This window comes from Gluconobacter sp. Dm-44 (assembly GCF_018256175.1).
Lineage (GTDB): Bacteria > Pseudomonadota > Alphaproteobacteria > Acetobacterales > Acetobacteraceae > Gluconobacter > Gluconobacter cadivus.
This window is the reverse complement of the sequence record NZ_JAERLZ010000001.1, coordinates 461,374-574,603: the sequence shown is the minus strand read 5'-3', so window position 1 is coordinate 574,603 and position 113,230 is coordinate 461,374. Positions and strand designations below refer to the sequence as shown.

At 61.0% G+C, this 113,230-nt stretch carries 105 protein-coding genes, 1 tRNA gene, 1 pseudogene and 1 riboswitch (2 of these 108 running past the window's edge); of the genes and pseudogenes, 54 read left to right on the top strand and 53 right to left on the bottom strand.

Features of this window, described 5'->3' with window-relative positions:
* From JK213_RS02630 to JK213_RS02615, 4 genes are all read right to left on the bottom strand, one after another.
* A protein-coding gene (locus tag JK213_RS02630; RefSeq protein ID WP_194261838.1) for a nucleoside hydrolase crosses the window boundary here: on the bottom strand, positions 1-1,070 show its 5' portion. Its footprint begins 19 nt before the window's first position; 1,070 of the gene's 1,089 nt are visible here — the first part of the coding sequence; its start codon is at positions 1,068-1,070; its stop codon lies off the left edge, out of view.
* A 36-nt stretch (positions 1,071-1,106) separates the two neighbouring features.
* Positions 1,107-2,270 carry a radical SAM family heme chaperone HemW gene (gene hemW, locus JK213_RS02625; protein WP_194261952.1) on the bottom strand — a complete coding sequence of 388 codons (1,164 nt, stop codon included), beginning with the start codon at positions 2,268-2,270 and terminating at the stop codon, positions 1,107-1,109.
* An 11-nt stretch (positions 2,271-2,281) separates the two neighbouring features.
* Positions 2,282-4,309, bottom strand: coding sequence for a potassium transporter Kup (locus tag JK213_RS02620; RefSeq protein ID WP_194261839.1), 2,028 nt, complete (start codon positions 4,307-4,309; stop codon positions 2,282-2,284).
* A gap of 114 nt (positions 4,310-4,423) precedes the next feature.
* The gene (locus tag JK213_RS02615) at positions 4,424-5,122 is read right to left on the bottom strand and encodes a YggS family pyridoxal phosphate-dependent enzyme (protein WP_228125401.1); all 699 of its coding nucleotides are present in this window, start codon (positions 5,120-5,122) and stop codon (positions 4,424-4,426) included.
* Positions 5,123-5,179: 57 nt separating this feature from the next.
* On the opposite strand from JK213_RS02615, the gene JK213_RS02610 reads away from it, so the two are divergent.
* A complete protein-coding gene (locus tag JK213_RS02610) occupies positions 5,180-6,538 on the top strand; it encodes an RsmB/NOP family class I SAM-dependent RNA methyltransferase (protein WP_194261840.1) in 1,359 nt (452 codons plus the stop codon).
* A gap of 46 nt (positions 6,539-6,584) precedes the next feature.
* On the opposite strand, the gene JK213_RS02605 is transcribed toward JK213_RS02610, so the two are convergent.
* The 4 genes from JK213_RS02605 to JK213_RS02590 form a co-directional block, all read right to left on the bottom strand.
* On the bottom strand, positions 6,585-7,631 hold the full coding sequence (locus JK213_RS02605; RefSeq protein ID WP_194261841.1) for an aldo/keto reductase: 1,047 nt from the start codon (positions 7,629-7,631) through the stop codon (positions 6,585-6,587).
* 88 nt (positions 7,632-7,719) lie between these two features.
* Entirely contained in the window at positions 7,720-9,333 is a 1,614-nt protein-coding gene (locus JK213_RS02600; RefSeq protein WP_194261842.1) for an ATP-binding protein, read from the bottom strand.
* Between the two features lie 5 nt (positions 9,334-9,338).
* Complete coding sequence (locus JK213_RS02595) at positions 9,339-10,064, bottom strand: response regulator (RefSeq protein ID WP_194254179.1); 726 nt, start codon at positions 10,062-10,064, stop codon at positions 9,339-9,341.
* Between the two features lie 81 nt (positions 10,065-10,145).
* Entirely contained in the window at positions 10,146-11,189 is a 1,044-nt protein-coding gene (locus JK213_RS02590) for a cysteine synthase A (RefSeq protein ID WP_194261843.1), read from the bottom strand.
* 68 nt (positions 11,190-11,257) lie between these two features.
* Here JK213_RS02590 and JK213_RS02585 point away from each other — a divergent pair, with 68 nt between their 5' ends.
* Positions 11,258-11,674 (top strand): rhodanese-like domain-containing protein, encoded by a 417-nt coding sequence (locus JK213_RS02585; protein WP_194261844.1) that lies wholly within the window; start codon positions 11,258-11,260, stop codon positions 11,672-11,674.
* Here JK213_RS02585 and JK213_RS02580 read toward each other — a convergent pair.
* From JK213_RS02580 to JK213_RS02560, 5 genes are all read right to left on the bottom strand, one after another.
* The gene (locus JK213_RS02580; protein ID WP_228125402.1) at positions 11,650-12,576 is read right to left on the bottom strand and encodes a DUF2272 domain-containing protein; all 927 of its coding nucleotides are present in this window, start codon (positions 12,574-12,576) and stop codon (positions 11,650-11,652) included. The two genes, JK213_RS02585 and JK213_RS02580, sit on opposite strands and share 25 nt — an antisense overlap.
* Positions 12,577-12,620: 44 nt before the next feature.
* Complete coding sequence (locus JK213_RS02575) at positions 12,621-13,025, bottom strand: hypothetical protein (protein ID WP_194261845.1); 405 nt, start codon at positions 13,023-13,025, stop codon at positions 12,621-12,623.
* On the bottom strand, positions 13,022-14,119 hold the full coding sequence (gene mtnA / locus JK213_RS02570; protein WP_194261846.1) for an S-methyl-5-thioribose-1-phosphate isomerase: 1,098 nt from the start codon (positions 14,117-14,119) through the stop codon (positions 13,022-13,024). Before mtnA ends, JK213_RS02575 begins: the two co-directional genes overlap by 4 nt.
* A 170-nt stretch (positions 14,120-14,289) precedes the next feature.
* The gene (locus JK213_RS02565; protein ID WP_194261847.1) at positions 14,290-15,669 is read right to left on the bottom strand and encodes a glycosyltransferase family 1 protein; all 1,380 of its coding nucleotides are present in this window, start codon (positions 15,667-15,669) and stop codon (positions 14,290-14,292) included.
* Positions 15,666-17,117 (bottom strand): glycosyltransferase family 1 protein, encoded by a 1,452-nt coding sequence (locus tag JK213_RS02560; protein ID WP_194261848.1) that lies wholly within the window; start codon positions 17,115-17,117, stop codon positions 15,666-15,668. The genes JK213_RS02565 and JK213_RS02560 overlap by 4 nt, the downstream gene beginning before the upstream one ends.
* Before the next feature lie 831 nt (positions 17,118-17,948).
* Here JK213_RS02560 and JK213_RS02555 point away from each other — a divergent pair.
* Complete coding sequence (locus JK213_RS02555) at positions 17,949-18,509, top strand: HAD-IIIA family hydrolase (protein WP_228125403.1); 561 nt, start codon at positions 17,949-17,951, stop codon at positions 18,507-18,509.
* A 224-nt stretch (positions 18,510-18,733) separates the two neighbouring features.
* Here the strand turns inward: JK213_RS02555 and JK213_RS02550 are convergent, their stop codons facing one another.
* Entirely contained in the window at positions 18,734-20,476 is a 1,743-nt protein-coding gene (locus JK213_RS02550; RefSeq protein WP_211571267.1) for a bifunctional diguanylate cyclase/phosphodiesterase, read from the bottom strand.
* Between the two features lie 54 nt (positions 20,477-20,530).
* Here JK213_RS02550 and JK213_RS02545 point away from each other — a divergent pair, with 54 nt between their 5' ends.
* Positions 20,531-21,676 carry a glycosyltransferase family 4 protein gene (locus JK213_RS02545; protein ID WP_194261851.1) on the top strand — a complete coding sequence of 382 codons (1,146 nt, stop codon included), beginning with the start codon at positions 20,531-20,533 and terminating at the stop codon, positions 21,674-21,676.
* A 5-nt stretch (positions 21,677-21,681) separates the two neighbouring features.
* Here the strand turns inward: JK213_RS02545 and JK213_RS02540 are convergent, their stop codons facing one another.
* On the bottom strand, positions 21,682-22,680 hold the full coding sequence (locus tag JK213_RS02540) for an aldo/keto reductase (RefSeq protein ID WP_194261852.1): 999 nt from the start codon (positions 22,678-22,680) through the stop codon (positions 21,682-21,684).
* Between the two features lie 90 nt (positions 22,681-22,770).
* Between JK213_RS02540 and JK213_RS02535 the strand changes: the two genes are divergently transcribed.
* The 5 genes from JK213_RS02535 (at position 22,771) to JK213_RS02515 (ending at position 28,669) form a co-directional block, all read left to right on the top strand.
* Complete coding sequence (locus JK213_RS02535) at positions 22,771-24,063, top strand: O-antigen ligase (protein ID WP_211571266.1); 1,293 nt, start codon at positions 22,771-22,773, stop codon at positions 24,061-24,063.
* Between the two features lie 19 nt (positions 24,064-24,082).
* Positions 24,083-25,090: a GTP-binding protein gene (locus JK213_RS02530; protein ID WP_206032982.1), complete on the top strand. Its 1,008-nt coding sequence runs from the start codon at positions 24,083-24,085 to the stop codon at positions 25,088-25,090.
* Positions 25,087-26,127 carry a WD40 repeat domain-containing protein gene (locus tag JK213_RS02525; protein WP_211571265.1) on the top strand — a complete coding sequence of 347 codons (1,041 nt, stop codon included), beginning with the start codon at positions 25,087-25,089 and terminating at the stop codon, positions 26,125-26,127. The genes JK213_RS02530 and JK213_RS02525 overlap by 4 nt, the downstream gene beginning before the upstream one ends.
* A gap of 75 nt (positions 26,128-26,202) precedes the next feature.
* Complete coding sequence (locus JK213_RS02520) at positions 26,203-28,272, top strand: HWE histidine kinase domain-containing protein (RefSeq protein ID WP_194261855.1); 2,070 nt, start codon at positions 26,203-26,205, stop codon at positions 28,270-28,272.
* Between the two features lie 25 nt (positions 28,273-28,297).
* Positions 28,298-28,669: a response regulator gene (locus JK213_RS02515; RefSeq protein ID WP_194261856.1), complete on the top strand. Its 372-nt coding sequence runs from the start codon at positions 28,298-28,300 to the stop codon at positions 28,667-28,669.
* Here the strand turns inward: JK213_RS02515 and JK213_RS02510 are convergent, their stop codons facing one another.
* Positions 28,670-28,969, bottom strand: coding sequence for a SelT/SelW/SelH family protein (locus JK213_RS02510; RefSeq protein ID WP_194261857.1), 300 nt, complete (start codon positions 28,967-28,969; stop codon positions 28,670-28,672).
* 127 nt (positions 28,970-29,096) lie between these two features.
* On the opposite strand from JK213_RS02510, the gene JK213_RS02505 reads away from it, so the two are divergent.
* On the top strand, positions 29,097-29,891 hold the full coding sequence (locus JK213_RS02505) for a phosphatase PAP2 family protein (RefSeq protein ID WP_194261858.1): 795 nt from the start codon (positions 29,097-29,099) through the stop codon (positions 29,889-29,891).
* 28 nt (positions 29,892-29,919) lie between these two features.
* Here JK213_RS02505 and JK213_RS02500 read toward each other — a convergent pair whose 3' ends face one another.
* The 3 genes from JK213_RS02500 to JK213_RS02490 form a co-directional block, all read right to left on the bottom strand.
* Positions 29,920-31,362, bottom strand: a complete 1,443-nt coding sequence (locus JK213_RS02500) for a chloride channel protein (protein ID WP_407925759.1) — start codon at positions 31,360-31,362, stop codon at positions 29,920-29,922.
* Between the two features lie 188 nt (positions 31,363-31,550).
* Positions 31,551-32,444: a cation diffusion facilitator family transporter gene (locus tag JK213_RS02495; protein ID WP_194261859.1), complete on the bottom strand. Its 894-nt coding sequence runs from the start codon at positions 32,442-32,444 to the stop codon at positions 31,551-31,553.
* A 9-nt stretch (positions 32,445-32,453) separates the two neighbouring features.
* On the bottom strand, positions 32,454-33,497 hold the full coding sequence (locus tag JK213_RS02490) for a cation diffusion facilitator family transporter (RefSeq protein WP_194261860.1): 1,044 nt from the start codon (positions 33,495-33,497) through the stop codon (positions 32,454-32,456).
* 174 nt (positions 33,498-33,671) lie between these two features.
* On the opposite strand from JK213_RS02490, the gene JK213_RS02485 reads away from it, so the two are divergent.
* From JK213_RS02485 to JK213_RS02475, 3 genes are all read left to right on the top strand, one after another.
* Positions 33,672-34,253: a DJ-1/PfpI family protein gene (locus JK213_RS02485; RefSeq protein ID WP_194261861.1), complete on the top strand. Its 582-nt coding sequence runs from the start codon at positions 33,672-33,674 to the stop codon at positions 34,251-34,253.
* Positions 34,254-34,317: 64 nt separating this feature from the next.
* On the top strand, positions 34,318-34,947 hold the full coding sequence (locus JK213_RS02480; protein ID WP_099285501.1) for a TIGR00645 family protein: 630 nt from the start codon (positions 34,318-34,320) through the stop codon (positions 34,945-34,947).
* Positions 34,947-36,554, top strand: coding sequence for an NAD(P)/FAD-dependent oxidoreductase (locus JK213_RS02475; RefSeq protein ID WP_194261862.1), 1,608 nt, complete (start codon positions 34,947-34,949; stop codon positions 36,552-36,554). Before JK213_RS02480 ends, JK213_RS02475 begins: the two co-directional genes overlap by 1 nt.
* A gap of 18 nt (positions 36,555-36,572) precedes the next feature.
* On the opposite strand, the gene JK213_RS02470 is transcribed toward JK213_RS02475, so the two are convergent.
* Positions 36,573-37,832, bottom strand: a complete 1,260-nt coding sequence (locus JK213_RS02470; protein ID WP_194261863.1) for an MFS transporter — start codon at positions 37,830-37,832, stop codon at positions 36,573-36,575.
* 289 nt (positions 37,833-38,121) lie between these two features.
* Here JK213_RS02470 and JK213_RS02465 point away from each other — a divergent pair, with 289 nt between their 5' ends.
* Positions 38,122-39,093 carry an EAL domain-containing protein gene (locus JK213_RS02465; protein ID WP_322783032.1) on the top strand — a complete coding sequence of 324 codons (972 nt, stop codon included), beginning with the start codon at positions 38,122-38,124 and terminating at the stop codon, positions 39,091-39,093.
* 36 nt (positions 39,094-39,129) lie between these two features.
* Here JK213_RS02465 and JK213_RS02460 read toward each other — a convergent pair whose 3' ends face one another.
* Complete coding sequence (locus JK213_RS02460) at positions 39,130-39,519, bottom strand: YidB family protein (protein WP_194261865.1); 390 nt, start codon at positions 39,517-39,519, stop codon at positions 39,130-39,132.
* A 164-nt stretch (positions 39,520-39,683) separates the two neighbouring features.
* The gene (locus JK213_RS02455; protein ID WP_194261866.1) at positions 39,684-40,388 is read right to left on the bottom strand and encodes a pirin family protein; all 705 of its coding nucleotides are present in this window, start codon (positions 40,386-40,388) and stop codon (positions 39,684-39,686) included.
* A gap of 236 nt (positions 40,389-40,624) precedes the next feature.
* On the opposite strand from JK213_RS02455, the gene hemA reads away from it, so the two are divergent.
* Positions 40,625-41,842 carry a 5-aminolevulinate synthase gene (gene hemA / locus JK213_RS02450; protein WP_194261957.1) on the top strand — a complete coding sequence of 406 codons (1,218 nt, stop codon included), beginning with the start codon at positions 40,625-40,627 and terminating at the stop codon, positions 41,840-41,842.
* 103 nt (positions 41,843-41,945) lie between these two features.
* Here the strand turns inward: hemA and JK213_RS02445 are convergent, their stop codons facing one another.
* Positions 41,946-43,808 (bottom strand): Hint domain-containing protein, encoded by a 1,863-nt coding sequence (locus tag JK213_RS02445; protein ID WP_194261867.1) that lies wholly within the window; start codon positions 43,806-43,808, stop codon positions 41,946-41,948.
* Between the two features lie 280 nt (positions 43,809-44,088).
* On the opposite strand from JK213_RS02445, the gene JK213_RS02440 reads away from it, so the two are divergent.
* The 3 genes from JK213_RS02440 to purF are packed head-to-tail and all read left to right on the top strand — an operon-like array spanning position 44,089 to position 46,421.
* On the top strand, positions 44,089-44,391 hold the full coding sequence (locus JK213_RS02440; protein ID WP_194261868.1) for a hypothetical protein: 303 nt from the start codon (positions 44,089-44,091) through the stop codon (positions 44,389-44,391).
* 1 nt (position 44,392) lies between these two features.
* The gene (locus tag JK213_RS02435; RefSeq protein ID WP_194261869.1) at positions 44,393-44,956 is read left to right on the top strand and encodes a CvpA family protein; all 564 of its coding nucleotides are present in this window, start codon (positions 44,393-44,395) and stop codon (positions 44,954-44,956) included.
* A gap of 25 nt (positions 44,957-44,981) precedes the next feature.
* Positions 44,982-46,421 (top strand): amidophosphoribosyltransferase, encoded by a 1,440-nt coding sequence (gene purF, locus JK213_RS02430; RefSeq protein WP_077802325.1) that lies wholly within the window; start codon positions 44,982-44,984, stop codon positions 46,419-46,421.
* A gap of 70 nt (positions 46,422-46,491) precedes the next feature.
* Here purF and JK213_RS02425 read toward each other — a convergent pair whose 3' ends face one another.
* The 12 genes from JK213_RS02425 to JK213_RS02370 form a co-directional block, all read right to left on the bottom strand.
* Positions 46,492-48,711, bottom strand: a complete 2,220-nt coding sequence (locus JK213_RS02425; protein WP_228125404.1) for a histidine kinase dimerization/phosphoacceptor domain -containing protein — start codon at positions 48,709-48,711, stop codon at positions 46,492-46,494.
* Positions 48,712-48,894: 183 nt separating this feature from the next.
* Entirely contained in the window at positions 48,895-50,391 is a 1,497-nt protein-coding gene (locus JK213_RS02420) for a S10 family peptidase (RefSeq protein WP_194261871.1), read from the bottom strand.
* Positions 50,392-50,510: 119 nt separating this feature from the next.
* Complete coding sequence (locus tag JK213_RS02415) at positions 50,511-51,914, bottom strand: lyase family protein (RefSeq protein ID WP_194261872.1); 1,404 nt, start codon at positions 51,912-51,914, stop codon at positions 50,511-50,513.
* Between the two features lie 127 nt (positions 51,915-52,041).
* Complete coding sequence (locus tag JK213_RS02410; RefSeq protein WP_194261873.1) at positions 52,042-52,938, bottom strand: DMT family transporter; 897 nt, start codon at positions 52,936-52,938, stop codon at positions 52,042-52,044.
* A gap of 78 nt (positions 52,939-53,016) precedes the next feature.
* Positions 53,017-53,298 (bottom strand): hypothetical protein, encoded by a 282-nt coding sequence (locus tag JK213_RS02405; protein ID WP_062108981.1) that lies wholly within the window; start codon positions 53,296-53,298, stop codon positions 53,017-53,019.
* Positions 53,295-54,035 (bottom strand): c-type cytochrome biogenesis protein CcmI, encoded by a 741-nt coding sequence (gene ccmI, locus JK213_RS02400; RefSeq protein ID WP_194261874.1) that lies wholly within the window; start codon positions 54,033-54,035, stop codon positions 53,295-53,297. Before ccmI ends, JK213_RS02405 begins: the two co-directional genes overlap by 4 nt.
* 5 nt (positions 54,036-54,040) lie before the next feature.
* On the bottom strand, positions 54,041-54,511 hold the full coding sequence (locus JK213_RS02395) for a cytochrome c-type biogenesis protein (protein ID WP_194261875.1): 471 nt from the start codon (positions 54,509-54,511) through the stop codon (positions 54,041-54,043).
* Positions 54,508-55,062: a DsbE family thiol:disulfide interchange protein gene (locus JK213_RS02390; protein ID WP_194261876.1), complete on the bottom strand. Its 555-nt coding sequence runs from the start codon at positions 55,060-55,062 to the stop codon at positions 54,508-54,510. The genes JK213_RS02395 and JK213_RS02390 overlap by 4 nt, the downstream gene beginning before the upstream one ends.
* Positions 55,063-55,074: 12 nt before the next feature.
* Entirely contained in the window at positions 55,075-57,054 is a 1,980-nt protein-coding gene (locus JK213_RS02385; protein WP_194261877.1) for a heme lyase CcmF/NrfE family subunit, read from the bottom strand.
* Between the two features lie 7 nt (positions 57,055-57,061).
* Complete coding sequence (gene ccmE / locus JK213_RS02380; RefSeq protein WP_172492861.1) at positions 57,062-57,565, bottom strand: cytochrome c maturation protein CcmE; 504 nt, start codon at positions 57,563-57,565, stop codon at positions 57,062-57,064.
* Entirely contained in the window at positions 57,562-57,729 is a 168-nt protein-coding gene (locus JK213_RS02375; RefSeq protein WP_167315815.1) for a hypothetical protein, read from the bottom strand. The genes ccmE and JK213_RS02375 overlap by 4 nt, the downstream gene beginning before the upstream one ends.
* Positions 57,726-58,487 (bottom strand): heme ABC transporter permease, encoded by a 762-nt coding sequence (locus tag JK213_RS02370; protein WP_099285589.1) that lies wholly within the window; start codon positions 58,485-58,487, stop codon positions 57,726-57,728. The genes JK213_RS02375 and JK213_RS02370 overlap by 4 nt, the downstream gene beginning before the upstream one ends.
* Before the next feature lie 200 nt (positions 58,488-58,687).
* On the opposite strand from JK213_RS02370, the gene JK213_RS02365 reads away from it, so the two are divergent.
* Complete coding sequence (locus tag JK213_RS02365) at positions 58,688-59,104, top strand: EVE domain-containing protein (RefSeq protein WP_194261878.1); 417 nt, start codon at positions 58,688-58,690, stop codon at positions 59,102-59,104.
* A 12-nt stretch (positions 59,105-59,116) separates the two neighbouring features.
* On the opposite strand, the gene JK213_RS02360 is transcribed toward JK213_RS02365, so the two are convergent.
* On the bottom strand, positions 59,117-59,635 hold the full coding sequence (locus JK213_RS02360; RefSeq protein WP_194261879.1) for a hypothetical protein: 519 nt from the start codon (positions 59,633-59,635) through the stop codon (positions 59,117-59,119).
* A gap of 154 nt (positions 59,636-59,789) precedes the next feature.
* On the opposite strand from JK213_RS02360, the gene JK213_RS02355 reads away from it, so the two are divergent.
* On the top strand, positions 59,790-60,629 hold the full coding sequence (locus JK213_RS02355; protein ID WP_194261880.1) for an EcsC family protein: 840 nt from the start codon (positions 59,790-59,792) through the stop codon (positions 60,627-60,629).
* Between the two features lie 11 nt (positions 60,630-60,640).
* Here JK213_RS02355 and JK213_RS02350 read toward each other — a convergent pair whose 3' ends face one another.
* Positions 60,641-60,925 (bottom strand): hypothetical protein, encoded by a 285-nt coding sequence (locus JK213_RS02350; protein ID WP_211571276.1) that lies wholly within the window; start codon positions 60,923-60,925, stop codon positions 60,641-60,643.
* A 64-nt stretch (positions 60,926-60,989) separates the two neighbouring features.
* On the opposite strand from JK213_RS02350, the gene aat reads away from it, so the two are divergent.
* From aat to JK213_RS16040, 11 genes are all read left to right on the top strand, one after another.
* Positions 60,990-61,667, top strand: a complete 678-nt coding sequence (aat, locus tag JK213_RS02345; RefSeq protein WP_194261881.1) for a leucyl/phenylalanyl-tRNA--protein transferase — start codon at positions 60,990-60,992, stop codon at positions 61,665-61,667.
* On the top strand, positions 61,664-62,584 hold the full coding sequence (locus JK213_RS02340; protein WP_194261882.1) for a hypothetical protein: 921 nt from the start codon (positions 61,664-61,666) through the stop codon (positions 62,582-62,584). The genes aat and JK213_RS02340 overlap by 4 nt, the downstream gene beginning before the upstream one ends.
* Positions 62,581-63,189 (top strand): hypothetical protein, encoded by a 609-nt coding sequence (locus JK213_RS02335; RefSeq protein WP_194261883.1) that lies wholly within the window; start codon positions 62,581-62,583, stop codon positions 63,187-63,189. Before JK213_RS02340 ends, JK213_RS02335 begins: the two co-directional genes overlap by 4 nt.
* A gap of 164 nt (positions 63,190-63,353) precedes the next feature.
* Positions 63,354-63,743 carry a hypothetical protein gene (locus tag JK213_RS02330; protein WP_099285587.1) on the top strand — a complete coding sequence of 130 codons (390 nt, stop codon included), beginning with the start codon at positions 63,354-63,356 and terminating at the stop codon, positions 63,741-63,743.
* Between the two features lie 63 nt (positions 63,744-63,806).
* A complete protein-coding gene (bcp, locus tag JK213_RS02325) occupies positions 63,807-64,310 on the top strand; it encodes a thioredoxin-dependent thiol peroxidase (protein WP_194261884.1) in 504 nt (167 codons plus the stop codon).
* Between the two features lie 125 nt (positions 64,311-64,435).
* Positions 64,436-67,633 (top strand): DUF3971 domain-containing protein, encoded by a 3,198-nt coding sequence (locus JK213_RS02320; protein ID WP_228125405.1) that lies wholly within the window; start codon positions 64,436-64,438, stop codon positions 67,631-67,633.
* A 96-nt stretch (positions 67,634-67,729) separates the two neighbouring features.
* Positions 67,730-69,115, top strand: coding sequence for a replication-associated recombination protein A (locus JK213_RS02315; protein ID WP_194261886.1), 1,386 nt, complete (start codon positions 67,730-67,732; stop codon positions 69,113-69,115).
* Positions 69,112-70,116 (top strand): RluA family pseudouridine synthase, encoded by a 1,005-nt coding sequence (locus tag JK213_RS02310; RefSeq protein ID WP_194261887.1) that lies wholly within the window; start codon positions 69,112-69,114, stop codon positions 70,114-70,116. Before JK213_RS02315 ends, JK213_RS02310 begins: the two co-directional genes overlap by 4 nt.
* The gene (locus JK213_RS02305) at positions 70,113-72,608 is read left to right on the top strand and encodes an AsmA family protein (RefSeq protein WP_211571264.1); all 2,496 of its coding nucleotides are present in this window, start codon (positions 70,113-70,115) and stop codon (positions 72,606-72,608) included. Before JK213_RS02310 ends, JK213_RS02305 begins: the two co-directional genes overlap by 4 nt.
* Entirely contained in the window at positions 72,605-73,300 is a 696-nt protein-coding gene (locus JK213_RS02300) for an ATP12 family chaperone protein (protein ID WP_194261889.1), read from the top strand. Before JK213_RS02305 ends, JK213_RS02300 begins: the two co-directional genes overlap by 4 nt.
* Positions 73,301-73,454: 154 nt before the next feature.
* A complete protein-coding gene (locus JK213_RS16040) occupies positions 73,455-73,586 on the top strand; it encodes a hypothetical protein (protein WP_264815912.1) in 132 nt (43 codons plus the stop codon).
* A gap of 76 nt (positions 73,587-73,662) precedes the next feature.
* Here the strand turns inward: JK213_RS16040 and JK213_RS02295 are convergent, their stop codons facing one another.
* From JK213_RS02295 to metZ, 3 genes are all read right to left on the bottom strand, one after another.
* The gene (locus JK213_RS02295) at positions 73,663-74,829 is read right to left on the bottom strand and encodes a bifunctional 2-C-methyl-D-erythritol 4-phosphate cytidylyltransferase/2-C-methyl-D-erythritol 2,4-cyclodiphosphate synthase (protein ID WP_194261890.1); all 1,167 of its coding nucleotides are present in this window, start codon (positions 74,827-74,829) and stop codon (positions 73,663-73,665) included.
* 84 nt (positions 74,830-74,913) lie between these two features.
* Positions 74,914-75,387 (bottom strand): Co2+/Mg2+ efflux protein ApaG, encoded by a 474-nt coding sequence (gene apaG / locus JK213_RS02290; protein ID WP_062030082.1) that lies wholly within the window; start codon positions 75,385-75,387, stop codon positions 74,914-74,916.
* Between the two features lie 41 nt (positions 75,388-75,428).
* Positions 75,429-76,622, bottom strand: a complete 1,194-nt coding sequence (metZ, locus tag JK213_RS02285) for an O-succinylhomoserine sulfhydrylase (RefSeq protein WP_194261891.1) — start codon at positions 76,620-76,622, stop codon at positions 75,429-75,431.
* Positions 76,623-76,696: 74 nt separating this feature from the next.
* Positions 76,697-76,776: riboswitch (SAM riboswitch) on the bottom strand.
* A gap of 118 nt (positions 76,777-76,894) precedes the next feature.
* Here metZ and JK213_RS02280 point away from each other — a divergent pair.
* Positions 76,895-76,968: transfer RNA gene (locus tag JK213_RS02280), tRNA-Gly, on the top strand.
* Between the two features lie 22 nt (positions 76,969-76,990).
* On the opposite strand, the gene JK213_RS02275 is transcribed toward JK213_RS02280, so the two are convergent.
* The 5 genes from JK213_RS02275 to JK213_RS02255 form a co-directional block, all read right to left on the bottom strand.
* Positions 76,991-77,530: a hypothetical protein gene (locus JK213_RS02275; RefSeq protein ID WP_194261892.1), complete on the bottom strand. Its 540-nt coding sequence runs from the start codon at positions 77,528-77,530 to the stop codon at positions 76,991-76,993.
* A 52-nt stretch (positions 77,531-77,582) separates the two neighbouring features.
* Positions 77,583-78,332 carry a 2OG-Fe dioxygenase family protein gene (locus JK213_RS02270; protein ID WP_194261893.1) on the bottom strand — a complete coding sequence of 250 codons (750 nt, stop codon included), beginning with the start codon at positions 78,330-78,332 and terminating at the stop codon, positions 77,583-77,585.
* Between the two features lie 80 nt (positions 78,333-78,412).
* Positions 78,413-79,642, bottom strand: a complete 1,230-nt coding sequence (locus JK213_RS02265; RefSeq protein WP_211571263.1) for an NAD(P)/FAD-dependent oxidoreductase — start codon at positions 79,640-79,642, stop codon at positions 78,413-78,415.
* Positions 79,643-79,774: 132 nt separating this feature from the next.
* Positions 79,775-81,010, bottom strand: a complete 1,236-nt coding sequence (gene argJ / locus JK213_RS02260) for a bifunctional glutamate N-acetyltransferase/amino-acid acetyltransferase ArgJ (RefSeq protein ID WP_194261895.1) — start codon at positions 81,008-81,010, stop codon at positions 79,775-79,777.
* 7 nt (positions 81,011-81,017) lie between these two features.
* Positions 81,018-81,950, bottom strand: a complete 933-nt coding sequence (locus tag JK213_RS02255; protein ID WP_194261896.1) for a peptidylprolyl isomerase — start codon at positions 81,948-81,950, stop codon at positions 81,018-81,020.
* Positions 81,951-82,262: 312 nt separating this feature from the next.
* Here JK213_RS02255 and secA point away from each other — a divergent pair, with 312 nt between their 5' ends.
* The 17 genes and pseudogenes from secA to glmM all read left to right on the top strand — a co-directional run bounded on the left by secA (position 82,263) and on the right by glmM (position 100,273).
* A complete protein-coding gene (gene secA / locus JK213_RS02250; protein ID WP_194261897.1) occupies positions 82,263-85,028 on the top strand; it encodes a preprotein translocase subunit SecA in 2,766 nt (921 codons plus the stop codon).
* A 34-nt stretch (positions 85,029-85,062) separates the two neighbouring features.
* Positions 85,063-85,812 carry a YebC/PmpR family DNA-binding transcriptional regulator gene (locus JK213_RS02245; protein WP_194261898.1) on the top strand — a complete coding sequence of 250 codons (750 nt, stop codon included), beginning with the start codon at positions 85,063-85,065 and terminating at the stop codon, positions 85,810-85,812.
* Positions 85,809-86,315, top strand: coding sequence for a crossover junction endodeoxyribonuclease RuvC (ruvC, locus tag JK213_RS02240; protein WP_041111979.1), 507 nt, complete (start codon positions 85,809-85,811; stop codon positions 86,313-86,315). The genes JK213_RS02245 and ruvC overlap by 4 nt, the downstream gene beginning before the upstream one ends.
* The gene (gene ruvA / locus JK213_RS02235; protein ID WP_077802342.1) at positions 86,312-86,914 is read left to right on the top strand and encodes a Holliday junction branch migration protein RuvA; all 603 of its coding nucleotides are present in this window, start codon (positions 86,312-86,314) and stop codon (positions 86,912-86,914) included. The genes ruvC and ruvA overlap by 4 nt, the downstream gene beginning before the upstream one ends.
* Positions 86,911-87,960: a Holliday junction branch migration DNA helicase RuvB gene (gene ruvB, locus JK213_RS02230; protein ID WP_194261899.1), complete on the top strand. Its 1,050-nt coding sequence runs from the start codon at positions 86,911-86,913 to the stop codon at positions 87,958-87,960. Before ruvA ends, ruvB begins: the two co-directional genes overlap by 4 nt.
* A 52-nt stretch (positions 87,961-88,012) precedes the next feature.
* Positions 88,013-88,438, top strand: a complete 426-nt coding sequence (gene ybgC / locus JK213_RS02225; RefSeq protein ID WP_194261900.1) for a tol-pal system-associated acyl-CoA thioesterase — start codon at positions 88,013-88,015, stop codon at positions 88,436-88,438.
* Between the two features lie 29 nt (positions 88,439-88,467).
* Complete coding sequence (gene tolQ / locus JK213_RS02220; RefSeq protein ID WP_194261901.1) at positions 88,468-89,259, top strand: protein TolQ; 792 nt, start codon at positions 88,468-88,470, stop codon at positions 89,257-89,259.
* Positions 89,260-89,262: 3 nt separating this feature from the next.
* Positions 89,263-89,703, top strand: a complete 441-nt coding sequence (gene tolR, locus JK213_RS02215; RefSeq protein WP_194261902.1) for a protein TolR — start codon at positions 89,263-89,265, stop codon at positions 89,701-89,703.
* Between the two features lie 12 nt (positions 89,704-89,715).
* Positions 89,716-90,711: an energy transducer TonB gene (locus JK213_RS02210; RefSeq protein ID WP_099285462.1), complete on the top strand. Its 996-nt coding sequence runs from the start codon at positions 89,716-89,718 to the stop codon at positions 90,709-90,711.
* Positions 90,712-90,727: 16 nt separating this feature from the next.
* The gene (gene tolB, locus JK213_RS02205) at positions 90,728-92,089 is read left to right on the top strand and encodes a Tol-Pal system beta propeller repeat protein TolB (RefSeq protein ID WP_194261903.1); all 1,362 of its coding nucleotides are present in this window, start codon (positions 90,728-90,730) and stop codon (positions 92,087-92,089) included.
* 105 nt (positions 92,090-92,194) lie between these two features.
* Positions 92,195-93,184, top strand: a pseudogene (locus tag JK213_RS02200) (glycoside hydrolase family 32 protein); the annotation flags it as partial.
* Between the two features lie 87 nt (positions 93,185-93,271).
* Positions 93,272-93,706, top strand: coding sequence for a GH32 C-terminal domain-containing protein (locus tag JK213_RS02195; protein ID WP_322783036.1), 435 nt, complete (start codon positions 93,272-93,274; stop codon positions 93,704-93,706).
* A gap of 286 nt (positions 93,707-93,992) precedes the next feature.
* Positions 93,993-94,472, top strand: coding sequence for a peptidoglycan-associated lipoprotein Pal (gene pal / locus JK213_RS02190; protein WP_062029150.1), 480 nt, complete (start codon positions 93,993-93,995; stop codon positions 94,470-94,472).
* A gap of 147 nt (positions 94,473-94,619) precedes the next feature.
* The gene (locus JK213_RS02185) at positions 94,620-95,495 is read left to right on the top strand and encodes a tetratricopeptide repeat protein (protein WP_211571262.1); all 876 of its coding nucleotides are present in this window, start codon (positions 94,620-94,622) and stop codon (positions 95,493-95,495) included.
* 11 nt (positions 95,496-95,506) lie between these two features.
* Positions 95,507-96,742: a tRNA lysidine(34) synthetase TilS gene (gene tilS, locus JK213_RS02180; RefSeq protein ID WP_249200371.1), complete on the top strand. Its 1,236-nt coding sequence runs from the start codon at positions 95,507-95,509 to the stop codon at positions 96,740-96,742.
* Positions 96,743-96,913: 171 nt separating this feature from the next.
* A complete protein-coding gene (gene ftsH, locus JK213_RS02175; protein ID WP_099285457.1) occupies positions 96,914-98,818 on the top strand; it encodes an ATP-dependent zinc metalloprotease FtsH in 1,905 nt (634 codons plus the stop codon).
* A 96-nt stretch (positions 98,819-98,914) separates the two neighbouring features.
* Positions 98,915-100,273 (top strand): phosphoglucosamine mutase, encoded by a 1,359-nt coding sequence (gene glmM / locus JK213_RS02170; protein ID WP_194261908.1) that lies wholly within the window; start codon positions 98,915-98,917, stop codon positions 100,271-100,273.
* 55 nt (positions 100,274-100,328) lie between these two features.
* Here the strand turns inward: glmM and JK213_RS02165 are convergent, their stop codons facing one another.
* Positions 100,329-101,072 carry a response regulator transcription factor gene (locus JK213_RS02165; RefSeq protein ID WP_211571261.1) on the bottom strand — a complete coding sequence of 248 codons (744 nt, stop codon included), beginning with the start codon at positions 101,070-101,072 and terminating at the stop codon, positions 100,329-100,331.
* A gap of 189 nt (positions 101,073-101,261) precedes the next feature.
* On the opposite strand from JK213_RS02165, the gene fliI reads away from it, so the two are divergent.
* Both fliI and fliJ read left to right on the top strand, forming a co-directional pair.
* On the top strand, positions 101,262-102,620 hold the full coding sequence (gene fliI, locus JK213_RS02160; protein ID WP_194261909.1) for a flagellar protein export ATPase FliI: 1,359 nt from the start codon (positions 101,262-101,264) through the stop codon (positions 102,618-102,620).
* Positions 102,621-102,633: 13 nt separating this feature from the next.
* Positions 102,634-103,059, top strand: coding sequence for a flagellar export protein FliJ (gene fliJ / locus JK213_RS02155; protein WP_194261910.1), 426 nt, complete (start codon positions 102,634-102,636; stop codon positions 103,057-103,059).
* Here the strand turns inward: fliJ and JK213_RS02150 are convergent.
* The 3 genes from JK213_RS02150 to JK213_RS02140 all read right to left on the bottom strand — a co-directional run bounded on the left by JK213_RS02150 (position 103,050) and on the right by JK213_RS02140 (position 105,379).
* The gene (locus tag JK213_RS02150; protein ID WP_194261911.1) at positions 103,050-103,472 is read right to left on the bottom strand and encodes a hypothetical protein; all 423 of its coding nucleotides are present in this window, start codon (positions 103,470-103,472) and stop codon (positions 103,050-103,052) included. The two genes, fliJ and JK213_RS02150, sit on opposite strands and share 10 nt — an antisense overlap.
* Before the next feature lie 66 nt (positions 103,473-103,538).
* On the bottom strand, positions 103,539-104,084 hold the full coding sequence (locus tag JK213_RS02145; protein WP_228125406.1) for a hypothetical protein: 546 nt from the start codon (positions 104,082-104,084) through the stop codon (positions 103,539-103,541).
* An 11-nt stretch (positions 104,085-104,095) separates the two neighbouring features.
* Positions 104,096-105,379 (bottom strand): aminopeptidase, encoded by a 1,284-nt coding sequence (locus JK213_RS02140; RefSeq protein ID WP_194261913.1) that lies wholly within the window; start codon positions 105,377-105,379, stop codon positions 104,096-104,098.
* Between the two features lie 79 nt (positions 105,380-105,458).
* Between JK213_RS02140 and JK213_RS02135 the strand changes: the two genes are divergently transcribed.
* Positions 105,459-106,277: a glycosyltransferase family A protein gene (locus JK213_RS02135; protein ID WP_194261958.1), complete on the top strand. Its 819-nt coding sequence runs from the start codon at positions 105,459-105,461 to the stop codon at positions 106,275-106,277.
* A gap of 54 nt (positions 106,278-106,331) precedes the next feature.
* Here the strand turns inward: JK213_RS02135 and JK213_RS02130 are convergent, their stop codons facing one another.
* The 4 genes from JK213_RS02130 to JK213_RS02115 form a co-directional block, all read right to left on the bottom strand.
* On the bottom strand, positions 106,332-106,607 hold the full coding sequence (locus JK213_RS02130) for a hypothetical protein (RefSeq protein WP_062029124.1): 276 nt from the start codon (positions 106,605-106,607) through the stop codon (positions 106,332-106,334).
* A 139-nt stretch (positions 106,608-106,746) separates the two neighbouring features.
* Positions 106,747-107,814, bottom strand: coding sequence for a histidinol-phosphate transaminase (gene hisC, locus JK213_RS02125; protein WP_194261914.1), 1,068 nt, complete (start codon positions 107,812-107,814; stop codon positions 106,747-106,749).
* Positions 107,811-108,311: an ankyrin repeat domain-containing protein gene (locus tag JK213_RS02120; protein WP_194261915.1), complete on the bottom strand. Its 501-nt coding sequence runs from the start codon at positions 108,309-108,311 to the stop codon at positions 107,811-107,813. Before JK213_RS02120 ends, hisC begins: the two co-directional genes overlap by 4 nt.
* Positions 108,312-108,376: 65 nt before the next feature.
* On the bottom strand, positions 108,377-109,381 hold the full coding sequence (locus JK213_RS02115) for an MBL fold metallo-hydrolase (protein ID WP_194261959.1): 1,005 nt from the start codon (positions 109,379-109,381) through the stop codon (positions 108,377-108,379).
* A gap of 137 nt (positions 109,382-109,518) precedes the next feature.
* Between JK213_RS02115 and tkt the strand changes: the two genes are divergently transcribed.
* Together tkt and JK213_RS02105 are read left to right on the top strand one after the other, a co-directional pair.
* Positions 109,519-111,576: a transketolase gene (tkt, locus tag JK213_RS02110; protein ID WP_194261916.1), complete on the top strand. Its 2,058-nt coding sequence runs from the start codon at positions 109,519-109,521 to the stop codon at positions 111,574-111,576.
* A 12-nt stretch (positions 111,577-111,588) separates the two neighbouring features.
* Positions 111,589-113,230: the 5' portion of a bifunctional transaldolase/phosoglucose isomerase gene (locus JK213_RS02105; RefSeq protein ID WP_194261917.1), read on the top strand. 1,232 nt of this gene lie beyond the right edge of the window; only the first 1,642 of its 2,874 coding nucleotides appear in the window; it begins with the start codon at positions 111,589-111,591; its stop codon lies off the right edge, out of view.

Below are 113,230 nucleotides of genomic sequence, written 5' to 3'. Positions count from 1 at the left end.
TTCTGGGACTGCGAGACGAACTCGTTGATGAAGCGCGTCTTGTCGATGGACTGCACGATCTTCACCTTCCGCAGACCCATGCCCTTCGGAGCGGTTGAATCCGGCCAGATATGGGCGTGACCGTAATCCATCCCGTGGTCGATATTGACGTTCATGATGGCCGTGACGGATTTTGTGATCAGTGATGGATCAACGGCGATGGCGGAAGTCAGTTCATCCCACAACGGTAGGGGCGCCTGATACTTTTGCAGATAATCCGTGACGGCGTTGTGCTTCGTATCGATGCGGTTCGCCAGTTCAGGCGTCATCATGATGTCGTTCGAGACGTTGCCGACGCAGGTGATGGCGGGCCATGGGGCCGTCAGAGCGATCTGGGCGGCTTCGGGGTCCATGATCAGGTTGAAGTCGGACGCAAAATCGGCATTGCCGGTGACGGACATCATGCTGGCATCGAGCAGGCCGCCCATGAAGACGAGTTGTTTGGCGGTTTCGGCGAAAGTCGGGTCGATCCGGATGGCGAGGGCGAGGTTCGTCAGCGGACCTGCGGCGATGATCGTGACCTGATGCGGATGGGCGTGGACCTCACGGATCAGGAACATGGCGGCCGGAAGCGCGTCGGCGGTGGTATGGGGGGCGCCTTCGGGCAGTTTGCCAACGGGCGGCTGTGTGGCCGGGACGTGTTCGATGGAGCCGAGGCCACCCCATGCGCCCTTCCACGGAATGATGCCGAACTGCTGTTCGCGCAGTTTCGTCTCCGCGACGGTGTTGACCAGCGGCGTGGTCGCGCCATCGGCGACAGGGATCTGGGTCTGGCGGGCGATTTCCAGAAAGCGCAGGGCATGCGCCGTGCCTGCATTCTCCCAGTCATCGCCGACGACGGAGGTCAGGCCGAGCAGTTTCACGCCGGGGCGGTTGAGCAGGGGAATGATGGACTGGATGTTGGAGCCGCCCGGACCGAGGAAGTCGTTGTCGAGCACGACGTAATTCGGAGCAGGAGCAGCATTCGCAGCGTAAAGCGGGGCGAGCACGGTGCAGGCAGCCAGAAGGGCAGAGAGAATGGATCGGCGCATGGTCTCTTCCAGATGGATTAAGACCGGATCATGCCCTCAAGTGACGAGGCGCGCCAGTATCGCTTCAAGACGAAGCCGTCCTTCGCCGGTCGCGCGCAGGATGCCGCTGTCCCGTTCAAGGTAATTTTCCTCGATGCAGGCGTCGAGCAGAGCCGGGTCTACGCAGTCCAGAAGCGCGCGGCCCGTGCGGGCGGCGAACTGTGCTTCGTTGATGCCTTCAGACAGGCGCAGGCCCATCAGCAGCGCTTCGCGGCCTTTTTCTTCCGGCGTGAGCAGGGTTTCCTCGGTATTGCCTGAGCCTGTCTTTTCAACCCGTTCGGCCCAGGGTTCGGGCGCGCGATGACGCCGGGTGGCGTACAATTCGCCGTCCAGCGTCAGACGCCCATGAGCACCGGGGCCGATGCCGATATAATCCGCATAACGCCAGTAGGTCAGGTTATGGCGGCTCTCGGCGCCGGGGCGGGCGTAGTTTGAGACTTCATAAGGCAGCAGGCCGTGACGGGCGGCGATGTCGCCGGTCAGGTCATAGAGGCGTGCGGCGGTGTCTTCGTCGGGCAGGGTGAGTTCGCCGCGCCGGTGCATGGCTTCGAACTTTGTGCCGGGCTCGATGGTGAGCTGATACAGCGACAGGTGATCGGCCACGAGATCGAGCGCTGTGGTCAGTTCGTCCGTCCAGTCGGCGTCGCTCTGGCCGGGGCGGGCGTAGATCAGATCAAAGGAAATGCGCGGGAACAGGGTTCGGGCGGTTTCGAGCGCACGGATGGCCTGCGTGGCGGAGTGTTCGCGGCCAAGCTTGTGCAGCGCATCGTCCCGCAGGCTCTGCACGCCGAGCGAGACGCGGTTGACCCCGGCCTGACGGAACGCCGCGAATTTTCCGGCCTCGACGCTGGTCGGGTTGGCTTCGAGCGTGATTTCCAGATCGTTTTCGGCATCGAACAGGCGATGCGCGTCCTCAATCAGGGCTGCAACGGTCTCGGGTTCCATCAGCGAGGGCGTGCCACCGCCGAAAAAGATTGAGCGCAGGGGGCGTTTGACGCCATCGCGGGTCAGGCGGGCGGCATCATGGGCGAGTTCGCGGCGCAGGGCTGTGGCGAAGCGCTGCTGCGGGATCACCTCCCGGACATGGGAGTTGAAATCGCAGTAGGGGCACTTCGCCAGACAGAACGGCCAGTGGATGTAGAGGGAAAGCGGCTCGGCCAAAGGACGGGACGTCAAATGGCGATCCGGACGCCGAATTCCACCACGCGATCGGGCGGAATGCGCAGGAACTCGGTCGTGGAGGCCGCATTGCGCTGGAGCAGGAGGAAGATCCACATGCGCCAGAGTTGCATCTTCGGCACGCGGGAGCGAACGACGAGTTCATGCGATGTGAAATAGGAGGCCTGAATGGCGTCGAACGCCACGCCGAGCGCGTTCAGTTCCAGCAGGGCGCGGGGCAGGTTGGGCATCTCCATGAAGCCGTAGCGGACGATGACGCGGTGAATGTTGGGCGCCAGTTCCTGAACGATGGCGCGGTGTCCGCGCTCGGCTTCCGGCTGGTCGAGGTTCTGGACCGTTACGAACAGGATGTGATCGTGCAGGACCTTGTTGTGCTTGAGGTTATGCAGCAGCGAATTCGGCACGATGTCGGGGTTGGCGGTCAGGAAGACGGCCAGACCGGGAACGCGGATCGTGCGGGACTGTGGCAGGCGCGCAAGGAAGGAGCCCATCGGCATGGAATCCGCCTGCTGGCGGGCGGCGATGAGGCTGCGGCCGCGCTTCCAGGTGGTCATGATGATGGTACTGATGATGCCGATCGCGAGCGGGACCCACCCGCCATCGGGGATCTTGAGCACGTTCGCGGAGAAGAAAATGCTGTCCACGATGAAGAAGAAGCCAAAGACGATCGCGACCGTGGCGGTCTTCCATTTGAAGACGCGGCGGAACACGACCATGGCCAGAACGCAGGTGCACAGGAATGTCCCTGTCACGGCGATGCCGTAGGCTGCGGCGAGGGCCGAGGACGTGCGGAACGACAGCACCAGAACCAGCGCACCGAAGGCCAGAATCCAGTTCAGCGACGGCAGATAGATCTGGGCTTCTTCCGACGCATTGGTGTGCATGATGCGGGTGCGGGGCAGGTAGCCGAGCTGGATGAGCTGACGGCACAGCGAGAAGCTGCCCGAGATCCCAGCCTGCGAGGCGATCACGGTTGCGAAGGTCGCAAGGATCAGCATCGGGATCTGCGCCCAGTGCGGCACCAGAAGATAGAACGGGTTGGACAGGGCATGCGGATTATGAATCAGCAGGGCGGCCTGTCCGAAATAGTTCAGCGTCAGGGATGGCAGAACGAAGAACAGCCAGGCCTTGCGGATCGGGGCGCGTCCGAAATGGCCCATATCGGCATAAAGCGCTTCCGCACCCGTGACGGACAGCACGACCGAACCGAGTGCGATGAACGACAGGTAGCCGTGCATGATGATGAATTCGAGCGCGAAGGTCGGCGACAGGGCAAGCAGGATATGGGGGTAGAGCAAGATTCCCTTGACGCCGAGAATGGCGAGAACCGCAAACCAGGCCACCATGATCGGGCCGAACGCCTTGCCGATTTTGCCGGTTCCCAGCACCTGAACCGAGAACAGCCCGACCAGCACGATCATTGCCAGCGGGATGATGATGTGGCTGGCCGACGGCACGGCGGTTTCGATGCCTTCTACGGCCGAGAGCACTGAAATGGCCGGGGTGATGATGCTGTCGCCGAAGAACAGGCAGGTGCCCGCAATGCCCACAAGGCCGAACAGCCACCGGAAATGCTGCGATTTGCAGACGCGCTGGGCGAGGGACATGAGGGCGATGATGCCGCCTTCGCCGTCATGGTCGGCCCGCATGATGAGAATGACGTATTTGATGGTGACGATGAGCATCAGCGCCCAGAACGTCAGGCTCGCAAGCCCCATGATTTCCCAGGGCTGGGCAGGCATCTTGGGCGTACTGACAATGCTGACGGAGGATTGCAGCGCATAGAGAGGGCTGGTGCCGATATCGCCGTAAACCACGCCCAGAACCGTAAGCAGCGCGCCCATGCCGGCGGGGCGCTTGTGGCTGGAACCGTCATCTTCGCCGCCGATCTCGTGGGTATGGCCTTCCGAACGGGCCTGCTCGATCGTCTGGACGACGTCGCCGGAGTCGTTGGGAATCCCTACGCCATGAGGAGAGTTTGAGGCGCGGTCACCGTCATGTTCAGGCATTGCTGGTTCCATTTACGGGCGTCAGTAGAGTGCCGTCATCTCCTGTCGCAGCACTGGTCAAGCGCGCTCCACATCACGGCAACTTCCCCTCATGACAAGATTTCTGCGACGGACGCAAGCCGTGCGTCAGGATTGTGGCACGGGACGGCTTCCGAAAATGGCGGTTCCCACCCGGACGAGCGTCGCGTTTTCCGCAATGGCGGTTTCAAAATCGGCGGACATGCCCATCGAGAGCACCGGCAGTCCGTGCCGTTCGGCGGTTCTGCGCAGGAAGTGGAAATGGGGCGCGGGGTCTTTATCCTCGGGGGGGATGCACATCAGACCCCGGATTTTGGGACCGAATTTTTCAAGGGAGGCTTCGATGAACGCATCGGCCTCGTCGCGGGGAATGCCGGATTTCTGCGGTTCGTCGCCGGTGTTGACCTGAATGAGAAGCTCGGGGAGGCGTCCGGCTTTCTGCGCGGCCTTTTCAATGGCGTCCGACAGGGACGGACGGTCGAGGCTCTCGATCACGTCCGCGATCTGGCAGGCTTCGAGGGCCTTGTTGGTCTGAAGGCCGCCGATGATGTGCAGGCGCAGGTCCGGGAAATATTCGCGAAGCTGCGGAAATTTGGAGGCGGCTTCCTGCACGCGGTTTTCGCCGAACAGGCGCTGACCGGCTTTCAGCGCGGCTTCGACGCTCTCGATCGGGTGGAACTTGCTGACGGCCACGAGAGACACGTCCGCCTCTGCGCGTCCGGCTTTTTCGCAGGCCTGAGCGATACGATGACGGATGGCGGCGAGGTTTTGGGCAATAAGATCGGACATGTCGGGAGAAGACGCCATTGCGTCCGTGGCCGCAAGATGCGATTTCGGCAGGATGCGAGAGATCGATAGCCTGTCATGACCCAGCCCCCATCCAACAAGCCTCCCCGCAATCCGGCCTCCGGAACCCGGAATGCTGGACCGCGTCGCCCGCAAGGGTCCTCACAGGGTGGTCGTACGCCGCAGCGTCGTCCTGCGCCGGACCCGACGCGCGACCTTGCCTTCGATATTGTCTGTGGGGTGGTCGAGCATCGTCGGATGCTGGAGACGACGCTGGATCGTGCCGGGCAGGGACTGGACCCGCGGGATCGGGCCTCGGCCCATCGTCTGGCGGCGACGACACTGCGTCATCTGGGCAGCATGACCGAACTGCTTCAGCCGTTATTGCGCCGGGAACCGCCCGAGCCGGTGCGTTGCGCGCTGCTGATGGGCGTTGCGCAGTTGTTACATCTTGAGACGCCGCCCCATGCGGCGGTCGGCACGATCGTGGATTTGTTGCGCCGTCGCGGTCTGGCGCCGTTCGCGGGGCTGGCGAATGCTGTGCTTCGTCGCGTGGCGCGGGAAGGGCAGGAGCTTCTGGATGGTCTGGACGTGGACCGGCTGGATGTTCCGCCGTGGTTGTGGAGCGCGTGGGGCAAGCGGGCGCGAGCGATTTCGCGTGGCTTGCATCGTGAGGCGCCGCTGGATCTGACGCTGCGTCCGGGAGCTGTCGCGCCGGAGGGTGGGGAGGTGCTGCCGACAGGGTCCGTCCGCTATCCGGCCGGGACGCGCATCACGACGCTGGAAGGCTTCGAGGACGGCGCGTTCTGGGCGCAGGACGTGGCGGCCACGATGCCGGTGAAGCTGATGGGCGATGTGTCGGGCAAGACCGTTGTGGATCTGTGTGCGGCACCGGGCGGCAAGACGGCCCAGCTTGCAACGGCGGGCGCGCAGGTTGTGGCGGTCGAGCGTGAGGAATTGCGGGCGCAGCGGCTTGAAGACAATATCGCGCGGCTGAAGCTGTCGGCGAAGACGGTTGTGGCGGATGCCGCAACATGGCGTCCGGACGCGCCGGTGGACATGGTTCTGCTGGATGCGCCGTGTTCAGCGACGGGTACGCTGCGCCGTCATCCGGATGTGTTGTGGATCAAGCGCCCGCGTGATGTGACGGCGCTGGCGGAAGGTCAGGATGCGTTGATTGATGCCGCGCATGAAATGCTCAAGCCGGGTGGCGTGCTGCTTTATGCAGTCTGCTCGCTTCAGGATGAGGAAGGTCCGGAGCGGATCAAGGCAGCGATTGCGCGCGGTGGATGGAAGTTCGATCCGTTTTCAGAAGCGGAACTGGCCGATATGGCCGTTGCCCGGACATGGGACGGGATGTTCCGTACCCATCCGGGCCTTTGGAGCGAACTCGGCGGCATGGACGGCTTCTTTGCCGCCCGTCTGACCAAGGTCTGAGGCCGGTCGGCATCGGGAGTGTGTCCCGATGCCGGATGTGCTGCCTTCAGGGGGCAGGGTTGGAATGGACCTGATGGATGGCGTTGATCTTCTCTTCCAGCTCTGGCGTGATGACGACATCTGCCGCGCCGAGAATGGTGCGGAGCTGATCGACGCTGGTGGCGCCGATGATGTTGGACGTCACGAACGGGCGTGAGGTGACGAACGCGATCGCGAGCTGGGTAGGATCGATCCCCTCCTCACGAGCGAGGGCGTGATAGGCCGTGATGGCATCGTCAACGCCGGGCTTTTGGTAGCGCTGACCACGGTTGAACAGCGTGGTGCGGGCTCCGGCGGGGCGGGCGCCGTTCAGATATTTTCCGGTCAGGTAGCCCTGCGCGAGCGGGGAATAGGCCAGCAGTCCGACCTTCTCGTGTAGTGCCATTTCGGCAAGACCGATCTCGAAAGTCCGGTTGATCAGGTTATAGGCGTTTTGGATGGAGGCGACGCGCGGCAGGCCTGTGCGGGAGGCTTCCAGAAATTTTGAGACGCCCCATGCGGTCTCGTTGGAGAGACCAACATGGCGGATCTTGCCTTCGTTCACGAGATCGCCGAGCACGCCGAGCGTGTCTTCGAACGGAACGGCGGAGTCTTCCGGCAGGTCGCGGAAAGTCGTACCACCTTCGCCGAACAGGCCCACTTTCCGGTCGGGCCAGTGGAGCTGATAAAGGTCGATGTAATCGGTGCCGAGGCGGCGCAGTGAGCCTTCGAGCGCATAGCGGATCTGGCGCGGGGTGAGGCGTGCTTCCTCGCCATCGGGGCGGAACCACGGCATGGCCGTTCGTCCGACGACCTTGCTGGCGATGACGAGACGGTCACGGCCGCCGCGCGCCTTCAGCCAGCTTCCGATGATGGTTTCGGTTGAGCCCTGCGTCTCGGCGCGGGGCGGGATGGAATAAAGTTCGGCGGTGTCGATGAAATTGATGCCGTGGTCCAGCGCCATGTCGAGCTGGGCGTGGCCCTCGGTTTCGGTGTTCTGCTGACCGAAGGTCATGGTGCCGAGGCAGATTTCGCTGACGGCAATGCCGGTGCGGCCAAGTTCACGCTGTTTCATGGAAAAGACCTGATCAGAAAGATGGGGAAGCCCTTAGCATGGACAGAGCCGGGCCATTGATCAAGGCGCGGCTCTGTTCATGCTCTGCTTATGGGGCCAGCGTGACGATGACGCGCAAGCCCCCACCGGTTCGGTTTTCAAGGCGGACATCCCCGCCTTGGCCATGCAGAATGGTACGGGCAATGGCGAGACCAAGGCCGGTTCCACCGGTTTCGCGATTGCGGCTGCTCTCGATGCGGACGAAAGGTTCGAACACGCGGTCCAACTCGTTTTCAGGCAGGCCCGGGCCATTGTCTTCGATCAGAATGCGGACCGCATTGCCTTTTTCGCCGGGGCGGGTGGCTGGAATGAGTGTGACATGGGCGTCCCCGCCATATTTCAGGGCATTAAGGATAAGGTTGTTCAGGGCGCGTTTCAGTGCGACCGAGCGCGCCTTGATGCGGACGGGCACGTTGGGCGGTTCATAAAACAGGTCGTCCGCCTTGTCCGGCAGGCTCTCGGCGGCTTCGTCCATGATGGTCTGGAGCAGGGCGCGCAGGTCCAGCGTGACGATGGGTTCGGCAGAGGCGCTGTCACGTCCGAAGGCCAGCGTGGCGGAGACCATGGCTTCCATCTCGTCCAGATCGGCCAGCACCTTGTTGCGGAGTGCGTCGTCGTCGATGAACTCGGCGCGCAGTTTCAGGCGCGTGATGGGCGTGCGGAGGTCATGGCCGATGGCGGTCAGCATGAGCGTACGGTCCGTCACGAAACGGCGGATGCGCGTGGCCATCGTATTGAAGGCAATCGCGGCACGTCGGATTTCGGAAGGGCCGTTTTCGGGCAGCGCTGCGGTGTTGACGTCCCGGCCCAGTGCCTCGGCGGCATTGGCAAGCGTCGTGACGGGCGCGATCAGGCGGCGTGTGGCCCAGACGATCATCGCACTGCCGGCAATAGACATGACGAGGAACGCGATCAGAAAGGTCGGCGATCCGAACGGGTTGGGCAGAGGGGTGACGAACCGGACCACGACCCAGCAGTCCCGGTCCGGCAGGAGGATCGAAGTGGAGTGGGTTCGCAGTTTCTGGCCGATCAGGACCTTGCGCGGATAAAGCGACGACGGCAGCAGCGCCCATCGCACGAAGGGCGGCATATCATGCCGGTGCAGGCTTCCCGGAAAGCGGGGGGTTCCTTCCATCGGGGGAGGCATATGGCCGTCCATCGGACCCGGCATGGGGCCACCCAAGGGCGTACCGGAAGGGCCGGGGGGCATGTGGAAATCCGGGCCGTTCATGCCGGGTTCGGGAAAACCCGGTGGTCCCATATGCGGGGGCATGTCCGCACCCGGATGGGGCCCGTTCTCGTCCATCATGCCGGGCTGGGGGAAGCCATCGCGCGGATGATGCAGGAAAGGGGACGACACTCTCGGGGGGAGGGGAATTTCATGCCCCTCGATCAACGGGTCCGGCTCTTTGAGAAGCAGGACCGTGACGTTGGAGGGGACGCGCAGGTCTTCGATCGCGTCGCGACGGTCAGCGGGACTGGCTTCCGCGACCGTGCGGTAGATCGAAAAGACCTGCACCTGCTCCTCATGGACCTGACTGCGCTCTTCCAGATCGAAGCGGTCCAGCGCGTGGATGGCCAGTCCTGCGGCTTCCACGATGGCAAGCCCCACAATCAGCAGGAGGCTGGTGCGGGTGACGAGAGATCGTGGAAGAATGTGCATTCCGGTCAGAGACGCTCGACTTCTGCCGCGAGGACATAGCCCCCGCCGCGCACCGTCTTGATGACCTGCGCGTTGCGGCCGTCGTCTTCGAGCTTGCGACGCAGGCGGCTGACCGCGACGTCGATGGCGCGGTCGAACGGTCCGGCCTGACGGCCCCGCAGCAGTTCCAGAAGCATGTCGCGCGTCAGCACGCGGTTTGCGCGTTCGAGCAGCGCCATCAGCAGGTCGTACTCGCCGCCCGTGAGGGAGACCTCCGCACCATCCGGGTTCAGCAGGCGACGGCGGACGGGATCGAGGCACCAGCCCGCGAAGTGGATCTTGCGGGTATCGGCAACCTGCCGCTTGTCTTCAACGTCGATCGTCCGGCGCAGCACCGCGCGGATGCGAGCGAGCAGTTCGCGCGGGTTGAAGGGCTTGGCGACGTAATCGTCCGCACCGAATTCGAGGCCGATGATCCGGTCGGTTTCATCGCTCATGGCGGTGAGCATGATGATGGGGACGTTGTCCTGCGAGCGCAGCCAGCGTGCGACTTCAAGGCCGCTCTCGCCGGGGAGCATCAGATCCAGCACCACGAGCTGGTAGTGGCCGTTCGCCCAGGCCTTGCGGGCTTCGCGGGCGTCACGGGCCGCTGTGACGCGGAAATGATTGCGTTCGAGGAACTGGCTCAGCAGTTCGCGGATTTCGCGGTCATCATCCACGACCAGAAGATGGGGCAGTGTTTCCGTGCTCATGACCAGAGGCCTTTCGGGAATGCTGTGACCGCGTTCGGACTGCGTGTGCCGCCCCCGAGAAGGGACGGCACTGCGGCGAGGTCAGGCCAGCCAGGGCGGGACAGGCAGGTTTTTCGCACGCAGGAACTCCGGGTTGAACAGCTTGGACTGATATCGGGCACCACCGTCGCACAGAATTGTAACAATCGTATGTCCGGGTCCAAGGCGGCGTGCGGTGCGGATTGCCGCAGCGACGTTGATGCCGGACGAGCCACCGACCGAGAGACCTTCGTTCGAGGTCAGGGAGAAAATCTGCTCCAGCGCCTCGGCATCGGGAATACGTTCGGCGTCATCAGGTGCCGAGCCTTCCAGATTGGCGGTCACGCGGCCCTGACCGATTCCTTCGGTAATTGAACCCCCGGCAATGGTGAGGTCGTTGGACTTCACCCAGCCGTAAAGAGCGGACCCTTCCGGATCGGCGAGGACGACGCGCGGCGCGGTCTTTCCGGCTGCTGCGGCCTGATCGCGCAGGCCCAATGCGATTCCGGCCAGCGTTCCGCCTGTGCCGCAGGCGCAGGTGAAGGCGTCGATTTTTCCGTCCGTCTGTTCCCAGATCTCGCGGGCCGTGGTGGCGCGGTGGCCTTCTCGGTTGGCGGTGTTGTCAAACTGGTTGGCCCAGAACCCGCCGATCTCTTCGGCGAGACGGCGCGAGACATGAACGTAATTACCCGGATCACGATAAGGCTTGGCGGGGACAAGACGCAGATCCGCGCCGATCATCCGCAGGAAGTCCAGCTTCTCACGGCTCTGTGTTTCCGGCACGACGATCACGGCCTTGCAGCCCACCGCGTGGGCAACCAGTGTGAGGCCGATTCCCGTATTGCCCGCCGTTCCCTCAACGACCGTGCCGCCGGGTTTCAGGGCGCCGCTTTTCAGGGCATCATTGATGATTGCAAGAGCCGCGCGGTCTTTCACGGAGCCGCCGGGGTTCATGAATTCGGCCTTGCCATAGATATTGCAGCCGGTTTCCTCGGACGCGCGTTCAAGGCGAATCAGAGGTGTGCCTCCGATCGCGGCGGTCATACCCGGGGAGACGGTCTGCCATCCGATCGTGGCAGCCTGGCGGTTCGGAGAGAGGTCGGTCATACGGTAACTCCTGTGCTGGCCCGTGCTGGGTGAATTATAGAACGCGTTTTGGAAGGATGAGAAAGAGCATGAAGGTTCTGACAGCAAGGCAGGCGTGGGACATGCTTGAAAAAAAGCATGGAACTGCCTCTGAAAATGACGCGCAGCCTGTTCTGGTGGATGTGCGCACCCCGCCGGAATGGATGCATGTGGGACTGCCCGACGCGGATGCGATGACTGCGCCGCTTCTGTGTGTGACCTGGCAGCCGGACCTTCAGCGCGAGTTCCTTGAAGTTCTGCTTGAAGCAGTTCCTGACCAGCAGACGCCGCTGCTGTTCCTGTGCCGGTCGGGCGTCCGGTCCCATCATGCCGCACTGCTGGCGGAAAACGCCGGTTATGCAGATGTCAGCAATATCGTGGACGGATTCGAAGACCAGCACGGCCCCGGCAAGGGCTGGCGTTCCAGCGGCCTGCCGTCGGCTTACATGCCGCTGTCGGGTTCCTGATCCGCGTCGTAATGCACTTCCAGCACGGCGCACCAGGGATAGCGGCTGTCGTAGCTGTGCCCTGAACTGTCGGCGATCATGCCGTTGGCATCCGTGGGAACATGGGTGAGGGCCACGGCATCATCCACGTTGCCGCCGACAATGCTCAGCTCGTGTCCGAAAGGCTGGGCATTCTGGTTGGTGGCGGAGACAATGCCGCAATGCGCCGGAAAGCCGTAGCTGGTCGGCAGCATGGAGAAAGTGACGGTCTTGCTCTTGCCGCGCCCGACACAGATCAGATCGCCGAGCTTGGGGGCGTAGGTTCCAGGATCATGGGCTGTGACGCCGCTGGACTGTCCGCTGGCAGCAGCGTTGATATAGGTCGAATGATTGGGGGAATACGGGAAACGTCCATTGGCGCCCGCAATACGCATCACATACGAGATGAATGCGGCAGACCAGGCATAGTGGCCGTCATGCGCGATCTCGAAGCGGGTGCCCTGAGAGTCCGTTTTGCCCGTCCAGCCGACTTCCGTCTCATACGGGTCCTGTCCGATCCACCAGTATTCGCCGATCCGCTGCCAAAGGCCGGGGAGCCGTTCGGGCTTCAGCGCCGCATCGGTGGGTTCGGGACGGTCTTCGGGGTTATCGTCCGAGACGGGGGAGCCGAACATCCGCCATTCGCGCAGGGCGATGGCCGCGACATCCTGCCGGTTGAACGGCTCGAAATTGCGGGTGGCGAAGTCCGGAACATGGACGTCGTAACCTACCGGACCAGTAGTTCCGTTCGCATACTGGGCGTTCGGCGTGCGGGCCGGATACGGGCTGACACTCTGCTGGCTGGAACATGCAGCCAGTGCGAGCAGGGCGGCCGTAGCGGCTGCTCGCCTGAAAAGATGCGAATCTGGCACTATTATCCTCATGTACCCGTCATGACCTCAACTTGAACGGCATGTGACACAGAGCGTCAAGGATGGGGGCTGACTGAGGGAGGGGCCACGGCCTGCCATGCCTTTATTTTTATGCAGGTTTTCTGAATGGCAGGCAGTCCTACGGGAGGAAACCAGAAGCCCAGCAGAGCCGTGGATATTCCAACACAGAATATTGTCTGCATCCGTGACATGGGTCTTGTTCTGAACAGGAATGTGAGTGTGACGATACAGACAATCGGCAGGAGGCCGAGATAGATCAACAGACAGCGGGTGAAGAGGGGCTCGCTTGCCGGGTTGTCCATGGCCATACCGAACCCGATGCAGAGTGCGGGCAGAAAGACGCTCGCGGCCAGCCCCAGAACAGCGTTTCCCGCAAGGAACGCCCGAATGATCCGAAACCACAGCGGAGCGTAGCCCTTGCAGGGTGACGCAGAGGTCACGGAGTATCGGGAAACAGTGACCGCAGCCCGGCTTCACTGGCGTCGCAACGGCCGCGCTCTGTGATGAGGCCCGTCACGAGGCGGGCTGGCGTGACGTCGAAGGCCGGATTTGCGGCCGGGCTGCCGAGAGGCGCGATGCGGACGCGGCTGGCGTCTCCCTGGCTGTCGAGGCCCGTCATGAACAGCACCTCGTCGGCGCTGCGCTCTTCAATCGGGATTTCCTTCACGCCATCACGCACGCGCCAGTCGATCGTCGAGGACGGCAGTGCCACCCAGAACGGGACGTTGTTGTCATGCGCGGCAAGGGCCTTGAGATAGGTGCCGATCTTGTTGGCCACGTCGCCCTGCGCTGTAACGCGGTCCGTGCCCACGATGACCATATCCACGCGTCCGGCCTGCATGTAATGGCCACCCGCGTTGTCTGCGATGACAGTGTGCGGCACGCCGTGACTGCCGAGTTCCCATGCCGTCAGGAGGCTGCCTTGATTGCGGGGGCGCGTCTCATCCACCCAGACATGAACCGGAATGCCTTCGTCATGCGCCATATAGATCGGGGCGAGGGCCGTACCCCAGTCGACGGTGGCGATCCATCCAGCATTGCAGTGCGTCAGAAGATTGACTTGCCCCTGACGGCCCTTGCGCTCCCAGATCTCGCGGATCAGTTCCAGACCGTGACGGCCGATGGATTCATTGACCTGTACGTCTTCGTCGCAGATGGCGTCGGCTTCGGCATAGCCTGCCGTGACACGTTCGGCCTCAGGAATGGCCTTGAGGTGTTTGACCATACGCTCGATGGCCCAGCGCAGGTTGATGGCGGTCGGGCGCGTGGCGACGAGGAAGGCTGCGGCCTTGTCCAGAGCATCGTCAGACGCGTCGTCCTGAAGGGCGAACACCAGCCCATAGGCGGCGACGGCCCCGATCAGCGGGGCCCCGCGCACCTGCATGGACGTAATGGCCTCGGCCACGCCGCCGACGTCCCGGAGTTCCAGAAGCTCTACAGCCCAAGGGAAGCGGGTCTGGTCGAAAATCCGGATGCTGTTGGCATCGTCGGACGGGCGCCAGAGGCTGCGATAGGAAATGCCGTTGATTTTCAAGGGAACGCTCCTCGGAAGGCCGGAAAGACGGAGCCGCAACGGGAGCGCGAACGACCCCATGCTGACTGAACTGCTGGGTTCTGCATGTGCGTGATCTGCGGGCCTGACTCAAGCCCCTGTGCATGAAACTTTCATGCACAGGGGTCGAGACGTTTGCGAGCGCAGGATTTTCAACGCTGGACGGCGTCAAGGATAACCTTGGCCCCGGTGGTCCACGGAACGGGTTTGAACTCGCTCCGCACCTTTTGGGTCCACGCGGCCAGATCTTCTGGATCGTCGATGACCTGACGGATCAGGGCATAGGCTTCACGGAGGTTGCGCGGGTTAAAGTAGCGCCCGAGGGGGCCGCCTGCTTCGGGGATGGAGGTCGTGTTGGAGGCGATACAGGGACGTCCCATGGCCAGACCTTCCGTCACCGGAAGGCCCCAGCCCTCGAAGAAGGACGGGAAGACCGAGAAGCTGCAATCGGAATAAAGACGTCGCAGTTCGGCATCGGACGGATTCTGGATGAAGCGGATTTTGCCATCCAGCCATTTCGTATTCTCAAGCTGCTGCATGAGATCGGAAACGAGCCAGCCCGGACGCCCCGCGAACACCAGTGTCGGAACCTGATCGACCGGCATGTCTTCCAGCATTTGCCGCCAGATCCGGAAGAGGAGCATGTGGTTCTTGCGTGCCTCGATCGTGGAGACGAACAGGACGTAGGGCTCGCTTACCAGACGTTCGGTTGGCATGACGGTTTCCGCCAGTCCGAACTCCGTTCCCATCGGAACATGCTGGACCGTGATTCCCGTTCCGATGCCTTCTTCCGCAAGATAGGACTGGACGTCCTGTGCTGTGGCACGGCTGTTGGCGAAGATGATGTCCGCCAGCGGTAACACGGCATGATGCCAGGCCCGGAACGTCGTAATCACGCCGATATGGCACCATTCGGGGCAGCGGATGGGAGCCAGATCATGCATCAGGAATCCGAAAGAGACCCGCAGTTCATCACGCAGCCACCGGACCGTGTGGACATAATTCTCATGATGCCACGGAGAACCCAGCGTCAGGAAGACGTCCCCAGCCTCGACAGCTTCCGCCAAGGGCGTTCCTTCGGCGTGCTGCGCGGCGTCGGTGCTCGACTGCTGACGTCGGCGGCGCAGAGCCGCCTTGCCTTCGTTGACTGCCAGTCGTCCCAGCCCGACCCACAGGCTCGCCAGTCCGCCCAGAACCTGTCCTTCCGTTTGCAGGATGCCGGTCAATGCCTGACGGTGTGTTTCGTTCTCAGCGAACTGCATGGCGGAAAACAGCGGCGCCGAGGCTTTTGCGGCTTTGGCGCCGCTGTCCTTCATGACCTGCCGCAGCAGCGTGTCGACTACCGACCAGTCAATGGTGCGGAAATCGCGCGGATCGTGTTTGTTCGCCCCGCGGCGTACGAACTGGACGTTGTGGCCGTGTAGGGTCCGCAGGCCCGCGCAGAGCTCGAACACCACACGTTGGATGCCGCTCGGACGGCCATGATGGACGAGGTGGAACAGCAGGTCGTCGACGTCGATCCAAAGGGTCATGACGCTCTCCCGTCCACATACGCGGCGTGACAGGCGTCCAGAATGGCGTCAGCAGTATGTTCCCACGGGGTGGGTTTAAACTGCGTCCGGACCTGTTCCTGCCATTTCGTCAGGCCTTCGCGGTCTTCGATTGTTTCACGGACGACGCGGTAAGCATCGTCGGTGTTTTCCGGATCGAAATAGCGCGACAGCGGGCCGCCGGCTTCGGGGATAGAGGTCGCGTTCGAGGCCACGCAGGGACGGCCATGGATCAGGCTTTCCGTCACCGGCAGGCCCCAGCCTTCAAACAGGGATGGGAAAAGCGTAAACATGCAGCCGTCATACAGGTGTGCCAGTTCGTCATCCGACGGGTCGCGCAGAAGACGGATCTTGCCACGCAGCCAATCGGTATTTTCAAGCTGCTGCATGAGGTCGGAGACGAGCCAGCCGACCCGTCCTGCGAAAACAAGCGTCGGCACCTGTTCAGGAGGCAGATCAGCGACCAGACGACGCCAGACGCGGAACGCCAGAATATGGTTCTTGCGCGCTTCGATGGTGGAGACGAACAGAACATAGCTTTCTGGCGCAGGCAGTCCTTTGGGACGTTCGCCGGTCACTTTGCGGGGTGGGCCGAAGCCGCTGCCAATCGGCACGGTCTGCACGGGGGCCAGCAGCTTCAGGCGATGTTTCCGGGTATAGTCATCAATGGTTTTCGCCGTAGCGTGGCTGATGGCTAGAAGGCGTCCGCACTGCGGGAGGGTCGTATCCAGCCAGTGCCGGAAATCCCGGATCAGGGACAGCGCACACCATTCCGGCCGGATGGCGGGAATGAGATCGGACAGTAGGAGGACAGGCTGGATGCCATACGCTTTGCGCATTCTGGCCAAACGGTCGCCGAAGCCGGGCTCCGACCATGCCGCGCCGAGGATCAGGAAGATATCGCCGGGCTTTGGCTGATTGGCTGTGTCGGCCGTAGTTGACGACTGCATCACAGCCGGTGTTCGGGCGTTTCCCGTTTCCGAACGGCGCGTCATCTGTTTTTGCACGAAACGGCGTAAAAGGCGCAGGGCACGCAACTGGTTTACGGCCATCGTCAGCAGAGGGCGCGCCAGTTCCGGCGGCAGGCTCTCGATGCGTCTGATGGCGGTGTGGCGCAGATTTCTTACGAAAGCACGGGGCGTTTTGCGCGACTGGGGCGCCGGGCGACTGTCATGTGCGACTTTTTCATCGGCACGCACGACGAAAAGATTTTCCAGATCGTCAAAAGACACCGTGGAAACAAGCTGTGTTTCGTTCTGTCCGCGTCGGATCAGGGCAATATTGCCCATACCGGGTTTGGTTGCGGCCTGTTTGCGGATGACATGCAGGATTTCATAGACAAGTCGCTGAATTCCACTGGGGCGCGAATTGTTTTCGAAATACTGGAAAATGTCTTCGACGTCGATCCAGATGGTATAATCTGCTTGCATATGTCCGGACTAGCTTTGTGGCGGCCGACAGGGATGCCGGTCTGTCAAACGATATTAGTGTTAAAGTTTAGGTAAGCCCCGCCGGATGGGCAAGGGGAGCGGGGAAAAGGCAGAGCCTTCGCCTCGCAGGATTGATTGAGTCAGGGGAGTTCTGTTGTGAACAGCGTTACGGTTCGTCAATGCGTCATTCTGCTGGAAGATCCTGTATCACACGCCTTGCCTCTGTCGCTTTTGCCCCGTGGAGATAGGCCGTTTCTCGCTTGGCTTATGCGGGAAATGCAGCGTTTTGGTGTCAACGAGTTCATAATTCTGACTGCACAAGGCTCGCAGGACGTTTTGACTGCTATTGAAAGTCTTGCTTCTTTCCTCCCCAGACCCGCCAAAATCGTCATAAGCGTTGCACCGCCCGGGCTGGGCAGCGGGGGGGCGCTTCGTCATGCCCGACCGCATCTGCGGGAAAAATTCCTCATATGTCCCGCAAACACATTGTTTTCCTGCAATCTGGCGCGTTTGCTGACACACGCACGGAATGGACACTGGATGCTGTTGCGCCCGGTCACTTTGCCGGAGCAGCAGACAGAAGTCTTTTTGCGTGCAAACGGGCTTGTGTCGTTTCACCAGAACCGTGACGACTTGGAAAAGTCAGTTTTAGTGAGGACCGGCCTCTGTCTTTTTGATGTCTCGATCTGTGAAATGCTGTCGGAGACCTGCTCTTTGGAGCAAGACGTGCTTCCAAAGTTGGCGGAAAATGGAACGCTCCGGGGTCTCTCGCTGACAGGGGATTTTTACGATTGTGCGAATGACAGCAGGTTGGAAAAGACGCTGCAGGAGATGTCGCTGAATTTGCGCCGTCCGGCCGTTTTTCTGGATCGTGACGGCGTCATTAACCGGGACTTTGGATGGGTCGGAACGCGCGAACGGTTCGAATGGGAGCCGGGTGTCCATGAGGCCATCGCCCGAATGACCGAAAGTGGCCATCACGTTTTTATCGTGACCAACCAGTCCGGGATTGCACGGGGGTTCTATTCCGAAGCCGACCTTATGGCTCTTATGGACTGGGTTATCGACAGCATCCGCGAGCATGGCGGGACTGTGGATGACTGGCGGTACTGCCCCATGCACCCAGAGGCCGAAGTCGAATGTTATCGCGGGCATAGCGTGGACCGTAAACCGGCGCCCGGTATGATCCTTGATCTGTTGCAACGATGGGAACTGGATCCTGCGCGTTGCGTCCTGTTTGGAGACCAGCCGACCGACATGCAGGCTGCATGTGCGGCAGGCCTTCGAGGGATCATGGTGGGGCCTGACAAACTGTCCGATCTGTTTCCAGAAATGGGCAGGTCATTGTGTGAGAATGAGTTTCCGGAAAGTCCTCGACAGTCTGTTAGGTGACAGTTACAATTCGTATCAAATAGTCTGAATGGAAAGATGATGGCATCTTACAGGAACACGCAGGCCTCCCCGTCTCGTATTTCCTCGAAGGCGCAGCAGTCCGGATGCCGTGACCCTGAGGAGAGGGTTTGCCTGAGCGCGGTGGAAAAATATCGGCTGTTGCGTGAGACCCGTCGTGTTGTCAGGAGAGAGCGTCTGGCTGACGAACGTAAATCCGAGACGTGTCAGGATAGGTGATCTCTGGAGATTCTGGCATTTTTCTGAGGTATGACGGTCGTATCAGTCATCCCCGGACAGGCTGACAGATCTGCGAGAGGAGCAGGTCGGCCCATTAGGAAGCCCTGTGCCGTCGTGCAGGATGTATGACGCAGCATGTCGAGTTGTGCGGCGGTTTCTACACCCTCGGCGATAACTTCCATCGACATGGCATGTCCCAGCGTCATGATGGCGCTGACGATGCTCTGGGCCTGTGGATCGTTCAACATGTCTCGGATGAAGGAACGATCGATCTTGATCCGGTCAAAGGGAAAGCTGCGTAGATAATTGAGACTTGAAAATCCGATACCAAAATCGTCCATGACAATCTTGACGCCCAGAGCGCGGATTTTGCCCATGGTTTCCAGATTGCGCTGTACAGCGTCCAGAAATATGCTTTCCGTCAGTTCGAGTTCGAGCCTTCCCGCAGCGAGACCCGTCTGAAAAAGCGTCTGGATGACGGCTGCATACATGTCGTCATGCGCGAACTGGACTGCGGAAATATTGACGGCGATCCTGATATGCTCCGGCAGTCTGCTTGCCTGTGCACAGGCTTCGAGCAGTACCCAGCGGCCAATTGGGACAATGAGGTTGCAGTCTTCCGCAACCGGGATGAATTCGTTCGGGGCAATCACACCCCTGACCGGGTGTTGCCAGCGAAGCAGGGCTTCGACGCATTCGACTCTGTTTGTTTTAAGGCAGATCAAAGGCTGGAATTCGAGAAAAAACTCGTTTGATTCGAGAGCCCGTTGCAGGTCATGTTCCATTTCGCAGCGATGCTGGACATCTGCCTGCATGACAGGATTGAAGCTGATCCAGTCTGGCGACTGAAGACGACGGGCTTCGCTCAGGGCAAGTTCAGCATAATGGCAGGCCGTCTCGAAGCGGTATGTATCAAATGGAATCAGGCAGCAGCCGATACTGGCTGTGATGTGGATTCTGTGTCCATCTACGGGCAGCGTGGTGTGAAAGATATCCCGTGTAATCTGTGCCCAGTGTGTGGCCTCAGTGGGCTGTTCGTATGGGAAAGGGCAGAAAATCCCGAACTCGTCGCTACCGAAGCGTGCAACGATGCAGTCATCGCTCAGGAATGTCTGAAGGCGTTGTCCGATTGCTTCGAGAAGGTCGTTGGCGATTCTTGCGCCGTAACGCTCGTTGATGGTGCGGAAACGGTTGATGTTGACGTGCAGGAGAATACCTGCGGCTTGCGGCACTGCGTGCTTGAGGAAGAAGTCTTCGAGATGTCTCTCGAACTCTGTCCTGCTGCACAGGCCCGGGGCAGAGTCCGGAGGCAGAATGTCTGTGGCGGGAGAAAGAGACCTGAGGAATGTGACGGCCAGCGCCAGACAGTCTTTGTCGTTTCGGCGAAGGGGAGTCAGTCTGAACTGGACGGGAATAGTTTCTTTCTGCAGCGTCATGAGAAGGCCGGAGTGGTACTGATTGTCCGGCAGGGCTTTTAGAGCGGCGGGAAGGATCTCTTCGAGCGGGGGGAAATTCTGGAGGTCGGTCCCGAGGCAGGAGAGGAGAGATCTGTTGGCCTCAATGATCCGGCCCTGATACAGAATGGCCAATCCCTCGCTGGAGGCGTCGGCGAGATGGTGAATCGGAAAGAGTGTTTTGATATTTTCCCGGGACGCAGTCTTCGGAAGGCGTGTGTCCGCGCAGGGGCGTTCTCCTTCCTGACCTGTTCTCTGGGAAATACGCACAATCATTTCCATCCTTTAATCTCGATGTAAGATGCCTTGGCTTCTGTTAAGAAACTGGAAATGTCGGACAGTCAGGAATCGCTCAAACTGCAACAAAATGTTGCTGAGACCGAATTTGACACGATTCAGGCCCCAGTCCTGACCATTCTTCCGCCGCGCGAGCGTTACGAAGCAGGTCATGCGGGGGCGATTTCCCTGCTGGTCAGCCGTCTTGCCGGCGCTGGAGATGTCGTCGCGGGAAGGGGGGCGGTGGGTGTGCCTTTACCCGGCGGTCGTTATCAACCGTTAATCGTGCCAAGGGTTCCTCTTTCGCATGGGTGGCGTTTGCGTTTTGCCTGTGTGGCGATAATGCGGTCTTGTCGGCCAGCGCTCACGGAAATTCACAACCGGCCGGATCTGGCACGGTTTCTGGCGCGGTTTGGGCCGGTGCGTCTGGTTCTGCACAATGATCCCTGCGATATGAGGGGCGCGCGGTCGGTCCGACAGCGTGAGGATCTGGCGCGGCATGTTCTGGTCTGTGGGGTTTCGGACTGGGTCATCCAGCGTTTCCGGGAAGGCTGCGGCCCGATCCGGACTGAAGTGCAGCCCAACTGTCTGGATCTTTCCGCACTGCCAGTCTCACACGACAGACAGAAGACGGTCCTGTTTGCGGGGCGGGTCGTGGCGGACAAGGGCGTAGATGCGTTTGTGCGCGCCTGGGGTCAGATCAGAGCGCGTTATCCGGGATGGCGGGCTGTTATCATGGGAGCAGATCGGTTCGGGCCGGACTCTCCGGAGACGCCTTATCTGAAGCAGCTTCGGCCTCTTGCGGCAGCTGCCGGGATCGTGATGACAGGGTATCGGCCTCATGAGGCTGTTCTGGAGGCGATGGCGGAAGCAGCAATCGTTGTGGTGCCGAGTCGCTGGCAGGAGCCTTTCGGCATGACCGCGCTGGAAGCCATGGGATGTGGCGCGGCAGTTGTGGCGTCTCCTGTGGGCGCGTTGTCGGATCTGGTCGGGGACGCGGCGCTGCTGGCGGCAGCGGACGCCCCCGGAGCTCTAGAGCAGGCCCTGAGCCGTCTGATGGACGATAACGGTCTGAGGGTCAGGATGGGTGTAAAAGGGCGGGAACGGGCGACCCTGTTTGATGTTGGGGCGGCCCGCAGTCGCGTGGAAGAACTGCGGCATGCGGCGATTGCGTTTGCCCGGCGGAAGCCGCAGTCCTGAGAGAATTAGTCCCGCTGGGGCGGGGCCATGAAGGTCGGGTCGATGGCGTTCGGCACATGGCGCGCCAGAATGTCGTCCACGGCTTTCTTTTCTTCGTCCGTCAGGGTCCAGCCGAAGACGTCCTTCACACCTGCGACCTGTTCGGGCTTGCGGGCACCCCACAGGGCGATGACCGGCCCCTGATCGAGAACCCAGCGGACAGCAAAGGCCATGGTCGATTTGCCGCGTTTTTCGGCGAGTTTTTTGAAGTCTTCGACGGCTGCGAGATAGTTCTCGAAGTTCGGCTTCTGAAATTTCGGATCGTTCGAGCGCAGATCATCCTTGGGGAAGGTCGTGTCGCGGCTCATCTTACCGGTCAGCAGGCCGCGGCACAGGGCGCCGTAAGCCAGAATGACGGCATTGTGCTTTTCGGCATACGGCAGGATGTCCTTTTCGATCGTCCGTTCGAAAAGGTTCAGCGGCGGCTGGATCGTAGCAATCGGGGCGACTTCGCGGAAAATATCCATCTGTTCGGGTGAGAAATTGCTAACGCCGAGGGCGCGGATCTTGCCTTCCTGATGAAGTTTCTGGAGTTCGCGGGCGCTTTCGTCGATCGGGGTTTTGTCGTCGGGCCAGTGGATCTGTTCGAGATCGATCGTTTCCACGCGCAGGCGACGCAGTGAGTCTTCAACTTCCTTGCGGATGCGCGCCGGACGGGAGTCCCGGAAGACCTTCATGTTCTTTTCGTCTTCGCCAGCCCAGTGCAGACCGAGTTTGGTGGCGATATGGGCCTTGTTCGGCTTTTCGGCGAGGGCGCGACCAACGACTTCTTCCGAATGGCCGAAGCCATAGACCGGGGCGGTGTCGATCAGGTTGATCCCTTCGTCGAGGGCCGCATGAATGGTGCGGACGCCATTGTCATCGTCGGGGCCGCCCCACATCCAGCCGCCGATGGCCCATGTGCCAAGAGCGACGCGGGAGAGGGGCGTGTCGATGCCGGGGATGAGGATGGTGTCGGATGCCATGATTGTCTCCACTCGAAATAGACAGTAACGAAAAAGCGCTTCGGACTGTAAGTGGTTGCATGCGAAGCCGAAACCTTCCATCCACTTAAGATGCGCTTCTCTCCTTCCACTGTGACCCGGATCGGCCGATGGGCCGTCCTGCTCCTGCCTCTGGCCCTGACGCATGTGCGCGTGGCAGGTGAGGCCGATCTTGATCTTCTGGCTGTTCTGCTGCTGCTCCATTCTTCGCTGATCGGGCGGCGTGAGGGCGGGTGGGACTGGCTCCGGGAGCCTTGGGTCGTCGCCACGTTCTGCTGGTGGGGCTGGCAGGTTCTGTGCACGCTGTGGGTATCGCCGGGACATGGCGCGCTGGGTCAGGCGCTTCTGGCGATCCGATTTCCGCTTGCGGCTGCTGCGTTGGGCTGCTGGCTGCTCCGGGACGTGGTCTGGCGCAGGCGTGTGCTGTGGCTGACCTGTGCGTGCGGTGTTTACATTGCCGTTCAAATGCTGATTCAGGCTGTGTTCGGGCGCAATCTGTTCGGAATCCCGCGCTTTCATGACGGAACGCTGACGGGACCGTATGAGCACCCCCGTGCTGCTGCACCATTGTCCCGACTGATCCTGCCGCTGTTGATGGTGGGCTGTGCGGTGGCGGAAAAGGCGCGAAGTCGTCTGATGCGAACGCTTGGGCTGTGTGTTGCCACAATTCTTGCTGTCGGGATTATGGTTCTGGCGGGGCAGCGGATGCCGCTTGTGCTCTCGCTTATGGGGATCGGGGTGTGCGCGCTGTTATATCGGCCGATGCGTCCGGCCGCGCTGGCGGCGGCGGCGATGCTGCCGGTTCTCGTGCTGGCGGCGCGGGTGTTTTCGCCCGGCAGCTTTTTTCATCTCGTGACACTGGCGCGGCAGCAGCTCACGCATTTCGGCCAGTCGCCTTATGGGGAAATCTATACCCATGCGGTCGTGATGGCGCAGGCGCATCCCTGGATCGGGCAAGGCTATGACGCCTATCGGCATTTCTGCTCGGACCCGGCCACCTTTCATGGCCTGCCAGGACTGTCGGAGGCCGTGCCCGAGAGGGGGTGGCTGGACCTGTGTGTGCAGCATCCGCACAACCATTATCTTCAGGCTCTGGTCAATGCCGGGGTGCCGGGGCTGATCCTGTTCGTCTTGATGATTGCGACATGGCTGAAGGCGATCTGGCCGGGACGGGACGGCCATGCGATTGCGATCGGTCTGTTTGCGGCGGTGCTGATTCAGGAATGGCCCATCGCCTCCACGTCGGACTTCCTGAACCTGCCGCTGAGTGGGTGGGGGTTCCTGTTGCTGGGGCTGGCGCTGGCCTATAGGGTCTTGCCGATACGGAACGGGTTTCAAGCGGGCGGGGTCCGGCCTATATCGTAAGGCAGATTACGGAGGCCTTATGTCCAGCACCCCTGATACTACTCGCGAGACTGCTGCGTCTGACCGGAGCGGCACCGTTCCTGTGACGGTCCTGACCGGCTTTCTTGGCGCCGGCAAGACCACGCTTCTCAATCATATCCTGACGGCCGAGCATGGCCGTAAATATGCGGTTGTCGTGAACGAGTTCGGTGAGCTTGGGATCGACAATGACCTCGTGGTGGATGCTGACGAGGAAGTGTTCGAAATGAACAACGGCTGCATCTGCTGCACGGTGCGCGGGGATTTGATCCGCATTCTGGGTAGTCTGCTGCGGCGTCGGAACCGGTTTGACGGCATCATCGTCGAAACGACCGGACTGGCTGATCCGGCCCCGGTCGCGCAGACCTTCTTCGTGGACGAGAACCTCCGCGAGAAGGCGCGTCTGGACGCGGTTGTGACGGTTGTGGATGCATTCAACGTCATGGAAACGCTGGACGAAAGCCCCGAAGCCATCAACCAGATCGCGTTCGCGGATGTGATCGTGCTGAACAAGGTCGATCTGGCGGATGAAGAACGCCGCAAGGACATCGTGGCGCGTCTGAAGAAGATCAATGCCGTGGCGCAGATCCATGAGGCGCAGCATGGCGGCGTGAAGCTGACGGACATTCTGGATCGGGGTGGCTTCGATCTGGCGCGCGCGCTTAAGACGATGCCGGACTTTCTGGAAAACGATCATCATTCCCACGAGGAAGGCATCACCAGCATTTCCCTGAGCATCAAGGAGCCGATCGACCAGCCCCGCTTTCAGGCGTGGATCGGCGCGATCCTTCAGGAGCAGGGCGCGGACATTCTGCGGGCCAAGGGCATCCTTCACTTCAAGGGCGAGCAGAACCGTTTTGCATTTCAGGCGGTGCATATGATGGCGGATGGGGATTTCATCGGCCCGTTTCGTGAAGGGGAAAGTCGGGATTCCCGTCTGGTGTTTATCGGGCGCAATCTAAACCGTCCGCAGCTTCGGCGCGGCTTTGAAAGCTGCATTGCGGTATGATGCAGGATCTTCTGGCGGACCGGGGTGCTGAGCGCCGGTTTGAGAGCCCGATCGTTCATGTGGTCTCCTCCCGCGACGGGCGCAGCTTTGCGGCGCTGACGGTGGATGGGGAGCTGGTTCTCATTCCGCGGGATCGTCTGCGGGATGCAGAAAGCTGGACGGTCGTGGCCGCGCATGATGGCGGGTTGTGTCTGGCTCAGGGCTGCGAGCCGGATTCGTTCCTGACGGGCGGGGAGGATGGGAAGCTCGTCCGGACCTTTGCCGATGGACGGATGGAAACTCTGCATGAAGGCCGTCGCTGGATCGACTGCGTGGCCAGCACGACAGACCATTTGGCGTTTTCATGCGGCAAGCAGATCGAAGTCCGTGCGGCAGAAGGGCACCAGACGCTCAAGGTGCTGGAGCATCCCTCCACCGTGACTGGCATCGTGTTCGATGCGAAGGGCAAGCGCATTGCGGCGTCACATTATAATGGTGTGTCGATGTGGTTCGTGCAGGCCAAGGTCGACAGCGTGCGGCCGTTCGAATGGAAGGGCAGCCATATCGCGATTGCCATCCATCCGGGCGGAGAGGCGCTGGTGACGTCCATGCAGGAAAACGATCTGCATGGCTGGCGCCTCTCGGACGGGCACAATATGCGTATGAGCGGCTATCCCAAGCAGGTGAAGTCCATGGGCTTCACGCGTAACGGGCGCTGGCTTGCGACGGCCGGTGCAGATGCGATCGTCCTGTGGCCGTTTACGGGTGGCGGCCCGATGGGCAAGGCTCCGGCGGAACTGGCCCGGCTGCCCGGTCTGTTCGTCAGTGCGGTCTGCCCCAATCCCAAAGAAGACATCATCGCTGCCGGCTATGAGGACGGGACGGTCGTTCTGGCGGAAATCGGCGGCGGGGACCAGCGCGTGCTGCCGCTGTGCTCGGGACAGGATACGAAGCGCGGCAAGGTGACATCGCTGGGCTTTACGCCGCAGGGTGGCGCGCTGGTCTTCGGGACGGAAGATGGGGTTCTGGCAGCAATCGATCTATCCAGCGGCGGTTGAGCCATGCTTGTGCCCGATGCGTACTGACGCAGCGGGTCAATTGTTGCTGGAGCGGAAACGCGGTATGTCTGTCTGATGCAGGACAGGGTTCCTGTTCAGGAGGCGGATCTGGAGACTCTATCATCGTCCGCCGTGCAACCGGGCAACTCTGCCGGGCTGGGCGCCTACGGAGACCTGGAAGCATTTTCTGATCTCGATCTGGACGATCTTGCCATCGCTGCGGCATCATTATGCCGCACGCCAATCGCACTGGTCAGTATTCTGGATGGAGATCAGCTCTGGTTTTCCGCGCGTGTCGGAACCGATCAGACCTATGGCGCGCTGGAAAATTCCGGATGTGCGGCTGTCATAGCCCGTCGGGCGCCGGTGGTGATCACCGATATGATGGCCGATCCGGAGACGCGCAGGAACAGTCTTGTCTGCGGTGCGCCGGGCCTGCGGTTCTATGCGGGATATCCGTTGTTTACAGCCGAAAACGAGATTTTCGGGACATTATGCGTCGTAGATCTGCAAAAACGTCCGCAGGGGCTTTCACAGCGCGAACATGACGGCCTGGCTGCTCTGGCCCGGCAGACCATGCGGCTGATGGAACTGCGTCGGGAGACGATCGCACAGGAACGGCGACTGGCTGCGCAGCAGCTCCGTCGCAAGCGTGTGGCCCGAGAGGCCCGTCAGGCGGAAGCGGAACGGCGGCAGGCGCGCGAAAAATATGCCCTCCATCAGGCTGCGGGCGCGGCAGGAGGCGTGGGTATTTATGAATACGATCTGGTCAGTGGGGACATCACCGTTTCTCCTGAAGTCTGTCGTATTATCGGCATGCCCGTCACCGAAGTCGTGACCGCACCACAATGGGCCCAGCGGGTGCATGAGGATGACAAGGCGCGGATTCCGCTTCTGTCAGAACTTCTGGACGGTTCTGCTCCCCTGAAACTGGAATACCGGATTGTCCGGGATGATGACCGCAAAGAGCGCTGGGTTCTGCGTCAGGGCGTGCTGGACAGGGACGCGACCGGACGTCCGGTCCGACTGATCGGAACGCTTCAGGACATTACCCCGGAGAAAAACGCCACCAGTCGTCTGACCACGTTGCTCGCGGTTGAGGATGCCCTGCGTGCCGCCACGACCCGCAGGCAGGCGCTGACAGAGGCCTGCGAACTTCTCGGGCGCAGGCTTGAGGTCCAGCGTGTCGGGTTTGCGGCCATTACAATGCGTGATGAGGTTTTCACCATCGATCATGGCTGGTGCAGCCCTGATGTGCCGCCGATTTCCGGGGTTTTTACATTTCAGACGTTTCGCCGCACGTCCAATTTTCTTCGCAGTGGCGCTGTTCTCATTCTGGACGATCTTTCCAATCCGTCCTGGATGGAGGAAGAACAGGAGGCCTGTCGCGCGCTGGGTGTGGAGGCGCAGATCATTGTTCCAAAAATGGATCATGGTGAACTGACGGGCTGTCTGTTTGTTCATAGCGCCACGCCACGAGACTGGACGCTGGATGAGACGTCTTTCATCCGCACAGGCTCTGACCGGATTTTTACGGCGCTGGACGAATGGGAGGCCGAGGCGCGGCAGGAAATCGTCAATCATGAAATCCTGCATCGTCTCAAGAATACGCTCAGCATCGTCCAAAGTCTTGCGCATCAGGGATTCCGGAACGTGGATGATCAGGGGCCGCTTGCAACGTTCACATCCCGTCTGGTGGCGCTCAGTGCGGCGCACGATCTGCTGATGCGCCGGAACTGGCAGTCCACCGATCTGGCCAGTCTGGTTCGCGGAGTGCTGACGCCGCTGGGCGTTGAAGAGCGGGTCGAGGTGTCCGGACCGTTTCTCAAGCTCGGACCCGATACGGCGACCTCCTTTTCGATGGCGCTGCACGAACTGGCAACCAACGCCGTGAAATATGGCGCCCTCAGTGTTCCGGACGGAAAGGTGTCCCTGAGCTGGACGATTACGGGCGCAGAGGCCGTGATGACGCTGAAGTGGCGGGAGACAGGCGGACCGCCCGTTACAGCGCCGAAGCGGACCGGATTTGGCGTCCGTCTTCTCAGGTCCGGACTGGGCCGACACGGAAAAACGGAACTTCATTACGCGTCAACGGGTTTATGTGCGGATCTGACTGCGCCGACCCTGTCGCTCGCAACACTCTGAGACTGACCGGAGACCTGTGAATTTTATGCCCCAGGACCCTGAGACACGGCCCACCATCCTGATTGTCGAAGACATCGTGTTCATTCGCATGATGGCGGAAGACTATTTCGAGGGTGCCGGTTTCAGAACCCTGAGCGCGCGTTCGACGGCGGATGCCATTGCGTTGCTTGAGACGGACCCGACGATCCGTTACCTGTTCGCCGATATTCATCTGCCTGATGGAGAGGACGGTCAGAAGCTGGCGGAAATCGCACGCAAGCGCTGGCCTCCCGTGAAAATCATCCTGACATCCGCGGACATGCCCGCAGATCAGGTCCGACTGCCGATACGCGGTCTGTTCGTTCCCAAACCCTATAGTCTCGATCAGGTCAGAAAGACTTTCGAGACAATGACCTGATCAGGACTGCTGGCTGGAGGGGCGGTCGGTATGCCCAAGGTCCCGGTCGGGGGCGATGATGTCCCGCACGCGTTGCTTCAGGTCTTTCGGGCCGGGAAACCCTCCGTCGCGTTTGCGCTCCCAGATCAGCGTCTCGTCCACATGAATTTCGAAACGGCCTCCGGTATCGGGGATCAGCGCGACTTCGCCTAGAGCCTGACCGAATGTCGATAGCAGTTCCTGGGCCATCCAGCCAGAACGGAGCAGCCAGTTGCACTGGGTGCAGTAGCGGATGGAGACGCGGGGCGCAGTGGATGTCATGGGGCGATCCTGTCGGGCTCTGGAGTTTGGATATTGTCATGAGGGCTTCATGCGGAAAAGCCTTCGCATCAGAGGCGGCCGTCGTTAAGGGTATGGGTTATTACTTTCTGACGGGATGTTCCGGTCCATGCGTTCTGCCATTCGTTTGCCTGTTGCCTTGCTTTTATGTGCGACTGTTCTCTCGGCCTGTGCTCCGTCAGCGCGGCATAACGAGGCATTGCCTGAAAGTGCGGCACCGGACGAGCGGCTTGTTCTGGCGTCCCCTCCCGTGGCAGGTAGTGCGGCACAGCTTGACGATGACCGGGTGTTCCGTGCCACGCGCGCCCTGAAGGACACGCCGCGCTGGAAACTGGCGCAGAGCGACGCCGATCTGGACCCGGCGCATCTGGTTCGGGATTTCTCGTGTGCGGCAGGGTTCGATCTCGACCTCGCGCAGGCGCCCCATCTGGCGATAGTGCTGGAACGGATCCGTCATGCTGTTGGCCGTCGGACATCCGAAGCCAAGACATACTGGCACCGCACGCGCCCCTTTGTGGGCACGAATCTGCCGATCTGCACGTCTCCCGATGGGCTCGGGCTGCACGCGTCTTATCCTTCAGGCCATACAACGGCGGGATATGGCATGGCGCTGCTTTTGGCACATCTGATGCCCGAACATGCCACGGCGCTGCTTCAGCGTGGCCGAGTCTTCGGGGAAAGCCGGATCGTCTGTGGCGCGCATTGGAAATCTGACGTTCAGGCCGGTTATCTGAATGCGTCGTCTCTGATGGATGCGCTTTTGGCCAATCCGGACCTTCAGGACGATCTGACAGCGGCACGGCGCGAACTGCTCGCGATGCAGGCGCATCCGGTCGCGCCCGATGCGGCACGTTGCGCGGTAGAACAGGAGGCTGCGACGCACTCTTTGCTCAGCGAACCCTGAGGCGGGACGGACGGCACTCCTGAAAAAATCAGGGTGCCGGTTTTTGCTTGTCCGTCGGGGGCGGGGTGTGATGGGCGCCGCGATCGTTCGCTTCCATGAAGCGGTCGGCAAGGCAGCTATAGAGCGAATGCGGGCAGATCATTTTTGACACGCCGAACGCCAGAAAGGACGTGGCCAGCAGCGCAAGCGTAACCTGCTGGTTGTCGCACATTTCCATGACGATGATGGTTGCGGTCAGGGGGGACTGCGACATGCCGCAGAAATACGCCACCGTGCCGAGCAGCACGACCGCGCCGGGCGTGGTGTGCGGCAGGAACTGCTCCACCCAGCCGCCAATTCCTGCGCCGATGGCGAGTGACGGGGCGAACATGCCGCCGGGGATGCCGGAGCAGTACGAGACGATCATCGCCAGATATTTGAGGACGAAGAACGAGGCCGGATAATGCTCGGTCCCGTTGAAAATGGCGCTGGCCTGATCGTAGCCCGTGCCGTAGGTCGCGCCTTTGGAAAGGAGGCCGATCAGAGCGAGTATGAAGCCGCAGGATGCCGCAAAGGCGATCGGACGTGTGGCGGCGAAGTGTCCGACCCAACCCGGAATGCCGCGTGAGGCTTTGATGAGAATGGCCGAGAAGCTGCCTCCCGCAAGGCCGCCGAGAATCCCGCAGGTCAGAACCGCGATCCATGCCGTGCCGACAGGAACGTCCACGTCCGCATGGCCGAAATAGGTGTAGTTGCCGATCAGGGCGATAGCCGTGACGCCAGACAGGACAACAACCGTGAGGGTACGGCCAGAGGTCTTCTGTTCGAAGGAATGAGAGAGTTCCTCAATGGCGAACATGATTCCAGCGAGGGGCGTATTGAACGCCGCGGCCATGCCTGCTGCGCCGCCTGCAAGGATCATGCTGCGCCGTGCGGCGATGTTCGACTGTCCCAGCAGACGCGAGAAGGCGTGCATGATGGACGCCCCAACCTGCACGCTCGGGCCTTCACGCCCGATGGACGCGCCGCAGATCAGGCCGAACGAGGTCAGCAGGATTTTACCAAGCGAGGTCTTGAGGGACAGCACACGGTCCACGACTGCAACGTTTTCGATGTGCAGGGTCGCGATTGTTTGAGGGATGCCGGAGCCCTGTGCGCCCTTGAAGATGGTCCGCGTGGCCCATGTGATGAGCGCCAGTCCGACCGGGGCTACGACCAGCATGGCCGCAGGGTGCCAGGCAATGATCTGATGGCGCACACCTGCCGCCCAGTCGCCCACTCTCGCAAACAGCACAGCCACGATACCGACCAGAACCGCGCCGAGCCAGTAGACCGCCGTGCGGCGCCACTGGTTTGTCGTTACTTGTGCCGAACGCTTCAGATGCAAAATGCGGTCTTTGCGGCGCATGGCATGGGCAGAGGAACGTACGTCCGTGGCCGGAGGCTCTGCGGGAACAGCGGCAACGGGAGAAGGAGGCGGTGTATCGGCCAATATTCGGACGTCCGGGAAGGAGGGTCGGGCTGTGGAGGATACGCCCGGTTCAGGCCCGTGCGCTGATGATGTGCACCTGCCACCAACGCAGGAGGGGGGTCAAGGGTTCTCCGCCGATGAAGCGCGGTGGACCGAATCCGTTCGGGGATGTGTCATAAACCGCACAGTCAGCGCCGCTTTGGCCATCTTCAGCTCAGGACAAGAACGCCGGAATGTTTGGCTTTGTCTTCAGGCTCGACATGAATGTGGATGGAGGCACGGCCCAGTTCGGAGCGAATGGCGGCTTCGATCTGGTCGCAGATTTCGTGGGCGTCATGCACGGTCAGGGCGCTCGGCACCACGAGATGGAACTCCACGAAGGACAGGGCGCCGACCTTGCGGATGCGGAGGTCATGGGCTTCCAGCGCGCCGGTAGCGCTTGAGGAAATCACGGCCTTGACTGCTTCCATCTGTTCGGGCGACGGCGCTTCGTCCATCAGACCGGACAGGGAATGCTTCATCATGGAGAAGCCGGCGCGCATGACGTTCAGAGCGACCAGTCCGGACAGCACGGCGTCGAGGCGGTCCCATTTGAGCAGCGGGATCAGCGAGACGCCGATCACGAGTGCCACGGTCGCCCAGACATCCGAAACAACATGTTCGCCTGCGGCCTGAAGCGCCTGTGAGGCCTGTTTGCGCCCGACCGTGATCAGAATGCGGCCCCAGATGAGATTGACCAGCCCGGCCAGCGCGTTCAGCGCCACGCCCGAGAAGGGCGCGCGAATGGGTTCGGGATGGCGCCAGTCATGAACGGCGATGACCAGAATGCCGATCGCCGTCAGAACGACCAGAACGCCTTCGAGGACAGCGGACAGATATTCCGCCTTGCCGTGGCCGTAGGGGTGGTTGTCATCGGCAGGAAGGGCCGCGACGGACATGGCCCAGAGCGTTCCGACAGCCGCCACCACGTTCAGGATGGTCTCGATCGCGTCCGAAAGCAGGGCGCTGGAGCCCGAGACCGCATAGGCCGCGTATTTGATGGCGAGCACCACCACGCTCAGCGCGATGGAGGCTCGGGCGACCTTGATGCGGGTTGATGTCATGACGCGTCCTCAGCAGCAGGGCTGGTGCGTGTCGCAGACAGAGGGCTGTGTTTCAAGCTGGAAAGTGGGATGAGCGATGTCAAACTGCGTCCGTAGCAGCGCGGCGGCGCTCGCGATGATCCGGTCCGGAGGGACGGGATGTGCAGGATCGCAGAGAAGATGGACGGTCAGGGCAGTTTCGGTCGTGCTCATGGCCCAGATATGCAGGTGATGCAGACCGGACACGCCTTCGACGGACAGGAGGGCTGTCTGAACCGCCTCGGGATCGATCCCCGCCGGCACCGCGTCCAGCGCCAGATCCAGTGAATGGCGCAATAGGGACCATGTGCCGATCACGATGGAGGCCGAGACGATCAGGCTCATGATCGGGTCGATGATCGTATAGCCCGTAAAGGAAATAAGCAGACCGGCGATGACGACCGAGAACGCCATGACGGCATCCGCCGCCATGTGCAGGAAAGCGCCGCGGATGTTGAGGTCGCTCGAGGCGCCTTTCATGAACAGCAGGGCCGTGACGGCGTTGACGGCGATCCCGACCAGCGCGACCCAGCTGATGACCTCGCCCTGCACCGTCTCGTGGGAAAACAGGCGCAGCACGGATTCCCAAACGATGCCGCCAGTCACGAGCAGCAGGATCGTGGCATTCGCAAGAGCAGAAAGGATCGTGGAGCGGCGCAGGCCATAAGTGAAGCGTGCGCTCGAAGGGCGGGTCGCCAGAACCTGCGCCAGCCATGCGCCCGCGAGACCCAGCACATCGGACAGGTTGTGCCCCGCATCGGCCAGCAGGGACATCGAATGCGCCCAGACGCCCCACAGCGCTTCTCCGGCGACATAGGCCGTATTCAGGGCGATCCCGATGGCGAAGGCTGCGCCGAAACTTGCCGGCGCATGGACGTGCTGGTGTCCGAATCCGAAGCCATGACTGTGCCCGTCACAATCCGCGTGGTCATGATCGTGGTGGTCATGGTCCGCGTGGTCGTGTCCTGCATGATCATGCGGCGACGCGGTGTCATGATGGTCGTGATCGCAGGCGTGGTGGGGATCTGAAGTCATGGAGGCCAGTGCTGCAAGAATGAAGGCCTAACCTTACCGCATGTGACGCGACCGTCCCATCTCTATATCCCCATACGTGATGATATTGCCGAACAGCGCGGAGCGTGGTGTCGTTAGAGGGTGAAGAATGGCCGCAGTCTTTAGGGCTGTGATTGTGAAGAAGGACAGGAAACGATGGCTGAAAAACGTATTCTCATCATCGCCGGTGATTTCGTTGAGGATTACGAAATCATGGTGCCGTTCCAGATGCTGCTTCTGGTCGGGCATAAGGTCGATGTGGTGTCGCCGGGCAAGAAGGCCGGGGAGCAGGTTGTGACAGCGATCCACGATTTCGAAGGCCATCAGACCTACACCGAAAAGCGCGGCCATAATTTCACGCTGAACGCGACCTATGCAGGCGTGACGGCAGATTCTTACGACGCACTGATCATTCCGGGCGGACGTGCGCCAGAACAGCTCAGCACCGACGAAAGCGTGCTGGATCTGGTGCGGGCATTCGTTGAGAGCGGCAAGCCGGTTGCGGCTGTGTGTCATGGTCCGCAGCTATTGGCGGCGGCGGGCGTTATCAAGGGTAAGAAGATTTCGGCCTATCCGGCCTGCCGTGCGGAAGTGCTGCTCGCCGGGGCCGAGTACAAGTCCCTTCCGATGGATGGCGCCGTGACGGACGGCCAGTTCGTCACCGGTCCGGCATGGCCCGCGCATCCGGCCTGGATCGGGCAGTTCCTCAAGGTTCTGGGCACGCAGATCACACCGTAAGGGATTTACGCCCAGCGTTCACAACACTGTGGCGAAACATCCCCTGAAATCGTAGAGAGGAAGCATGACGACTTCCTCTCCTTCTCCCGATCCGCAGTCCACCCGACGCACCGGCAGTTTCGGCCGTGCCGAAGGCTTCATGGAGCGTGCGTTTTTTGCAACGCGCTGGATTGCCGCACCGCTCTATTTCGGCCTGACCATCGGGCTGCTGCTGGTGGCGTTCAAGTTCTTCCAGCAGCTGATCGGACTGGTGCTGAAGGCGACGGGGCTGGATTTCGACGATGTGTTCGTTGGCGTTCTGGACCTGATCGATCTGGTCCTGCTGGCCAATCTTCTGCTGATCGTCATGTTCTCGGGCTACGAGAACTTTGTTTCGCGCCTCGATATCCGCAGTCATGAGGATTATCCGAGCTGGATCGGGCATGTCACGTTCGGGGACATCAAGATCAAGCTCATGGCCTCGATCGTGGCCATGTCCGCGATCCATGTGCTGGCGGATTTTATCCGTGTGGATGAGACCTCGACGCGCGCTCTGGAATGGAGCGTGGGCATCCATCTCGCTTTCGTGGTCTCGGGCGTGCTGATGGCCATCATGGACCGGATCATGGAAGGCTCCCCCGACACGCATCATGCCGATCCTGCGCCGCCGGTTGCAGGAAAGGCCGGGAATGATTCGGGGAACGGGCACCACTGATGATCCGCATTACCGAACTGCGCCTCCCGCTCGATCATGCGGCGGAGGCGCTGCGCGACGCCGTGCTTGCGCGTCTGAACATCCCATCTGAAGACCTGAAAAGCCTGACCGTGGCACGTCGCGGATATGATGCCCGCAAACGCGGCCATATCGTGCTGGTCTATAACGTGGACTGTGATGTCGCGGACGAGGCTGCGGTTCTGGCCGTCCATGCGAGCGATCAGCATATCCGCCCGACGCCGGACACGACCTATCATCTGCCCGAGGCGACCTTGCCCGAGGGGGCACCGCGTCCTGTCGTGATCGGCGCGGGCCCCTGCGGGATCATGGCGGCGCTGACGCTGGCGCAGGCCGGTCTAAAACCCATCATTATCGAACGCGGTAAGGACGTGAAGGCGCGGACGGTCGATACGTTCGCCCTGTGGCGTAAATCCGTTCTGACGCCTGAGAGCAACGTCCAGTTCGGCGAAGGCGGGGCAGGGACGTTCTCTGACGGCAAGCTCTATTCCGGGGTTTCGGACTCGCGACATCTGGGGCGGCATGTTCTGGAAGAATTCGTCCGTGCGGGTGCGCCGGAAGAAATTCTGACGATCTCCAAACCCCATATCGGCACGTTCCGTCTGGTCACGATGGTCATGTTCATCCGCGCCGAAATCGAGCGTCTGGGCGGCGAATACCGGTTCGAGACCCGTGTTGAGGGATTTGAGATGGACGGCGAAGGCGCGGAGCGTCGTCTGCGCGGCCTGCATCTGTCGAACGGTGAAACCCTTCCGGCGGAGCGGGTCATTCTGGCAGTCGGACACTCGGCGCGCGATACGTTTGAAATGCTGCGTGAAGCCCATGTGGAAATGGACCCCAAGCCGTTCTCTATCGGCGTACGGATCGAACACCCGCAATCTGTGATCGACGTGGCCCGTTTCGGCGCCAGTGCCGGGCATGAGATGCTGGGGGCTGCGGATTACAAGCTCGTCCATCATGCCTCGAATGGCCGTGCGGTGTATTCGTTCTGCATGTGCCCCGGCGGCCAGGTCGTGGCGGCAACGTCCGAGGAGGGGCAGGTCGTCACCAACGGGATGAGCCAGTATTCGCGGGCCGAGCGCAATGCGAACAGCGGGATCGTCGTTGAAGTGAAGCCCGAGCTTGATTTCCCGGACGACGTTCTGGGCGGCATGGCCTTTCAGCGTCAGTGGGAAAAGGCAGCGTTCGTCACGGGTGGCAGCAATTACAACGCCCCAGCCCAGCGGGTCGGAGATTTTCTGGCGGGGCGTTCGTCCACGTCGTTGGGGGACGTCGTGCCGTCCTATCAGCCGGGCGTGACGCCGACGGATCTGACACTGTGTCTGCCGGCTTTCGTAACGGACGCCATCCGTGAGGCGCTGCCGCAGTTTGAACGCAAGCTGCGTGGCTTTTCCATGGATGATGCCGTCATGACAGGCGTGGAAACGCGCACATCCTCACCGATCCGTTTGCGTCGTGACCGTGACGGGCAAAGCCCGACCCTGCGCGGATTGTTTCCGGCGGGCGAGGGAGCAGGCTATGCTGGCGGTATCCTTTCCGCCGGAATTGATGGCATCCGGGCGGCGGAGTGGCTGGCGGCCTCTCTTTAAGAGACCGCCGCACAGCCCTCACATATGTTCGCCGGGAAGTTCTTTGGGGCGGATCAGGGCGATGGCACCCGTCACGAGACTGGTGCCCAGCACGAAAAGTTCGGCTGAGAGCGGCAGTGTAAGAATGGTCGGGCCAAACATGGGTACGAGTTTCTGCGCCATGCCCTGCCCGATGGAGCCGAGCGCATAGCCCAGCCCCATACCGAAGCTGCGGGTGTCGGACGGGAAACGCTGTGCCAGATAATGCGGAACAAGCGCGAAAATCCCCGAAGCCGCAGCACCCATGACGAAGGCTGCAACCAGCAGCATGGTCCAGGTGGGTGCGCTCAGGAACGGCCAGATCGTCAGCATCACGACGACAAGCGCGCTGAGCATGACCCGGACTTCCCCGAAACGCTCTGCCAGCCAGCCGCACAGGACTTTTCCGCCAAACGATCCGAGACAATAAAGCGTCACCGGCCAGAAAACGGCCTGCTGCGTCAGATGGTGGCTGCCCCGCAGAATGGTCGGGTAGTAGGTGTAGATCGCGGCTTTCTGGAATTCGAGAAAGCTCATGAAAGCGATCGCCTGAAGTGCTGCACCCGTCAGACGGAATTTGGGACGCGGTGGCGGGGCTGTGTGGTGCTGCTTTCTGGTCAGACGGTCTTCGTGGGTCCGCAGCCAGACCGGGCTTTCCGGTACGCCAATCCGGATGAACAGCGCCAGCGCAGCAGGGACGAGACCGATGAAGAACAGCACGCGCCATCCATAATGCGGCAGGATCAGGGCCTGCACGCCAGCGGCGGCGAAATAGCCGACTTCATAGCCGGACATCATGAGTGCGGAAGCCATGGGGCGTGTCCAGGCTGGGACGCTTTCCATCAGCAGAGCGGCCGAAGCGGTCCATTCGCCGCCAAAGCCGATTCCGAACAGGAATTGCACGGCCATCAGCACATAAAAGTGATGGGAGAGCCCGGTCATGGCGGAAAATACTGCAAACCAGACCACGCCGAGCATAAAAGCAGGCTTGCGACCGTAGCGGTCGGCCAGCCATCCCCAGCCTGTATTGCCGACGGCGCGCCCGATGGACTGCCCCATCAGCACAGCCCCCAGATCGGCAATCGTGCATCCGAAATCATGGGCGATGTCGGGGAGGGTAAACATGAGCGTCGTCTGGTCGAAAGCATCCAGAAACCAGCCCAGAAAGGAGGCAAAAGTGACCTGCCAGTAGGGTAGGAGCGCAACAAGAGAGCCTTGGGAAGATGTAGATACGGCGGAGCGGGTTGTGGCATCCGTCATGCAGAATGGTCCTGTCTCGGAGGGGAAAAAACCCCACGCCCAAGGGTGTCACAGGCCCGGAAGAAGGTCCGGGCATGAAACCGTAGCAGCTTTGTCCGGATTGATCGAACGAAGAGTTTGGATGGATCCAAAGCAGATAGGCCGGGCGGGTATTAGCCAGCAATCACGGTTCAAACGACAGCAGAAACGCCTGCGCCATTAAGGAAAAATTAGGAGGTTCAGCGGCATTGTTCTGACATGAAGAACGGAGGTGTCCGCATTGGATGATCTAGGACGGGGAGCGACTTCGGTGGCGACAACCCCTCAGGGCCTGCATGTCGGCCAGACAGTCAGGGTGGATGGGCTGTCCGAACTACCCGAAGGTAAACCGGACTATGCTGCCTCTATGGCAGAGTCCAGTGCGGGAATGTTTGCCACGACACTTCGGAGTCGCAGGGCGCGTCAAAAAAGCGCACTGCCTCCCCTGCGATGGCTCCCACGTTTCGTTCTGGGGCGCAACGGAACAGACAAGGTCATCGGCGCGCAGGTGGATATGAGTCAGCTCTGGCTCTCGGTTCCCCGTCGAACCCTGCGCAAGAGCAGACGCAAGAGTCTGGGACAGCAACAGCGGGAATTTGATTCCGATCTCCTGGGAAACGCGTGTTCACAGGCCGCGACATGGCCGGAGGCGATGCGGCTGATGGTTTCTCTGGAGGATGATCAGGCGCCTGACGGAGACTTTAACGGTCGACTGAATACAGTTCTTCAGAACAGTGGTTTCCCTGTCAGTCGTCTGGATCTGGTTTTTCAGGAAAGTGGCCTGGCCCAGGACGACAAGGAGACGTGTTACACGCTCTCAGCCCTGCGCGATCAGGGATGCCAGATTTTCCTTGGCGGCTTTGGAAGCGCCCCCTCCAGCCTGAGTCTTCTGCGTGAGCGGGCCGTCGGAGGATTACTGGACGGCGTGCAGTTTGATACGTCTTTGCTGGCGCCTTCGGACATGACTTGGCGGCAGTCGGGAGAGGCTCCCCTTCTGGACGAGGGTGCAGTGCTTTTTTATCGGGCTGCTCTGGAAGCCGTCAAAGCACTGGGGCTCAAGGTTCGGGGTATTGGTTTGGATTTTCCGGATCTTCTTGCGTTTGCACAGAAGGTTGGATGTGTCGAAGCATCCGGGACGGTTTTGGCCGCCCCGGAAACGACGGCCCAGATCAGTGAGCGGTTTGAAGAAAACGCAGGACGACCGCGTCGTCGTCGTATGGCACGAACGGCTGAGGGTCTCTGACGAGACCTCCGCCGTTCGGAAACCTGGAAGTCGTGTTCAGTTGATCTTACATTGATAACTGAAGAGACGTTCCGGATTTTCCCGAAGCATGGAAGCCAGCATCGGAAGCACTTCGGTTAAAGCTGTTTCCACAGCTTCCGGCGACTGACCGGTCTGATCGCAAATATGGTTTATCCTCTTTTCCCCCATGATATCCTCGACCTGCTCTGGTGAAAGCGGGGTTGAGGGGGGGACGCGGATTTCACTAACCGTTGTCGCGAACTGACAGTCATCTTTCATCATCTTGATGGTGACTTCAGTCAGTCCCGAGCGATCGGTGCTGGCTCCACTCAGCCAGTCCCCAAAACGGGTGAAAACCGACGTTGAGGCCTGGGCTTCGGTTTGGCCCTTGCCGGACTTCTGTGTGTATGTGCTCTGGATGGTCATTGTCAGGCTCCTTCTGTCAGAAGAAAACGGGCCTTTTCCGGGCTGGTGGCCCTGTCTTCCTAACGTCTGGCTCCTGATCAGGATGCGAGGAGGAAGAAACACCTTTCTGTGTTGTTTGTCACAGACTTTCCTCCTCTTGTCACAAAACCTTACCCTCCGTCGTGTCAGCGCAAGGCTGCGCTTTCCACGAGGACGATTTCCGCATCTTCCCGCGCGGTGATCGTGATGCTTTCTACATCATGAAGGGCCGCACCGTCCCGGTGCCCAACGATCCGCCCTTCGATTTCCACGCTGCCTGTAGCGGGAACAAGATAGGTAAACATGGCGCGGTCCGTCTGGACGGTCAGGGTTTCTCCAGCCTTGAGTGTCGCACCGGAGACCCGGCCACGGGTGCGGATGGGAAGGGCGTTGTCTTCCGGAAAGCCCGAAGCGAGTGGGACGAGGCGCCCGTTGCGCTCATGACGTGGGAACGGGCGAGTGCCCCAGGACGGTTTTCCGCCCGTCTCATCGGGGATCAGCCAGATCTGAAAGAGCGTCGTGGCGTCGTCTTCACGGTTGAATTCGGAGTGCGTAATTCCGCTACCGGCTGACATGACCTGCACATCGCCAGCTTCGGTTCGTCCACGATTGCCGAGGCTGTCTTCATGCGTGATGGCACCCGTGCGGACATAGGTGATGATTTCCATGTCGCGATGTGGATGGGCGCCGAAGCCGTTATGGGGCGCAATACGATCGTCGTTCCACACACGCAGCCGTCCCCAGTGCATCCGGTTGCGGTCCTGATAGTCCGAAAAGGAAAAATGATAATGCGCGTCGAGCCAGCCGTGATCGGCGTGACCGAGAGTGGCAAAAGGTCTGATGTCCAGCATGGCTGCATGCTCCTGAGTGATGTCTTGTGAAAGATAATGGGATGGAGCGCGCGTGAAGAAAATGGAAAGTATGGAAATACAAGGTTTCCAGAAAAGACCTGGAAAATCAGTCTCACCATGCAGGTCGGATGGTTTGCAGTATTGAGAAATAAACCGCTGCTGTGTGGTCTTATCTGGCGGGAGAGCTTGGCGAGACCGTGTCACAGGATTACAGTGTCGGGCAGGAGAAAAACGCGATGAACTATGATGCGATGTTTCAGTCCGCTCTCGACGGTCTGCATGCGGATGGCAGCTACCGGTACTTTGCGGATCTGGAGCGCCGGGCGGGTCATTTTCCCAAAGCTTTCCATCATGGCCTGGGCCGTGATGTGACGGTCTGGTGTTCGAACGACTATCTCGGCATGGGGCAGCACCCAGAGGTCCTGAGCGCCATGCACACGGCGCTGGACGAAACGGGCGCTGGCGCTGGTGGAACCCGCAATATTTCGGGTACCAACCACTATCACGTGGAGCTGGAAAAAGAACTCGCTTCTCTGCACGGCAAAGAGAGCGCGCTGCTTTTCAACTCAGGCTACCTGTCGAACTGGGTGACGCTCGGGACCATTGCAGGACGTCTTCGCAACTGCGTTGTGCTGTCTGACGAACTCAATCATGCGTCCATGATCGAGGGTATCCGTCATTCGCGGGCCGAGAAGCAGATCTTCCGTCACAACGATGTCGCGGATCTGGAGCGTCGTCTGAAAGAACTGCCCGCGGACGTTCCCAAGATCATCGCGTTCGAGTCCGTCTATTCGATGGATGGTGATATTGCCCCTATCGAGGCGTTCTGCGATCTGGCCGATAAATATGGCGCCATGACCTATCTCGATGAGGTCCATGCGGTTGGCATGTATGGCGATCATGGCGCGGGCGTGGCCGAGAAGCTTGGTCTGTCCCATCGTCTGACGGTGATCGAGGGAACGCTGGGCAAGGGATATGGTGTTGTGGGTGGCTATATTGCTGCCTCTGCCGCGCTTTGTGACTTTGTTCGCTCGTTCGGGTCAGGCTTCATTTTCTCCACGGCTCTTCCGCCGATGATCGCGGCTGGTGCGCTGGCCAGTGTGCGGTATCTGCGTAACAGCAGTGCCGAGCGTGACGGTCAGCAGCGGGCCGTGGCCTATCTGCGTCAGGCATTGGACAAGGCTGGTCTCCCGCATGTCATGAATCCGAGCCATATCGTGCCGGTCATGGTGGGGGAGGCCGAACTGTGCCGCAGCCTCTCGGATGAACTGCTGAACCGTTTCGGGAATTATATCCAGCCCATCAACTTCCCGACCGTTCCGCGCGGAACGGAGCGTCTGCGGATCACGCCGACGCCACTTCATACGAACGAGATGATTGACGAACTGGTCGAGGCGCTTGCCACGTTGTGGGAAGAACGCCAGCTCAAGACGTCAAAGTCCGCGGCAGCCTGAAGGGTGTGAGGGCGGATTTTTCCGCCCTTTCTCTCAGGCCACAAAAAAAGGCAGCCTTTGAAAAAGGGCTGCCTTTTTTTGTTTTCGTTGAGGCGTCGGGGGATCAGGCGGCGACGGCTGCCTGATCCCCCTGTGACAGAATATGGAGGCTCAGAATCCCCCCGGATGTTCTGAGCGCCCCGCCGAGGTCCAGTCGCGCATTGCCTGTCGTCCAGCGGGCGTGACTGGCCTCCACACCCCACCAGCCGTCAGCGTATGGGTCTGACAGATGGCTGGACAGATGCCGGGTCTGTTCATCGCTCCACACTGTCACGTCGCCAATCAGAAGGCCCAGCATCCGGCGGTCATCCACGAACGGTCCGATCCGGTCAGACGGCCGGGCGGTCGGGCTCAGAATGCGGACGCTCTGGCAGCCTTCGGGTAGCATGAAAACAAACTGTTCGCCGTTGGTGCGGATGGGATACAGGACTGTTCCGTCTTCCAGCACGAGACGGGTTCTATCCGCGCTGTCTGTCGATGAGAGTGTCTGGGGAGCCGTGTAACCAAGAGCCTGCGCGCGGAGTGCGATTGATGCGAAGATCGGTTCGACATGGGCGCGATCCGTGACCAATGGTGCGGCAGTATCCTTTTCCCAGCTTAGAGCATGCAGGCGCTCGATCTGAGATCCGTGCATGAGGGCATCCGGGCGATGGCCGACATCCATGAAGCTTTCTGACAACGCGCCGTTTGCGGTCAGAATGGCATGTTGCTCGGTTTCGATATGATAATAGTCGTATTCGGTAATGGAATGGTCGTAGGCGATGGTCATTCCGTTGACGAGCATTCGCACGGGAATGAAGGTGCTTTCAAGCATCATGCAGTGCTCTGGCGTGACCAGAAGATCCCGGTTGGGAATGCCGTCTGCCAGAGCCCCGGCACGGATGCGAACAGGCACGGCGTCCATATCTGCCAATCCGCTGGTGCCGACTGTCGTATGGGCGTGGCCGACGCGCAGGATTGTCCGGCTGTGGCGTTCACCGTTTTCGCAGACCGTCACCTGATCTCCGGCCTTCAGGGTCTCAATGGCGCGCTCGCCGTCGGGGGTGAGGATCATGGATCCAGCCAGATAGCAGATCTGCCCGTTATATCCGGTTGCGCCGCCGACAACACTCCAGCTTCCATTGGCATTCTGTACGATCGTCGGGGTACCGGGGGTGGAGTTGGGTCCGAAGGAGACGTTCGAGAGCGTGATGCCGTTATTATAGTTGTCGAAGGCAATTTTCAGCGTGTAGGTGCCGTTGCTGTTGGCAACGAAGGTCGCGCTGATAGGGGGCGATCCACCGTGACCGATGGTGATGACGGACGTGGCATCATACCCCGTGATCGGGGTGGAGACCGTCTGGTTGTAGTCGGCCAGAATGAGCTGGTTTGGAGCATCATCCACGGCATCACGGCCAAACACGATTCTTCCACCGGCGGTGGCGTTGTTGACATACAGAGACGCGCCATTCTGAAGAACCGTCGTCAGGGACGAACCCATCTGAAACTGGGCATTCGTGCTGCCCAGCGTCGTGTGATCCAGAATCAGGGTGCCTGAGCCGCCGACGCTGTTGCTGTTGATCGAAATGGACGGGTTGCCCGAGATCTGAAGGGTGCCGTTGATGGTCGGGTTGCTGCCGAGATTGACGGTACTGGGCGTGTTGACAAGCATCGTCCCGCCCTGCGCGACGGTCAGGCTGTTGGCATAGAATGCCGTAGCACTGGGCGTGGCAGACGTCGCGGTGATGTTCAGGGTGGCGTTGGTGCCAACCTTCAGAGTGGTGATCTGTGTGGCGTTGGCCTGCGCAACGTTGATCGTTACCGCGCTTCCGTCCTGCTTTCCGGCCAGAACATCCACCCATCCCTTGTTCGGGGGGGCCGTGCCTTCGCTCCAGTTTGTGGCTGCGAACCAGTCGCCGGTTGCGCCGCCAATCCAGTAATTTGTCATCTCATTGCATCCTGATGGCGTCAGGAGCGAGAGGAAAGAGTTCCACACCTGACCTGTTGAGCATTTTTCAGAAAAAGAGTTAATTATTGGATGACACAGGTTCAAGATCACGCATATTTCAAAAATAAAAACATTGATGACAAAACATCGCGGAAATATTTCCCCTGAAATACGTTCCAATATCGAAATTAGTGGTTTTTTTGTAAAAGCGCCCTGAACGGCCTTGGGAAAAGAGCGGTAACGGCTTGCCTGACAGTGGGCTTCCGCTCATCATGTCGTGATGACGCCACAGGAAAAATCAGTTCCGTTCCGTAAGAATCGAAAAGTAACAAAGCTCTCGCGGCGTCTGGGTGTTGCGGGTGCAAGCTGTGTGCTTGATGTCATGATCAATGACCGTCCGGCGCTGGTTCGGGACAGCGCGGCGTTTATTGTGCTGCTGGAGAAAATCTGGAAAGCGCGGGACGTCGAGGCCGGGCTGGTGTGGGCGGAAATCGAGGAGCGCATCCGTTTGGCGGACGAGTTGCGCGTTGGTGGCATACGTCCCTACAAGGGGGGCCGTTTTCGTTCGACGAAGCTGCCGTGACATGCCGCCTCTGCCAGACCTTTCCCATATCACGCCTGCGGATCTGACCCGTCTCGACATTGTCGCTTTGTGTATCATGGGGCTTTCGGCTCTGTGGGGGCTGACGCGCGGCTTTGCTACAGAACTGGCCGGACTGCTGGCATGGGTCGGAGCAATCGTCCTGACCTATCGGTTTCATGGGCTGCTTGAACCTTATCTGACGCCCTATCTGCATCAGGCCGCGCTGGCGGGCAGTGCGAGTACGGCGATTCTGTTTGTTGTGGTGCTCCTGTTTTTTACCATGATCGGTGCAAGGGTCGGGGCCGCGGCACGGGGTGTTCTGTTTGGGGGTGTGGATCGCATTCTGGGTGCGGTGTTCGGTGTGGCGCGGGGTTATGTGGCTCTGATTGTCCTTTATCTGCTGGCAGGCTCTTTTTTTGGCTCGTGGATGTCCTATGTGATGCAGGGAAGCCTCATCGGCCCTTACATTGCCGCCGGGGCAACCCATCTGACAGGTTATCTGCCTCATTTCCTGCAACCGCATCTTGCGTCTGAGGTCACAAGCGGCCATGAGGCGTCCTTGTGAAACCAGTCCGGAAAGGCCGCGCCGCATGACCCAGTCCGACAGTCTCAACCGCCCGTATGAAGAATGCGGGGTTTTTGGCGTCTGGGGTGTGCCTGATGCATCGGCCCTGACAGCCTTGGGCCTGCACGCCCTCCAGCATCGTGGACAGGAAGCGGCGGGCATCGTCAGTTTCGATGGCGAACGCTTCCACCAGCATAAAGGTCTGGGTCTGGTCGGCGATGTGTTCGGAGACAGCCGCGTCATGGCGACGCTGCCCGGCACGGTCGCCATAGGCCACAACCGTTACGCCACGACGGGCGGCACACATGTCCGCAATGTTCAGCCGCTTTATGCCGATTATGAGTTCGGCGGTCTGGCCGTTGCGCATAACGGCAACCTGACGAATTCGGCGACGCTCAAGCAGGCGCTGGTCAAGCGGGGATGCATTTTCCATTCCTCGACGGATACGGAAGTCTTCATCCATTTGATCGCCATTTCGCTCTATACGACCGTGCTCGACCGCTTCATTGATGCCGTCAAACAGGTCAAGGGCGCGTATTCGCTGATTACGCTGACCCCGGATGATGGTCTAATCGGAATGCGCGATCCGCTTGGCGTGCGTCCGCTCGTTCTCGGCCGGATGCCGGGTCATGAGCAGGGGAATGGCGGCTGGGTTCTGGCCAGCGAGACCTGTGCGCTGGACATCATCGGGGCGGATTATGTCCGCGATATCGAACCGGGCGAGATCGTTGTCATCAACAATGACGGTCTGCGCTCGCTGCGTCCTTTCGGGGATCAGGGCGGCCGGTTCTGTGTGTTCGAATATATTTACTTCGCGCGGCCTGATTCCGTGCTTGAAGGCCAGCCGGTCTATGAAGCGCGTCGCCAGATCGGTTGCGAACTGGCCCGTGAAAGCGCGGTTGAGGCGGATGTTGTGGTGCCGGTGCCAGATTCAGGCGTGCCGTCCGCGATCGGCTATGCGGCGGAAAGTGGTATTCCGTTCGAACTAGGGATCATCCGCAACCATTATGTGGGCCGGACCTTCATTGAGCCGACGGATCAGATCCGTAACCTTGGTGTGAAGATGAAGCACTCAGCCAATCGGCCGGTACTTGCGGGCAAGCGCGTCATTCTTGTGGATGACTCGATCGTCCGTGGCACGACGTCGCGCAAGATTGTGGACATGGTTCGGGCTGCCGGTGCGACGGAAGTGCATATGCGCATCACGTCTCCGCCGACCAAACATGCCTGCTTCTACGGCATTGATACGCCTGAAGAGAGCAAGCTGATGGCCGCGACCCATACGCTTGAGGAGATGGCGCGGGCGATCGGTGTGGACAGTCTGGCGTTTGTCAGTTTCGACGGGCTCTACCGGGCACTGGGCCATGCGAACCGCGCCGAGGGTGCGCGCCGTTATTGCGATGCCTGTTTTACCGGGGATTATCCGATCCAGTTGGTGGACAAGGAAGGTAATCTCGTCGCGTAACTCTCCTCCTGCGGCAGTAATAAAAAAGGCGCCGGACCAGTGGTCAGGCGCCTTTTTGTTTGTTGGGTGTTCAGGGATATGGATAGGGCGTCTGCGAGGCGGCTTTTGGAGGGGCGGGCACTTCCGTGGGAAGCAGGGAGTCCAGAGGCAGTGTCATGACGGCTTCCAGGCCCGGGTTCAGTGTTGTGTAGGTCAGTGTGCCGGAAAGGCTGCTGACGACGGCGTTCATCATGCGCGTCCCGAAGCCCGTTCCCTTGAGTTGGGGGGTACATTCACCCTGATCTGAAACCGTCAGGACCAGTCGGGAGCCGGTCTGGGTCAGTCCGACATAGAGCGGTCCGGCATGGCCGTCATAGGCGTATTTGCTGGTATTGATGATCAGTTCGGTCAGGACCAGGCCGATATTGATGGCACGGTCTGCGGCAATCAGAATTGGAAAGAGCGAGAGATGCATCTGGTCGTGCCAGCCCTCACCCAGTGACGTGCACAATTCTTCCATCAGCTCTTCGATATAGCGGCCCAGATCCACGACGCCGACATGCTCGTCACGATACAGGCGACGATGTACGAGGCCGATGGCGGCAATCCGGTGCTGCGCTTCCTTCAGAGCTGTTGTGGTGTCTTCATTTGACGCGCTTCGGGCCTGAAGCTTGAGGAAGGATGCGACCATCTGAAGCGAGTTCTGGACGCGGTGATTGACCTCGCGGATCAGGAAGTCCTTCTGGCGTAGCAGGTCTTCGCGTTCTTCCAGAGTGGCGGCAAGGGTTGCGTTGAGTTCGCGGAGCTGCTGCGTTTGGTCGTCCGCGATCAGGAGGCGGCGGATGCGACGGGCTGCTTGTTTCTGTTCGCTGGTCCAGCGGGTGCTGTGCCCGCGGATGGTCTGCTCCCATGTTCGAAAGGACGTGCGGGGGCGCAGAATGCCGTCGCTGCCCGTATCGTCCTTGTGCGGATGACCGGCCCATTCGATGGTCTGAATGATTTCGACCCGACTCCACACGATACAGATGGGGGTGCGAAGAGGGAGTGTGATGGCCAGAAGACCGGCGCAGCGTTCAGGCCACTCGGTAGCAGGGGGGTAGTCCCTCCCTAGCATGGCAGTGCTGAAAATTCCGCCAATGCTGCCCGCTCTCAACCAGTCATGCAGTTTATGCAGGCTATCCGTGTCGGGGAGCACACCGGTTGCACTGATGGTCTCGGCACTGATGACGGCAAACCCGTTGCAGGGAAAAAGGGCCTGTAATTCGTTGATGCAGTTGCGAAGATTGTTTTCCAGCGGACGGCGCACGTCAAAATGGGACGTGACGGCTTCCATCGCGTTGCGCAGGCGCAGACGCTCCTGATAGGTCACCAGCTCTTCTTTGTTTCGCAACTGGCGGGACATGACGCCTGCCAGTGTGCGACACGCCGCGCGAATATCTTCGGGCAGGCGCCTTGGAGAAGAGTTGTGGCAGGCGATCAGTCCCCAAAGCATACCATCGACGACCAGCGAGACGGAGGCCGAGGCCCGCACACCCATATTGGCCATGTATTGAAGGTGGATCGGTGAGACGCTGCGGAGCTGCACGTCGCTGAGATTGATCCCTGCAAGCCCAGCTTCGGGCGGGCGAATGGGGGCAGCTTCGTAAGTGATGTCCGGGATGACGCGGATGCGGTTGCGGACATAGAGAGTCCGGGCCTGCGCAGGAATGTCGCTGGCCGGGAAGTGGTGGTTCATCAGGGAGGGGAAGGCGTTGTTGCGGCTTTCGCCTACGACGCGGCCCGTGCCGTCTTCCATGAAACGATAGATCAGGACGCGGTCAAAGCCGGTCAGTCGCTGAAAGATTGTCGCACCGTGACGACAGACGGACGCGATATCGGGGCAGCGTTCGAAACGGTCTGCCGTTCTGTCGATCTCGCCGAAAATATCCCAGGTGAGCAGATTGTGGGATTCGATAGGTTCGAGTTCGATGAGAAGATGTGTGTTCTGGGTATGGCGTACGACGCTGAAGGTCTCGCCTGCGAGCCCCGGGATACGAAGATCGGACAGGGATGCGCGTTTTTCGTCCTGAAAACGTTCGGGCGGGACGTTCAGGACGCTCGCAAGATCACGCCCCAGCCAATCTGGGGTCAGACGGCCTTCGATGTCTCCTGCTCCACCGAGAATGGTCCGGGTTGCGCTATCGGCGATCAGCAGGAGGCCGTGCGGCTGAATGGCGTCCGGGCGATGGATGGGTTCGCGGTCACAGGATGTCGTGACCGCATGTTCCAGCGAATAACCCGGTTCCGAGCCCGCAGGACGCTGGATCGTCAAACGGTGGTCCGCCTGAAGGACAGAGAGAGCATTTTGCAGGCAGTCTGACATGCAGCGGACATAAAGGTCTCTCTATTGGCGGCCACCGTGTTCCGTGCGAAAGGTCCGGTCAGATGAGGCCCGGAACTCATCATATCCATTATCCGTTCCTCACCGCCTGCTGTCAATTTATGACGTTTTATTTCAGGGCTGGCGGCTGTCTGCCTGAATCCAGGACGCGACGTCTGCCGAAAGGGCATGACGGCTGGCCGGGCGGGTATAGAGCATATGACCACCCTGATAGAGATGCAGCGACACGCGGTCTGCGCCGACGGTCAGATGGTCCTTCATCCAGCGCGCGGTCGCGAATGGACAGGCCACATCATAATAGCCATTTGCTACAAAAACGCGCAGGCCGGGATCAAGCGCCAGAAGGCGGTTCAGAACCGGGATCTGATGGATGGGCGACGGGCCGCCTGCGCTCCACTTCCAGCTTCCGTTCACCTTGAAGGAGAGCAGGTCGTAGGTCAGGGGTGTCTTGAAGCCGAGGTCGTTTGCGGCATAGCCCGAGAAGGCATTGCCATAGGCGCGACCAAAGCCGAACAGCGTCGGATCGGGGCTTTCGTCCAGACCATCAGCCGAGGGGTCGGCGATGGACTGCGTGAAATCGTACAGCCCGTACAGGCGGCCATCGCGGGACATGATGTCGTGCGAGCCGATGGCGGGAATGCCGTGCTGACGGGCAATCACGTCCTGCGGCAGGCCGGTGCGCTGGGCAATCTCGGCATAAAGCGCCTGACCGTCGCTCCCTGAGGGCAGCTTTCCGGCGATTTTGGGCAGATAGGTGTTCAGGGACCACTGATAGGCTTCGTCAGCCGTCTTTTCCGTCACGTTCGGGCTCTGATGCGCGGCGATCAGGCTTGGCATCATGAGAGCGGCGGAGAGCGGATTGTCGTCCGAATCGAGCAGAGGCATCTCGATGGCCGGGGAGATCATGACGATGCCGTTGAGCAGGATGCCCTGTTCCATCTGGAGCGCATTGGCGACCTGAATGGAGCGGATGCCACCATAGCTTTCGCCCACGAGATAATGCGGCGAGGCTTCACGGCCATTCGCTGCCGTCCACAGGCCAATGGCCTTGGCGAAAGTGCTGGCATCCTGTTTGACGCCGTAGAACTGGTCTCCGGCCTTGGCCGTATCGGTGGGGCGGGAATAGCCCGTGCCCACGGCGTCGATGAAGACCATGTCGGTAACAGGGAGCCAACTGTCGGGATTGTCCGCAAGCTGGGCATGAGTGCCGTCCGTCGGGTCCTTGGCAGGCATGGTCAGAGCCTTGGGGCCAGCCGCGCCGAGGTTCAGATAGGCCGTGGCCGCACCCGGGCCGCCATTGAAGAAATACGAGACCGGACGGGTGCCAGCCGGGACGCCATCTTTCGTGTAGGACACGTAGAACATGCGGGCCGTCGGTTTGCCGTCAGGGCCGCGCAGGATGAGCGTTCCGGCATGGGCGGTGTAGGCGATGCCGTTCAGATGATGCTGGGTGACGGAATCCGCAGGGAGCAGGGCGGGCTCACCCATGAAGGCGTCGGTTGTCTTGCCAGTTTCGGTCTTGGTGTCGGTCTTGGGGGCATCGGCCGCCGCAGCCGTACAGACGGGAGTGAGGAGCGTTAAAGCGAGCAGGGCTGCGCGGCGGGTCATCATCTGACGGGCATCTCCGGAAAAAAAGCAGAAGAGTCCGCCCTATCAGTCCTGAGCTGTAACGACCATCGCTTCCGCATGAAGTTTTCGTCATACGGAAGCGGTCTGACGCGGGTGTTCGGTCAGGCTTTGGGGGCTGTGATGTTCGGACGCAGCATGAGGCGCGGGTCGGCGACGCGGTCATACTCTTCCGATGTCATGAAGCCCAGTTCCAGCGCGGCTTCACGCGGGCTCAGATCCTTTTCCATTGCGTGATGCGCGACCTGTGCGGCGCGGTCGTAGCCGATGGCCGGGGAGAGGGCGGTGACGAGAACCAGCGAACGCTCCAGATCCTGCTTCAGCTTCTCCGTATTGGCTTTCGTGCCTTCGACGAGGAAGCGGCGGAAGTTTTCCGAGCCGTCATGCAGAAGGGTGATGCCCTGCATGATGTTATGGATCATGAGCGGCTTGTAGACATTCATGTCCAGCATGCCCGCAGCCCCGCCGAGGCCGACCGCAACATCGTTGCTCATGACCTGAAGGGCGAGCATGGCCAGCGCTTCAGCCTGTGTCGGGTTGATTTTGCCCGGCATGATCGACGATCCCGGCTCGTTCTCCGGCAGGTGCAGTTCGCCCAGACCGGCGCGTGGGCCGCAGGCGAGCAGGCGGATGTCGTTGGCGATCTTGAACAGGCTGCCCGCCGTTGTGCGCAGCGCGCCTGATAGATGCACCAGCGCATCATGTGCGCCCTGAAGCGCGAACTTGTTCTCGCCAGCCGTGAAGCCAAGTCCGGTTAGGCGGGCAATTTCTGCACAGGCGCGGCGGTCGAAGCCCTCATCCGTGCTGACGCCGGTGCCGAGGGCGGTGCCGCCGAGGGCGAGGGGAAACAGACCGTCGCGGGCCTGTTCGAGGCGGGCGATGTTGTCCGTCAGCATTCCCGCATAGCCGTGCCATTCCTGACCCAACGTGATGGGGACGGCATCCTGAAGATGCGTGCGGCCGACCTTGACCAGATCGCGCCATTCTTCGGCCTTGGCGGCCATGGCGTCACGCAGGCGCGTCAGGGCCGGGATCAGGCGACGATGCGTGCCGAGAACGGCTGCGATGTGCATGGCAGTCGGGAAGTTGCAGTTGGTGGACTGCGACATGTTGACGTGATCGTTCGGATGCAGAGGCGTTTTGCTGCCGAGCGGGTTGCCTGTGATCTGGCAGCCGCGGTTCGCGATCACTTCATTGACGTTCATGTTGAACTGCGTGCCCGAGCCCGTCATCCAGACATGGAGCGGGAACATCCGGTCATGCTCACCCTTGATGATCTCGTCACAAACGGTCTGGATCAGATCCGCCCGCTCCTGAGACAGACGGCCGGTGGCGGCATTGGCCGTCGCGCAGGCCCGCTTCATGATCGCATAGGCTTCGATCATTTCATGCGGCATCAGTTCGCGACCGATGCTGAAATATTTCAGGGAGCGTTGGGTCTGAGCGCCCCACAGCACATCGTCAGCGACGTCGATCGGGCCCATGCCATCGGTTTCGGTACGGCTCATTGTCTGTTTTCGGCTTTCCTGCGGGTGATCGGGCTCATTTCACGGGGGGAAATTATCGCACAATCGCCGCAGGACAAAGGAACCGAGCCATAGAAAATCCGGATGTCGTCACAGCAAGAAAACGGCTTCAGGATTCCACGATCTGGGCCACCGGGTGACGGCCATATGTATTGGTCAGGATCACACCCGCCATGACGACCGCACCGCCGATCAGGGTTCGCAGGGATGGGACTTCGCCGGTGAGGAAATAGGCCAGAACCATCGTCACGGGCGGCAGCAGGTAAAGCAGGGCCGCACCGCGCGAGGCGCCGAGATGGCCGATGACGAACCCCCAGGCGGCATAACCGAACGCCGCCGGGAAAATCCCGAGTTCCAGCACAGCCGCCTGTCCCTGCCATGAGGCATTGGAGAAGCTCGTGAGGCCTTGAGGCAGCCAGGGGGTCAGGAAAATCGCACCCGAAATCAGGACATAGGCAATCGTCGGCAGGGCACCGTAGCGGCGGATCAGGCCTTTCTGGAGGATCGTGTAGAACGCCGCGCAGACGGCCGCGCCAAACACCAGCGTGGCACCGGAGCCAAAGGAAAGACCACCGCTCTGCCCTTTGGCGATCATGGCGACGCCGCTGAAACTCAGAATCGATCCGGCCCAGCCCCAGCGGGACATGCGCTCACCGAGAAACACCATGGCCAGAAGCCCCGCCATCAGCGGGGCCGCACTGATGAGAAGGCTGGCCGCTCCGGACGAGACGGTCATTTCTCCGCAGTTGAACAGGATATTGTAGAGCATGATCCCGATCATGCCGCAGGCGAGGATCTGCGGAATATCGGCGGTCAGCGGGCGTGTGGGGCGTTTCCACCAAAGCCAGAGAGCCGCCATGACGGCCGCGACGGCATAACGCAATGCCGCCAGCGGCACGGGTGCAAAATCATGCAGGGCAATTCGGACGACGGGATAGGCGCTCGCCCAGGAGAGGATGGCCACGGCGACGAAAAAGGGCAGGGAACGTCCGGAAGATTGGGTCATTCCTGTTTATTAGCAGGAATGTTTCGAGAGCGGGAAGAGTTGCAAAAGTGGGATAAGCGCGTCGCCCATCCCAACACGTTATTGCAGCCAGCGATCCCCACTGAAACGGTTGTGGGAAAAGAGAAAACCGGCCACCAGACCGATGGCGGCGAACATGATGGTCCACAGCGAGATCGGCAGAATCAGGGTGGAAACCGCCGAGAGCAGGACCATTCCGGCAAAGGCGCAGACGGCGGATTCAAGAAGTCGCGGGCCGTAATGACGTTCAGCACCGCAATGTGGGCATTTCTCCGAGGTCGGGCGCATGGGTTTGCGACAGACGGGGCACAGCGCGATGGCGTTGGCTTCGGGTTTTCTCACTGACCGTTATTCTCCTGATGTTCGCCAACCGCAATACGGGCTTCCACGGCCATACGCCAGGGCGCATCAGCCGGTGCCGCTGCCAGGGCGCGGCGATAGAGGTCAAGGCTTTCGCCAGAGATGTGGCTGCCGTTACGACTTTCAAGCTCAGCGAGGCGAATGGCCAGTTCGGGCTCGAAATGGGCGTCGAGAGCGGCTTTCCAGTCCCGGATCGCATCTTCCGTCAGACCGGATTTGGCTTCGACCTGCCCCAACATGAAGTGTCCGGTCGCATAAGTCGAGGATGTCGCAGGGATCGTAGCGACTTCAGCCTGAAGTTTATGGATCATTTCCAGACCCTTCGCATCCGGCCCTGTCTGACGCTCGCTCAGCGGCTGTGGCGGGAGGGAGGGGTGGCCGTTAACGATATAGAGGGCAAATGCCAGGACCGGGATGCCGAGTCCGACCGCCAGAACGGGAAGAACCCGGCGGCGCTTTGCCGGTTCAGCCGACAGATCTTCGACGGCGGCTTCACCATCCGTGGCCAGCAGGCGGCGCTGAACTTCAAGGCGCGCGGCCTGATATTCTTCAGCATTGATGAGGGCGAGGGCGTGATCGCGCTCCAGATCCCCAAGCTGTCCGCGATAGAGCGTGAGAGCGGAGTCGCGGGCATTCACGCGGCGACGCAGGGTTCGCAGACCCAGAAAAGCGGGACACAGGGCCACCGCAGCGATAATCAGGATTCCCAACCAGAACAAACAGTTTACTCCCGGCCCGAAAGGGCATCCAGACGCGCGCGCTCGTCATCCGTGAGCGGCGCAGGCGTCGCGACGACGCGGCGTCTGGCCGTCCGCCATGCAATGACAAGTCCGGCCACCAGCGCGAGCGCCGGCATCAGCCAGAGCAGGGCGGTAGACCATGAAAACTGTGGGGCCAGACGGATGAATTCGCCGTAGCGTTCGGTCATCCAGTCCATGATCTGCTGATCGCTTTTGCCTGCCGCAACCTGTTCGCGGACAACCTTGCGGAGATCACGGGCGAGGGGCGCGCTGCTGTCCTCGATGCTCTCGTTCTGACAGACGAGGCAGCGCAGATGCGCGCCGATGGCTTCGGCCCGTTTTTCCTGCGCCGGGTTGGGCAGCATTTCGGCGGGATCGTCCACGGCAAGGGCTACGCCGCCGCCGATCAGGCCAACCGCGAGCAGCAGGGCCGGAAAGCGTCTGGAAGCCTTCATAATCCGGCCAGCCTCGGGCGGATTTCCGCCTCGTAGATCTGCGGGTCGAGGGCGGCGCTGCCATGCCAGATGATGCGCCCTCCCGGTGCGACCAGAAAGCTCTCGGGCACGCCGGTTACGCCCCAGTCGATGGCCACGCGGCCATGACGGTCGGAGGCGACGCGGGCGTAAGGCGAGCCGTCGCGTTGGATGAAGGCGCTGGCGTTTTCGGGCTTGTCCTCATAGGCGATGCCCCAGATGGGCATGTTGCGCGAAATGGCGCGCAGGCCGGGCATTTCCGCCACGCAGGGAATGCACCATGAGGCGAAGAAATTGACCAGAACCGGACGGTGCTGGGCTTTGAGTTCCGCATCGGTGAAACCGTCACCAAGGCCGGGGAGGCCCGGCATGGCGAAGGTCGGGATGGGTTTGCCGACATTGGGGTTCTTGATGGCGCGTGGGTCGAAAGCGCCGCTGCGCATGTCGCTCAGCATCCGCCAGAACCCGATGCCGAGGACGCCCGCGCCAATGATGGGCACGGCGGTGAGGATGCCGCGTCGTGTTACGCTCATGTCCGTTTCTCCTCAGGCCCGGGCCATGTTGCGGGCGGCGGCACGCTTGGGCGCGCCGATCCGCATCCGGCGGTCGGACAGCGAGAACGCGCCGCCAATCGCCATGACCAGTCCGCCCAGCCACATCCAGGGCGCGAGCGGATTGCGGTGCAGGCGCAGGACGTAGGTCGTGTCCTTACCCGTACCGTGACGGTCACCGACTACACCGTACAGATCGGTGATGAAATTGGTGTGGATGGCGACTTCGGTCGTGGTCTGGCTCTGCGTCGTGAAGTCGCGTTTTTCAGGGTGCAGGATGGTCACGAGCTTGCCGTTGTGACGGATGGCGATGTCGGCCTGCATGGCCTTGTAGTTCGGGCCGATATAGTCATGCACGTCCAGCAGCGTCCAGTCGTCCCCGGCCAGAGAGCGCGTTTCGCCGATATGGACTTCAACGATGGCGTGCTCGGCCTGAGACATGCCGCACAGGCCGAGAATGGTGATGCCTGCGCCGATATGGGCGAGTGCCGCCCCCCAGCTTGAACGCGGCAGGTTCTTCATGCGCTCCCACACGCCTTGCGCGGACGTATGGCCAATGCCGATCCGGCGCAGCACGTCGGAAACGGACGCCGCGATGACCCAGACCGCCAGCGTACCGCAGGCGATGGGCAGGATGCCGGAAAGCTTCCAGAAGCACAGGACCAGCCCGATCGCAGCAATGCCAGCCGCGGCATAGAGATGCGAGAACGTCCGGGCGAGCTGCGCGCGCTTCCACGGCAGGGCCGTGCCGACGCCCATCGCCAGAAGAAGCGGCAGGGTCAGCGGGATTGTGGCGGCGTCGAAAAACGGTTTGCCGACGGAAATGGTGCGTCCGGCCAGAAGCTGCATGAAGGGTGGGTACATCGTGCCCGTCACGACGACGGCGCAGATCGAGCACAACAGGATGTTGTTCAGGACCAGAGAGCCTTCACGCGAGACCGGCGAAAACAGGCCGGTCGAGGTGAGGGAAGGCGCGCGCCATGCGAACAAGGCCAGCGAGCCGCCGATGACGATGGCGAGCAGGGCCAGAATGAACACGCCGCGGGCGGGATCGTTGGCGAAGGCGTGGACCGAGTTCAGGATGCCCGAGCGGACGAGGAACGTGCCCGACAGAGAAAACGAGAAGGTCGCGATGGCGAGCAGGACCGTCCAGATTTTCAGACCTTCACGCTTTTCCACAACGATGGCGGAATGCACGAGGGCCGTGCCCGTCAGCCATGGAATGAGGGAGGCGTTTTCCACCGGGTCCCAGAACCAGTAGCCGCCCCAGCCCAGCACATAATAGGACCACCACGACCCGAGCGCGATGCCGCAGGTCAGAAAGCACCAGGCCGCCACGGCCCAGGGACGGACCCAGCGGCCCCATGCGGCATCGACGCGGCCTTCGATCAGGGCGGCGACCGCGAAGGCGAAGGGGACGGCGAAACCGACATAGCCGGTGTAGAGAATGGGCGGATGGAAGGCGAGGCCCGGGTCCTGAAGGAGCGGGTTCATGCCCTGACCGTCCATCGGCGCGGGGAAAACGCGTTCAAACGGATCGGACGTCAGGAGGCAGAACATCTGGAACCCGGCGGAAACGCCGCCAAGAATGGCCAGAACGCGCCCGCGCAGGATGTCCGGCAGGTTACGGCCGAACAAGGACACCGCACCACCGCAGACGGCGAGGATCAGCGTCCAGAGCAGGACCGATCCTTCATGGTTTCCCCAGACGCCCGTGATTTTATAGAGCAGAGGCTTCGAGACAGCGGAGTTTGCCGCGACGTTCTGGACCGAGAAATCGTCGCTGACGGCGCACATCACGAGGCACAGGAACGAGTAGCCCAGTGCAAGCAACTGTGAGACCGCGAGATAGGGCGCAAGCCCTACGAGGCGCGCGTCACGGCGGTTGGCGCCCCAGAGTGGGACGGCGAACTGCACGAGGGCGAGCACGCAGGCGAGGGCCAGGGCGAAATGGCCCTGTTCTGGTCCGAACATCAGGCGATCAGCCCCCTGCTTTCTTTGCGGTCATGGTGTCCCAGCTTGAGGCGTCCGGCGCTTTGCCGAAGCGCGGGTCCCATTTGCCGGTGCGTTTGAGTTCGTCCGCGACTTCCTTGGGCATGTAGGTCTCGTCATGCTTGGCGAGGACTTCGCTGGCGGTGAAGCCGCCGTCCTTCTGCACGGTGCCGAGGGCGACGACGCTCTGTCCTTCGCGGAACAGGTCGGGGAGGATACCGGTGTAATGGACCTCGACCGCGGCTTGTCCGTCCGTCACCTGAAAGGCGTTCACGGGGGTGCCGTTTTCATTGATACGGTGCAGGCTGCCCGCCATGACCATGCCGCCGAGGCGGATGGTGCGATCCGGTGAGGGCGGATTGGCCTTCACCTGCGACGGCGCCATGAAGAACACGATGTTGGACGAGAACGCCCGCAGCGTCAGGGCAGCGGCGGAACCGACACAGGCCAGACAGGCGATGACGATCCAGAGACGACGGGTCTTGCGGGTCATGAGGCTGACCTTTCACGACGGCGGGCATGGCCTTCGACGGCGGCCAGACGGGCCTTGGACTTCCGAAGGCGCAGGGCGGCACCAACACCCAGGACAAGGGAGCAGCCCAGCGTCAGGGCATAGGAGGCCGCGATATAGGGCCAGTGATTCGGGAGATGCATCATGCTGCTTGACTGTCCCTGCGATCGAGACGCGAACGAGCCATCATCTGGCGCGCACGGCTTTCATGGATGGCGGCGCTGAGCCGGGTGAAAATGACGGCCGCGACACCGAGCGTAAAGCCGATCGTGCAGATCAGCAGCGGCCAGAGCATCATCATGGACATGGTGGGTGCGCCGGTCAGGGTGATGCTGTCGGGCTGGTGCAGGGTGTTCCACCACTGGACGCTGAACTTGATGATCGGAAGGTCGATGACACCGGCCAGAGCGAGGATCGCGGCGGCGCGCTGGCCGCGGGCGGGTTCGTCGAAGGCGCGGATCAGGGCGATATGGCCGAGATACAGGAAGAACAGCACCAGCATGGACGTCAGGCGCGCGTCCCAGACCCACCATGTGCCCCACATTGGCTCACCCCAGAGCGAGCCGGTAATCAGGCACAAAGCGGCGGCGCAGGCGCCGACGGGTCCGATTTCTATGGCGGCCAGATCGGCCAGCGGATGGCGCCAGACCAGCGAAAGCACGCCGCAGGTTGCAAGCCCGAGGTAGCAGGACGATGCCAGCCACGCCATTGGGACATGCACATACATAATGCGGACGGTGTCGCCCTGCTGCCAGTCGGCCGGGGCGATGAAGAGACCCCAGATCACACCGACCACGAGAAACACGATTGCGCCACCGGTCAGCCAAGGCAGCAGGGTGCGCGCCAGACGCAGGAACTGCCCCGGATTGGCATAGCGATGGAGCAGGTTGGGGGTAGGGCGCACTGGGACACGGACCTCGGCAGAGTGGCAACGCGGCGATGGGTTCCCCGCGACAGGTTCCCCATTGAAATAGTCCGAAGCAATCATATTCGGAAGAGGCGCGTTGTCCCATTGTTCCGATCACTGTTATCACGTTTCACGGAATTGAGCGCAAAATACCCCAAGGGCAGCTCTTGGGGCAGCTTTTGTGGCGGGAGTGAGAAATGGCTTTCTGGCTGGTGAAATCGGAACCCGAGGCGTTCTCATGGGCGCAGCAGGTGCATAATAATGTCGAGCCGTGGACCGGCGTACGCAACTATCAGGCGCGCAACAATCTTGCGGCGATGAAAAACGGCGATCTGGCGTTTTTCTACCATTCCGTTAGCGAAAAACGGATTGTGGGCGTGGTGGAAGTCGTACGGGAAGCCTATCCGGACCCGACTGCGGATGATCCGCGCTGGGTCTGTGTGGATGTGAAGGCGATGGGGGCTTTTGGCCGTCCCGTGAGCCTTGCCGAGATCAAGGCCGATCCGGCTCTGGCGGACATGGCGCTGCTGAAACAGTCCAGACTGTCCGTGGCGCCGGTGACGGAGGAGGAGTTCCGTCACCTGACGCAGATCGGGGACTGGGTGCGCCCCTGAAGACCGTATTTCTTAGTGAATGGGAGAGGCGTCACCGTTGACGAGGATGTTCGTCTGGCCATTGACCGGATGACCGGCATAGCTCGTTGGTGAGTCTTCATCTTCATAAGGCGACTGCACCGGCGCATTGAACTTCACCGGCATACCAAACAGCGTGAAATGGGACGGCAGGTTGTTGGGGCCGTTGGTTTTCTGCTGCGCATTCGGGCCGGGCATGCCGACCGGAAGATGCGTCCGGACCCGGTCGCTATAGCTGGCGAGGGCGGTTTCCGAGTCTTCCACTTCCGTATAGCCGTGCGGCGGGGGCGGGGCGCCTTCGTCGGGGAGCGCGGCCTGCTGGGCCGGGGTCAGCGGCTTTGCCGGTGCGCCGACGATCTGTCCGGCAGTCGGCCCCATCTGCGGCAGGTTGGCCGTGCCATGAGAGGCGTGGTGGCGGCTGTGACTCGGGACGGCCAGCGCCGGAGAAACGGCCGGAACGAGGAGGCTGGCTGCGAGTGGCGCAGACAGGATCAAGCGCGATAATGCGGTCATTGGTGTCATTCTCCTCACCCCGACGGTGCTCGTCCGGATAGTTGGCCCGGGTAGTCTTCTGGCGCCGATATCCCCATGATGGTGCCATGTTAGGATATGAAACCTGCTATCCGGTAAACGGTTTCGGGTCTTACGAACAGGAGTTTTGATCGTCATGACCTCAGTGAATGACACGCAGCTTCCGACCAGCAATTTCGCCTCGACGGCGCTGGACGGGGATTCCCTTGCACAGCTTCAGTCCGTTCTTGAAAAGGTGGAGCAGGGCCGTGGGGTTCTCGTGCGTCTGGCCGACCTGATGGGCGGCGCGGTCGGACAGGCCACGCGACTCGGCATGCAGGGACTCGGACTGGCCCCGGCGGTGCAGGAAAAATTCCACAAGACGGCGGAAGCTGCCATCGAACGGGCGTTTCGTGTGGCTGTTCTGGGTATCGACAACGATGCGCCGGCCCCGCGTGATCCGATGCGTGAGAATCTGGGACAGGCCGCCGTGGCCGTCTCTGGTGCGCTGGGCGGTTTCGGGGGAATTTTCGGTCTTGCGCCGGATGTCGGCTTCACAACGCTGACCATCATGCGCGAAATCGCCCGCATTGCGCGCGAGGAAGGCGAGGATCTGCGCAACGAAGACACGCGCCGGGCCTGTCTGGAAGTTTTTGCGCTCCGCAGTTTTCCGGCGCGTCAGAGCGACGAGGAAGGCGAACTGGGTTTCTTCTCGGCGCGTGCGCTGCTGCGCGGACGGCCTATCGTGATGCTGATGGCGGAAGTGGCGTCGCATTACGGAATCGGTCTGTCGCGCAAGTTCGCGTTGCAGATGGTGCCGGTTGCGGGCGCGCTGTGTGGGGCGTCTCTCAACACGGCGTTTCTGGCGCATTACCGCGCGCTGGCACGGGCCCATTTCACGATCCGTCGTCTGGAACGCACGCATGGGCTGGCCGTTAAGGAGGCTGCTGCCGATCTGCGGGCCGGTGGGATGGGTACGTCTGAGACATTTTCCTGAGCTCAGGAGTCTCAGGCTTCCGTTGCTCCTTCTGTGGTCAAAGATGCTTCGGTCATCGTCGCAGGTTCGACGTTTTTGCGCATCGTCCACAGATCCACGAGCGCGGAGATAACCAGACAGGCCGCGCTGATTTTGGCCAGAACCATCAACAGGCCGTGTATTTCGGGCATCAGCAGGCGCAGGGCGCCAAGTATGACGAGGATGATGGCGTAAATGAAAGCAAGCGGCACTGGCGGTCTCCCTGATGGCAGGCCACCTTTACCATGGTCGTTGTCTTCACGGTCATGATTTCGCACGACAGGATCCATACATGTGCTCTGCGGCGCCTCAGTTTAGGAAACGGGTAGAAACTGTGTCGTCATGGATGAGATAACGCCGGACCTTCTGCTTCAGGCTTATGCCTCGGGGATTTTTCCCATGGCTCCGGATGCGGAAAGCGCGGAACTGACATGGTATCTGCCGGAAGAGCGCGGGATCATGCCGCTGGACGGGATGCATGTTCCCAAAAAGCTCATGCGCCTCGTGATGTCGGGCAGGATGATGGTGACGGCGGATCGGGCATTCGATGACGTCATGCTGGCCTGTGCTGAAGCGGCTCCCGGGCGGGAGACGACATGGATCAGCGGGCGTATCCGCAGTCTTTATGGTGACCTGCACCGTCAGGGAAACGCCCATTCCATTGAAGTCTGGGACGGCGAGGCTCTGGTGGGTGGCCTGTATGGCGTGTCCCTGCGGGGGGCTTTTTTCGGCGAGAGCATGTTTTCGCGGGAACGTGATGCTTCTAAGGTGGCGCTGGTCCATCTTGTCGCAGGGCTGCGACAGGGGCGATACACGCTGCTGGATACGCAATACACCACGCCGCATCTGACGGGGCTGGGTGGGGTCGGCATTCCAGCGGAGGATTATCAGTCCCTGCTTCATCAGGCGCTGACCGTGCGTGCGGTCTGGCCTGACGATTTCAGCCTTCAGGCCCTGCGTGAATCCATTGCGTCCCTGCGCGCGCTTCCCGGGCGCGTGCCTGTCGGAGATCCGCCATGACTGTTTTTACACGTCCTGTTTTTCTGAGCGCCGCGCCGATCGGGCTGCTGGTGGCCGGTTTGTCTGTGATGACACCGGCTCATGCGGACGATCATCCCCGCCTGACGCCGACGCGGGATGTGACGGTCGTGTATGAGCTTTCCACGCTGTCGAGTGCGACGAAAGGTCATCCCGAGAGTGTCAAAGTCGCGTTCTCGGGCGCGGGCGATCTGCTGCGGATCGATTCGCAGGATGGCAACGGGGTGACGATCCTTGATCGCCCGGCGCAGCAGGTCACGCTCGTGATGATGAAGCAGCAGCTTTATACGCGCTTTCATCCAAGCCACGGTCTGCACAATCCGTTCATGCTTGATCTGGACATGCAGTATAAGGCCGCTGGTCATGACACCGTGGCGGGAGTGGCGTGCGACCGCTGGACTATCCAGAGCAGCCACGGCACGGCCAGCGCCTGTGTGACGCCGGATGGCGTCATTCTGGCGGAAAACGGCGTGGATGCGGACGGTGTGGAAGGCTCCATCAAGGCGCTTTCGGTATCCTATCAGGACATCCCGTCCTCCACGTTCGAGCCACCGGCAGGATTTCATATGCTGGAGCCGAAAATGCGTCCCGCGCATCAGAGCCAGGCAGGGAGTGCGACGCCATCGCCGGTGCCGGAAGCCTCGGGCACAGATATGAAGACGACGACGCATGAGGCCGCGACGCCTGACGTGTCGGATTCCGACACGCCCGTGATCGGGGACAGGGATGCACCTGCACCAGCCACCACAACGCCGGGTGGGCATACGGCACTGCTGCCGGGCCAGAGCGCTCAGCCTGATACGACACAGCCCTCCGTTTCGAATGATTCTTCAGGAGATGGTTCCGTATCCGCGCCGGATCAGCCGCCGAGTGGCCCGGCCGATGGAAATCACAAATGAGCCTGACGGGATTGCGCACAGCCGGAATGACGGTCTGTTTGGTGATGGGGGCTGTGGCCGGATTTTCCGCAAAGGCGGATGTTCCAGCAACTCCCGCGCCGCTTCAGGCACAGGCTCCGCTCGTGACGCCGCTGCATGATGCCGATATCGATTATGTTCTGACGGGTCCGGCCGGACAGCATCTGCATCAGAGGATGCGCTGGACGTCCACGTCGTGGCGGCAGCGGATCGAGCCCGAAGGGTCTGCGACGGTCATGCTGACGGATTACCGCACCCATATCCTGATGGTGCTGGATGGGACCAAGCGCACGGCGACGGTCATGCCTGCGCCGGGCGGTAATTTCGCGGCGCCCGGAACGCCCGCAGCCGGATCATGGCGCAGAATGGGGCAGGGCCGGATTGCCGGGGAAGTCTGCACGATCTGGGAAAGTGCCGACACCGACCGCCATCCGACCACGTTCTGTTACACGGAAGACGGGTTGATGCTGGGGGCGGTGCATGACGGAAAGCCGGTCGTGGAAGCGGTCTCGGTCAGCCGTTCTCCGCAGCCGCTCGACGTTTTTGACCCGCCGCCAGGTTATCACCGGGTCGAGTCGCCGCACTGAGGGGCCCTTTCTGAGGCTGGACGGATGGCTGTTACAATTTGTCCGGCTCCTGCCATGATTGGCGCCTCTTGCTGCCATTTTCAGCGGGCATGATCTTTCTCATGGACGGAAGAGCCTGTTTTAACCGGCTTTTCCGCTCCACGTGTTTCGAGGAGAAAGATGCCATGCGTCGCATCACACGTGCAGTTCTTATGGCCGCTCCGCTGCTGATCGGTTCCGCAATCGTCCCGAATGCCATCGTGCCGCAGGCGCAGGCTCACTGGCATGGCGGCGGGCCGGGATATGGTCCGGGTTACGGTCGCGGGTATGGATATGGCGGGCCTCCGGGCGGTGGGCGCGGCGGCTGGCATCATGACCATTCCGGCGCGATTGTCGGGGGCATTCTGGGTGGTCTGGCTTTGGGTGCTGTAGGCGGCGCGCTGCTGGCCCAACCTTATGGTCCGCCGCCCCCTCCGCCGCCGCAGGTCGTGTATGCTCCCCCGCCGGTCGTCTATGCGCCGCCGCCACGGGTTGTTTACGGACCGCCCCCCGTTGTGATGTATCCGGGATACTGATCCCGGAATACTGAACGGTTTTCGTCCGGTTTGCCTTGATCGGATCGGACGGGTCGGGCAATCATGCCGTTTATGACCGTTTCTGCACAGAATACAGACCTGCAACCGGGTGACCGGGCGCCAGATTTTACGCTTCCCGCTTCTGCCGGGCGGACTGTCAGCAGTGCCGCGCTGAGCGGGAAGCCTTATTTGCTGTATTTCTATCCGAAAGCCGACACCCCAGGCTGTACGACGCAGGCCTGTGGTCTTCAGGAGGTTCTGCCCGAGTTCGATGCCGAGGGTCTGACGATCATCGGCGTCAGCCCCGATCCGGTGGCGAAAATTGAAAAATTCGCCACGAAATATGGTCTGAAGTTTCCGCTCGCCTCGGATGAAGACCATGCCGTCGCCGAGGCTTACGGAACATGGGTTGAGAAATCCATGTATGGCCGGACCTATATGGGGATGGAGCGCAGTTCCTTTCTGGTGGATGGGCAGGGCGTCATCCGGAATGTGTGGCGCAAGGTAAAACCCGCGACACATGCCGCTCTGGTGGCGGAGGCTTTCCGGAACCTTCCGAAAGCCTGAGGGCTTATACCTCCAACTCTCACGAGGGAGACAGGCCGGAAACGCGCCGATGACCGTCTATGGCCGTCCACGACTTCCCGCGCCCTCCCCGCAGGCGTTTGCATCCTTTTTGCCCGGGCCCACACATGCCGCGACACTGGCATGTGGCGCGCTGGGTTGCTCTGATCTGTGTTGCGCCGGTTGCGCTCGTAGCGGCTGCGGGCAGTGTGTTCCTGTGGAAACTGGCCCACGGCCCCGTGGAGATCACGCGCGTCTCCCATCTTGTGGAGCCGGTCTCGATTGCGGCGGGCAAACGCCCCGGACATCCGGCTGGTCGGCTAAGCTGGGACAGGCTCTGGATCCAGTGGCAGCCGAGTGCGGGCGGCGTTCCGGCCGGTCTGGTGCTGATGGCGCGCGGGCTGAAAGTGACCCGGTTTGACAATCTGGTGGCGGAACGCGCGACTGAGGCGGATGCTGTTCTTTCGCTAAGTGCGTTGTTTGAAGGAGTGATTGCGCCGCGCACCCTGCGTCTCGAAGGCGCCACTCTGGCCCTGCGCCGTTTGCCTGACGGCGATGTGGACATGGATTTGCCGGAGCAGAAACGGGGCGGCCGGGGTGTGCCGACGCGGCTTGACCGCTTGCGCGCCGTGGATATCCATAATGTTTCCATCACATTCGCCGGGCTTCCACAGAATCGGACCGCCGTTATCGGTGACGTGGATATGAAGGCGCGCCGGATCCGGGTGGCGCCACATTCACGGGATTTCGTGTGGATCGGGTCCGGGCGGGCCGCGGTTGCGCTCGATGGATTCCATACCAGCCTGACGGCACAGGCCCGTCAGGCCGGGCATAATGGACTGTTGCATCTGGAGGCGACGCCATTTGAGCCGGCCCAGCTTGGGGTTTTCAATCCACAAGCTGCATATTGGCATGTTCCGGTATCCATCGGGGCGGATGCGGTTTTTGTGCCGCAGGGGATGGATGCACTTCCGTCGGAACTGACGCTGAACCTGTCTCTCGGGGACGGGAAGGTTTTTCAGAAAACCGCCGATCCGATCCATCTTCATGCAGGGCAGGCGAGCGTGCATCTGCGGATGGACCATCCGGGCCTGAAGGGCGGCGCACGGCTCGACGTGCCTTCAGCAGCGCTGGATGTGGCGGATACCGACGGTACGCTGACCCATCTGAAGGCTTCAGCCAGTGCCAGCTTGGACAATCTGCTCAAGCCGACGGTGCTGGACGCAGACGCGGAGGCCGGGCTGGATGCGATTCGCTTTGCAACGGTGGGATCCATCTGGCCTGCAACGATCGTCAAAGGCGGCCGACGCTGGGTTTCGAAGAACATCACGGACGGGACCGGGCGGGATCTGCACGTCAAAGCCCATCTGCACAGCGATCATGGCCCGGACAAAATTCTGCCGACTTCGGTTGAGGGACAGCTGACAGGCCATGGCCTGACGGTCCATTGGCTACGCCCTGTTCCTCCGGCCACGGGGCTTGATGCGTCCCTGCATTTCGACGGCCCCGAAACGCTCGTCATCGATCTGAGCCGGGGTGTCCAGCCCACGGATGTGAAGCAGAACGTGCTGCTGCCGGATGGAGAAATCCGGATCGGCAAGCTCTATGATAAAGACCAGACGGGCGATATTTCCGCGCATCTGACGGGACCTCTGGCGGGGTTCATGTCTGCTCTGGCGCATCCGCGGCTGCATCTGCTGTCACGGCATCCGCTGCCGTTCACGCAGCCAGCAGGCACGGTGGACGCGCATGTCCGCATGACTCTGCCGCTGGTGGCGCATATCCCGGACGGGGCACTGCATGTCTGGACGCAGGCGGCGTTTTCGGGCGTGCATCTGGGGAATGTTCTGATGGGGCATGCGATGGATGGCGCTTCGGGCAAGATGTCCGCCACCGAAGATGCGCTGGACCTGACAGGAGACGGCCAGCTTGCAGGCATTCCCACGCATGTTGTCCTGCATGAAAATTTCCGGGGTGGTGCGCCGTCGCGCGTATTGCAGACGATTGACGCGCGCTCGGTTCTGGACCCGCAGTCTGTGGCAAAGGCCCGGATTGCGCCGGTTGGTCTGTTTGATGGCCATGCGGTTCTGAATGCGCATTTCGTGCAGCAGGCGAACGAAACGTCCGATCTGAAACTGTCGCTGGACATGGCGCAGGCGGCTCTGAGTGTGCCGATCTGGGCCAAGCCGCTGGGTGAGCCTGCGACGGCCATGGTGCATATTGGGTTCCAGGACGGGAAAATGTCTGTTCTGGACGGATTGCAGGCGCACGGGACCGATCTTTCCGTGGCGGGCAGGGGCGTCACGCGGGCAGGCAAGCTGACCGGGATTGTGCTGGAAGGCTTTCGTATCGGGCGGACGCAGGGGGATGCGCGGATTGCCCTGCCGCAGAGTGCGGAACAGCCTGTTGGTGTGACAGTCGATGCCGATCCGCTGGATCTGGCGCCGATGTTCGCGCCGCATCCAGCGGTGGCGGATACGGGAACGCAGAGCGCATCAGGCGGGAAAAGCGCGTCGATGGGGGACAGCTGGTCCATCTCCCTGAACGCGCCGCATGTCTATTATGGCCCTAAAGCGCAGGTTGGCGGTGTCGTCTCGCAGATCGAACTGCGCAACGGACATCTGACATCGGGGCGGTTTGCGCTGGATGCGCCGACACGGGTGCGGGCGGTTCTGGGCGATACGGGGCGGGAGCATCCGTTCGTATTGGATATCGATAATCTGGGTCTGCTGCTGGAAAATCTGGGGCTGTATGATCGCATCCGGGGTGGAAAGACGCATCTGGACGGGGTGTTCACACCGGACGAAACCAGCGTGCGGAAGGTTCCGGAAGGACGGAGCGCGAAATCGGCAGGTCTGTGGGGCGGTTTGCCGCCATTCCGGGGGCATGTGGACATGGGACCGTCCGAGTTTCTGCGGCCCCCGCTGACGCTGACGGCAGTCTCCGACCTCTCGCCGCTGCATTGGCTGACCAATCATCTGGACCGGTTTGAAATCACCCATCTCTCCACGCGGCTCAGTCTGGCGGGGAACATGCTGGTGCTGCGTGACGGGGTGATCGGCAATCAGGCGCTTGGAGCCACGATGGAAGGGCCGATTGATCTGAAAACATCCGGGCTGAACCTCAACGGGACGATCGTGCCGGTTTTCGGGCTGAATGCGCTTCCGGGGAAGCTGCCGGTTCTGGGGCATCTGATGTCTCCCGAGAAGGGAGGCGGACTGTTGGCCGCGACGTTTGAATTGCATGGAACGGTTGAAAAACCCGATCTGTCAGTCAATCCGCTGTCGATGCTGTTGCCGGGCGTTCTTCGGCGTATTCTGCATTAAGGTTGGGCTTGGGGATTATCCTGACGGGTCGGAAGTCCCATCTCTGATCGGGAAGTTGAAGAACATTTCGGGGAGCGCGGGACGCCAGTGACGGACATGACAGATCTTTTCGGGGGCGCCCCCGGTGCGAAGCGTCCGTCCGGACATGCGCCGCACTCTGCACGGCAGGAGCGTTCGGTCGAAGCGCCGCAGGTCCAGCGTCGGCCGCCCTCACGGACGCAGCCTCTGGCGGACCGTCTGCGCCCGAAGCGGCTGGAAAACGTGCGGGGGCAGGATCATCTGCTTGGCCCTGAGGGCACACTGACCCGGATGCTGGCGCGTGGGACGCTGTCCAGCCTGATTCTGTGGGGCGGTCCGGGATGTGGCAAGACGACAATTGCGCGGCTGCTAGCAGGACGGGCCGGGCTGTTTTATTCCCAGATTTCAGCCGTATTTTCTGGCGTGGCGGATCTGCGCCGGGCGTTTGATGAAGCGGATCAGAAACAGGCAGCGACGGGCAAGGGCACGTTGCTGTTCGTGGACGAAATCCATCGCTTCAACCGCGCGCAGCAGGACGGATTTCTGCCGTATGTGGAGCGCGGAACGGTGGTTCTGGTCGGGGCGACCACGGAGAACCCGTCCTTTGCGCTGAATGCAGCGTTGCTCTCGCGGTGTCAGGTTCTGGTGCTGAACCGGCTGGATGATGCGAGCCTTGAGAGCCTGCTTGTGCATGCGGAAGAGGAAGTCGGGCGTCCTCTGCCGCTTGATCTGGAGGCGCGGGCCAGTTTGCGCGCCATGGCAGATGGGGATGGGCGGTATCTGCTGAATATGGTCGAGCAGCTTGTGGCGCTTGATCCGTCGCAGGTGCTGACACCGAGCGATCTGGCGGCAATCCTGTCCCGCCGGGCGATCCTCTATGACCGGGATCGGGAAGAGCACTACAATCTCATTTCCGCGCTGCACAAATCACTGCGCGGCAGCGATCCGGATGCGGCATTGTACTGGTTCGCGCGGATGCTGGAGGGCGGGGAGGACCCGCGCTACATCGCCCGTCGCCTGACGCGCTTTGCGGCCGAGGATGTGGGACAGGCCGATCCGTCCGCGCTGCCGATGGCTGTGGCAGGGTGGCAGACCTATGAACGGCTGGGCTCGCCGGAAGGGGAACTGGCGCTGGCGCAGGTCGTGGTGCATCTGGCGACCGCGCCGAAATCCAATGCGGTCTACACGGCCTATAAGGCAGCCCGTGCTCTGGCGCGCGATACCGGCAGCCTGATGCCGCCGTCCCATATCCTGAATGCGCCGACGTCCCTGATGAAGGATATCGGGTACGGCAAGGGCTATGAATACGACCATGACAGCGAGGGTGGATTTTCGGGCCAGAACTACTTTCCGGATGGGATGCCCAGAGCGTCTCTTTACCATCCCACGGACCGCGGACATGAGGGGCGTATCAGAAAACTTCTGGACATGCGGGCCGCCAAGAGGGCATCCCGCGAACCATGACAGTTACCAACCGCATCGTGACCGAGGATGAGGCCGATATTCGCCTCGACCGCTGGTTCAGACGTCACTATCCCAATCTGACGCAGGGCGCGCTCCAGAAACTGTGCCGCAAGGGACAGATCCGCGTAGAGGGAGGGCGTGTTCAGACCAATACGCGCCTGATTCCCGGACAGACCGTCCGCATCCCGCCGCTGCCGGACGTGGACAAGCCCGCGCCCCTCCCGCCGCCGGATCCGATGCTGGAGCGCGAGATCCGCAAGATGGTGATTTACGAGGACGAGCACCTGCTTGTTCTCGACAAACCATCGGGCCTTGCGACGCAGGGCGGTCCGGGGATTACGAAGCATGTGGACATGATGCTTGACGGCCTGCGGCCTGAGGGCGGCGATCGGCCGCGTCTGGTGCATCGTATCGACCGTGACACGTCCGGCATCCTTCTGATTGCGCGGACGCCGGGTGTGGCGGCGAAGCTTGCGGCTGCGTTCCGTGGGCGCGATGTGGAGAAGACGTACTGGGCTGTGGTTGTCGGACGGCCATCGCCGGAATCCGGCATCATCGACCAGCCTCTGGCCAAGATCGGTGCAGGTGGCGCGGCGCTGGTGATCGCTGCGTCACGCGATGAGGAAGACGCGGCTTCGGCCAAGACGGATTATGCGACGCTCGATGCCGCCGGAAAGAAGCTGAGCTGGCTGAAGCTGTCTCCGCTGACGGGCCGGACGCATCAGCTTCGCGTGCATACCGAATCCATTGGCACGCCGATCCTTGGTGATCCGCGCTATGGCGGAAAGGCCGCACATCCGGAAGGCTTTATCGACCGGTTGCACCTGCATGCGCGTCAGCTTGATATTCCCCACCCCGCCGGTGGGCGTTTGATCGTGACGGCCCCTCTGCCGCCGCATATGCGCGAGACGTTCCGCACGCTGGGTTTTGTGCCGGGTGAAACACCTGCGCCCAAACGTGTTCGTGGAGGCAGCAGCAAGGGCAGGGGGCCTGCGAAATGAAGAAGCTCACCGGCGGTCTGATTGCCGTCATCGTTGCTTTTGTTGGTGTGAGTGTGGCCACGCATGTTCTGATTGATCAGGACGCGCTGCGCGAGCGCGTGGCCGTGGCGCTTCGGCACCAGACAGGGCTTTCGATGCAGGTCCGTCATTCGTCGGTGCAGCTTCTGCCCTGGCCAGCCTTCGAGGCATCTGACGTCGTGCTGACGCGTGATGGGCAGACGCCAGTTCTCAAGGCTCATACGATCCATGCCGGAATTGCCGTCTTTGCCCTGCTGCATCGCGAGGTCCGGTTTCAGGATGTCGTCATCGAAAAAGCGACCGTCAATCTCGTGCGCGGTTCGGATGGACAGGCCAACTGGTCTCTGACGCCGGATCGTGAGGATGAGGATGCCGCCTTTCCGGTAAGGGCTCAGAGCGGCCAGCGGATTCAGGCGCATTGGACTCTGGCGCTTGATGGGCTGCATGTCGCGCAGACGGCAGTGCTCTGGAACGATCGCCTGAGCCATACGAGCGGATCGTTCGGTTTGGATTCGCTTGATCTGGCGGGGCTCCGCAGTCCCAGTCCGTGGATCAGCCTTCAGGGACACCATGCCGGGACGCCCTTCACGCTTAAGGGGCATGTCGGCACTCTGTCGCAACGTCAGGGCACTCAACCCTGGGCGTTCAGCATCGGTACAACGCTGGGTGAGGGCGACAGGCGGGACTGGTTGAATCTGGACGGGCGGATCGGCAATCCGTCCCGGATGGAAAACGTGCTGCTGACGGTCCAGGGCGAGTGGCCCAATCTTCAGGACGCGCACCGTCTGTTCCCTCATGCCAATTTGCCGGATGTTCCGTCATTGGGCGGAGATGTTGCGCTTCAGGGCAGTCCGGGTCCACTGACTGGTCTGGACGGAAATGCGCTGCTGCACCGTCTTGCGGAGACGATGACGCCCACGCGCGTTCATCTGCATGCCGGTTCTGTTGTGCTGAAACAGGGCGCGGTACAGAATCTTCATCTTGATTCCGCTGGCCCGGATGCAGCGCTGACGGTTACGGCGGATACGCAGTGGCGCGATACGGCGTGGCATGTGGAAGCCGGAGCCGGGACGATGCAGCAGGCGGTTGCTGCATGGCGGAACGGCCTGCAGACCGCAGTGCCGCTGACGGCGGAACTGCGTAGCCAGACCACGCTCCTCTCCGGTGGGCCATCTCTCAATGCACAGGACAAGGCCCGTGTCGCCGTTTCGGGAACGGTTGGTGCGGAAAACGGGCATCTGGTGGCGGAAGGGAGTGGCAAGACACTCCATCTGCCCGGCGCGCTCCTGCATGATGTGAGCCTGCATGGCACGCTGGAGACGCATGACCGCGAGAGCCTTTCACTTGAAGGCCTGACATTCGGCAGTCAGGAACTGGCTCTGGATGGGGCGCTGAAAGTGATTCTGGCGCAGGATGCTCCGCCGGTTGTGAGCGGAAATATTCATGCCGCAAAAATGGATCTGGACGTGCTCAAGGGGCTTTGGCTTGCACCAGCGCCTCCGGCAGTGGCTGTTCCAACCGCAACGCCAGCGACGTCGCAGGGTAACAAGACTGTTCCGGCGCAAGACGAGCATCCTGTCGCAATTCCGAGTGCGCCGGACCTGACGCCCTCTTGGGTCAAACGGCTGCGGGCGCAGGATCTGAACCTGCATCTGGCCGCGGATCACGTCGTGTTTGCGGGACGGGACTATACCGATCTGGCAACGCGACTGACGCTGTCAGGCGGTCATCTGCGTCTGGACCCGATTTCCGGACAGGCGCAGGGGCTGGCGCTTTCGGGGATGGTGGAACTGGATGCCAGCACGCTGCCTGTCTCGGGGAACGTGACCTTCCAGCCGCTTATTCTGCCAGCCGGTCTGCTGGAGACGCGTCTTGGGATGCCGCTGCTACTTCAGGGGCCTGTGCAGGTCGTGGGGTATCTCTCAGCCAAGGGCAACAACGCTGACGAACTGAGGCAGTCGCTGGACGGGCATCTGGGCCTGTCGATGGTGGACGGTCAGGTGCAGAGTACGCTGCTCGGGCAGATGGCGGGATCTGCGGCCAGTGTGGTCCTCGGGAAAGGCGACCGCTCGCTGCGGTGTCTAGGGCTGCATATGACCATTGCAAACGACATGGCGCATATTGACACGTTGGGGCTCCAGTCCGGGCGCTTCTCCGTTTCAGGCAATGGTACGGTCGGTCTTGGGACGCAGGTTCTGGATCTGCGCCTTCTGCCTGTGGTGGATTTTGAAGGGGCAGGGGCCTCTACACCGGTTGTGCTGACGGGAACGCTCGCGGCCCCGCATGTCGCGCAGGACCGGGATGCGGGCGGCAATTTCCACGTCACAATCGGTGGGGACGGCAATGCTGCCGATCCATGCACGGCCCCTCTTGCGGCCGCACGTGAAGGACAGCCTGGTCCAACGCCGGAGGCGATCAAGCCCCATCATTCGAAGGCCGGGGACCTCCTGCGGGCTCTGGGAGTTCTGCATTGAGCGGGCACCAGCGTTTCTGGAAAGCGGTCTCGGTCGTATCTGAGGGCGGCCTGTTCGAGCCGCGTCTGGATGGACGACCGATCCGTCTGCCGCAGGGACGGGTTCTGGCCGTCCGTTCGTCCGCTCTGGCCGAGGCTATTGCCGGGGAGTGGGGAGGGATTGCGGAACATGCGTCCTTCACGCCGGACGCTCTGCCCCTGACCCGGATTGCCGGGACGATGATCGAGCGGATCGCGCCCGATCCGCAGGCCTCGCGGGATATGCTGCTCGGATTCGGGGTGGATGACGGGCTCTGTTATTGCGAAGACGGGATCGGGCCGGTTGCGGCGCAGGTTTTCGCCTGGCTTTCGGGTTACGGGATCCACCCGAGTGTAACTGATGGTCTCATGCCGGTCGTGCAGCCGGAGGGATATCTGGACGCTCTGGCCCAGTTGCTGGCAGCGCGGGACGATCTGGAGCTTGCGGTTCTGGGCGTTCTGGCGCAGGCGACGGGGAGTCTGCTTCTGGCGCTCGCCGTCGTGGGAGGCGCTGTCAGCCTCGTGGATGCTGTGTTGTGGGCCAATAACGACGAAAAATCCCAGCTTGCGACATGGGGGCAGGATGGTGAACTCGTCCGCACGATGGAAAATCGCGAGAAGGATATTCTCGATGCAGCACTGTTTCTGACATTGGGGCGCAAGGTTTCGATCTGAGAGGAAAATGCCCTGAATGGGGCATGATCTTGCCATATTCGGGGATCATTGAAGGCCCTGCCATGTGACAGAACGAGATGATTGGTGACTCGCCCCGACCGGGAGCCGGGCGCTATCCCCGGTTCTGTCGAACACTGTCAGAGTCGAGGAAGTTATGTCCGTATCCGTTCGTAGGCCCCTGCTGCGTCACATGGGTACCCGTATCGTGAAGACCTGCTCTATCGGGGCATGGCTTTTTCTGGCTGCGACACCACTGATCGTGGTGGTCTGCGCCATTCACGGCTGATTTTTCCCGCAATTCAGGCAATAAAAAAGCCCGGTCCCCCTAGAGGAACCGGGCTTTTCCGTATCGGAACTGCGGATCAGGCTTCCCCGTTATCCGGGACCATGATGCTGACGGTTGCGGTGGCGGCGATACCTTCTTCACGGCCCGTAAAGCCCAGACGCTCCGAGGTCGTGGCCTTGACCGAGATGCGGCTGATGCTGACCTTCAGCAGATCGGCGAGACGCTGGCGCATGGTTTCGGCATGTGGGCCAATCTTGGGGCGTTCGCAGATCAGCGTGATGTCTGCGTTCACGAGAAAGCCGCCGCGCTCGCGGATGCGTTCGCCGGCGTGGATCAGGAAGCGGGCCGAATCCATGTCCTTCCACTCATTGTCGGAAGGCGGGAAGTGGCGGCCGATATCGCCTTCGGCCAGAGCGCCGTAAATGGCATCGCATAGCGTGTGGATTCCGACATCTGCGTCGGAATGTCCGGCGAGGCCCTTCGTATGGGGCACCTCAATGCCGCACAGGATCAGCTTACGGCCTTCCTCGAAGGCATGGACGTCATAGCCCAGTCCGACGCGGGGCAGCAGGTTCCGGTCAATCACACCTTCAAGACGCATCAGGTCCTCCGCAACAGTCAGTTTGATATTGTCTTCCGATCCTTGAACGATTGCCACCGGATGGCCAGCCTGTTCGAGCAGGGCGGCATCGTCGGTGCGGGCATCGCGCAGGGTGCGGTGAAGTTCGAGCAGGGTGCCGAAGCGGAAGCCCTGCGGGGTCTGGGCACGCCACAGCCCGTCACGCGGGACGGTATCGATAATGATGCCGTCGGCGGCTTTCTTGATCGTGTCGATGACGGCGACGGCCGGAATCACGCCCTCATGGGTTTTCAGCGCGTTGATGACGTTCTGTACCACCTCTTCGGGGACGCAGGGGCGGGCGCCGTCATGGACCAGCACCAGATCGGGCGGCTCGGGCAGGGCCGCGAGAGCTTCAAGGCCGTTGCGCACGCTGTCATGGCGTTCCGCGCCGCCGCTGACGGGCGGTAGAACGTCCAGCCCTTTCAGGCTGTCGGCCAGCAGAGGATCGTCCCCGACCGGCAGGAGCACGTCCACATGCGGCAAAAGGGCTTCGGCGGCTCTACGGATGACGGGTTTGCCCCGCAGCATCCGGAATTGCTTGGAAGAAGTGTCCCCGTTTTGTGAGGACGCATCGAAGCGCCGGCCACGACCGGCAGCGAGAAGAAGGGCAGCGATACGCATGGGGGAGGAATGGGCCGGGACGGCAGGGACGTCAAGGTCGGGCGGCGGTCCGCACCGTTCTCCGCTAGTGCCCGGCACGGCCTGTCAGTGGATCAGCGTGCTGTCATGGGGGCTGTCGAGGCTGAACACGGGAATGCTGACGTCGAAGCGATGGCCCGAACGTGGCTCCAGCATGTGGTAGGTGCCGTGCATGAAGCCCGAGGGCGTGGTCAGCATGGCGCCGGACGTATAGTCGAACTGCTCCTGCGGGGCGATTACGGGCTGTTCGCCGACGACGCCATCGCCGTGAACATGTTCCTTGCGGCCAAGACCATCCACGATTTCCCAGCTCCGGGACAGGAGTTGGAAAGTGTCCTTCCGCTCGTTCTCGATGCTGATGTGATAGGCCCACGCATATTGGTGGTCTTCAGGATGAGACTGATCGTCCAGCCAGAAGGTCCGGACCGTGACTGTCACGTCGTCCGTGGTTTTGCTGAAGCAGGGCGCAGTTTCCATGGCTTCGGCGAGGGCTGTCTCGGGATCGGCATGGAGAAGGGGGTGGGATGACTTGTCAGGCATAATGCCATTGTAAAGCCATCCCGGTCTTTTGTCAGAAAAACTTATGCAAGGGCCGCAACTGCTGCGGCACCGCGCTTGAGATCGTCGATCAGGTCTGCGGGATCTTCCAGACCGACGGAGAGGCGAATGGCTCCGTCCGTGATGCCCAGACGCGTGCGTTCGTCTTCGCTGACGCGCATATGAGTCGTCGTGGCCGGGTGGGTCGCAAGGCTGCGAGCGTCACCGAGATTGTTGGAAATCGCGATGATTTTGAAGGCATTCATGAAGGCGAATGCGCCCTCACGGCCCTTGTCCACCACGAACGCGACCATGGAGCCGCCATTGCTCATCTGTGCGTTGGCAAGTTCATGCTGCGGATGGTCGGCGCGCCCCGGATAGCGGACCTGAACAACACCCGGAAGTTCGGCCAGCGCATCGGCGACGGCAGCGGCATTGCGGGCCATGGCATCCGTACGGAGCTGGAGCGTTTCCAGACCCTTGAGCAGAACCCAGGCGTTGAACGGCGACAGGGCATTGCCGGTATTGCGGGTGTAGGGCTGAAGTGTCTCGTTGATCCATGCACTGGAACCGAGCACCGCGCCTCCAAGAACGCGGCCCTGACCGTCGATATGTTTCGTACAGGAATAGACGATCACATCCGCGCCCAGCTTGAGCGGGGACTGACCGAGCGGTGTGGCGAACACGTTGTCCACGATCAGCAGGCCGCCAGCCTTATGCGTCAGTTCGGCCACACGCGCGATGTCGAGGACGTCGAGCATCGGGTTGGACGGGCTTTCAATCAGCACGGCGGCTGTCGGCTTGGACAGGGCGCGCTCCCAAGCGTCGTAGTCCGTGCCGTCCACCAGTTCGGTCTCGATGCCGTAGCGGGGCAGGAGGTTGGTCACGATCCAGTAGCAGGAGCCGAAAATGGCGCGGGAGGCCACGACGCGGTCGCCCGCCTTCACATGCGACAGGATGGCGGAGGAGACGGCGCCCATGCCGGTTGCGGTGGCAACGCAGGCTTCGGCGCCCTCGAGGAGTGCGAGGCGCTCCTGAAGCGTATCGACGGTCGGGTTGCCGAAGCGGGAATACTGGAAGTGCTGGACGTCGCCTGTAAAGGTCGCAGCGGCCTGCTCGGCGCTGTCATAGACGAAGCCGGAGGTCAGGAAGAGGGCTTCCGACGTCTCGCCGAATTCCGTACGGTTCGGAGCTTCGTGCAGAAGGCGGGTGGCTGTGCGCCAGTTTTCTGAAGACATGATGTGTCCCTCCATAAGACGCCCCGTATGAGAAAGGGCGCATGTGGCGGGCCGTGGAAGTCCTGGGAATCGTTCGATAACGACGCAGGGCCTCTTTAGCGCAATTCTTTAACCTCGCCGCAAGCCGGCCGCTCAAATCACGAGGGTCAGTCACGCCGAGGCGTTTGTGACACTGGGACTATGGGCCGTATTTCGGTTTTGCGTCAACACCCTGAAGTTCGGGTGAGGTGGATTGCGAAAGACGGGTGGAGCGGTTATGGTCCGTGCTGAGTGCGGGCGTAGTTCAATGGTAGAACGGCAGCTTCCCAAGCTGCATACGGGGGTTCGATTCCCCTCGCCCGCTCCAGATCTTCCAGAAAAATCAGTGGTTATTTTGGCATCGGCGGGGCGCTGAGCGTGTCCTGATATTCCTTGCCGTTCCAGATCCAGCGGTCGTTCGGGCTGACCAGAAGGTCGTGCATGCCTTTATGACGCGTGGGGAGGACGGAAATATCGCCGTTCACTGAGTCCAGAACCGTGTTCCAAGTATCGTTGTGCTTCAGATAAACGGACGTCGTGCAGCCTGCGGAGCCGCAGAGACGGGCGGACTGAAGCTGGACGAACAGGGCTTCGTCATTCTTGCCGGACGAGAGCGATGCGGAACCGACGAGCACAACCGGTTGATCGTGATGTTTGGCCGCGTCCTGAAGATCGTCTTCGTTCAGTTTACGGGCGTCTTCATCCAGCTTCGTGCCCGGATGCGCTGTCAGGATGACTGGCGCTGCACCCGCATTGGCGGGCTGCGCGGCGTGGCGCGCGTGGTGATGGCTTTTGCCTGTCGCAGCATCCGCACAGGACAACGCTGCGGGGAGCATGAAGGACAGGGCCAGAACTGCCGCGCGGCGGGAAAGAATCTGCTGGATCGACATGGCACCAATCATAACACGAAATTGAAGACGGGCATCTGTGAAGGTTTTGATGTCATTCATGGCGCAGCGTGACCACAAGCACGTCCCGATAGGCCGGCTGGGCTGGATCGACAGGCTGCACCGCCGTAACGCCGTGATAGACGCGATGGTCGTCCACAATGGCGGCATCGAGCGGGTTGATGAGCGTGAAGGACCCCAGCGGTTCCTTCCGCATGTCGTGGATCGTGGTGACGCCCTGTTCCACGTTGTGACGGGCGACCATGAGGACCAGAACCCAGTCCACACCATCGCGGTGCAGGCCTTCTGGTGTGGGGCGTCCTTCGTTGCCGGGACGCGCCTCGATGCGGAACTGATGCACTTCCACATGCCATGACGGAGGCTTTTCCGTGGGTGGCGTCAGGGCATCCGCGATTGTGCTGATGGTGCGGATGGCGGCGGTCATGGCCGGGTGGGAGGCGATCGAATCCGCCACAGCCGGAAACCAGCGTTCAACCCCGCCATTGAGGAGGTTGTAGTCCCGGCTCTGGTAATGGGGCTGATGTTTTTTGCGTGTGATGGTCTCGCCCGAGACGGCGAAAGTCGCATAACGGCGCCGCCGATAGCGGCCACCATCCGCCATGTAGCGGTCAAGACCCAGATGATTCCAGCTTTCCGCGAATCCCTGCCAGTCAGTCAGGCCTTCATGGTCGAGCAGTGGACGTGTGGTCTGGGCCTGAAGGAAGGCGAACCCTTTTTCCAGCAGGGTATCTTCGATGTCGGTCAGAACCCTGTCAAAGGGCGGGGAGAGATCGGTAGGGCTCATGAATCCTCGGAACAGGGGACGCAGGGTCTGGGGACACTACGTTCCACATTCCCCCTTTGACGGAATTCTGAAAAGGGTTTTCAGCCCCCCAGATCAGGTTTGACCGGAGAAAGATGCTCGCGGAGCGTGCTGCAGGCCGTCGGCGTGATGCCCAAAATGCCTGCGAGATGCTGCCGGTACAGTCCTTCATGAATCAGCCGTGCCGCCAGACCCGAGAGCAGGCCGCCGCCGAAGCTGCGCTTGGCATCCAGCATGCCCCAGCCGTTATAGTCCCCGAGGGCCACGACGGCTCCGCGATCGTTATAGGCGAACGGGGCAGGCGTTTTGCCTGCGATGATCTCCGGCAGAGCACGACCGATATACTGGCCCTGCTGGCGTGCGGCCTGTGCCGTGGGGGCAATCGGCGCGGCGTCGATGCGGGAGCAGTCACCGATCGCGAAGACGGTCGGGTCCTGCGTGGTCTGAAGCGTCGTGGTGACGCCAAGCTGGCCCGAGCGTCCGCGTTCGAGGCCTTCCAGAAGGCTCGTGGCATCCGAAGCGCGAACGCCAGCGGCCCAGACGCGGAGGCTGGCAGGGATATGTTCGCCGGATTTGAGGCTGAAACCTGTTTCGTCCGCACCAACCACCATGGCTTCGGTTCGGACGGCAATACCGAGATTTTCGAGCTGGCGTGCAGCGGCCGAGGAGACGGCTTCCGGGAAGGCCGGAAGGATACGCGGGCCGGTTTCGATCAGCACGGCGTTCAGCAGGGATTTGCGAACGGAAGGGCCCAGACCGCGGGCTTCATCGATGGACTTGCACAGTTCGGCAATGAGCTGAACCCCGGTTGCGCCACCGCCCACGATGCCGATGGAGAGTTTTTCGCCAGCGGTCCGGGCTTTCTGGACGGCCTCGCGGAAGGTCGCGAACAGGGTGTCGGCATCGTTCAGATTGTCGATGAACATGCAGTGATCGACAATGCCGGGAATGCCGAAATCATTCGCGCGCGAACCAAGGGCCACCACCAGATAGTCGTAGGGCAGTGTGGCACCGGTATCGAGCGAGACCGTCTTGTTGTCGCGGTTGACCGTCGCGGGGCTGCCCTGAACGAAGGTGAAACCGAATTTGGCTGCCGTTTCGGTGAAGGGGATGCAGTTGCCCTGATGCTGCATGGTGCCCGCAGCGAATTCGTGAAGGGCCGGCTTCCAGTAATGGACGGGGCTGCGATCAACGAGTGTCAGGGAAATATTCTTGTGACGGCCCAGAGCCGCAGCGGCTTCAAGCCCACCGACGCCACCGCCAAGAACAAGCACGCGAGCTGCAGCAGACATGGACATTTTCCTTATATCAGGTGCGAAACGGCACCCGGTTTTGCGAGCGCCTGAAGGAGATCAACGACAGATTTTGCTATCGACAGAGGCGGGGTCGCACAAGCCCCGCTCTCGCTGACGTGTTGGGAGCGTCTAGCTGCGGTAGGAGCCGTTGATGTCGATGTAGCCATGCGTCAGATCGCAGGTCCAGACGCGGGCCTCGCCGTCACCGAGGCCGAGATCGACGACGATTTCGATTTCCTGACCCTTCATGTGGGCCACAACCGGGGCTTCGTCGTAATTTTCGACAACGCCACCCTCTTTGGCGATCCACGTCCCGCCAATGGCGACGGAAAGCCGGTCGCGGTCCGCAGGTTCGCCGCTTTTTCCAACGGCCATGACCACACGGCCCCAGTTGGCGTCCTCGCCCGCGATGGCGGTTTTTACGAGGGGGGAATTGGCGATGCAGAGCGCAATGCGATGGGCGGAGAGATTGCTTTCAGCGCCGGTAACGCCGATGCGGACGAGCTTCGTTGCGCCTTCGCCATCGCGGACCACCATGAGCGCGAGCTCCAGCAGGAGGTCGTTCAGTGCAAGGGTAAACTCGGCGAGAGCGGGGTCGTTGATGTCGTCGATCTCGGGATTGTCAGCCAGTCCGGTGGCGAACAGCATCAGCATGTCCGACGTGGAGGTGTCCGAATCGACGGTGATGGCGTTGAAACTCTGGGAACAGCCCGAGGACAGCAGAGACTGAAGAATGTTCTGCGGCAGCTTCGCGTCGGTTGCGACATAGGCCAGCATCGTAGCCATGTCAGGGGCGACCATGCCCGATCCCTTCGCGATGCCCTGAATGCGGACGGGCGTTCCGGCAATCTTGACGTCCCGACGTGCGGCCTTGGGGAAGGTGTCCGTCGTCATGATGGCGCGGGCGGCATCGGCCCAGCCGTTTTCATCCAGCCCAGCCTTGGCGGCGGGGAGCGCACCGATAATGCGATCCTGAGGCAGTTTTTCGCCAATCACGCCTGTGGACGCGAGAAAGACATCCTGCGGGGGGCAGTCCATAAGCTGTGCGGTGGCGTCAGCGCAGTCGGAGCAGGCCTGTATTCCGGCGCGACCGGTAAAGACGTTCGCGTTGCCTGCATTGACGAGCAGCGCGCGGGCATAAGGTGTTGTCAGAGCGGTCCGGCACCAGAGGACCGGAGCGCCGGGACAGGCGTTTTTAGTGTAGACGCCTGCCGCGACCGTACCGGGGACGAATTCCGCCAGCATCAGGTCCGTACGGCCTTGATAGCGGATGCCCGCGGCGACGGCGGAAAGCCGCACGCCCGCAATCGTTGCAAGGTCCGGCAGCGGACGAGCGAGCGGAGAGACGGGGAGCGGCTTTGCCATGGTAGTCTTACTTCTTTGCAGGTGCGGCAGCCGGAGCTGCGTCCGGGATAACCTTGCCCTGTGAGTCGTAGTGAACGACCTTCACCTGGGATTCGGCGTTCTGTACGATGTCACGGACCTTGTCGCGGATCAGCTCCTGACGAACCTGGTCGTGGACCTGATCGAAGGTCGGAATCGGGGCCGTGCGGGTCGCGAGAACCTGAATCACATGCCAGCCGTACTGGGTGTGAACCGGCGTCTGGGAGATTGTGTTCGGCTTCATGGCGAAGGCGGCAGCAGAGAAGGCCGGGAGCATGTCAGCCTTCTTGAACCAGCCGAGATCGCCGCCATTTGCGCCAGCCGAACCCTTGTCCTTGGAGAGCTGTGCGGCGAGCTTGCCGAAATCAGCACCCTTGTTGAGCTGGGCGATGATGTCCTTGGCCTGCGCTTCGCTGTCCACGAGGATGTGGCGGGCGTGGATCTCTTCTTCCGGCTTCTTGTTCGCATAATGCGTCTGATAGAAGTCGTGCAGCGTGGAATCAGTGACCAGCGGGCCGACCTTTTCTTCCAGATAGGCGTTCTGCAGAGCGTTCGCGGAGGCAGCGTCCATGGCAGCCTTCACGTCCGGCTTGCGGCTCAGGCCTTCCTTGTCGGCGGCGATCTGAACGGCCTTCTGGTCAACGAGCTGGTTGACGATCAGCGGGATCAGAACGGACGGCTGGATCTGGCGAGCCTGCGGCGGGAGGTTGCCAGCAGCGCGCTGCACGTCACCGAGCGTGATCTTTGAACCGTTGACGGTGGCGATCAGCATGTCCGGGTTGGCGGCGGGGGCTGCTGCAGGAGCCGTTGCGGCCGGGGCCGCTGCGGGAGCGGCAGCAGGAGCGGCGAAAGCCGTCGATGCCGTAACCGATGCGCTGGCCATGAGGACTGCGAGAGCGAAAGTGGAGCGGGAAAGCCGCATGTGGGACTACCTCGGATGTAACCTGAGAATAAGGATGGTCTGCACCATGACAAAGGCTGGTCCGCCCTGCAAGGGTGCGGTCCGTTACCATTCCTTCACGAGGGTGTCGGATGGGTGCGGTCTACGGGTTTGATGTGACACTGCGATGACAATGCGGACATTTCCTCAAGGTTCTCTGCGGCCTCTCCATTGACCCTACGCGGCCCCGGTCCTATTTCCAGCAGACGTGAAAATCCTGACGGCACGGTGTGCGGGTCTTTCCGGTTCTGGAAAGATCTGGCGTTCCGGGTCTTCGGCATCTCAAGGTTCAGCATGTTCGCACGCCTCGCCCGCGCCCTTTTCGGTTCTGCCAACGATCGCACGCTCAAGGCGTATCAGCGCCGTGTGCCCGAGATCAATGCATTGGAGCCTGCGGTCCAGGCACTCTCTGACGAACAGCTGCGGCACAAGACAGTCGAGTTCAGGGAGCGGCTTGAGAAGGGCGAAACCCTCGATGGCCTGCTGGCGGAAGCCTTTGCGGTCTGCCGCGAAGCATCGCGCCGGGTTCTGGGCAAGCGTCATTTCGATGTGCAGCTCATTGGCGGCATGGTTCTTCATGGCGGCCGGATCGCGGAGATGCGGACCGGCGAGGGCAAGACTCTTGTAGCAACGCTTGCAGTCTATCTGAACGCGCTGAGTGGCAAGGGTGTGCATGTCGTCACGGTGAACGACTATCTTGCGCGACGCGATGCCGAGGAAATGTCCGTTCTGTACAGCTTCCTCGGGCTGACGACGGGTGTGATCATCCCAAACCTGTCGGATGGCGAGCGTCGTGACGCCTACGCGGCGGATATCACCTACGGCACGAACAATGAGTTCGGTTTCGACTACTTACGCGACAATATGAAATATTCGCTCGCCGACATGGTGCAGCGTCCGTTCAACCACGCGATCGTGGATGAGGTGGACAGCATCCTGATTGACGAGGCGCGGACGCCGCTTATTATTTCCGGCCCTGCGGATGACAGCTCCGACCTGTATCGCTCTGTCGATGATGTGGTCGTGAAGCTCGTTCAAGAGCCGGATGTTTACGACAAGGACGAGAAGCTGCGTTCGGTCACGCTGACCGAAGAAGGCTCGCACCGCGTCGAGGAACTTCTGGCGCAGGCCGGGGTGCTTCAGGAAGGTGGCCTTTACGACATTCACAACGTGGCGGTGGTGCATCACGTCCAGCAGTCCCTGCGGGCGCATACGCTGTTCACGCGGGATGTGGATTACATCGTGCGTGAGGGCAAGGTCGTTATTATCGACGAGTTCACCGGTCGTATGATGGACGGGCGCCGCTATTCGGACGGTCTGCATCAGGCGCTGGAAGCCAAGGAGCATGTGGAGATCCAGCAGGAGAACCAGACGCTCGCTTCCATCACGTTCCAGAACTATTTCCGTCTCTACCCGAAGCTGTCCGGCATGACCGGAACGGCCATGACCGAGGCCGACGAGTTCGCGGAAATCTATCATCTCGATGTGGTGGAAATCCCGACGAACCTGCCGGTTCAGCGGATCGATACGGATGACGAGGTCTATCTGACGGCGGCGGAAAAGTTCAATGCCGTGGCCGATTTGATCCGCGATATCCACAAGACGGGTCAGCCTATTCTCGTGGGCACAACGTCCATCGAGAAGAGCGAATATCTCTCCCATATCCTGACGCAGCGCGGCATTCCGCATAACGTGCTCAATGCCCGCCAGCATGAAAAGGAAGCCATTATCGTCGCGCAGGCGGGTGCGCCGGGTGCGATCACGATTGCGACCAACATGGCGGGCCGCGGAACCGACATCAAACTGGGCGGCAATATCGAGATGCTGGTGAAGGCTAGCATCGAGAACGTCGAAGACGAGGCGCAGCGCGAGGCTGTCGAGCAGGACATCCGGGCAAGCGTCGAGGAGCATCACGAGGAAGTTCATAACGCAGGCGGTCTGTATGTGATTGGCACGGAACGCCATGAAAGCCGTCGTGTGGACAACCAGCTTCGTGGCCGCTCGGGACGTCAGGGCGATCCGGGCAATTCGCGCTTCTTCCTGTCGCTTGAAGACGATCTGATCCGCATTTTCGCCAGCGACCGCATGGGCGCGATGATGCAGAAAATGGGCCTCAAGGAAGGCGAGGCGATCGTTCATCCGTGGCTGAACAAGGCTCTGGAAAAGGCGCAGAAGCGGGTCGAAGCGCGCAATTTCGATATGCGCAAGAACACGCTTAAATATGACGACGTCATGAATGACCAGCGCAAGGAGGTTTACGCCCAGCGCCGCGAATACATGGCGACGGAAGACCTTTCGGGTGTGATCGCCGAACTGCGTGAACACACGATCGAAGATCTGGTCCATGCCCATATTCCGGAAAAATCCTTCGCTGAAGCCTGGGATACGGAAGGGCTGACCCGTGAGGTCTCCCGTATTCTGAACCTGGATCTGCCGATCGCGGACTGGGCGAAGGAAGACGACATGGATTCTGAAAGCGTGATTGAGCGCATTCAGGCCGAAGCTGCGAAGGCACAGGCAGCCCGGACGGCCAATATGGGCCCCGAGCTGATGCGTCTGATCGAAAAGCAGGTCGTACTGACGACGTTTGATGCAGTCTGGAAAGAGCATCTGCATGGGCTGGACCAGCTTCGTCAGGGTATTGGTCTGCGGGCGTATGGTCAGCGCGATCCGCTGAACGAGTACAAACAAGAAGCCTTCCAGATGTTCACGGCGATGCTGGATGACATGCGGGTTCGCGTAACGGAGACGATGTGCCGCATTCAGGCTGTCTCCGAGCCGCCGCCGTTCCCTGTCATCAATACCGAGACGTCCGGCCCATCCGAGGAGCCTGCGGGACTGTTCGCGCAGGGTACGACGGGTTCTGAAATTCCGGCGCCCGGTCCGGTGGCGTCTTTCTCGCCTGCGATGCCGTTCACGCCGCGTCCGCAGCCTGTTTCGGCAGGGGGGGAGCCTGATGCCGAGACGCTTCAACGCTGGAATGCCGAGACGCCGCGCAATGCCCTGTGTCCGTGTGGATCAGGTCTGAAGTTCAAACACTGTCATGGCAGGCTCGCCTGAGCCTCTGACGCGACGATAGAGGAAGGAGCGACCGATGGCCGGTCATTCACAGTTCAAGAACATCATGCACCGCAAAGGTGCGCAGGACGCCAAGCGGGCCAAGCAGTTCGCCAAGGTTCTGCGTGAAATCACGGTTGCCGTGCGTTCGGGTCTGCCCGAAGCTGCGTCCAATCCGCGTCTGCGTGCGGCGCTGTCCATGGCGCGCGAAGTCAACATGCCCAAGGACAATGTCGAGCGCGCTATCAAGAAGGCATCCGGCACGGCGGGTGGCGACGATTACGTCGAAGTCCGTTACGAGGGCTATGGTCCGGCTGGCGTTGCGATCATCGTTGAAGGCCTGACGGATAACCGCAACCGCACGGCGGGCGAAGTGCGCGCAGCCTTCTCCAAGCATGGCGGGTCGATGGGTGAGACGAACTCGGTTTCGTTCATGTTCCAGCGCCTAGGCGTCATCAACTATCCGCTGGATGTGGCGTCCGAAGACGACATGCTGGAAGCCGCGATCGAAGCCGGTGCGGACAATGCCGTGACCACCGAAGATGGCCATGAAGTCACCTGCGAGATGGAAAATTTCTTTGCTGTCCGCGATGCGCTCGAAAGCCGTTTTGGCGAGCCGCAGTCGTCCAAGCTCGACTGGCGTCCGGAAAACAGCGTGACGCTGGACGAGGACAAGGCACGTTCGGTCATGAAGCTGATCGACGTTCTGGAAGATAATGACGACGTTCAGGCCGTCTACGCGAATTTCGATATTCCTGACGACGTTGCCGAGGCGCTGGCTGCTTGATCCGTCTGATGGGCATTGATCCTGGCCTGCGTTTCATGGGCTGGGGCATCATCGACGTGGACGGCAATCACCTGAAGCATGTGGCGTCGGGTGTCATCGGGACCGATGGGTCTGAATCCGTGCCGTTGCGCCTGTGCGAGCTGCACGGGGCGCTGAAGAAGCTGATCCGCGAATATGCGCCAGCCGAAGCCGCCGTTGAGGAAACCTACGTCAACCGTAATGGCTCCTCGACGCTCAAGCTCGGTTATGCGCGCGGGGTGGCGCTTTTGACGCCTGCCTATGAAGGGCTGCCGGTTGCGGAATATGGTGCGATGACGGTCAAGAAATCCGTGGTCGGGACCGGGTCTGCCACCAAAGAACAGGTGACGATGATGGTGAAGCGGCTGTTGCCGGGCGCGGAAATTCGCAAGGCCGATGCGTCCGATGCGCTGGCAGTTGCGATCTGTCATGCCCATCACCGGGCCAGTGCGGCGCATGTCGTGGCCGGAAAGCGCATGGCATGATCGGGCAACTGACTGGACTTGTCGGGCAGATCGAGGGCGAGCGTTGCATCGTGGATGTTAATGGCGTGGGCTATGTGGTGTCGGCATCGACCCGCACGCTGGCGGCACTGCCCCAGCCGCCATCCGTGGCGCGCGTGCTGATCGAAACGATCGTGCGCGAGGATGCGATCCAGTTGTTCGGTTTTGCGACGACGGATGAGCGGGACTGGTTCCGCCTGCTGACGACCGTTCAGGGCGTGGGCGCGAAAGTGGCGCTGGCGATCCTGTCGGCCAACAGTCCGGGCGAGCTTCTTCTGGCGATCAATGCCGGGGACAAAGGCTCGCTGACGCGGGCTGCGGGTGTGGGGCCGCGTCTGGCGGATCGGATTTTGAGCGAGCTTCGCAACAAGGTCGCGAAAATGCCGGGCGGCGGCGGGACTGTGTCCGCGCCGGGAATCGTCTCCGGGCCGAGTGTCGAGAATGATGCACTGCTGGCGCTTGCGGGGCTTGGCTTCCGACGGGCCGAAGCGTGGCCGGTTCTGAGCAAAGTTCTGGCCGAGAACGAGAATGCGACGCTTGATCTGGCGATCCGTCTGAGCCTGAAGGATCTTGCGCGATGAGTGACATCTATCGCGAAACTGATCCGGCCCGTCAGCCCGAGGATACGGGCGAGGGCGGTTTGCGTCCTGAGACGCTTGCGGACTTTACGGGCCAGAAAGCCAGCCGCGAAAATCTTGCCATCTTCATTGAGGCCGCACGGGCGCGGGGTGAGGCGCTGGATCATGTTCTGCTGCACGGACCACCGGGTCTGGGCAAGACGACACTGGCGCAGATTGTCGCGCGGGAACTGGGCGTAGGGTTCCGGGCAACGTCCGGTCCGGTCATCCAGCGTGCGGGCGATCTTGCGGCGATTTTGACGAATCTCCAGCCGCGCGATGTGCTGTTCATTGACGAAATCCATCGTCTTCAGCCCGCGATCGAGGAAGTCCTCTATCCGGCGATGGAGGATTTTCAGCTCGATCTGATTATTGGCGAGGGGCCTGCCGCGCGCTCCGTGCGGATTGATCTGGCGCCGTTTACGCTTGTGGCCGCGACCACGCGGGCTGGTCTGCTGGCGACACCTCTGCGGGACCGGTTTGGGATTCCGCTGCGGCTGGTATTTTATACGCCGGAAGAACTACGGGCGATTGTCTCGCGCGGGGCTGTGAAGCTCGGGATGCGTTTGACGGATGATGGTGCCGAAGAAATCGCCCGTCGTTCGCGTGGGACGCCCCGGATTGCCGGGCGCCTGCTGCGCCGCGTGCGGGATTTTGCGCTCGTCTCGAAACAGGCCGTTGTGGACCGGGCGCTGGCGGATGCGGCGCTGGGGCGGCTTGAGGTTGACGGACGCGGGCTGGATGCGATGGACCGGCGCTATCTGAAGCGGATTGCCGAGCATCATCACGGTGGCCCGGTCGGTGTGGAAACACTGGCGGCAGGGCTTGCCGAAGCACGCGATACGCTGGAAGACGTGATCGAGCCTTATCTCATTCAGGAAGGGCTCGTTCTGAGAACGGCGCGCGGGCGGATGCTGGGTGAGGCAGGATGGCGTCATCTCGGTCTTACGCCGCCAGCGAGCCAGGTGGACCTGCTTTCCACGCTGGAGCAGGACGATTCCGCGCCCTGAAAGTTCCTGAACACGGTTCGGGGGATGGGCGCACCATGACTGGAGAGACAGTATGGCCACGCACAAGATCAGGTTCCGGGTTTATTACGAAGACACCGATGCAGGCGGCATTGTCTATCACGCGCGCTATCTCGGTTTTGCCGAGCGGGCGCGGAGCGAGGCAATGCGTGAGGCGGATGCGTCCGTAACGGAGCTTCTGAACGATTTTGGACTGGTCTTCGTCGTGCGTCAGGCGGCGATTCGCTATCGCTCGCCACTTCGACTCGATGATGAGATGGAAATCGAGACGGCGCTGGACGCCATGACCCCGACGCGGCTGAAACTTTGTCAGACCGTCCGGAATTATTCGGGAGGCGGCGAAACCGCTACGGTTATCGACGTGGAACTGGCCTGTCTGAGTGCCGTTGACATGAAACCTGCCAAAATTCCGCCTCGCTGGCGTGATGCAGTGAGAAAACTGGAGGCAGGAGAGGTCTGACCCACTTTCCTGTTTCCGCGTGAAGTGCAATGGAGAGTCCTGACCCGCAAGGGACAGGATCTGTACAGGAGAGAACAGTGGATCATGAGGTAAGTTCGAGTGCGCTTGGGGCGGTCGGTGCGACCGGTCTTTCGCCTCTGGACCTGTTCCTGCACGCCTCCATCGTTGTAAAGCTGGTGATGCTGGGTCTGCTGCTGTGCAGCGCCGGCGTATGGGCGATCATTGCGGAAAAAATCATCCTCATCCGTCGCGTCAACCGCGAGGCGACGGAGTTCGAGGACCGTTTCTGGTCGGGCGGATCGCTCGACGATCTTTACGAATCCGACGGTGCGCGCCCGACGCATCCAATGGCGGCCGTCTTCGGCGCAGCCATGGGCGAGTGGCGCCGTTCCGCCCGCATCGGTGGCATCGATCTGTCGCGAGGTGGCGTACGCGAGCGCGTGGACCGCGCCATCGACATCACCATCATGCGTGAGAACGATCGCCTGACGCGCCGCCTGATTTTCCTCGCGACGATCGGCCCGGTGGCGCCGTTTGTCGGTCTTTTCGGAACGGTCTGGGGCATCATGCATTCGTTCGCGTCCATCGCGCAGATGCACAACACGAATCTTTCCGTTGTGGCGCCGGGTATTTCCGAAGCCCTGTTCGCAACAGCCATTGGTCTCGTGACGGCTATTCCGGCCTATATTGCCTATAACGGTCTGAGCAACTCGTTCGAGAAGTTCACGGATCGCATGGAAGCCTTCGGCACCGAGTTCGCGGCTATTCTGTCGCGTCAGTCCGAGGAACGTGCGGACGATACGACCGGCGGGAAGGCCTGAACCATGGGGATGTCTGCGGGAGGACGGGCTGGAGGAGGCGGACGCCGCAAGCGTCGGCCCGCCTCGGAAATCAACGTCACGCCACTGGTGGACGTCATGCTGGTGCTGCTCATCATTTTCATGGTGACGGCGCCGATGCTGACCAGTGGCGTCAATGTCGATCTGCCGAAGACGGATGCCAGCCCGGTCAATTCGGATTCCAAGCCGATCACCGTGTCTCTGCGCACGGATGGCTCGCTGTATCTGGGAGACCAGCAGGTCACGTCCGACCAGTTGATCGAGCAGCTCAAGGCGCAGTCGCAGAACGATCCGACCCACCGCATCTTTGTTCGTGCCGATGCTCATATCGACTACGGACAGGTGATGCAGGTCATGGGCCAGATCACGTCGGGCGGTTTCACGCATGTTGCGCTTCTCGCGCAGCAGCCCCAGAGCGGCCAGTAAGAGGCGCCTGCCGTGGTCCGTCCACGCCGCTCTGACAACAGGCGTTTTCGTCATGCGCTTTACGGATCAGTCGCCATTCATCTGGGACTGATCGCGTATCTGATTGTTCAAATCCCGCCGGAAAAACCGCCCGAACCGCCTGAACCACCCACGGTGCAGATGGAGTTCGAGCAGGCTGGCCCGCCGACCCATCCGGTCAAGGCCGATCATCCGGCCCCTGCGCCCGCTCCGGCTCCCGCGCCTGTGAAGAACGAGGCCCCTCCGTCTCCGACGCCTCCTCTGAAAGCGCCGACGGAAGAACCGCCTCCGCCTCCTCCGCCGCCCCAGCCTGTGCCGCCTCCGCCGGAGACGCCGCCGCAGAAGCTGCCGGATATCAAGCTTCCGCCGAAAATGACGGATGAGTCCCCGCAGCCTGTGCCAGCGTCACCGCCCACGCCGTCACCGCCGTCGAAATCGACGATGGTCGCGCCGCCGAGCCCGCAGACACAGAAAGCCGACAAGCTGCCGGATATGCCGAAATTTTCGCATATGACGCAGCCGAACGCGGCCAAGAAAACGGAAGCGGACAGTCATTCGCTGCTGGCAACGCTGGATAATTTCCGCGCCGATCAGAAGCAGACCCATGCGCCGACCGCGAAAGCCAATCCGCCGCAGGGTGGTGCGCCGAACGGTGGTGGTGTGCCGAACGGCGACATTACCAAGTCGCTGTCCATGGCGGATCAGAAGGCTATCGGCGGTTCTGTGCGCCGTTGCTATACTGAAGATACCGAGGCACGGAACTATGCGAGCTTTGTCGCGCATATGGTCGTGACCGTCGATGCGACCGGTGAGGCGCGGATTGTCAAATTTGCGCCTGATACGGCTGCGAAAATGGCCTCCGATCCGTCTTACCGCGTTCTGGCGGAGCGGGCGCGGGATGCGGTGCTGAGCCCCACCTGTGCCCATCTTCCCATTCCCTCCAAGATGCTTGGTCAGACGCATGAGCTGCGTTTTGTCTTCAGGCCGTAATCCACGAGGAAGTCTCATGTCCTTCATTCCCGATACCGACGCCGAGGCCCTGAGCGCGCTGTTTTCGCGCCGCTCCGTTCTGGGAGCCACCGCTGCTGGTGGCCTTCTGGCAACGCCTCTGGCCGCTTTTGCCCAGTCCGCAGCCGCCTCTGGCCCCGGTGAGGCTGAAATCACCGTCGACCAGGCCCGGCAGGAGCCGATCCCCATTGTCATCCCGAATTTCGGGGCGGGTCTGGGTGAACAGATTTCCGGTGTGATCACGTCCGACCTGAACGGCACCGGCCTGTTCAAGGTCATGAGCGGCGACGTGCCGCCCGGCTCCACGCCTGATTTCAGCGCGCTCAAGGCGCAGGGGGCCCGTGCGGCCGTGTCCGGACAGGCGATCGGTTCGGGCAGTGTGCGTGTTGAGATGCGTCTGTGGAACGTGCTGTCCGGCCAGCAGCTTCAGGGCACGGCCTATACGGCCTCGACATCCAACTGGCGTCGCATCGCGCATATTATTGCAGACGTGATCTATGAGCGGATGCTGGGCGAGAAGGGTTATTTCGACACCCGCATCGCTTACATCGCCCGTACTGGTCCGCGCCATCATCAGATCACACGTCTGGCCCTGATGGATCAGGATGGTGCCAACGAACGGATGCTGACGAACGGCGAATGGCTGACGCTGACGCCGCGCTTCAACCCGGTGCGCGACCAGATTGCGTTCATGTCCTACGCCAACAACCGTCCGCGCGTGTATCTGTTCGATCTGGCATCCGGTCGTCAGCAGATTCTGGGTGAGTTCGCGGGCATTTCCTTTGCCCCGCGCTTTTCGCCGACCGGCGGTTCCGTCGTGCTGTCCGCTACGCGTGGCAGCGGGTCGGATATTTTCATTGTAGATCTGGCCTCGCGTGCGAAGCGGCAGATCACCAATTCCAATGGCGCAATCGACACCAGCCCGTGCTTCAGCCCGGATGGCAGCCAGATCGTGTTCAACTCGGATCGCGGTGGCAGCCCGCAGCTTTATATCATGAGTGCGTCGGGTGGTCCGGCCAAGCGGATTTCCTATGGCACCGGCCAGTATGGTTCACCGGTCTGGTCCCCGCGTGGAGACCTGATCGCCTTTACGCGCATCGGCGGCGGCGGCTTCTCGCTCGGTGTGATGAACCCGGATGGCAGCGGTGAACGCATCCTGACGCAGGGCTTTACCGTTGATAGCGCGACCTTCTGCCCCAATGGCCGTGTGCTGGCGTTCTGCCGCCAGAGCGCAGCCGGTGCGGGCGGTGCGGGCTTTGCATCGGGGATCGGGACGATCGACATTACGGGCTTTAACGAGCGTCCGATCCGGACCTCGACGGGTGCGTCCGACCCGGCCTGGTCACCGCGCAACGGCTGAGGCTGTGTTCCGCGCTTCCGGTTCGGAGGCGCGGATTTGCAAAAGGGTGGGGAACCCTTTTTCCTGTAAGGCGTCGCAAAGACTGCTTGAACAGGAGAATTCCCCATGTCCCTTCAGGAGACACGGCAGTGGCGTCCGCTGCTGCATTATGCCCCGGCCCGGAACTGGATGAATGATCCGAACGGGCCGATCCTGATTGATGGTGTGTATCACCTCTTTTACCAGCACAATCCGGTCGAGCCCGTCATGGGCTATATTTCCTGGGGGCATGCGACCAGTCGGGATCTGCTGCATTGGGAAGAGCAACCGATTGCGCTGCCGTCCACACCGCAGGAGCAGATCTATTCCGGCACGGTGATTTATGACCGAGACAATCGCAGCAGTCTGGGAACAGACGAAAATTCTCCGCTTCTGGCGCTCTACACCAGCGTATTCCGCGACATGCCGGGCGAGCAGGAAGACGGCACACAGGCGGTTTTGGTTGCGGTCAGTCTGGATCGTGGCGCGACCTGGACGCGCTACGTTCACAATCCGGTTCTGACGCTTGATCCGGTATCCCGGAATTTTCGGGACCCGGCATTGTGCTGGTATGAAGAGGGTGGATACTGGGTGCTGACGGCGGTCGAGGCCGAACAGCAGGTGGTTAAACTCTTCCGTTCCACAGATTTTCTGCACTGGGAATTCCTCAGTGACTTTCGCCCGTCCGGCTATCATACGCCGGACATGCTGTGGGAAGTGCCGGTTTTGGCGCGGCTCCCGATTGAGGGGGAGGCCGGGGCTTCCGGCTGGGTGATGATCGTCAGCGTCAATCCCGGTGGTCTGACCGGTGGATCTGGGACGTTCTATTACGTCGGAGATTTCGACGGCACGATCTTCACGCCCGCAGAGCAGTCAACGGCCACAGATGATCCCTGGCAGTATCGTTGGATGGATTAAGGGCCGGACAATTATGCGATTGTCTGTTTTGCCGGAACGCCCACGCCCGTCAGTATCGGCTGGATGGGCAACTGGAACTACGCCAACCAGACCCCGACGGCTCCGTGGCGCGGCCTGATGACGCTTCCCGCGCATCTGTGCCTTGTCCGTCAGGATGATGGCACGCTTCTGCTGAAGCAAAAGCCCGTCAGTCTTGGCGCTCCGGTCGAGGTTTTTGTCGCCAGCGACATCCGTCCGGAAGCGGAAGTGGCTTGGAAGCTGCCCGATAGCGTTGCGGACTGTACGGATTTCGCGGATGCGGTGCTTGAACTCCAACTGATTATTGGGCCTGACGGAGACGTGGCGGTGCTGACTGTGGCGGCGACGGAGGATGGCATGTTTGGCACCGAGATCCTCTACGACCCCACACGTCGGGAACTGGTTGTAGACCGCAGTCGGTCAGGGGTTTTGGTACCGGACACGACCTTTACGACGCGCCATGTGGCACCCCTTTCTCCACAGGATGGGGTTGTTCGTCTGAGAGTTATTGTGGACCGGAGTTCGGTCGAGATTTTCGCTGCTGACGGACTCGTCAGGATGACAGAGGTGGTATTCCCCCCTCCTCATGCTACGACTGTAACGCTGGGCAGCTACGCAGGCAGCGCATGTTTCAGGAGCGTGAAAGCACGCTGGTTTCGATGATGTGGCAGAATTCTGCCACATTCTTCAGAATAGCTGTGACATTTATGCCGAAATTTCTGGTTCCGATTATGAATCGAACTTTTCACATTTAACCGGCGTTAACACGGCACTTGACCGGTGATTCGAGTCATGAGTATGGGCGCTTATGGCCACTGATTTTCAAGGTTGGCATGCAGGGATCGGAACCGATTCCTGTCTGTTCCGAACAGGAAAGAGGTGGTCCGGAATAACGCGGCATTTTCCGCATTCGGTTCCCGCTGTGGGGCCGTTCTCAGGATTGAGACACATGAAGTTCAAGGTATTTGGCGCGCTTGGTCTGGCGCTTGTTCTCGCAGCCTGTTCCAACGGCAACACCAACAAGGGTGACAGCAACGGCGCAGGCGCCGTCGCTCAGGAAGCTGGCCCGACGCCCGGCAGCGAAGCCGATCTGGTTGCCAATGTCGGCGACCGCGTCTTCTACGAGCTGAACCAGTCCCAGCTCTCTGAAGAAGCTCGCGCTACGCTGGACAAGCAGGCTGCATGGCTCGCCAAGTACCCGCAGGTCAGCATCCAGGTTGCTGGTAACTGCGATGACCGTGGCACGGAAGAGTACAACATTGCTCTCGGCCAGCGTCGTGCAAACGCAGCCCGCGACTATCTGGTCGCCAAGGGCGTGAGCGCTTCGCGCATCACCACGATCTCCTACGGCAAGGACCGTCCGACCGCCGATGGCGACGACGAGCAGGCTTGGGCACAGAACCGTAACGCCATCACGTCTGTTCGCTGAATCGACGTTTCAGGCCTGACGGACTGGGATGATGAACGGCCGGGGGATTATCCCCCGGCCGTTTCTGTTTTATGACTGGGCGCATGTTGCGCGCATGACCCGCCTGCGTGCCCGTGAGTGCGAGTTTTTTGTCTCAGGAGATCCGTTATGGTGCTGTCCCGTTCCCTGCGTGCCGTCTTTCTGGGCACAGCTTTTTCCGTCCTTTTGCCCGCGCTTCCGGCCGTGGCACAGGATGCGCCGGATAGCGGGGAAATTTCCTCACGGGAAGCGATTGCTTTGCAGGATCAAATTGCCTCCCTGCGCCAGCAGCTCTCACAGGTTCAGAATGGCAGCGGCCTGAGTGCCCCCAGTGCGACGGCAGCGGCTCCGGTTTCGGCGGGTGACGGCAACCTGACGGCCCAGCTTCTGGAACGCGTTTCGGCTCTGGAAGAACAGAACCGCCAGATGCGTGGCGAACTGGATCAGCTCAGCAACTCCGTCCGCGACAATCAGGCCAATGTGTCCAAGCAGATTTCGGACATGCAGTTTGCTTCCCAGAATGGCGGAGGTGGGGCTTCGACACCTGTTCCAGCTAAAACTCCGGCGGCAGTCGAAGACAAAGCCTCCGCTGCTACTCCGGACGCCGCCGAGCCGCCGAAAACCGCTCTGGATGCGTTGAAGGTTGGGAATGCGTCTCTTAGATCCGGGAACTATACGGATGCGGAGAGCAATGCGCGTTTTGCCGTGAAAACAGCCCATAGTCTGTCTGGTAAAGTGGATGCACAGTTCCTTCTGGCCCAGTCTCTGGCAGGGCAGAAGCAGTATCGCCAGTCTGCGGTCGCTTATTATGACGCCTATACGAAGGCTCCGAAGTCCCAGAAGGCGCAGGATTCCCTGTTGGGTGTGGCCGCTTCGATGCTGGCGCTGGGTGACAAGAACTCCGCGTGTCAGGCTCTTGATAAGCTGAAATCGGAATTTCCAACCCCTGCGCCGCGGGTGAAGAGCGCCGAGACGACATTCCGGAGCCGTGCGGCCTGTCACTGAAACCCGCGTTGTTGGAAGCAGGACCCGATCATCCGGTCGGGGAATGCGAATTTCAGGGCCTGATGTCAGGTCTCGGCCCTTGGCCACCTGATATCCCGGACGCGCCAGTCGCCCTTGCTGTTTCGGGAGGTGCCGACTCCATGGCGCTCGCGTTTCTGGCGCGGCGCTGGCGCCGCAATGTCGTGGCCTTCGTAGTGGATCATGCCCTGCGGCCTGAATCGGCTGCCGAAGCGCGACTGACGGTTGAACGGCTTGCCGTCATGGGTGTACCCGCCCGCCTCCTGACACTTGCGCCGTTTCCGAAAGGGCGGTTGCAGGAACGGGCGCGCGAGGCACGGTTCGAGGCGCTGGAGGCGGCCTGTGTTGCAGCAGGATGTCTGGATCTTCTTGTGGCGCATCATGCTGGCGATCAGGACGAGACTGTGTGGATGCGCAGCCTGCGCGCGAGCGGACCTCTGGGGTTGGTCGGTATTCAACCGAGTGCCGTACGGGGGCGTATCCGGGTGTGCCGCCCGCTTTTAACGCTTGACCCATCGCGCCTGAGACTGACTTTGAAAGCCGCGGGTCTGCCATGGATCGAGGACCCGTCGAATGCCAACCGACGGTTCGAGCGGGTGCGGTGGCGACAGGATCTGACGCCTGAGCAAAGACACGATATCCAGACCCTTCATCTGACGACGGCACGCCAGGAAAACCGGAGTCGTGAGGCGGTACTGGCCAAAAATCTTGCATCCCATGCCTTCTGGCATCCCGAGGGATGGGTTTTTCTGGAACAGGCCGGGATGAACAAAGAGACTCTGTCCGCTCTGACCCGGCTTGTTTCAGGACATGCGTACCGCCCCGCGCGAGAGGCCGTACGTCTGTTGCTGGAAAAAGGATGCGGCACGCTGTCTGGAGTTCAGCTTCAATCGGCCGGGCGCTTTGGCAACGGCGTGATCCTCGTTCGAGAGGAACGCGCTCTTGCCGCCCCGGTTGTGGCACGGGAAGGTTGTGTGTGGGACGGACGCTGGCGTCTTCTGACGCGTGATATTCCGGCAGACAGTGTGATCGGACCTTTGGGTGACGCCGTGCACGGACTGGATCTGCGCAGGCTGGGTATTCCCTATGCCGCTGCCCGCTGCCTTCCGGGTGTGTGGCATCAGGGTCGACTGATCCTGTGGCCACGGATAGGGCAAATGCCCGGTGAGGCCGATTTTGTCTGGGCTGTCGCGGTTCCCGTGACGGGAGAAAATCATCTCACAGCATAAAAAGATCCTCAAAATCGCAAGAAATGCGTTTTCCTGCCCTTGATGGGGTAGGATCGTGGACGCGGAGGCTTATGTTATGGAGTCAACGCAGAATGTGACCGGTCGGCCAGTTGTGAGGGGTGATCCCGTACTGCATCTGACGGAACAGTCTGAAGGACGACAGAGAGCGAGATGAACAATTTAGGCCGTAACGTCGCGATCTGGGCGGTCATCATCGTGGTCGGAATGGCAGTGCTGACAGCCTTCCAGCCCGGTGGCGGACAGCATGCAGCCCAGCAGATCGCCTATTCCGATTTCATTCACGATGTGGACCAGCATCAGGTCCGTTCGGTTGTGATTCAGGAGCAGAATGTCTCCGGAACCCTGACGAACGGCACGTCTTTCGAGACCTATGCCCCACTTGACCCGAGCCTTCCGGGCCGTCTGACTTCTGCTGGCGTCGAAGTGACCGCCAAGCCGATGGACAGCGGAGAAAGCCCGATTCTGCGTTATGCCAGCGCTTACCTGCCGGTTCTGCTGCTGGTGGGTCTGTGCTTCATGGTTTTCCGCCAGATGCAGGGCGGTGGTGGCCGGGCCATGGGCTTTGGCAAATCCCGCGCCAAGCTGCTGACGGAAAAGACCGGTCGTGTGACGTTTGAAGACGTGGCCGGCATCGATGAAGCGAAATCCGAGCTTCAGGAAATTGTCGAGTTCCTGCGCGACCCGCAGAAATTCACCCGTCTGGGCGGCAAGATTCCCAAGGGTGCGCTGCTGGTCGGACCTCCGGGCACGGGTAAGACGCTGCTGGCGCGCGCCATTGCGGGCGAGGCCAATGTTCCGTTCTTCACGATTTCCGGCTCGGATTTTGTGGAAATGTTCGTCGGTGTCGGCGCATCGCGTGTGCGTGACATGTTCGAACAGGGCAAGAAGTCCGCGCCCTGTATCATCTTCATCGACGAAATCGACGCCGTAGGCCGCCATCGTGGTGCGGGCCTTGGGGGCGGTAACGACGAACGCGAGCAGACTCTCAACCAGATGCTGGTCGAGATGGACGGTTTCGAGAGCAACGAAGGCGTGATCCTGATTGCTGCGACCAATCGTCCGGACGTTCTGGACCCGGCTCTGCTGCGTCCGGGTCGTTTCGACCGTCAGGTCGTGGTGCCGAACCCCGATGTGGCCGGTCGTGAAAAGATCCTGCGCGTTCACATGAAGAAAGTGCCCCTGTCTTCGGACGTGGACCCGAAGGTGATTGCTCGGGGAACGCCGGGCTTCTCGGGTGCGGATCTGTCCAATCTCGTGAACGAAGGGGCCCTGATGGCCGCCCGTCAGGGGCGCCGGACCGTGGGTATGGCACAGTTCGAGGAAGCCAAGGACAAGGTTATGATGGGGGCCGAGCGCCGTTCCATGGTCATGACCGAAGACGAAAAGCGCTCGACGGCATATCACGAAGCTGGCCACGCCATCTGCGCGATCTTCACTCCGGGCAGTGATCCGATCCACAAGGCGACGATCGTGCCGCGTGGTCGTGCGCTGGGTCTGGTCATGACCCTGCCGGAGAAAGATAACATTTCCTACAGCCGTAAATGGTGCTTGGCCCGTCTGGTCATCGCCATGGGTGGCCGCGTTGCCGAAGAAATCATCTTCGGACGTGAGGAAGTCAGCGCCGGTGCATCGGGCGACATCAAGAGTGCGACGGATCTTGCGCGGCGGATGGTGACCGAATGGGGCATGAGCGACACGCTGGGCATGATTGCTTATGGCGATAACGGTCAGGAAGTGTTCCTTGGTCATTCTGTGACGCAGAACAAGAATATTTCCGAAGAAACCGCGCGCGAGATCGACAAGGAAGTTAAAGCTCTGATCGATACGGCCTATAAGCAGGCCCATGATCTGCTGACGACGCGCCTTGATGATCTGCACCGCCTGACCGCAGCGCTTCTGGAATATGAAACGCTGACGGGTGACGATGTCGGTCGTATCATGCGCGGTGAGGCTATCGAGCGGACTGCGGATGACGAGCAGGTGCCTGACAACCGTCGTGCATCCGTTCCGACCACACGTCCCGGCGCGTTTGATCCGGCGCCTCAGGCGGGTTAATCAAGCAACCAATCGCACCAACGGGCGCGTCATCGAGGAAATTATCCCCGGTGCCGCGCCTTTTTTATTTCTGGCAGACAGGCAGGATTTTTCATTATGGCCACCAAGAGGTCTCTGTTCGGTACTGATGGCATCCGGGGAACGGCCAATACTGCGCCCATGACGGTTGAAATCGCGCAGAGACTGGGGCAGGCGGCCGGTCTGTACTTCATGCGGAGCCAGAACCGCCGACACAGCGTCGTTCTGGGCAAGGATACCCGCCTTTCGGGTTATATGCTGGAATGTGCTCTGGTTGCGGGTTTCCTGTCGGCCGGGATGGACGTCATTCTGGTTGGTCCGCTGCCCACGCCTGCGATCGCTATGCTGACCCGTTCTCTCCGGGCTGATCTTGGGGTCATGGTCTCAGCGTCCCACAATCCTTTTACAGATAATGGGATCAAGCTGTTCGGGCCGGATGGTTTCAAACTTTCGGACGAAGTTGAAGGCGAAATCGAAGACCTGATGGCTCAGGATCTTTCTGCCCGACTGGCCTCTCCGGAACGGATTGGACGGGCTTCCCGCCTGACGGATGCGGCTGGTCGTTACATCGAGAACGCAAAGGCGTCGTTCCCACGAGGGTTGCGTCTGGATGGCCTGAAGATCGTCATTGATTGCGCCAATGGCTCTGCTTACCGCGTGGCACCCAAAGCATTGTGGGAGTTGGGGGCAGAGGTCATCAAGATCGGTTGTGAGCCGGATGGCCTGAACATCAATGACGGCGTGGGCTCGACCCATCCGGAAACCCTGTGTGCGGCGGTGCGGGAACATGGTGCGGATTTCGGCATTGCCCTGGATGGCGATGCGGACCGGGTTCTGATTGCGGATGAAAATGGCGATCTCGTTGATGGAGACCAGATCATCGGTCTGATCGCTTCCTTCTGGAAGCAGCATGAACGGTTGCGCGGCAATACTGTGGTTACGACCGTCATGTCCAATATGGGGCTGGAAAAAGCTCTCGCGGAAAAGGGACTTGAGCTTCAGCGGACATCGGTTGGCGATCGTTATGTGGTGGAGCGGATGCGCGAGATTGGGGCCAATCTCGGGGGTGAGCAGTCCGGACATATGGTTTTGTCGGATTATGCTACGACAGGAGACGGTCTGATCGCCGCCTTACAGGTTCTGGCCGTGTCTGTGGAAACCAAACGGCCAGCCAGTGAAATCTGCCGTTTCTTCACGCCGTATCCGCAACTCCTGAAAAACGTCCGTTATTCAGGAGCCAGCCCGATGGGCAGTCCGGACCTTGCTGCTGCAAAGGCCTGGGCGGATGAACGCCTGGCCGGGAGTGGCCGTCTTGTTCTGCGCGCCAGCGGAACGGAACCGCTGATTCGCGTTATGGTAGAAGCAGAAGACGAGGCGCTCGTGCATGAAGTGGTTGATCATGTTTGCGATATCATTCGCGCCATTGCTCATGTCTGAAAGCGCCTGACATCACGCGTTATGCGTGTCAGGCCAGTCGTCTGATCTCAAAGGATCAGACGACTGCCTCGACGATGGGTGCGGTGACTGCTGGAGGCAGGCTGGCGAGCGCAACCGTTTCTGCGACATCGTCTTCCCGGAGGATGTAGCCACGTCCCCAGACGGTGGCGATCAGGTTGCCCGCACCGACATTCTGTAGTTTCCGGCGTAGCTTACAGATGAAGACGTCAATGATCTTCATTTCCGGTTCATCAATGCCGCCATAAAGGTGATTGAGGAACGCGTCCTTGGTCAGGACGGACCCTTTGCGGATCACCAGAAGCTCCAGAATGGCGTATTCCTTGCCTGTCAGATGCAAGGCTGCGCCATCGACGGTAACATTCTTGCCGTTCAGATCCAGCTCCAGATTGCCGACGCGCAGTTTCGGCTCGGCAAAGCCCCGGGAACGCCGCATGACGGCCTGAAGACGTGCGACCAGTTCGCCTGCGTCATAAGGCTTCGTCATGTAATCATCAGCGCCCATGGAAAAAGCCCGGATCTTGGCCTGGGAGCGAAGCAGCGCCGAAAGGACGAGGATCGGCGTCGTGATACGTGCTGCCCGAACGCGCCGGATGACTTCATAACCTTCCAGATCGTTCAGCATCAGTTCGAGCACAACCACGTCATAATCGTAGTGGCGCAGCATCTCGATGGCCTCTTCGCCAGAGGGCGTATGATCGACGGTAAAGGTCGCGTTACGCAGTGTCTGGGACAATGTGGCGGCGGCGGACTGATCGCTATCGACAAGAAGGATACGCATGTTTCAACTCCCGGCTTGGTGAACCAATGGTTACTACCCAAGGTTGTGTCTGTCGATAGACATGGATCAAAAATCGTAAAATTGTCATTATTATTCTCGTTAAAGGGGAACATTAAGCTCCTCTTAACGATAGGGTTGTAGGGTCGGGAAGTCGGAATAATCCGCAGGAAACGGTCGAAAACTGCCTTTATGAGCGATTACGCCAAGCTGCTTGAAATGCTCACGAACTTCACCTGCGACTGGGTTGAAGGAAGCGTGAAAGACGTTGTGGGTCTTTGCATGACCGTGATCGGACTCGATGGATTCATCACGATTGGGGATCGAGTCGCGGTTGAGGCGCGTGACGGGCGGATTGTACAATCTGAGGTTGTGGGATTTCAGGGGGATGTTGCGCGCCTGATGTCGTTTGGTGCGCTGGATGGGATTGGCCCAGGTTGTGAGGCCAGAATTCCCCTCAGCCGTCGTGACGGTGGCCTGAGAGTTAATTCAAGCTGGCTGGGGCGGGTGGTGGACCCGCTGGGGCAGCCGATTGATGGAAAAGGACCTTTGTTCCCTGCGATCAAGAGTCAGGCGATCCAGTGTCCGCCCCCTAACGCGGCCAGTCGGGCACGCCTGGGAGAACGGATTGATCTCGGAGTGCGCGCTCTTGATGCGTTCACGACCTGTCGTCGCGGTCAGAGGCTTGGGCTTTTCGCAGGATCGGGCGTTGGGAAATCGACCCTGCTCTCCATGCTCGCGCGGGGGGCGGAATGTGATGTCGCCGTGATTTCGCTTGTGGGTGAGCGCGGGCGAGAAGTTCGAGAATTTATTGAGGACGATCTTGGCCCTGAAGGGTTGGCCCGGAGTGTTCTGGTGATTGCAACATCTGATTCACCTCCGCTGATGCGTCGTGAAGCAGCTCTGTCTGCCATGGCGATTGCGGAATATTTCCGGGATCAGGGTAAGTCGGTTCTGCTTCTGATGGATAGCGTGACGCGGTTTTGCATGGCGCTGCGTGAAATTGGTCTGTCTGCGGGCGAACCTCCTGCAACGCGTGGTTATCCGCCTTCCGTGTTTGCCGAACTGCCCCGCCTTCTGGAACGCGCAGGTCCGGGATATCCCGATCAGGGGATGATTACGGCTCTCTTTACTGTGCTGGTGGAGGGAGATGACCAGAACGAGCCGGTTGCGGACGCCGTGCGCGGTATTCTGGATGGCCATATCATTCTGGATCGCAAGATCGGTGAACAGGGACGCTATCCCGCCATTGATGTCCTGCGCTCCCTGTCCCGTGCGGTTCCGGGATGCAATTCCCCTGAGGAAAACGCCCTTACTCAACGTGCGCGCGCAGCGATGGCGACCTATCAGCGTATGGCGGATATGATCCGTCTTGGTGCTTACAAATTAGGCACTGATCGTGAGGTTGACGAGGCCATCACGTTGATGCCCAAGCTGAACCAGTTCCTGTCTCAAGGGCGGAACGAGCGATCGACGCGTGCGGAGGCTTTTGAACAACTGGCCCAGATTATGCAGACGATTCCGCAAACCACTCCTTTAAATGCGGCGTAAAGGATCCTTCAGGATGGAACACTCTCCTCTCGACACCCTCATCACCCTGCGTGAGCAGGAGCTTGATCTGGTTGAAAGAAGTTTTGCGGAGGCCGTTGCGCGTGAGACGGCTGCGGAAGAAAAGCTGTCGGCGGCTCAGGAAGAAATCCTGAGCGAGCAGCGGATTGCCTCCAGTCCAACAGCGGGGGATGGTGCTGTGGAAGCCTTCAGCCGCTGGCTTCCTGCGGGGCGGCAGGCTGTTGCCGAAGCACATGCACGTTGCCGCGAAGCCGCACTGGATCGTGAAACCGTGCGGTCGGCACTGATTATCGCGAGAGCTGCCATGGAAGCCGTCAAAACTCTGAAGGAGGAGCGACAAGAGGAAGAACGGCAGGCGGAGCGCAAAAAAGAACAGAGTGCGCTGGATGAACTGGCCATTCGCCAGTTCAGTCAGTCCTGAGCAGCGTCCCGACTGCGGAGTGCTGCCTCAATCTGCGTGATTGTGCCAATCAGGGCGCAGGCTACGGGATGGGTGCTGTCGCGAACAAAGGCCAAGACGAGATCGGGATCGCTGGGAAACAGATCGCTTTGCAGCGTGGTGACAGGTGTCATTTCGCCCATCTGCGACGCGTTCTGGGCTGCGTGAGTCAGAATACGGGCGACGGCTTTTTCGAGTGCCGGAAGAAGCACACTGTGGGGAGCATTGTGGTTTGCGGCATGTGTCGCAGCGAGTTCGTCCCAGCCCGCACGGGTGACGAAGGCGGGAATACCATCTGATGGCGTCTCCCGCTCGGCACGAAGAAGGGCGCCGGACTGGGCCATGCCGAGGATATCCAGGGCAGGGAGGAGTGCGGGGTCGAGTTTAATGGGCATTCGGATCTTTTTCGGAGACTGAAGCGGCCATGTCATCCTGCTGGAAACACGGCCGCGGTTTCGTATTCAGTGGGGTGGGTTGCCCATGGCCTGCATCAGGGCCGTAACCTGCTGGGGTTGCGCTTTGAAAAGCGCGACATTGGCGGGATTGGGGCTTGGCATTCCGGCTGGAAGCTGGCCGTTGCTGGCGGCAAGGGTCATGCCGAAGGTCGTCATGCCCATCACGAAGCTTTCGGGCGTGAAGCCGTGGCTTTGCAGGACGGGCGCAAGTCCGGGGATCTGGCTGATGCGGCTGATTGTCTCGGCCAGGCCCGCGCCGTGCGAGTTGGGAGGCTGGATGTTGCGGGCCTGAAGCTCGGCGATCGTTGCCGCCGCACGGGTCATGAAGTCCGGCGGCAGGGGATATTGCATGGCGTGCTCCATATCGGCACGGACCTGCGGCGGAATCTGAGGAGTCTGCTGTGGGGTTCCCTGAAGCGGCACGCTACCGTCGATCTGGGTCTGGCTTGTGGTTCCCCCCTGAGCGGGGTAGCCGGTTTGCGGATAAGACTGTGCCTGTGCGGCCAGAGGCAGCATCGCGACAGAGACGAAAAGGCCTGTAAGGCCTGTCATGCGGAAAAACGTCATATCTGCACCCATTCTCCAGCGCGCATCAGCGGCACGCGGTTGCCGTTCTTGAGGCCATCAAGATCGATTTTGTCCGAACCGATCATCCAGTCGATATGAATAAGGGAGTCGTTGACGCCTCGTTCCAGAAGTTCGTCCGGCGTCAGACCTTCGATATCGACCATGCACTTCGTGTAGGCTTGGCCGAGTGCGATATGGCTGGACGCATTCTCATCGAACAGCGTGTTCCTATACAGGATCTTGCTGGCCGATATGGGCGAGGAATGCGGTACAAGGGCGACTTCGCCAATCCGTGCCGCGCCTTCATCGGTATCGAGGATCCGCTTGAGCACGTCCTCGCCCTGACTGGCGGTTGCTTCGACAATACGGCCGTTTTCAAAGCGCACCGAGATTTCGTCGATCAGCGTTCCCTGATGGAACAGCGGCTTGGTGCTGCTGACGCGCCCGTTGACCTTGCTACGATGCGGGGTCGTGAAGATTTCCTCGGTTGGGATATTCGGGTTGCAGACGATGCCATTTCCAGATTTTTCTGAACCGCCTGCCCAGAGATGTCCGTCCGCAAGGCCGACCGTCAGATCTGTTCCGGGGCCGCTGAAATGCAGGGCGTCGAACCGGCTGTCGTTCATGAATTTCGCCCGGGCATGCAGGGCGGCGTTATGGGCTTTCCACTCGGCGACAGGATCGGCGACATCGACGCGAGATGCTTTGAAGATACCGTCCCACAGGGCCGCGAGCGCCTCTTCAGGGGGCAAATCCGGAAAGACCTGTTCGGCCCAGGCCGGTGTGGCGCAGGCGATGATGTTCCAGTTCACGGCAAACTGGGTGATGATTTCCATCGCCGGACGGTTTGCCTTGGAACTGGCGCGGTTGGCGCGTGCGATGCGTTCGGGGTCCTGCCCTTTGAGCAGCGTCGGGTTGGCGCCGGTGATGGCCATGCGGGCCGCACCTTCGCGGAACGCGCGCGCCATACCCTCAGCCAGCCATGTGGGAGCGACGTCGAAGGCGTCGTCCGGGGCGTGGATGAAACGTGCGAGCGTGGTTTCATCATCCGCATACAAGGTCGTGACGAGTGAAGCTCCGGCTTTGTATGCGTGTTCCGTGACGCGTCGGACCAGTGAGACGGCCGTGAGTGGTGCGGTAATGAGGAGCTGCTGGCCCGGCGAGATGTTCAGGCCAACGCGGACGGCGACCTCGCCCAGACGGTCGAGCAGCTGTTCGTGCGAAAAGGTAGAGGGAGCGGACACGTTGGACTCTTTCGCAGTGATCATTCTGACCCTCATGGTGTGCCCTGTCGCGTTGAAGTGCAAGAGAGCAGCGCGTGAGGTGACAGGGCTTTGAGGGCGCAGTATCGTGCCGGACATGAAACCCGGACTTCATATTTTCGCTGATCCAGGCACGCCCGACCAGCGCCCTTTCGATGTGGCGGTTGTCATGCCAAGCCTTCTGAGGCCTACCATTATCCGGGCGGTCCAGTCTGTTTTTCAGCAGACGGGAAATCTGCGGGTTCAGATCATGATTGGTTTGGACCGCCCTCCGGAAGACGGTGCCGACGATCTGATTCAACGCGCGATCGAAGGGCGGCCACCGAGTTGGGCCGTCGAAGTGCTCTGGCCCGGCTATTCCACATCACAGCGTCATGGAGGGTTCGGGCGGGCAAGGGACGGCGGCGTATTGCGCAGCGTGCTCAGCCAGCTTTCGAATGCTCCACGCATTGCTTATCTCGACGATGATAACTGGTGGGCGCCAGACCATCTGTCCTCTCTGTTGGCGGCGATTGAAGGACAGGACTGGGCGTGGGCAGGGCGCTGGTTCGTGCATCCGCGGACACTGAAACCAATCTGTGAGGATCAGTGGGAGTCGGTCGGGATCGGAGGGGGGATTTTCCGCGAAAGCTACGGCGGGTTCGTGGATCCGAACTGCCTGATGATTGACCGGGCACGGGCGCCTGAAGCGCTGGAAATGTGGAATCAGCCCTTAGTCGGGGATAGAACGCAGATGACGGCGGACCGCAATGTTTTCAAAGCATTGATGGATCGTCCGGGAAAACCGACCGGGGAATATACCGCGTATTACGTTCTGACCGAGACGGACGGCCTGCACTCTACGAGGCTACGTTTGATGGGGCCGGCATGGGACCGGGCGTCAGAGACACACGGGGACGCTGTTCAGGCGTCTTGATGCAGAGAGGCTGGTACGGAGGAATTGTCGTACCAGCCTCTCTGCGACCATCCTTTACATGGAACGGATCGTATTACGGCGCGGCGGACGGCGCTGGCGGTCGGACTGGGCGTCCGGGTTTGCGGCCTTCGCGGCTTTTTCGCGCGCGATGGTGCGCAGTTCGGTTTCCAGCTCACGAATGCGGCGCTGAATGCTTTCCTTCAGCGTCGGAGACGTGTGGGACTTCATGGAAGCGATCGTTTCCTTGAGGTCCCGAAGCTGCTTTTCCTTTTCGGCCTGATTGCGGCGAATAGGCTGGTTGTCGGACATCTGTCCCTGAAATGCACGCATGTATTCGGTCTTTCCGCATGAAACATTCATGGGCCTCCCGTTCATCCGGAAGATGACGGAATGGAGGGCGCAGAAACGCGCCCGTCTGGCCCTGTCTGGCTCATGATTATGGGGGACGGGGTATTACCGTCCGGTTAATTCAGGATCGGGAGGAGAGGATGTCCCGCAAAACGTCAGTCAGGCGGGTGCAGGATTCGTCCGTTCCGATCGAGATACGCAGCCAGTCCTGGATGCGCGGGGTGGAGAGGTGCCGGACAAGGATCGCACGCTCGCGCAGGGCTGCGGCGATGGCTCCGGCCTTGTGCTCCGGGTGGTGCACAAGAATGAAATTGGCACAGGATGGCAGGACTTGGAAGCCAAGATTTTGCAGTTGCGGAACCAGCCGGTCGCGGCTCGCAACGAGGCGGGCCGTGATGTCTGCGAGCCATTCGGTATCCTGGATCGCGGCGATGGCCCCGGCCTGTGCTGGGCGGGAGAGGGGATAAGAATTGAAACTGTCCTTGACGCGGATGAGACCCTCGATCAGTTCCGGAGAACCGATCGCAAAGCCCACACGCAGTCCTGCCAAAGCGTAGGACTTTGAGAGCGTCTGGACGACCAGAAGATTGTCATGACGATGTGTCAGTTCAATGGCGGATTGGGCACCGAAATCGACATAGGCCTCGTCGATGATGACGGTCCGGTCAGGATGGCGCTTGAGGAGGGTTTCGATCTGCTCGAGCGACAGGGCGATTCCCGTATTGGCATTCGGGTTGGCGACGGCGATTCCGCCGCAGTCGCCAGTGTAGGAGTCGATGTCGATCTTAAAATCGTCATTGAGCGGGATGTGGCGGAACGGCTGGTCGAACAGGCCGCAATAAACCGGATAAAAGCCGTAGGTCACGTCCGAGAACAGGACCGGCGCGTCGTCGTGGAACAGCGCGCGGAAGGCATGGGCCAGAACTTCGTCGGAGCCATTGCCGACGAAAACGCGATCGGCGGTGGTGCCGAACCGGGTCGCAATCGTCTCCCGCAGGTCTGCCGCTGTCGGGTCCGGATAAAGGCGCAGGTCGTCAGACGCCACGTCCCGGATGGCTTGAAGCACTTTCGGGCTCGGACCGTAGGGAGACTCGTTCGTATTGAGCTTCAGCAGGTCCGCGAGTCTGGGCTGTTCGCCCGGTACATAGGGGTGCAGATCCTGAACGCGGCGGTTCCAGAAACGACTCATGCGGACGCTCCGGCGAACAGGCCGGTCATGAGCTGGCGTTCGGCCAGATCACGGGCCGAAACGCCGTCCGCATCCTTCAGGTCCGGGTTTGCTCCGGCGGCAAGAAGCTTTTTCGCCATGTCTTCGCGGTTGAACATGATGGAAAACATCAGTGGTGTGCGACCGGCATGATTGGCGTGATCTACCTCGGCGCCATGATCGAGCAGAAGTGACGCGATCTCGGTCAGGCCCTTGAACGCGACGCCCGAAAGTGCGGTGGCGCCCTTGAGATCGGTGGCTTCCGTGTCGGCTCCGCGGTCCAGCAGCAGGCGCGTGGCATCCGTGTGGCCGTTGTAGGTAGCGACGATCAGGGCGGTATAGCCACGGCTGTCCGGCGTATCGATGGCCATGCCGGCATCCAGAAACTGGGTCAGGAGGTCGGTATCGCCTTCACGGGCCGCGTCGATGAACAGGGCGGTGATCTGGTCTGACGTGAAAGTGACGTTCTGGGCGTTCATGACGGTTTCCACATGGCGGTGTCCCCGATGACAGAAAATCCGGGGAAGGGATGTCGGAGGGCAGTTTAGCTTTTTGTGTCAACTGACGGAAGAGTGAGGCTGTCACCGTTTTCCAGCGCCCGGAAAGGACGGCCCGCGGGTCGGCAGGCGAACTCCAGACGGGTGGGCGGCTCCAGAATGGCCTCGTCGGTGAGTTGGAACGTGCCGAAATGGATCGGCAGTCCCTGTTTTGCTCCGAGCGTATCGAAAGCCATGAGCGCTTCTTCGGGAGACATGTGAACGCGGCGCATCAGGTTGCGCGGCTCGTAGGCCCCGATGGGCAGGATGGCGAGGTCGATATCCGGCCAGCGACGGTGGATCGCGTCGAAATGTTTGCCCCAGGCCGTGTCGCCCGCGAAAAAGACCGTGTGGCCGTCTGCTTCGATTGTGAAGCCGCCCCAGAGCGCGCGGTTGGAATCGAACGGCGTGCGTGCGCTTCCATGCAGCGCGGGCGTGGCTGTGATGCGGGCACCGTCATCAGTCGTGCCGTCCCACCAGTCCAGTTCGACGATGCGCGGAAGAGCGGCCTTTTTCAGATGGCGACGGTTGCCCGGAAGGGAAATGCAGAGCGGATCGTCACGTTCGGCCAGTGCCCGCAGGCTCGGCAGGTCCATGTGGTCATAATGGCAGTGCGAGACGAGGATGATGTCGATGCGGGGAAGGGCATCCAGCGCGATGCCGGGCGGGCAGACGCGGCGGGGACCGAAACTGCGGAAGGGGGAGCAGCGTTCGGAAAAGACCGGATCTGTGATGATCCGCAGAGGCGCGCGTCCTGCACGGCCAAACTGGAGCAGAACGGTCGCATGACCGACAAACGTGACACAGCATTCCCCCGGAGCAGGCGCGACCTGATCGTAGGGTTTCTGCGGGGGAAGGGCATCCGGCCAGCGTGGCCTGAGGCCCATCTGCCAGCGGAAGATGTTCCCGATCCGCTGCGAGGGACTGCGGGACGTTCGCGTCTCGTCCGGGCGCCATTCTTCGGGGTTTCGGTAATGACGACCGTCGAAGTGTGGCAGGTTGTCTTCAAGCACAAGAGCGTGTTTCACAATATGGTTTACCGATCAGCCATTGCGTCTGTCGCGACTTCGCGTCATGCCGTGGCAGCAGAAGGTATGGAAGATATCGTTGCGTTTCTTCCTGTCAGTCACAAGCCGGAGATTCCATTCCGATGAGTACGCTTCCTCAGCTCACCATCAATACGATCCGCACTCTTTCGATGGAAGGTGTCGAGCGCGCCAATTCCGGCCATCCCGGCACGGCCATGGCTCTCGCCCCCGCGATGTATGCGGTCTGGCAGCATGATCTGAAATACGATCCGGCCGATCCGTGCTGGCCTGCCCGTGACCGTTTCGTGCTTTCGGTCGGTCACGCGTCGATGCTGCTGTACTCCACCCTGTTCCTCACAGGCGTGAAGGATATTCAGGATGGCAAGGTCGTTGATGCGCCGTCCCTCACTGTCGAGGATCTCTCGCAGTTCCGTCAGCTGAACTCCAAGACGCCGGGTCATCCGGAATACCGCTTTACCGCTGGTGTAGAAACCACGACCGGTCCGCTCGGACAGGGTTGCGGCAATTCCGTCGGCATGGCGATCGCGCAGAAATGGATGTCCGCGCGCTATGATCGCCCGGGCTTCAAGCTGTTCGACTATCACGTCACGGTGTTCTGTGGCGATGGCGACATGATGGAAGGTGTGGCTTCGGAAGCCGCGTCCACCGCTGGCCATCTCGCACTTGGGAACCTGACCTGGATCTATGATTCCAATCAGATTTCCATCGAAGGGTCGACGGATCTGGCCTTCACGGAAAATGTGGGCAAGCGTTTTGAAGCTTATGGCTGGCATGTCCAGACGCTGCCGGACGGCAACGATGTCGAGGCCATTCTCGCAGCCCTCAAAGCTGCGCGTGCAGTGACGGATCGTCCGAGCATGATCGTGCTCAAGACGGTCATCGGCTACGGCGCGCCCAAGAAGGCCGGTACGGCTTCGGCACATGGCGAGCCGCTGGGTGCGGAAGAAATCAAGGGTGCGAAGGCCGCCTATGGCTGGCCGGAAGATGCTCCGGACTTCTATGTCCCGGACGGTGTGAAGGAGCATTTCGCCGAAGGTCTCGGCAAGCGTGGCGCGGAAGCTAATGCGGAATGGCGAGAGCTGTTCTCGGCCTATCGTGAAGCCCATCCGGACCTTGCGGCTGAAATCGACTGCATCATCGAGCATCGTCTGCCGGAAGGCTGGGACAAGGACATCCCGACTTTCGAAGCCGATGCCAAGGGCGTTGCCTCGCGTGCAAGCTCGGGTCAGGTTCTGAACGCGGTTGCGAAGAACCTGCCCTGGATGATCGGCGGCTCTGCTGACCTCACGCCGTCCACCAAGACGGACATCAAGGGCGGCGGCTCCTTCCAGCCGGAAAAATGGAACGGCACCTATGGCGGCCGGAACCTGCATTTCGGTGTGCGCGAACATGCGATGGGTTCCATCTGCAACGGTATCGCGCTGTCGGGCATCCGCTCCTACGGTTCGGGCTTCCTGATCTTCTCCGATTACATGAAGGCGCCGATCCGTCTGTCGGCCATCATGGAACTGCCGGTTCTGTATATCTTCACGCATGACTCCATCGGCGTGGGTGAAGACGGGCCGACTCATCAGCCGATCGAGCAGCTCGCACAGCTTCGCGCCACGCCGGGCATCATGACGATCCGTCCGTCCGACGCGAACGAAGTGTCCGAAGCCTGGCGGACGCTGATCCCGATGACGCACAAGCCTGCCGTGCTCGCTCTGAGCCGTCAGAACCTGCCGACGATTGACCGCACGAAATATGCGTCCGCCGCCGGTCTTGCGAAGGGTGCTTATGTTCTGGCGAGCTGTGACGGCAAGCCCGACGTGATCCTGATCGCTTCGGGTTCGGAAGTCAGTCTCGTGGTGACGGCTTACGAAAAGCTGACAGAAGAGGGCATCAAGGCCCGCGTCGTCTCCATGCCGAGCTTCGATCTCTTCGAAGAGCAGAGCCAGGAATACCGCGATTCCGTCCTGCCGCCGGATATCATCGGCCGCGTTGCGGTCGAACAGGCCGCGGCGTTCGGCTGGGATCGGTATGTCGGCATCGGCGGTGCGATCATCGCGATGAATACGTTCGGTGCGTCGGCTCCGGCCTCCGCACTTCTCACGAAATTCGGTTTCACGCCTGAAGCGGTTCTTGACGCAGCAAAGCGTCAGGCCCTGCGCGGCAAGTAAGGGAGAGATCCTGTGGCAGACACAATCTCCAATACCGGTCTGAACGAAGTCGGCAGCGTGCTGCGCGAGCTTGAGAAATACGGCCAGTCCCCCTGGCTGGATTTCATTCAGCGCAGCTTTACGGAGGATGGAAGCCTCCGCAAGCTGGTGGATGAAGACGGCCTGCGGGGCGTCACGTCCAACCCGGCCATCTTCGAGAAGGCCATCGGACACGGCACCGAATACGATCCGCAGATCCGCAAGCTGCTGGAAGGCGAAGGCCTGCCCCCCGGCGATCTGTACGAACATCTCGCCATCGACGACATCCGGTCCGCCTGCGCGGTTCTGTATCCGGTGTTCGAAAAGACCAAGGGGCTGGACGGCTACGTCAGCCTCGAAGTCTCGCCCTATCTGGCGTTCGACACACACGGGACGATCACGGAAGCGCGGCGTCTGTGGAAGGCTGTCGGGCGTGAAAACCTGATGATCAAGATCCCCGGGACGTCTGAAGGCACGGGCGCCATTCGTGACGCCATCGCGGACGGCATCAATGTCAATGTGACGCTGCTGTTCTCGCTTGATGCTTACAAGGCGGTGCTGGAAGCCTATATTGCCGGTCTTGAAGATCGCGCGGCCCGTGGCGAAGACATCTCGCGTCTTGCCAGTGTGGCATCGTTCTTCGTCAGTCGTATCGATGCCAAGATCGACGGGGAAATCGACCGTCGCATCGCGGCTGGCGATGCGGAGGCCGAGGCTCTGAAGGCCATTCGCGGCAAGGTTGCAATCGCCAACGCCAAGCTGGCCTATCAGTATTATCTCGAAGTCCGTAACAGCCCGCGCTGGAAGGCGTTGGCCGAAAAGGGCGCCAACCCGCAGCGTCTGCTCTGGGCCAGCACCGGCACCAAGGACAAGGCTTATTCCGACGTTCTGTATGTCGAAGAGCTGATCGGACCGGAGACGGTCAACACCATTCCGCCTGCAACGTTCGATGCGTTCCGCGATCACGGCAAAGCGCGTGCCAGCCTGACCGAGAATGTCGAACAGGCGCGGCATGTTCTGTCTGAGGCCAAACGTCTTGGTCTGGATCTGGATGGCGTGACCACGAAGCTCGTCAAGGAAGGCTGTGCGGCATTCAGCGTGTCGTTCGACACTCTGCTGACGGCTGTGGCAACCAAGCGCGAGGCCGTTATCGGCAAGCGTCTGTTGCGTGTCAGCGCCGACCTGCCGCCCGAACTGCGCGACGATGTCGCCGGTGCGGAAAAGGACTGGAGCCAGAGCGGCGGTCTGCGCCGGATCTGGCAGAAAGATCCGTCGGTCTGGACGAACGGCCCGGAAGCCGACTGGCTGAACTGGCTGACGATCGTGCAGGACCGTCTGTGGAACGTCGAAGAACTGGAGGTTCTGGCCCGCGATGTCCGCAGTCGCGGCTTCAAGGATATCCTGCTCCTGGGCATGGGTGGTTCGAGCCTCGGTCCTGAGGTTCTGGCCGAGACGTTCGGACAGCGCGAAGGCTGGCCGAAGCTGCATGTTCTCGACAGTACGGACCCGCAGCAGGTCACGGCGTTCGAGAAAGCCATCGACCCGAAGAACACGCTGTTCATCGTGGCCAGCAAGTCTGGCGGTACGCTGGAGCCGAACATCCTGTTCGCGCATTTCTGGCAGGTGGCCGGTCAGG

What these genes read in the sequence shown, in the direction of transcription:
- JK213_RS02130 (WP_062029124.1), bottom strand. Translation starts at nt 106,607, where the DNA reads ATGCGTGCATTTCAGGGACAGATGTCCGACAACCAGCCTATTCGCCGC.
- JK213_RS02135 (WP_194261958.1), top strand. Translation starts at nt 105,459, where the DNA reads ATGAAACCCGGACTTCATATTTTCGCTGATCCAGGCACGCCCGACCAG.
- JK213_RS02560 (WP_194261848.1), bottom strand. Translation starts at nt 17,117, where the DNA reads ATGCAAGCAGATTATACCATCTGGATCGACGTCGAAGACATTTTCCAG.
- JK213_RS02580 (WP_228125402.1), bottom strand. Translation starts at nt 12,576, where the DNA reads ATGAGGATAATAGTGCCAGATTCGCATCTTTTCAGGCGAGCAGCCGCT.
- JK213_RS02390 (WP_194261876.1), bottom strand. Translation starts at nt 55,062, where the DNA reads ATGAGCGTAACACGACGCGGCATCCTCACCGCCGTGCCCATCATTGGC.
- JK213_RS02305 (WP_211571264.1), top strand. Translation starts at nt 70,113, where the DNA reads ATGAAGAAGCTCACCGGCGGTCTGATTGCCGTCATCGTTGCTTTTGTT.
- JK213_RS02310 (WP_194261887.1), top strand. Translation starts at nt 69,112, where the DNA reads ATGACAGTTACCAACCGCATCGTGACCGAGGATGAGGCCGATATTCGC.
- JK213_RS02530 (WP_206032982.1), top strand. Translation starts at nt 24,083, where the DNA reads ATGTCCAGCACCCCTGATACTACTCGCGAGACTGCTGCGTCTGACCGG.
- JK213_RS02165 (WP_211571261.1), bottom strand. Translation starts at nt 101,072, where the DNA reads ATGCGTATCCTTCTTGTCGATAGCGATCAGTCCGCCGCCGCCACATTG.
- JK213_RS02510 (WP_194261857.1), bottom strand. Translation starts at nt 28,969, where the DNA reads ATGACATCCACTGCGCCCCGCGTCTCCATCCGCTACTGCACCCAGTGC.
- ftsH (WP_099285457.1), top strand. Translation starts at nt 96,914, where the DNA reads ATGAACAATTTAGGCCGTAACGTCGCGATCTGGGCGGTCATCATCGTG.
- ruvA (WP_077802342.1), top strand. Translation starts at nt 86,312, where the DNA reads ATGATCGGGCAACTGACTGGACTTGTCGGGCAGATCGAGGGCGAGCGT.
- JK213_RS02515 (WP_194261856.1), top strand. Translation starts at nt 28,298, where the DNA reads ATGCCCCAGGACCCTGAGACACGGCCCACCATCCTGATTGTCGAAGAC.
- glmM (WP_194261908.1), top strand. Translation starts at nt 98,915, where the DNA reads ATGGCCACCAAGAGGTCTCTGTTCGGTACTGATGGCATCCGGGGAACG.
- hemA (WP_194261957.1), top strand. Translation starts at nt 40,625, where the DNA reads ATGAACTATGATGCGATGTTTCAGTCCGCTCTCGACGGTCTGCATGCG.
- fliI (WP_194261909.1), top strand. Translation starts at nt 101,262, where the DNA reads ATGAGCGATTACGCCAAGCTGCTTGAAATGCTCACGAACTTCACCTGC.
- purF (WP_077802325.1), top strand. Translation starts at nt 44,982, where the DNA reads ATGACCCAGTCCGACAGTCTCAACCGCCCGTATGAAGAATGCGGGGTT.
- JK213_RS02375 (WP_167315815.1), bottom strand. Translation starts at nt 57,729, where the DNA reads ATGATGCATCTCCCGAATCACTGGCCCTATATCGCGGCCTCCTATGCC.
- JK213_RS02415 (WP_194261872.1), bottom strand. Translation starts at nt 51,914, where the DNA reads ATGAGCCGTACCGAAACCGATGGCATGGGCCCGATCGACGTCGCTGAC.
- tolQ (WP_194261901.1), top strand. Translation starts at nt 88,468, where the DNA reads ATGGAGAGTCCTGACCCGCAAGGGACAGGATCTGTACAGGAGAGAACA.
- tolR (WP_194261902.1), top strand. Translation starts at nt 89,263, where the DNA reads ATGGGGATGTCTGCGGGAGGACGGGCTGGAGGAGGCGGACGCCGCAAG.
- hisC (WP_194261914.1), bottom strand. Translation starts at nt 107,814, where the DNA reads ATGAGTCGTTTCTGGAACCGCCGCGTTCAGGATCTGCACCCCTATGTA.
- ybgC (WP_194261900.1), top strand. Translation starts at nt 88,013, where the DNA reads ATGGCCACGCACAAGATCAGGTTCCGGGTTTATTACGAAGACACCGAT.
- metZ (WP_194261891.1), bottom strand. Translation starts at nt 76,622, where the DNA reads ATGTCTTCAGAAAACTGGCGCACAGCCACCCGCCTTCTGCACGAAGCT.
- JK213_RS02460 (WP_194261865.1), bottom strand. Translation starts at nt 39,519, where the DNA reads ATGACCATCCAGAGCACATACACACAGAAGTCCGGCAAGGGCCAAACC.
- JK213_RS02120 (WP_194261915.1), bottom strand. Translation starts at nt 108,311, where the DNA reads ATGAACGCCCAGAACGTCACTTTCACGTCAGACCAGATCACCGCCCTG.
- JK213_RS02410 (WP_194261873.1), bottom strand. Translation starts at nt 52,938, where the DNA reads ATGACCCAATCTTCCGGACGTTCCCTGCCCTTTTTCGTCGCCGTGGCC.
- JK213_RS02525 (WP_211571265.1), top strand. Translation starts at nt 25,087, where the DNA reads ATGATGCAGGATCTTCTGGCGGACCGGGGTGCTGAGCGCCGGTTTGAG.
- JK213_RS02595 (WP_194254179.1), bottom strand. Translation starts at nt 10,064, where the DNA reads ATGAGCACGGAAACACTGCCCCATCTTCTGGTCGTGGATGATGACCGC.
- pal (WP_062029150.1), top strand. Translation starts at nt 93,993, where the DNA reads ATGAAGTTCAAGGTATTTGGCGCGCTTGGTCTGGCGCTTGTTCTCGCA.
- JK213_RS02185 (WP_211571262.1), top strand. Translation starts at nt 94,620, where the DNA reads ATGGTGCTGTCCCGTTCCCTGCGTGCCGTCTTTCTGGGCACAGCTTTT.
- JK213_RS02270 (WP_194261893.1), bottom strand. Translation starts at nt 78,332, where the DNA reads ATGAGCCCTACCGATCTCTCCCCGCCCTTTGACAGGGTTCTGACCGAC.
- apaG (WP_062030082.1), bottom strand. Translation starts at nt 75,387, where the DNA reads ATGCCTGACAAGTCATCCCACCCCCTTCTCCATGCCGATCCCGAGACA.
- JK213_RS02550 (WP_211571267.1), bottom strand. Translation starts at nt 20,476, where the DNA reads ATGATTGTGCGTATTTCCCAGAGAACAGGTCAGGAAGGAGAACGCCCC.
- JK213_RS02610 (WP_194261840.1), top strand. Translation starts at nt 5,180, where the DNA reads ATGACCCAGCCCCCATCCAACAAGCCTCCCCGCAATCCGGCCTCCGGA.
- JK213_RS02315 (WP_194261886.1), top strand. Translation starts at nt 67,730, where the DNA reads ATGACAGATCTTTTCGGGGGCGCCCCCGGTGCGAAGCGTCCGTCCGGA.
- tkt (WP_194261916.1), top strand. Translation starts at nt 109,519, where the DNA reads ATGAGTACGCTTCCTCAGCTCACCATCAATACGATCCGCACTCTTTCG.
- JK213_RS02470 (WP_194261863.1), bottom strand. Translation starts at nt 37,832, where the DNA reads ATGACGGATGCCACAACCCGCTCCGCCGTATCTACATCTTCCCAAGGC.
- JK213_RS02150 (WP_194261911.1), bottom strand. Translation starts at nt 103,472, where the DNA reads ATGCCCATTAAACTCGACCCCGCACTCCTCCCTGCCCTGGATATCCTC.
- JK213_RS02330 (WP_099285587.1), top strand. Translation starts at nt 63,354, where the DNA reads ATGCGTCGCATCACACGTGCAGTTCTTATGGCCGCTCCGCTGCTGATC.
- JK213_RS02245 (WP_194261898.1), top strand. Translation starts at nt 85,063, where the DNA reads ATGGCCGGTCATTCACAGTTCAAGAACATCATGCACCGCAAAGGTGCG.
- JK213_RS02445 (WP_194261867.1), bottom strand. Translation starts at nt 43,808, where the DNA reads ATGACAAATTACTGGATTGGCGGCGCAACCGGCGACTGGTTCGCAGCC.
- JK213_RS02340 (WP_194261882.1), top strand. Translation starts at nt 61,664, where the DNA reads ATGACTGTTTTTACACGTCCTGTTTTTCTGAGCGCCGCGCCGATCGGG.
- JK213_RS02475 (WP_194261862.1), top strand. Translation starts at nt 34,947, where the DNA reads ATGATCCGCATTACCGAACTGCGCCTCCCGCTCGATCATGCGGCGGAG.
- secA (WP_194261897.1), top strand. Translation starts at nt 82,263, where the DNA reads ATGTTCGCACGCCTCGCCCGCGCCCTTTTCGGTTCTGCCAACGATCGC.
- JK213_RS02605 (WP_194261841.1), bottom strand. Translation starts at nt 7,631, where the DNA reads ATGAAACAGCGTGAACTTGGCCGCACCGGCATTGCCGTCAGCGAAATC.
- JK213_RS02485 (WP_194261861.1), top strand. Translation starts at nt 33,672, where the DNA reads ATGGCTGAAAAACGTATTCTCATCATCGCCGGTGATTTCGTTGAGGAT.
- JK213_RS02320 (WP_228125405.1), top strand. Translation starts at nt 64,436, where the DNA reads ATGCCGCGACACTGGCATGTGGCGCGCTGGGTTGCTCTGATCTGTGTT.
- JK213_RS02265 (WP_211571263.1), bottom strand. Translation starts at nt 79,642, where the DNA reads ATGTCTGCTGCAGCTCGCGTGCTTGTTCTTGGCGGTGGCGTCGGTGGG.
- aat (WP_194261881.1), top strand. Translation starts at nt 60,990, where the DNA reads ATGGATGAGATAACGCCGGACCTTCTGCTTCAGGCTTATGCCTCGGGG.
- JK213_RS02255 (WP_194261896.1), bottom strand. Translation starts at nt 81,950, where the DNA reads ATGCGGCTTTCCCGCTCCACTTTCGCTCTCGCAGTCCTCATGGCCAGC.
- JK213_RS02395 (WP_194261875.1), bottom strand. Translation starts at nt 54,511, where the DNA reads ATGAAGGCTTCCAGACGCTTTCCGGCCCTGCTGCTCGCGGTTGGCCTG.
- argJ (WP_194261895.1), bottom strand. Translation starts at nt 81,010, where the DNA reads ATGGCAAAGCCGCTCCCCGTCTCTCCGCTCGCTCGTCCGCTGCCGGAC.
- tolB (WP_194261903.1), top strand. Translation starts at nt 90,728, where the DNA reads ATGTCCTTCATTCCCGATACCGACGCCGAGGCCCTGAGCGCGCTGTTT.
- JK213_RS02435 (WP_194261869.1), top strand. Translation starts at nt 44,393, where the DNA reads ATGCCGCCTCTGCCAGACCTTTCCCATATCACGCCTGCGGATCTGACC.
- JK213_RS02600 (WP_194261842.1), bottom strand. Translation starts at nt 9,333, where the DNA reads ATGCACATTCTTCCACGATCTCTCGTCACCCGCACCAGCCTCCTGCTG.
- JK213_RS02145 (WP_228125406.1), bottom strand. Translation starts at nt 104,084, where the DNA reads ATGACAGGCCTTACAGGCCTTTTCGTCTCTGTCGCGATGCTGCCTCTG.
- JK213_RS02520 (WP_194261855.1), top strand. Translation starts at nt 26,203, where the DNA reads ATGCAGGACAGGGTTCCTGTTCAGGAGGCGGATCTGGAGACTCTATCA.
- JK213_RS02545 (WP_194261851.1), top strand. Translation starts at nt 20,531, where the DNA reads ATGTCGGACAGTCAGGAATCGCTCAAACTGCAACAAAATGTTGCTGAG.
- bcp (WP_194261884.1), top strand. Translation starts at nt 63,807, where the DNA reads ATGCCGTTTATGACCGTTTCTGCACAGAATACAGACCTGCAACCGGGT.
- JK213_RS02535 (WP_211571266.1), top strand. Translation starts at nt 22,771, where the DNA reads ATGCGCTTCTCTCCTTCCACTGTGACCCGGATCGGCCGATGGGCCGTC.
- JK213_RS02295 (WP_194261890.1), bottom strand. Translation starts at nt 74,829, where the DNA reads ATGCGTATCGCTGCCCTTCTTCTCGCTGCCGGTCGTGGCCGGCGCTTC.
- JK213_RS02620 (WP_194261839.1), bottom strand. Translation starts at nt 4,309, where the DNA reads ATGGAACCAGCAATGCCTGAACATGACGGTGACCGCGCCTCAAACTCT.
- JK213_RS02365 (WP_194261878.1), top strand. Translation starts at nt 58,688, where the DNA reads ATGGCTTTCTGGCTGGTGAAATCGGAACCCGAGGCGTTCTCATGGGCG.
- fliJ (WP_194261910.1), top strand. Translation starts at nt 102,634, where the DNA reads ATGGAACACTCTCCTCTCGACACCCTCATCACCCTGCGTGAGCAGGAG.
- JK213_RS02440 (WP_194261868.1), top strand. Translation starts at nt 44,089, where the DNA reads ATGACGCCACAGGAAAAATCAGTTCCGTTCCGTAAGAATCGAAAAGTA.
- JK213_RS02615 (WP_228125401.1), bottom strand. Translation starts at nt 5,122, where the DNA reads ATGGCGTCTTCTCCCGACATGTCCGATCTTATTGCCCAAAACCTCGCC.
- JK213_RS02540 (WP_194261852.1), bottom strand. Translation starts at nt 22,680, where the DNA reads ATGGCATCCGACACCATCCTCATCCCCGGCATCGACACGCCCCTCTCC.
- JK213_RS02590 (WP_194261843.1), bottom strand. Translation starts at nt 11,189, where the DNA reads ATGACCGACCTCTCTCCGAACCGCCAGGCTGCCACGATCGGATGGCAG.
- JK213_RS02360 (WP_194261879.1), bottom strand. Translation starts at nt 59,635, where the DNA reads ATGACCGCATTATCGCGCTTGATCCTGTCTGCGCCACTCGCAGCCAGC.
- JK213_RS02585 (WP_194261844.1), top strand. Translation starts at nt 11,258, where the DNA reads ATGAAGGTTCTGACAGCAAGGCAGGCGTGGGACATGCTTGAAAAAAAG.
- JK213_RS02490 (WP_194261860.1), bottom strand. Translation starts at nt 33,497, where the DNA reads ATGACTTCAGATCCCCACCACGCCTGCGATCACGACCATCATGACACC.
- JK213_RS02495 (WP_194261859.1), bottom strand. Translation starts at nt 32,444, where the DNA reads ATGACATCAACCCGCATCAAGGTCGCCCGAGCCTCCATCGCGCTGAGC.
- ccmE (WP_172492861.1), bottom strand. Translation starts at nt 57,565, where the DNA reads ATGACCCGCAAGACCCGTCGTCTCTGGATCGTCATCGCCTGTCTGGCC.
- JK213_RS02275 (WP_194261892.1), bottom strand. Translation starts at nt 77,530, where the DNA reads ATGTCGATCCAGCAGATTCTTTCCCGCCGCGCGGCAGTTCTGGCCCTG.
- JK213_RS02335 (WP_194261883.1), top strand. Translation starts at nt 62,581, where the DNA reads ATGAGCCTGACGGGATTGCGCACAGCCGGAATGACGGTCTGTTTGGTG.
- JK213_RS02555 (WP_228125403.1), top strand. Translation starts at nt 17,949, where the DNA reads ATGTCGCTGAATTTGCGCCGTCCGGCCGTTTTTCTGGATCGTGACGGC.
- JK213_RS02385 (WP_194261877.1), bottom strand. Translation starts at nt 57,054, where the DNA reads ATGTTCGGACCAGAACAGGGCCATTTCGCCCTGGCCCTCGCCTGCGTG.
- JK213_RS16040 (WP_264815912.1), top strand. Translation starts at nt 73,455, where the DNA reads ATGTCCGTATCCGTTCGTAGGCCCCTGCTGCGTCACATGGGTACCCGT.
- JK213_RS02140 (WP_194261913.1), bottom strand. Translation starts at nt 105,379, where the DNA reads ATGAGGGTCAGAATGATCACTGCGAAAGAGTCCAACGTGTCCGCTCCC.
- JK213_RS02455 (WP_194261866.1), bottom strand. Translation starts at nt 40,388, where the DNA reads ATGCTGGACATCAGACCTTTTGCCACTCTCGGTCACGCCGATCACGGC.
- ruvB (WP_194261899.1), top strand. Translation starts at nt 86,911, where the DNA reads ATGAGTGACATCTATCGCGAAACTGATCCGGCCCGTCAGCCCGAGGAT.
- JK213_RS02565 (WP_194261847.1), bottom strand. Translation starts at nt 15,669, where the DNA reads ATGACCCTTTGGATCGACGTCGACGACCTGCTGTTCCACCTCGTCCAT.
- JK213_RS02505 (WP_194261858.1), top strand. Translation starts at nt 29,097, where the DNA reads ATGCGTTCTGCCATTCGTTTGCCTGTTGCCTTGCTTTTATGTGCGACT.
- JK213_RS02420 (WP_194261871.1), bottom strand. Translation starts at nt 50,391, where the DNA reads ATGATGACCCGCCGCGCAGCCCTGCTCGCTTTAACGCTCCTCACTCCC.
- JK213_RS02480 (WP_099285501.1), top strand. Translation starts at nt 34,318, where the DNA reads ATGACGACTTCCTCTCCTTCTCCCGATCCGCAGTCCACCCGACGCACC.
- JK213_RS02355 (WP_194261880.1), top strand. Translation starts at nt 59,790, where the DNA reads ATGACCTCAGTGAATGACACGCAGCTTCCGACCAGCAATTTCGCCTCG.